Genomic DNA, 115,343 nt, shown 5'->3' on the forward strand with positions numbered 1-115,343 from the left:
GTGCAATGTCAGCACTCTCCAAGGCCACTTGATAGTTTTTGCGCTCAATCTCCAAAAGGTTTTTGTTGTTGATATAGGTGTTGTAGGCTCTATAGATATCCGAATTCAATTGGATTTCGTATTGCTGAAGCGCATGTTCCGCATTTTGTTTTTGAACCTTGGCGCCCTGAATCCTTCTATTGAGCGTAAATCCACTGAAGAGATTCAGATTGACATTCACACCATAATTGTATCCTTGTCGCTGGTTTTGCAACAAGAAACCCGCCTCAGAATTGAAGGTGTTGTTGATGTAGTTACCCGTAAGATTAATAGATGGCAAGCGTTGGGCCTGAAATTCCTTCAACTGAAGGAAGGCCACATTTTCCAATCTTTGGGTCACCAGAAACAATTTGTTGTTGGTATAGGCATTTTCAAGCAAATCCTCCAACAATAGGTGTTCTTGAATGAGAATGGTATCCTTGACCATAAATTCCCTGTCTGGTGTGATGGCCAGCAATTCATTTAGGTTGATGCGTGCATTTTGGATGATTTGCTCCTGACTCACGGTAAGCGAAAGGTCAGTATTATAATCCACCTGTGCGGTAAGGAAATCCCTTTTTCCTGCCCCTCCCAATTCATATCGCGCTTGCGCGATATCCAAGCGCGACTTGGAAAGCTCCAAGGTCTTTTGAAGAACATCATTTCGCTGCAATTCCAAGACCAAGCGATAGTAGGCGGAGGAAATTCCAGCAACGGTGTTTTCTATTGCAATTTTGGCGTCCAATTCACTGATCTCTGCCAATTTCCCCAACCTTCTGATGGAGACGATCGATTCCGGGTTAAATCCGTAGATCCCTGCAATGGTGAAATTTTCAGTATCAGATTTTGCTCCCAGAATCTGATTGGGTTCTGGATTGGTGGCAAACTGCTGTTCAACATCTTCCTTGCTATAGTTATGGGTATAAAGTGCATTGACCACGGGCAAGAAGAATGTGCCGAAACCAATTTTCTTTTCAATTTCAGCCAAGGCAGCATTGTTGATGGCGATTTTCACATCATAATTCTTTTCCAAACCGATCTGAACGGCTTTTTCCAAGTCCAAGACTTCAGTCTCTTGGGCCATCAGCATTTGTCCCCCTTGAATCAAAAGGGCAAGGAATAATATCGTTTTTTTCATTAGACTCTGGCTAATCTTCCCTTTTTGGAGGTTAAATAAGTATAAATGGCAGGGATGACAAATAGGGTCAAAACGGTTGAAAATGCCAATCCACCGATTACTGCGACTCCCATGGGCACCCTGCTTTCCGCTCCTGCGCCCAATGCGAGCGCGATGGGGAGAATCCCCAAAATGGTGGATAAACTGGTCATTAGAATTGGTCTGAACCTCGCCCCTGCCGCACCTACAATCGCTTCTTCCACAGACATTCCCTGTGCTTTTCTTTGGTTGGCAAATTCGACGATCAGGATTCCGTTTTTGGTCACCAGACCGATCAGCATGATAATTCCAATCTGACTGAAAATATTCAGGGTAAAATCAAATATCCACAAAGAAAACAAGGCCCCGAACAAAGCCAAGGGTACCGTGAACATAATGGTCAATGGATCCAAGAAACTCTCAAACTGTGCTGAAAGGACCAAATAAATCAAGATCAAAGCAAATAGAAACGCGAAAACCAAACTGTTTGAACTTTCCCGATACTCTTTGGAAAGTCCCGCCAACTCAGTCGAGAAAGATTCATCCAGTACCTCCGCGGCGATTTTATCCATTTCATCCAAACCGGCACCGATGGTATAGCCTGGCGCAAGACCTGCTGATACCGTTGCACTTACGAAACGGTTGTACCGATACAATTGCGGCGGCGTGCTATTTTCCCGGATGGTGACAAGATTGTCCAATTGAACCAATTCTCCATTTTCAGCCCTTACATAGAGCATTCTCAAATTGATCGGTTCATTCCTGTCCTGAAGATTCATCTCCCCGACGACCTGATACTGTTTGCCATTCATGATGAAATAAGCAAAACGTTGTCCCGAGTAAGACAATTGCAATGTTCTCGCAATTTCCTGAACAGAGATCCCGATGTTTCTTGCCTTCTCCCGATCAATTTCAATCTCAATTTCCGGCTTTGTGAATTTCAGGTTGATATCTGAAAAACTAAAAACAGGGTTTTCTCCCACTTTCTCCATGAAAGTAGGGATAACCTCTTTCAATTTATCCAAGGTGGGTGCCTGCAGTACATATTGAACCGGCAGTCCTCCCCTACGATCCCCAATGGATTGGGGTTGGGTAGCAAATGCCCGAACAGCGGTAAAATCCTTCAACTTAACCGAAACTTGATCGAATATTTCCTGTTGGCTTCTTTCCCTTTGTTGCGCATCTTTCAGAATGACCCTCAAGAATCCGGAATTGGTACTCGCCGTTCCAAAACCTGGAGAAGTCACTGTAATAATCCCTTCTCTTTCCTCAGGCGGAATCATTTCCAAAAACTCCTGGGTCATGTTGTCCAGAACATTGTCCATAAATCCGAAAGTGGCACCTTCCGGTCCTGTAAGATTCAATCGGAATTCACCTCTGTCTTCCACTGGAGCCAGTTCTGTTGGGATAATGGAAACCAATTGATAGATTCCAAAACCCATCACCAAAATGATCACGAATGCTGACCAACGTACTTTCATGAAACTGTTTAGGGCCGATTCATATTTTTCGTTCAGCCAAAGAAATCCAGGCTCGGTCTTGTTGTAAAACCAATTCTGCTTTTCCCTTTTCTTCAATAAAAAAGTGCTGAGCATAGGGGTCATCGTCAAAGCCACGAAGGAGGAAATAATCACCGAACCTGCGACGACAATCCCAAATTCCCTAAAGAGCCTTCCGGTAGTACCCGTTAAAAATATCACCGGAAGAAATACCGCCGCAAGTGCGATCGTTGTGGCAATTACCGCAAAGAATATTTCCTCGGATCCTTTCTCTGCTGCACTGGCTGGGTTTTCACCTTTTTCAATTCTGGTGTAAATATTTTCCAACACTACAATGGCATCATCCACTACCAAACCAATCGACAGCACGATCCCCAAAAGGGTGAGTACATTGATGGAAAAATCCATCAAATACATGATAAAAAACACGCCAATCAGGGAAATCGGGATTGTCAATACCGGAATAAAGGTAGTCCTCCAATCCCTCAAAAACAGAAATATGATCAGCACCACCAGGACAAAAGCCAGAAGAATGGTTTCTTGCACCTCACTGATGGAACTCCTGATATAATTGGTCGAATCAAAACCGATATCCAACTTCACATCTGCTGGAATATCTTTTTTGATCATTTCCAGCCTTTTGTAAAACTCGTCGACGATCTCAATGTTATTGGAACCAGGCAAAGGAACCAAAACCACACCGACCATGGGTACACCGTCTCGCTTCAATACGGTCCTTTCATTCAGGGCTGCCAATTCCGCCTTTCCGATATCCTGGAATCGGACGATATTGTTTTGATCTTCCTTGATGATCAGGTCATTGAATTCCTGTGGGGTACTCAATCTACTTTTGGTCCGAACGGAGAGTTCTATCGCCGAGCCTTCAATCCTTCCGGAAGGCAGCTCAACATTTTCACTTTGTACCTTGTTGAGTACATCCAAAGGTGTAATTCCATAGGAGGCCATTCGAAGGGGGTCCATTCTCAAGCGGATGGCATATCTTTTTTCCCCCCAGATTTGAACCGTACTTACTCCCGGGATGGTCTGTAATCTTTCTTTGAATATATTGTTGGCGATATCGGAAATCTCCAGAAGGCTTCTTTCGTTGCTTTGGACATTCAAAAAGACAATGGGCTGAGAGTCAGCATCTGCCTTGGACACCACAGGAGGCTCTGTATCCGGCGGTAAATTTCTTTGTGCGCCGGACACTTTGTCCCTGACATCATTCGCTGCTGCTTCAAGGTCGGCTCCCACATCAAATTCCACCGTAATGTTACTGGTCCCGTCGTTACTGGTGGAGGTAAGGGATTTGATCCCGGCGATTCCATTGATCGCTTCCTCTAAGGGTTCCGTAATCTGGGCTTCTATGACATCGGCATTGGCACCGACATAAGTTGTCCTTACATTGATAATCGGAGGATCTACGCTTGGGAATTCCCTTATCCCCAGAAAGCTAATCCCGATGATTCCAAACAACAAGATAGTCAGCGACATGACAATCGCCAATACTGGCCTTCGGATACTTATCGTTGATAAACTTGACATGATTAATTGATTTTAGTGTAATTGACAGGCATCCCTGCTCTTACTTGCAATACTCCAGTGGTCAAGACAAGATCACCTTCCCGTACCCCCTCTACAATCTGCACCGAACTCTCGGTCCGTGTTCCTATGGTAATCTCTCTTGATTCCACTTTATTCTCAGGGCCAACTACGTATACTTTGTAGCCATTTAGCTCAGGAATAATGGCTTCTGCTGGCACCATAAAGGCATTCTCCTCTATTCCCAAAACGAACCTGATTCTCACGAACATCCCCGGCAAAAATTTTCGCTCTTTATTGGGGCTTTGTGCACGCAACTTAAGGGTTCTGGTCGCGGGATCAATATTTGGCTCGAAGGCATAGACAACGCCCTCTACTTCCACTCCTCCGACTTCATTGGAGAAGAAAATCTTGGAGTTTAACTTCACTGAATTGGCATAGCGCTCCGGGATGGAAAACTCAATTTTAATGGGATCGATGTTGATGATACTCGCGATCACATCTGAAGTACCGATGACACTCCCTTCAGAGATTTGTCTCAATCCCAATACCCCATCAAACGGCGCTCTTATGACTGTCTTATTTAACTGCGCCTGGATCAATCTAAGGTCTGCAAGGTTGGTATTGAATTGATTCAGTACAATATCGTATTCTTCCTGACTGATCGCTTCTCTTTGCAACAATTGTTTTTGCCTGTTTTCTTGGCTTTCAAAAAGTTTTTTGGTGAATTCCAATCGGTCATATTGCGCGGAAAGTTCATCGTCATTCAAATAAATGAGAGGCGTTCCTTTTTTAACAAATTGACCCTCTTTGAAGGCTACGCGCTTTACCAAACCTGAGATTTCAGGGCGAAGGCTTACCGATTCGTTTGGAAGTATCGTTCCGGTTATATTAAGGTTATTCTCCAAACTTTCCTTTTTCACCTCCACCACTTTTACGGGAAGTGCTCCTGCTTTTACTTGAGAGCTTGAAGCTGTTTGGGAAGAGGTATTGCTTTCTCCTGTAAATTTATCGAGTCTGGGGTAAAGAAAAATAATGGCTACCACGAGCACAATGGCAATAATCAAAATGGTTTTCGTTTGCTTTTTCATCCGAAGGTTTCAAATAAATTTATTAGGGTTGATTTTGTTCTCTGATAAACTGAAGTGACAATTGATTGAACTCCTCAGGTTGCTCCACATTGACTACGTGTCCGCAGGCTTTGACAATTTTCAAGAAGGAAAGTTTATGCTCCATGACGATTTTTTTTACCGGTTCCAAAAACATAAGGTCTTCATCCCCCATGATATATAGCGTGGGTATGGACATGTCCTTTTCCTTGAAATATTTCAAGAGCGGATTGATATCCTTGGTCAATTTAAACCAGCGGATAAATTCTTTCTGACAAAGTCTTTTGGCTTCCCTGATAAAGAGGTTTCTAGACTCGGAATGGTGCCTTCTAGGTAGAATCACCCAAGCAAACAGACTGTACAACCACATATAAGGTAGAATGCTTTTAAAGGCATTTCCCAGAAAAACCAAAAGTCTAGAGCTAAGATTGAGCCGGGTAATCGCTCCCGCCATAATCAAGGATTTCACCCTATCAGGCTCCATCTCTGCCAGCTGCCTTGCCAAAACCGTCCCTAAAGAAACCCCCATGATATGTGCGGGAGGCAACTTGAGATGATCCAGTACTTCAATGATATCGGTCGTGACCGCAGGAAAGGTATAGGCCTCATCCCAAAGGTTTTTGATTGAATTTGCGGATTTTCCATGGCCCCTCAGATCAATCAAAAGCAGATTGAACTCTTCCCGAAACTCCCTGATCTGCTTGTACCAGATAGAAGAGGAACCTCCAGCTCCATGTATGAATACCACCCACTCCTTGCTGGAGGGGTGTTCGTACATTTTATAATATAACATTGCCTTTTTCATTGGTGGTTCGGCTATAACAGTGGAGAAGGAAATAAGGTTACCAAATGCAAATTTAAAAGTAATCCATGTCTGAAAAAAACAAATTAAACACAGATGGCTGCGCTGGGCGATCAGTGGTGTTTATGTGTAAAGTACAGAATGGAAAGGAAGGTCTGTTTCATAGGAGCCCATTTCCCTTTGTGTTCAATTGTTTGCTTATTGGTATTTAAAAAAAAAAGGCCACTCAAAAGAGTGTCCTTTTTTTTTTAAATAATTATTTTATTAGAAAATATATCTCAAACCAACTTGCATGCTCCAAGTCGTTCCAAAACCAGATGCATTTTGGAACGGAGTATTCGGCAATTGGTTGGAAACTCTAACCATGTTGAAGGCAGGTGTTGCACTAACTGAGCCTGATCTTGACAACAATCTTTGAGCATTATTCAGATTTTCCTGAATTCCCCATTCGTTATTCAAGAGATTTCCAAAGTTCACAATGTCAAGGGAAAGTTGAAGTGTATTTCTTCTTGCACCGATATTGGTATAAATATCCTGAAGTACCCTGACGTCAAACCTGTTCAACCAAGGAGACAAGAAAGCATTTCTAGGGACGTATTCGCCTCTGTATTTTTCCAAACCGTTGGCAGAAACAAATGCATCAAATGCATCTCTTTGCTCCTGTGCTGTGAAAACCACATTGCCACTTTGAACGATGTTCACAAAGTTCAAATCATTTGAATTTCTTGGAAGGTAAAGAAGATCAGCATTGATGCCATCACCGTTCAGGTCGTTTCCATATACATAAGAGAATCTTCCTTGGTGCGATCCATTAAAAAACACACCAAAGGTAGTTGCAAAATGGTTTGCATACTCGATCCTGTAGTTCATGCTTGCAATGACCCTGTGCGGCAATGCAAAGTTGGAAATATTCAACATCTGATCATTTGGACTATTGATCGTTGGGCTTCCACCCCATGCAGAGTTGGCGGAAGAACCTGCGTTTGCAGAAACTTCTTGTGCCTCAGAGTAAGTGTAGAACACCGATCCAGAGAATCCTCTGAAATCAGGAACGGTCAGTCCTACTGTAGCACTCAATGCATATCCTTTGACGCTTGTGTTTGTCAAAATAGTTGCATTATTGGCTCCCATCACTGGATTGTAAGTAGCAGATGCCCCTTGGACCAATTCTCTTGTATCACCAGCATCACCTGGTTCTCCACTGGATCCATAATTCATTCTGAGGTTAGATACCGCCCTGTTTGCACCATATTGGAATACGGCATTGATATCTCTTGTATAAAGGAGATCAGTGGTCAAAACAAAAGGTGTGTTTGGTAATTTATAATCCGCACCCAAACTGGATCTCCATACCATTGGCATTCTGAAATCTTGGTCCACTAGGGCGAAAGATCCCGGAGCTCCGCCAGCTGGGCTGGAGATGAATACATTTTCACCACCAGCAGGAGGGTTTTTCACATAATGGTATCTGTCTGGGTTAAAAGTGATATTACCTATCCAAGGAGCAACTTGCGCATAACTTCCTGGCTCGATTGTATTTTGCAAAACACCTGAAGCAGTTGGCATATTCGTCAACCATACAAATGGTACTCTACCAGAGAATACACCAGTTCCTCCTCTAAGGACTAAGCTTCTGTCACCGTTCACGTCAAAGTTGAAACCAGCTCTTGGGGAAACCATCAACCTAGATTTTGGCCATGTGCCAGAATCGTAATTGGTTGGCATTCCAAATTGATTTTGGAGAGTGATTGCATTAATAGATGGATTTGGAGTCAATTCATTCAAATAAAGTGGCAACTCAGCTCTTACACCGAAAGTAACAGCCAATCTGTCATTGACACTGTATCTATCCTGAACATACATAGAAGCCAATCCAAAATTCACCCTTGAATATGTCTCTTGACCTGCATATGGATAAGTCAAGGCAAAAGTGATAGGAGCAACTTCATTTGGTGTTCCTGTGGTCAAGAAATCCTCCACGGAAGCGTATCTGTAATAAGAAGTCCCCGCTCTTGTAAAACTGTTACCAAAATTTTGTACTTCGAAAGCCACTCCACCAGTGATGGTATGTTTGCCTTCTACATAAGTCAAATTGTTGATGATCGAGTAGTTGTTGTTGATGACATCGTTGTTGAATGTGAACAATTCAGTACCAAAACTCATATAATTGGCATCACCATTCCCTCTGCCTGCATCCCAAATATCCACAAATGGAAATATTTGATCAGATGGTGAGGTTCTTTTGTCCTGGATTCTGGAATAAGTGGCCAACAACTGGTTGGAAACTTTCGGAGAAATGTAACTGTTCAATTCAGCGGTTACTGATCTTACAGAGTTTTCAAACCCATAGTTACCATTTTCAAAGGTCATGGAATTTTCAGAAACCCTGTTGAAAGGGGATCTTGGAGACGGACCTGAATTGCCGTTTGCCAATTGGTTTGAGATACCGACTACTTGGTTGTATCTCACAGCAAGTTTATTCTTTTCGTTGATGTTCCAATCCACTCTTGCCAAAAACTTGGTATTGAATTGTTTGGCCTCTGAAGCGTATCCTTCGTATCTTCCTGGATCGTAATCCCAAACGTTGAGCAAGTGATTTCTCACTGATTCCAATTCTGGTCTTGTTACCCTTGAAATATTGTTTTGGGCATCAGCAACACCATCTGCGGAAGGTCTCCAAAGGTTGGTTCCACTAGCATTTGCTCCGGTTTGCTCTTCTCTTTCCGCATTCACGAAAAAGAACAATTTATTTTTGATGATCGGACCACCTAATCTAAAGCCGAAGTTTTGAGTGCCGGCATCCACTCTTTCAATTTCATTGTCACCAATTCTTCTTCCCTGAAGATCTTGGTTTTTGGTGAAATAATAGGCGGAACCTTGAATCGTGTTCGTTCCTGATTTTGTTACCGCATTGATACCTGCTCCAGTAAATCCAGATTGGGTGACATCAAAGGGTGCGATGTTAACCGTGATTTCCTCGATCGCATCCAAAGAGATCGGTTGTGCATTTCCACCTGGCAGTGGATTTCCACTCAATCCAAATGCGTTGTTGAAGTTTGCACCATCTATTTGAAGGTTATTGTATCTGGCGTCTCTACCGGCAAATGAAGTTCCATTTGCTTGAGGAGTCAATCTTGTAAATTCAGTAACACTTCTGTTGATTTGAGGAAGTGCATTGAGCTGCTCTTTACCAATGTTGGTGGCAGTACCCGTTCTATTCGAATTAAAATCAGAAGAAGACGTGGCAGTGATGATCACTTCATTCAAATCCGTACTTCCATCACTCAATACAGCATTCAAAGCATAAGGCTCACCAAGTCTTAGGCTAATTCCCGTGAAAGATTGGGTTTGGTAACCGATAAAACTCACTTGAATGGTATAAGGACCACCAATTCTTAAATTTGGTAGCGTAAACCTTCCATTGATGTTGGAAACAGCACCGTATCTAGTACCGGACGGCTCATGGATTGCCACGACATTCGCTCCAGGAAGTGTTTCTCCTGAAGAATCGGTAACAAGTCCTTGAACGGAACTTGTTGTAACTTGTGCCATCACGGTATTCGCTGCGAAAAACAGCATCACCACCGCAAATAGACCTTTTAGTAAAGTTTGCCTCATAATTTTTGATTTTTGTGGAATTTGAATAATGGATTTAATTCTGTTTTGGTTTTCCGAGTACAAATGTAGAAGAGAAAACCTAGTTTTTATTTTTCTAAATGTTAAGTTTTAACATTTATTCACAATATTACTTAACAATTCCTTAACATTAAATAGCAAAGGAAATTTTCTTTTTTTCCATTATTTTACATTTATCATGGTTTTGAGTCTCGTTTTTTCGCTTTATTTTGAAATTAAGTTCTGAGGTCATTTCAAATGTTAACAAATCTTTAAGAAAATGTTAATCCGAAACTTTACGCCGTTTTACAGATACAAATGGGTGGATTCTGTATATATTTAACACAAAAAATTAGTAACGGATGAAAAATAAAAATATCCTTTGGCTGTATTTGTTCCTGATTATTGGGGTTTTGGATCTTTTTTTTACGGCTCAGGGAGATTCCGACCTCAGGATTTATTCCAAGCCACTCATTATCTTAAGTTTATTTATGTATTTTTTTCAGATCAGCAAAGTGATCGAAGGCACAATTTTAAGAAAGTCCATGCTTTCGGCACTTTTCTTTTCTTGGCTGGGAGACATTCTATTGCTTTTCCCGAATCTGTTTCTGTATGGTCTTGGCGCTTTTCTAATGGCCCATATTTGTTTGATCATCGGATTTAAAATCAGCCAAAACAAACCTTTCGAAATCGGGAAGGTCAATTTTATCAAGCTCTTTCTGTACAATCTTCCCATATACATCTCCGCGGCTTTTGTCTATTACCTGATCCAGCCCAATCTTCACGAGATGAAAATCCCCGTCATCATCTATGTTTTGGTGATCGTAATGATGGTCACTACGGCCAGGGAAAGATACCATAAAACCATACCCGAGAGTTTCTGGCAGGTATTTATCGGTGGCTTGTTTTTTATGATTTCCGACGGCATTTTGGCCCTGAATCTTTTTTTCAAACCCTTCCCAGAGTCAGGCGTCCTTGTGATGGGTACCTATATCGTCGCCCAACTGCTGATCGTGATGGGGATAAGAAGCCATTATTTATCCGTAAAGGCATGAGCGATTTTATATGGATTCCCTAAAATCCAACGGGCATTCATAAAGAGATGGGAAGAATAAGCTTCTGTTTATAAAAAAATGATGCTGCTCTAGAAAAATTGACCCCATTCCAATAATGTTCCCAGTTTTAAAAAAACAAGGTTTATTCATTAAAAAACTTCCTGAAAAAGCCAAATCTTCCTTCCTGATAAAAAAATTATCCGCCTACCCATGCTCCTCTTTGAAAAGAAAACTGGATAGGCGGATATAATAGAGATACTTAGTTTTTTGTCAAATCTACCTTGATGGCAAGCTCCTTTAACTGCTGCTCAGAGATTGTACTCGGCGAATCGATCATCACATCTCTTCCAGAATTGTTCTTTGGAAAGGCGATATAATCCCTAATTGAATCCGAGCCACCAAAGATGGCACAGAGTCTATCGAATCCGAAAGCGATTCCTCCATGTGGAGGCGCTCCATATTCGAAAGCTTCCATCAAAAACCCAAACTGCTTTTGCGCTTCCTCATCGGAAAAGCCTAGGTGCTTGAACATCAATTGCTGCGTGGCACGATCGTGAATCCTGATGGATCCACCGCCGATTTCCACCCCATTGATGACCAAATCGTAGGCATTTGCCCTGACCGCTCCCGGATCGGTTTCCAACATGGGAATGTCCTCTTTCTTGGGAGACGTAAAGGGGTGATGCATGGCATGAAACCTTTGGCTTTCTTCGTCCCACTCCAAAAGTGGGAAATCGACTACCCAAAGTGGTTTGAAAACATTTCGGTCTCTCAATCCCAATTCTTCACCCATTTTCAATCTCAACTCAGACATCTGCTTGCGGGTGGACTTCTCTTCGCCACTCAAGACCAAGATCAAATCTCCCGGAACTGCACCGGTTTTTTCTGCCCAGGATTTCAAGTCCTCTTGGCCGTAAAATTTATCCACGGAGGATTTGAACGTTCCGTCCAGATTGCATTTCACGTAGACTAGTCCTTTTGCACCGATTTGTGGACGTTTCACCCATTCGGTCAGCGCATCGATTTGCTTGCGGGTATATTCCCCGGCACCTCCAGCAGCAATACCAAGCACCAATTCGGCTTGGTCAAAAATCGGAAAACCATTGCCTTGGGCAACTGCATTCAGGTTGGCAAATTTCATATCAAACCTCAAATCCGGCTTGTCGTTTCCATAGGATTCCATGGCTTCGGCATAAGTCATCATTTTGACTTCTTCCAACTCTACGCCCTTCACATTTTTGAACAAATGCTTGGTCAATCCTTCGAATGTATTTAAGATGTCCTCTTGGCTCACAAAAGACATTTCGCAATCAATCTGGGTGAATTCCGGCTGCCGATCGGCTCTCAAATCTTCATCCCGAAAGCATTTTACAATTTGAAAATACCTGTCAAATCCACTGACCATCAGCAATTGCTTAAAAGTCTGAGGGGATTGGGGAAGGGCATAAAACTCGCCTGGGTTGATTCGGCTTGGAACCACAAAATCCCTCGCTCCCTCGGGAGTGGATTTGATCAATACCGGAGTTTCTACCTCGATGAAGTCTTCACCGTCCATGTATTTTCGAGTCTCCTGCATCATCCGGTGTCGGAGTTGGAGTTTTTCCCGAACCACATTTCTTCTCAAATCAAGGTAACGGTACCGCATCCTCAACTCATCGCCTCCATCCGTCTCATCCTCAATGATAAAAGGTGGGACTTTGGCGGCATTCAAAACCTCTAAAAAATCGGCTTTGATTTCTATCTCACCGGTCGGCATTTTTGGGTTTTTGGAAGTTCTCTCAATGACCCTTCCTTTGACATGGATGACAAATTCACGGCCAAGGGAAGCGGCTTTTTCCAAAAGGGATTTTTCCGAAGAATCTTCTTCAAAAATCAATTGGGTCAGCCCATATCGATCCCTTAAATCCACCCAAATCAAGCCTCCTTTATTTCTGACGCGCTGAACCCATCCTGCTAGGGTTACTTCTTTGTTTACATCTGTCAGGCGTAATTCTCCGCAAGTATGAGTTCTAAGCATGGTTGAATCTTCTGTTTTTTAAAGTGGACAAAGATAGGCAAACAGACTTTAGTATTCTAAAATGAAACAAAATATTCCGTATAAACTTCGAGAAAAATCAATAAAAAGGGGAAGAAAATATTGATTTTACAATGCTTCCGAAAAAAATTAGCTAAACAATAAAACCACTGATTATACTATTTTACAGCATGAAATCGTTTTTAAAAAATAGTGATGATACTTATTAAAAGGATTTAGTCAGACTTTAATTTGGAATTTGACCGAAATTTAAATTCCTTTGATCCAATTGAACCCAATTATTGAAAGAAAATGAACAAAAAATGGTTAGGAGTGGGCTTTTTACTGTTGGCCTTGGGGAATGGGATTTATCTCCATTCGAATCAAAATAAGGCGCTGCTGGCAGAGGAAGAACTTCATTCCTCCCTCAATGTCGAGGTAGAAATGAAGGAGGATTTGATGCTTTATGGGATCAATGTCAACGAATTAGACATCGTAGAAGGCGTTGTCGGTAAAAATGCTACTTTATCCACTATTCTCGCACCATTCAATATTCCTTACCAGATCATTGATGAAATCGCCAAAAAATCCAAGGATATTTTTGACGTCAGAAAAATCGCCCTCAACAAGAAGTTCACCGTATTGACACCTAAGGATTCCTCCAAAGCCCAGTTTTTTATCTACGAACCCAACCCTGCTGAATATGTCGTTTTTAAATTGGATGATGTAGAAGTTTATAAAGAAGAAAAACCTGTTGAATTGAGAAAGATTGAGATTGGCGGAACGATTTCCAGCAATCTTTATGTGAACATGACGGAGGTCGGCATAACGCCGGATATGGTTGATCAATTTGCGGATCTGTACGGTTGGGCAGTTGATTTCCAAAGACTTCAAAAAGGCGACAAATTCAAAATCGTCTATGAGCAAAAGTTGGTTGAAGACCAGATAATTGGGAATGGAAATATTGAATTGGCCTTTTTTGAACACAATGGAGAGTCCTATCCCGCCATCCCTTTTGAACAAGACGGGGAAGTGAACTTCTTTGACCAAGACGGAAATAGTTTCAAAAAAGCTTTCCTAAGAGATCCTCTGAAATTCACCAGAATCAGCTCCAGATACAATCTGAAAAGATTCCACCCTGTCCAAAAAAGATACAAAGCCCACCTTGGAACCGATTATGCAGCACCAACGGGCACAGAAATCCGATCAGTAGGTGACGGAACAGTCCTTGAGGCGCGATATACAAGCGCAAATGGAAATTATGTCAAAATCAAACACAACGGTACATACACCACCCAATACCTGCACATGTCCAAAATTGCTTCAGGAATGAAGCCTGGCTCCAAGATAAGACAGGGACAAGTGATCGGTTTTGTCGGAAGTACAGGTTTGGCCACTGGACCGCATTTGTGTTTTAGGTTTTGGAAAAATGGGAAACAAGAAGATTGGCTTCAGGAAAAAATTCCACCCTCCAATCCCATTTCCAAAGAAAACAAAATGGCTTTTGACCAAGTCAAAATGGAAAAACTCAATCAACTGGCAGCAATTACTTTCACTGAAAGCCCTGAAAAATTGGTTGCTACTACCAAACCAGGAGTGAAGTCATCCCGCTAAAACCACTTTCCATTTACCGGAAATCCTTTTTTGGGAGAAATAAAGAACCCCAAGGAAAACTCGTGTGAATTGTCCCGATAATTGTTGATTTCACTCAGGTTGTGGTCATAGGCGTAGCCTATTCTCAATTTTTCCGTGGCAAATATTTCAGTGAGAAATGCGATTGCTTTTCTTTGATTTAGATTTCCCTGAAGATTTTCTTCTTTCATTTTCAGGTTGGAGCGATAAGATGCGCCGATCCACAATCTTTCCATAAAAAGAAACATCGTATTCAAATCATAATTGGTAGGGATTCCTTTCACCTCTTTGATCAAAAAAGAAGGCTTGAACTGAACATTTTCAGATAAAGGAATCAAAGCTCCGGCGGTCAGAAAAAAATGAAAGCTGTGATAAGCCAAGGCAATGTCTTCCCTTTCCAATGCTTTTTTGCCTACCATATTGAAAGTGCTGAAACCTGCAAAGAATCGATTGCTGTTGAAAAAAAGCCCTGCATTCATATTGGGGGTGAATATATTTGTTCTTCCCTGTGGCAAATCAGGATCATCAGCATCACCTGGCATCAACAAATCTCCATCAAGGACATATTCGGATGCCCCTCCACTGACGCCAAGGGACAAAAAAGATTCTTGCCCAATCCGAATGCGGTAAGCATAAGTGAGCATTGCCGTGGTAGTTCCTGTGGGACCAATTTGGTCCGAGACCAGTGAAAACCCAAAACCCATCAATCCTTCTTTTGCACTGAGGTCCGCAACAACCGAAAAAGTTTTTGGCGCTCCTGGAAAAGTCACCCATTGGCTTCGATATGTGGACTGTACAAAAGCTTGTCCCTTATACCCTGCATATCCAGGGTTTACTTGTAAGTTGTTGAAAACGTATTGGCTAAATTGAGGCAGCTGTTGGCCGAAGGTTGTACTTGTGAAAAACATCCCCCCCGAAAGGATCATTCCCAAGATCCTAAGCGTATTTTTCATTTCCCTTTTTTATTTTTCTTTTACCACCTGTACCCAACCTTTGAACTCATGGATTCCTCCTTGATTGTCCACCGAAACCAATTCATAATAATATGTCCCTTCGGCTTGTCCGGTTGCATCCCAGTTGTTGGCGTAAGCAGTCCTTTCAAAAACATTGTCCCCAAATCTATTGAAAATCTTTATTTTATTGCTCACAAATGTTTCAATTCCTCGAATTTCAAAGCGATCGTTCTTGTTATCGCCATTGGGGGTGATCACATTTGGGATAAAAAAAGGATGGATGACATTGACCAATTCGGCGACATTGTTGTGAGGGTTGACATCTGTTTCGGCTGCAGAAACCTCCACCAAATTGGTTGTGGTGCGGACATTGGTCCCATTCAAAGGATTTGACTTTACCTTTACGGCCAAAATAAGCTTGGCATCGGTGGGAAAACCAACTGCCTTCCAAGTGATTTTATTCCCTGCGAACGAAGGATTGCTCAGTTCAATATTGGATTTATTTTCCAAAACGGAACTACTCAAATATGTGACTCCAGCAGGCAGGTAATTGGTAATGGCTACTCCCGTGGCCTTCAATGCCCCATCGTTGCTGATTTCAATCTGGTATTCAAAAACATCGCCCTCCCAAAGTTCAACTTTGTTGGAAGTCAGGATCACGGAAAGATCGGATTGGTCATTTTTCAAACTGAAAGTGACGAAAGCCACTTTTTGGTTATCTGGATTCCCAGCTTCGCGCAATACGTATGTCAAACGATACTTTCTTGCTTCATTCATTTCAGGAATGAGGCTGATTTCTCCTTTTTCATTGAGCAGCAAACCAATCACGTCATCCAAGTCGGTAAATTCAAAATCCACTTCTTTGGGATTGGCTGTATTTCCGTCAAACAGGTCATTGGAAAGGATGTTTCCAAGAAGTCCACCATAGCTTCTGTCAAACTCTCCCAAGTCAATGTCATTGGCGAGAATTTCTTTTACGGGAGGTCTTTCCTGGCACCTGATCCCGAAGTCAATATCGAAACGCACAAGCTCTTTGGCCGAAAGTTGGATTGCAAAAATACTTTCTTTGGTCGGACCGCAATCGATGATCGGGCCATCTTCCTCTTCCATAGCCAAAATCCTTTTCCCAAAATTCGGAATGATTTTGACCTTTCCGGAAAAACCCATTTTTTCGGAAGCCGCGGAAAGATGGGCATCCATTTCAAGCCTTACCTGATATTCACCAGATTCGGTTGGTTGGTCAATGTAATGTCCCAAATAATCGATTTCAACTTCTCTTGAATAGCCGTTTGGTCCAGTAATAAATATATTTGCGCTTTTTTGATTTCCCAAACCGGCCTTGTTCAGTTCGCCGATATTTTCCGTGCCTTCGTAGCTGCCATCACCATTCAGGTCTATCCATTCCCAGTTTTCGAAATCCACATATCCATTTTGGTCAGGGATATTTTGGGTGATTTTCCCATCCTCATTGGCATCAAACCATTCGTCTTGAATGCCATTGCCATTGAAATCGTACCAAACAAAATTCCCGATAACGGATTGGGAGGTATTTGAATACCCAAAGTTCTTTGTTTGGTGGTCACAAGACTTGATTTCGGCAATAAACGTGTTGGATTCCACTGCATACAAAGCTTTGCTGTGGTTCAGGTTCGCATCTCCTATTTGGAGCAAATACTTGCCTGCTGCCAGGTTCATGAAATAATATTTGCCCTCCGCATTGGTGACCTGCATCTGAACTCCACCAGAAACACCATCCTGTGGAACCAACAAAACAGGAATGCCTTTCAAGGATTTACCAGTGTTTTCAATGAAAACCATGCCTTCGATTCTTGTGGGGTTTTGGCAGTTTGAGGATGTATGGGTATTGGACTGTTCATTTACGGCTTGTGCCGATAAGGAATGGGTCGAAAAAATAAACATGAAAAGCAATAACAAAAGTCCCGGAGTTGACTTTGAAAAAAATGATGTTTTATCATTTGCCTTGAAGTTGACATCTAGATAAATATTTTTCATCATTCAGGGTATTTCTTTTGGTAGTATTTTAAAATCAGTTGTTCAAAACCGCTTAAAACTTGTTTGATGTCCCAGAATGGAATCTCTAATGCCTCAAGGAATTTATTATGTCGTAAAAATACACATTTTTGCTTTTCATAAACAAATTTTTCCGTGATAATATTCCTATTAAATGCGTTTTTTAAGTTTTGAAATTGATTTTTGTGTATATATTTTGAAAAAATACGGGAGATGCCCATTCAAAAATAAAAAAAGGGCCGATTAGCCCTTCTTGATTTTGATTAACTTTTCATTTTTGATTTTTTTGAGATATTCTTTGATCAATCTCAACCTGTAATTATCTCCCAAAATCCCTTGGGGAATAATCCTATCCAAACTCCACTGCATATTAAATTGTATTGGTTACAATCTAATAAACGTCCTGAGGGATATATGGTTTAAAATTCAAGCAGGTGAATTCAACCCGAAATATGGATTGGCCTTTCTAATAGGGCTTGAATCTGCAGGAAAATCAGACTATTTGGAGATTAAGGCCTAGTACCCATGTAGCGAAGTCTAAACAGCAAACAAAGACTGATTATGGGGCAGTTTTCGGATGGGATAGAATTGGCCATGCATAAGCCTGGGTCGACCAATCTTGGCTTGTTTTATTGCAATGGGAAAAAGCACTGGAACCTTACCCTTCTAGAAAGTTTTGAGGTAATCCTTTTTGTAAACCAAAGGCGTTACGCCCATTTTGTCTTTGAAAAGCTTGTTGAAATTGGACAGGGTGTTGAATCCGCTTTCATAGCCCACCTCACTGATATTCAGATCCTGCTCGTGTAAGAGTTTACAGGCGTGACTGATGCGGACATCGGTCAAAAAATCCGAAAAGGATTTGTTCATTCTGGAGGTAAAATACCGGCTAAAGGAACTTACTGTCATGTTGGCAAGCGAGGACACTTCTTCCAAGCGTATTTTTTGTTGGAAATTGTCCATCACAAATTCATACACCTGGCTCATGCGGTCCTTTTCGGATTCCTTGTTGAGATTGGCATAATCTGCCTGGACAATTGGGAAACAATCCGTTGAATGTGCCAGGGTTTCCAGTATCCTGAGCAACTGAATAATGCTTTCAATTCCTTTGCGTTTCACCAGATCCTTCATCATCTGCTGCAGCATAAGGTTGGTCTTGCCCACAACCTCCAAACCGCGAGAAGCTTTCTGCAACATCAGCTTGATCGCCTCAAATTCTTCTTTGGTCTGGAATGCGTTCCCCATAAATTCTTCGGGAAAATAAACCACGATCCCGTGGGTGCTCAAGCCATTTGACTTGTCAAAAAACTCCTGGTCATTTCTCCATAAATGCGGCAAATTGGGTCCTGAGAAAACCATGTCTCCGGCCTTAAAAGGCTTCATGATGTCCCCAACAAACCGGATCCCTTTTCCTTCCAAAACCAAAAACAATTGATACTCTTGGTGGAAGTGCCAGTTTTTGTCGAAAAAGGGTGCGAAAAGCTCTTTGACCACAAAAGCCTTGTTGTCTGGAATTCTCGATTTTTTAAGTGGCTGCTTCATTATTCATACAATTATGCTATTATTAAACCCGAAAACAAAAATAAATGACAAAATACAGTCAGAATTAGATAAAAAACAGTGAGAATGAAAAATCATTAATGTCCAAATTAGTCTTTCAAATCAATACTGAATTCCAATGCCCAAAAGCCTAAACACAATGAGAACAATAGGATTGCTCATCTTCTCCATTTTCCTGCTTTTGGGATGTGGGGGAAAGTCAAAAAAGTGGGGGTTATCCTCAGATCCCAGGAGAGTGGAAATTCTTTTCCTGGGTCATGAAAGCAAGCACCACGATTCTGAAAAACTGATGCCGATGTTGGCCATTCCCTTGTTCCAAAAGGGAATCAACCTGACCTATACCGCGGATCCAAATGACTTAAACGAGGAGAACCTCAATAAGTATGATGGCATCATGATCTACGCCAACCACGATGAAATCACCAAAGAGCAGGAAAAAGCCCTGAAGGATTTTGTGGAAGGTGGCAAAGCAATGGTTCCGATCCATAGCGCCTCATTCTGTTTCCGCAATTCGGAATGGTTTGTCGAGGCTGTTGGGGGCCAATTCAAATCCCACGGCACGGGGGATTTTACCGTCGACATTGTGGACAATTCTCATCCCGTCATCAAGGGGATCAACGAATTTTCGACTTGGGATGAAACCTATGTTCATTCCCAATTGAATCCGGACATGACTGTATTGATGGAAAGAGTCGATGGGGAGCATCGCGAACCCTGGACTTGGGTGAGAAACCAAGGCAAAGGCAGGGTTTTCTACACTGCTTATGGTCATGATGAGCGCACTTGGTCCCAAGTGGAATTTCACAACTTGGTGGCAAATGGCGTATTGTGGGCCGTAGGCGATAAAGTGGCCAAACAAGTGGCGGACTATGCCATTCCTACCCCTGTTTTTGAGGATGCGGACATTCCAAATTACGAGAAAAGAGATCCTGCACCTAGATTTCAACTTCCCCTTTCACCAGAGGAATCCATGAAACTTGTTCAGGTTCCAGTAGATTTTGAACTTCAATTGTTTGCTTCAGAGCCAGATATTGTAAATCCCATGGCCATTGCCTGGGATGATCAAGGAAGATTATACGTAATAGAAACCGAGGATTATCCAAATGAAGTCCGCAAGGAAGGCGGAAATGACCGCATCAAAATCCTGGAAGACACCAACGGTGATGGCAAAGCAGACAAAATCACGGTCTTTGCTGAAGGATTAAATATCCCTACCAGTATGGTATTTGTCAACGGCGGCATCATGATTTCCATGGCCCCTGATTTTATTTTTCTCAAGGACACCAATGGTGATGGAAAAGCAGATCTTAGGGAAGTTGTGATCACCGGATGGGGAAAAAGTGATACCCATGCAGGACCATCTAACCTGAAATATGGCATCGACAACAAAATCTGGGGAGTCTTGGGCTACTCCGGTTTCAAAGGTGAAATCGATGGAAAAGAATTCTCATTTGGTCAAGGGTTGTACAATTTTGAACCCGACGGGAAAAACTTTGAATTCCTTGGTTCTACCAGCAACAATACATGGGGTTTGGGCTTTACCGAAGAGTTCAATGTCTTTATCTCCACGGCAAACGGCCAGCACAGTGCCTATTTGGCCATGCCCAACAAGCATGTCCGCAGGTCCATTCATGGCGGATCCAACAATGCAATTCATGGAATAGACACCCATTATGATATGCCGCACCTGACACCTTATCTCCGTCAGGTGGATTGGCATGGTAGTTATACCGCAGCCGCGGGCCATAATTTTTACACGGCCAGAAGCTTTCCCAAATCTTATTGGAACAGGGTGGCATTTGTGGCCGAGCCAACAGGAAGGGTGTTGCACAATGCGATCATCGAGAAAGATGGTTCGGGATTCAAGGAAAAAAATGGCTTCAACATTCTGGCAAGTTCCGACGAATGGTTTTCTCCCGTACACGCCGAAGTGGGGCCTGACGGCGCACTTTGGATTGCCGATTGGTACAATTTCATCATTCAGCACAATCCTACCCCAAAAGGCTTTGACAATGGAGAAGGAAATGCCTACATCAATCCCCTTCGGGATGCCAAGCATGGAAGAATCTATCGTTTGGTTTACAAAGGTGCAGACGATTATAAACCGATCACAATAGACAAAGACAAGAACAAGGAAATCATTGCCGGATTGAAAAGCGACAATATGTTTTGGAGATTGGTCGCTCAACGGACGATCGTGGAAAACCAAAACAAAAGCATCATCAATGATCTTTTCAAACTGATCGAAGATAAAAAAGTGGATGAAATCGGCTTGAATAGCCCTGCTGTTCATGCTTTGTGGTCCCTGCATGGATTGGGTGCATTGGATGGTTCCAACAAGGATGCGATCCGAATCGTCACCACTGCATTGAAACACCCAGCTGCAGGTGTTAGAAAAAATGCCATTGCTGTTTTGCCAAAAACGGAAGAAAGTTTGAAAGCCATCATCGACGCAGGTTTGTTGAAGGACAAGGATTTGAACACCAGAAAAACAGCTTTCTTGGCAGTTGCGGATTCTCCTACTTCCCCAGATGCTGGCAAACTTCTTTACCAAGCGAGTATGGAGGAAGACAATGGCAAGGACAAATATTTGCCACAAGCCATATTTTCCGCCGTCCTTACGCATCCGGTCTCCTTTGAAGAAAATTTCGGTTCCCTCGTTTCCATGGATAAGCCGGATTCTTTGTGGTCCCTGAATGAGAAGCTCTCCAAAAGCCTTACTGCCGAAGAATACAATTTGGACAGAAGGTCTGCGATTGCGTTTCCACCGGATGTAACCGGAAAAGAAATCCAGATCAGGGTGACCTTGAGCAAGTCGGAAAATGACCTCCAAGGGATTATTGTCGCCCAAGGCGGAAAAGATAATGGGTACAGCCTTTATGTAGAAAACAAGGCGATCCATTGGCTTGTCAAGCAAGGTGGTAAAAGCTTCAAGATTTCCTCTTCCAAAAATCTCCCCCAGGAAAAATTCCTGATCAACGCCAGTTTATTGGAGGATGGCACCATGGAACTTAAGATCAACGGAAACCAAGTTGCAAAAGGGAAAGCCACAGGACTATTTGTGACCGCTTTCCAACCAGCAGCCGTACGGGTTGGACAAGACAACATGGGAGACAACCAGGTTGGTGAATATCCAAAACCGTTCTGGTTCAATGGCAGACTGGACCGAAACAGTTATTTGGGGCTTAAAAATCCTTCCTTTGAAACCCTTGCACAAAACGGGAAATCCGGTGCAATTGCAGCCACGGAAACCTCAAAAGGTGCCGTGATCATCAAAATGGGTGTGATTCCGCATGAAATGAAATTTGACAAACCGACATTCACCGTTAAGGCCGGACAACAAGTCACCCTTGATTTCGAGAACAAAGATTTTATGCAACACAATTTTGTCCTCGCCATGCCCGGCACAATGGAGAAAGTCGGGAAAGCAGCGGATGAACTTGCCAGAGATCCAAAGGGAATGGAACAGAGTTTTATCCCAAAAATGCCCGAAATCATCATTGCATCCAAACTCATCAATCCGGAAGGAAGTGAATCCTTGGTCTTCATCGCCCCAAGCAAACCCGGGGATTATCCCTACATCTGTACCGTACCGGGGCACTGGAGAATCATGAATGGGATAATGAAAGTGGAATAAAATCAAAATAGCCAAACATGTCTTTAAATATCAGATTGGGTGTAAGCACCTGGCTTTGGACATCTCCTTTCCAAACGGAAACGATATCCCTCTTTGCCAAAATAAAAAAAATGGGCTATGATGCGGTAGAAATACCTGTGGAAGATCCGGCCTTGATTGACGTAATAAAAATAAGGGAGGCTCTTGAAGCCAATGGTTTGGAAGCGATCATCTGTGGGGCTTTTGGCCCTACCAGGGATCTCACACATGACGATCCTGCTTTCCACCAAGTCAGCTTTGATTACATCCAAAAATGTTTGGAAATCAGCGCAGAATTGGGCTCAAGCTTTGTGGCCGGACCAATGTATTCCGCAGTGGGAAAAGCCCGGTCGGTTTCTCCGGAACAAAGGAAGATAGAATGGAACCGAGCCGCAGAGAACCTGTATAAGGTATGCCAAATGGCAGCAGCCCTGGGACAGGAAATTGCTTTGGAACCCTTGAACCGTTTTGAAAGTGACCTGATCAACAACACAAAGGACTTGATGCGGCTGATCGGTGACATCAATCACCCAGCAGCAAAGGTCTTGCTGGATGGTTTTCACATGAACATCGAAGAACCTGACATGGAAATGGCCTTTCGACAGGCGGGGAATAAACTCCTCCACGTTCAGGTTTCCGAAAACCACAGGGGAACGCCTGGTCAGGGACAAACCCGATGGGATTCCATCAAGCGAGGCTTGGAAGCAATCGATTATCAGGGAGTGGTCTCCATCGAAAGTTTCACTCCTTCCGTCAAGGAATTGGCGGGAGCAGTCTGCATTTGGAAGCCACTGGCAGAAAGCCAGGATGCCTTTGCTTCAGACGGCATCCAATTCCTGAAGCAATGGGCCAAAGACTGAAATAAAGTCCACGAGCGTAATTTCAATTCTTAGTTGAACAATAAACCAAATTTACCATGACTCAAAAAAAAATCAACATCGCTATCATAGGATTGGGTTTCGGCGCTGAATTTATCCCGATTTATCAAAAGCATCCCTTGGCAAACATGTATGCCATCTGCCAGAGAAGCCAAAGCAAATTGGATGAAATCGGGGATGCATTTGGCATCGAAAAAAGATATACGGATTATGATGAATTGTTAAAGGATCCGGAAATCGATGCAGTTCATATCAATACGCCTATTCAATCCCATGCAGAACAAGCCTTGAAAGCGCTCCGTGCCGGAAAGCACGTGGCCTGTACAGTTCCCATGGCGACCACCGTGGAGGAATGCCGCCAGATCGTGGAGGAAACCGAGCGAACAGGATTGACCTACATGATGATGGAAACCGTCATCTACAGCAGGGAATTCCTATTTGTGAAGGAAATGTATGAAAAGGGAGAATTGGGAAAAATCCAATTTCTCAGAGCCAGCCATCAGCAGGAAATGGCGGGATGGCCTGGATACTGGGAAGGCCTTCCGCCCATGCATTATGCCACGCATTGTGTGGGTCCTGTTTTGGCTTTGCCAAAAGCGCAGGCAGAATATGTGTCTTGTTTTGGTTCGGGCAGGATCGATGAAAACCTTATCGAAAAATATGGGTCTCCTTTTGCAGTGGAAACTTGCCACATCAAACTGAAGGATTCTGATCTTTCCGCTGAGGTGACACGCTCACTTTTCAACACTGCAAGACAGTACAGAGAGAGTTTCGATGTCTATGGCTCCAAAAAATCATTCGAATGGACGCTTGTGGAGCATGAACAAAGTGTGGTCCATACCGGAGAGGTTCCTTCAAAAGTGACCATTCCTGATTATGGCCATTTATTGCCTGAGGAAATTGCTTCCTTTACCACTGCAGGGGTGTACGATTCGGATGATAATCAGCATTTGTCCTTTATCCAAGGCTCAGGTCATGGAGGGTCGCATCCACATTTGGTAAATGAGTTTTTGAATGCGCTTCATCTTCAAAAATCCCCATATCCGAATGCACGACAATCCGCAAACATCACTTGTGTGGGTATATTGGCGCATGAGTCGGCCATGAAGGGTGGCGAAATCCTTCACCTTCCGGATTTTACCATTGAAGAAAAATAGGGATTGTATTCTAATCTTTGAAATTCCTTTTGGATAAAAAATCAACAACATTAACTAAACCACCAACCAAAAACGAACAAAACCGCTTTTATCGGCGGTTTTGTTATTTATGCAATCTTAAGTTTCAGTTCTCCTTTTCGCTTGATGATTTTCAGGTCAAAGTATTCGTTGATGAACGCCTTGCAGTGATTTTCAGACCATTCTGCCCGAGAGTCCGTGTCAAAAAGCAGGGTCATTCTCAGCATCGTCTTTACATATTGTTCATGCTTGCCCAATTCTTTCACCCATTCCATCAACTGTTTGGACCAATCTTCCTGAAATTTTTCGAAATGTGACCTTCCGTCGAACAACAATTCCAATTGGTTGGAACCGTACTTGTAGCGATAAATCCCGGAGAGTTGGCAATAGATTACGCGCAATCTGTCTTTTGGAAAATCGTAGGCATCAAGGATCTGTGCATACGTTTCATCCATCAGTCCCAAAGAATTGTAAAGAAAGGTGTAGGATTTTTTCAATTCAAAAGCCATGGAATCCATGAGATTATCTTCTAAAACAGTCTGTGCTTGTCTTAAAATGTAATTCTTGTCTAATGGAAAGAGTTTCTGAATCATTTGATAAACAAATATTACGCAAAATAGTGGTTTGCGCTAGATAATTAAAACTTTTTGCCAAATATAAAATCAAAAACCAGAGTTGAACCTTGAGAAAATTTCAATTATCAAAAAATGGAGCACTCTCGGGCTATTTAAGAAATCCCGGGAATGCGCCACTTATAATACAAGAAGTTTAATTTTTAGCGTGAGAGACGAAAGGTAAGACATGGAAATGAGGAAGAGAAGGAATCTCTTTTATCGACCGGTTCCACTCTTAATCGTCTGTCCAAAGAAAATCGCATTCATAAACAATCTGTTTGTCCCAAACCAGAATGCCCTGAAATTCGGATTGTCCACAAAACCGATTACCCGGCCATTTCCTTGGGAGGATACCCGGATAGATGCCGAACGCTTCATTTGTTCCAAATTGTAGGGATAAACGTAACCACTTGCCAAGGGACTATCGGTATAAACCTGTGGATTTGCATAAGGATTCTCAGATGGAAGGAGGAATTGGTTGCCACTTCTGAAAGTAAACATTTCGGTTTTTTCATAGCCATACCCGATCGGGTGGGTAATATCCAATTTCACATTGAATATGGCACCACCAGTTCCTTTTGCACCTGAAGCATTGTCAAATTCCGCATAATTTTTTTGAAGGACTTCCACCTTTTCGGATTCTTGCTTAAACTTAAATTCCGCAACTTCATTTTGGTCCAGCCAGCTCATGGCGTATCCCCTGGCGATCAAGGTTCCTCCGGCCCTTACCCACTGTTTCACTTTGTCCGCACCGGTTTTTCCCAAGGAAGCATAGTTTCCATTGGGCATCACAATGACATTGTATCGGCCAAGATCCGCTCCGTTGAAGCGATCTATGGGCAATAAGGTGATGGGCATTTCATACCGCTGATCCAATAAATGCCAGATTTCACCAGCCTCACTGCTGGCCACTCCGCCATCCACCAAAAGTGCAATACTTGGTTTGGTCAGGACATCCATGCTTGGAGATCCGACATTGACGCCATTTGTATAGCCGGTATTCAAGGCAAAAATTTCAATCCCAGAAGTCTCGGCGGCTTTGACCATGTCATTGAAAAAGACCTCATCAGAAACAGTGGATTGGCCTTTGGCCAAGAAAATGCTCCCGCGCTTCAGGGTTTTGGCATTGGGGAGGATGACTTCTTCGTGGCTGACCCTTACCTGATAGCCTTTTTCCAAGAGTGCATAAGCTGCTTTCGGAGCATAGTATTCTGCCCACTCAAAAACATAGGCATATGCCCCAGCTTCTCCGGTAACCTTTCCTTTTGGAAGCTTCAGGGACTTGTCCACCTGCTCGACATTGGCCAAGTTCAATATCCTGCTGCTCAATTCCATGAAATCCAGGTTGAATGCCATCGGCATGGTCCAAGCGGATACATCGTAAAATAAGCTGTCTTGAAAATTTGTCCGGGTTTCAAACAATCCTTTGATCAACTTATATTGTGGTTGGTTCAAGGGAACGATGAAGGATTTTTCTTTTTTGAATTCCACCCCATTGATGGTAATATCTTCTTTAAGGCTGAAAAGATCGATGTCATGCTGGAGTACCATATCCGCCAGATGGAATGTTTTCCCCCCATCGTCTTTTGACCCAAAAATATAGGCCTTGTTGGTATCCAGATCATACTCCTTCTTTGCATCCCTGTAGAAATCCCGCATGTAGGTATTCATCTCAACCCGCATGTCTTTTGCCGCTTCAAATGAGGACAATGTCGTGGTAAATTGGTTGCGGATCGTGAAGGCAAAGGTCAAGGGACCATAAATGCTTTCCTGCAAATGTCCCCTTGAGGAGGCTTGTTCGAACAGGATGCCGATAGACCCCTGGATGTCGGGATAAGTGGACCCTTTGCCGAAATAAAAATCATCAAAGCTTTCTTGGCTGTAATAAAGTGATCCAATTTTGTCAAGATATCTGGCGTGGTATTGCCCGATTTTTTCCGTCAGCTCAAAATTTTTCTTGGGTGTCAGCGGATGGTTCCGGCTGGGTATTCCCGGCTGAAAGAAAAAGGTGCTGTTGGTCCCCATTTCGTGAAAATCTAAATGGAGATTTGGGGTCCACTCCTGCACTTTTGCCACCCGGTTTCGGGATTCGGGATGCTGGACAGGCAGCCAATCCCTGTTCAAGTCGAACCAGTAATGATTGGTTCTTCCTCTTGGCCAAGGCTCGTTCAATTCCCTGTTGTTGGGATCACCATTCATGTGGTAGCTTCTGTTGGAGTTTACCCAAGAGGCAAATCGGTTCACACCATCTGGGTTCAAGGCTGGATCCAAAAGCAAAACCACATTTTCCAAATCTGCCGCCACCTCATTTGCAGCTGCAAAATGGTAAACGGAGAGCAGGGCGGCATTTACAGCGCTGGGCTCATTGCCATGAACAGAATATCCTGCATAGATGACCACAGGCATGGTTGCGAGGGCAACATTTGCTGCAGGATTTCGGAGTTTTTTTCTCTCCGATTTGATGGCATCAATTTTCCCGAGATTTGCAGGAGAAGTGATGGTCAATAAAACCTGTTGGCGTTTTTCATAAGTTTTTCCAATCTCCTCAAGCGTAACCCGGTCGGATGCAGTCGCTACGGCCTGCATGTACATCAAAACTTGATCGTAGGAGGCATGCCATTCCCCCACTTCAAATCCAAGGACAGACTCAGGAGTCGGAATGGCAGGATTATACGTGTAGCCCTCTGGAAGATAGTATTTCAATTCGACGTTTTGTGCCTCGGCCTTTAGCGCCAAGACAACGATGAGTAGGGTGAAACAAATCCGCTTTATCATATCTCTATTCATTTATGCATTCAAAATCAACCAAAACTGATCAATAAAATCAGTTAATCATGAATAATTGGTTTGGAAGGTCAAAAAACTTGACCGAGTTCCATCAAATTCCCTTTTGCCTTTTTTTGCGATCCCCGGTTATTTTCCGTTGTTTTACTCCCATGCTGATTTCACGTTGGCGCAACAAACTGTTCCCCCAATGGATTCAACAAACATCCGGGGCAGGAATGTTCAGCAATAGAAAAACAACAACACTTAAAAACGAAAACGATGTTTGGATTGGGAATTATTGGACTTGCCATTTACGCCTTCACAATTTATGATGTCATCACCAGTGGCTTCGGGACCGGAAACGATAAAATCGTCTGGATTTTGGTGGTGATATTTTTGCCTTTTTTGGGTACGATTCTGTGGTTTCTTTTCGGTCGTAAAAACAGGATCTGATTTAACCCGGAATGTGCATTGGGTTTCCTGACGGGCTTTAACTGCAAGGAAATCAACCTATTTGAAGAACAAGGTATTTTACCAATCAGGTGAAATCAAAAATGCATGCCTTTTATTGGTTATTAATCAATTTCCGACTGGAGGAGAATTGGTCATGTACCACACGGGTTTAATCTTTGCTGTATGTCTTTTCCAAGGCTTCGGCAAGGTTTGGATATTGGAAATTGAATCCGGCTTCTTGGATTTTCCTGGAGGAAACCCGATTTCCACCAATCACCATTTGGGCCATTTCCCCCAACAGAAGTTTCAATCCAAATGCAGGAACGCCGATTCCCAAAAAGGGTTTCCCAATCTTCTTGGCTGCTTTCTGGGTCAAATCCCGATTGGTCACCGGTTTTGGCGCAACGGCATTGTAAATCCCTTTCAAACTTTCATTCTCAACGGCAAAAACGAACATTTTGGCCAAATCCTCTACCTGTATCCAGCTCATCCATTGTGTCCCTTTTCCCAGAGGAGCTGCAACGGGAGGGCCCATCATTTCCTTCAAGGCACCGCCTCCACTGTCGAGAACAATCCCAATCCGAAGCAAAACAGTTCTGATGCCTAAATCGGCTACTTTTTTTGACGAATCCTCCCAAGCAATGACCACCTGGGCTAAAAAATCGGTGCCTGCAGGAGCTTCTTCATCCACCAGTTGCTCTCCGGTGTCAAAGCCATAATAACCAACGGCGCTGGCAGAGACAAAGGATTCAGGTTTTTTATCGGATTTTTCGATGGCCCGAAAAAGCAGCTCCGAGGAATGGGTTCGGCTTTGCAGGATAGCCTTTTTCCTTTCGGTGGTCCATCTTTTGTCCGCTACACCTTCTCCCGCCAAGTGAATAATGCCATCCGCCCAGCGTATGGCTTTTTCATCCAATGTTCCAGCCTCCACATCCCAAGCAAAGGATTTTTGACTGTTTTTTGACGGTGTCCTGCTCAACCAAGCGACTTGGTGTCCATTTTTTTCCAATAATTTGGTGATTTTCTTCCCTATGAGTCCGGAGCCTCCGGTAATGAGTATATTTTTCATGAAGTTTAAATTGTATTTGTGTATAATCACTATACCTCTCTGTGAAGAACTTATTGCTGAAGATTGTTTCAATTTAGGGAATTTACCCAATTTGTTCTCCAAGAAAAATCCAAAATGGATTAAGATTGTACTGGAAAAGACTTTTAGGTGGAGAAACGGTTGATTTTTGCCAAGGTTTGATATCTTTACATTTCATTCGGCGATGGGGTTCCGCCTTACAACCGCTCCTTTTTTGGTGCTGATGACTCCTACTTCAACTCAATTGCCAACCATCCAAACAGGAATGGCCATCATCATGGATATTATTCCCTGATATGTCTATTCATTTTGGATACAATCAATCCCATATGTTGGAGAGGATAAAAGCCTGTCTCAAAATCAATTCGTTTTTCACTTTCGAATTTCTTCCAAATCTGTTCTTTACCTTCAAATGGCTGCTGATTGCGGGTGTGGTAGGAATGCTGGCTGGTTCTGCCTCCGGAATCTTCTTGATATCCCTCAATTGGGTAACCGTTTATCGGGAATCCAACCTTTGGATCATCGCACTCTTGCCATTGGCGGGGCTTTTGATCGGTTGGGTTTACCATCGTTTTGGGGAATCCGTGGTGAAAGGAAACAACCAGCTCTTGGAGGAATTTTACAATCCCCAAAAAACCATTCCGCTGAGAATGGCTCCATTGGTGCTCTTCGGGACATTGGCCACTCATCTTTTTGGTGGATCGGCTGGACGTGAGGGTACGGCCATCCAAATGGGTGGGGCATTGGCAGATCAATTTACCAAATGGCTTAAACTCGAAAAGGAAGATCGGAAAATACTGATCACCGTCGGTGTTGCTGCAGGTTTTGCCTCCGTTTTCGGGACGCCCTTGGCCGGAGCGGTTTTTGCCTTGGAATGGCTGGTGGTGGGTCGTGTTCGCTACGAAGCCATTCTGCCTGCATTTTTTGGCGCCTATGTTGCCAATTATGCCTGTGCAGAGCTTTGGCTGGTGGAACATCATCATTATTCCATTTCTTTAGTCCCCAACCTGGACTTGACAAATTTACTTTGGATCCTCCCGGCAGGAATCTGTTTTGGTTTGGCCGGAAGACTGTTTGCCAAAGCCACCCATTTTTGGGGAACACTTTTCGAAATGAAAATCAAATATCCTCCTTTAAGGCCATTTATTGGCGGTCTTCTGGTTGCCCTTTTAGTCTTTGCCATGGGCACCACCAAATACATTGGCTTGGGCATCCCAACAATCACCGATGCCTTTACCGAACAACTCCCTTGGTATGATTTCTTGGCTAAAATTGGGATGACTTCCTTGACCTTAGGCGCAGGCTTTAAAGGGGGAGAAGTCACGCCTTTGTTCTTTACGGGAGCCACCCTGGGCAATGCCCTTTCTTGGATCATTCCCTTACCCATGGCACTCCTTGCAGGAATGGGATTTGTGGGCGTTTTTTCCGGCGCCACGAATACGCCCCTTGCTTGTACCCTGATGGGAATTGAGCTTTTTGGGGCCGAATCGGGCGTTTATGTGGGTTTGGCTTGTGTGATCGCATACCTCTTCAGTGGTCATGCTGGGATTTATAAATCCCAAATCATCGGGAGTCCCAAAAACATTAAAGCCCTCGGAAAGAAAGGGAAAAATCTTGGGGAAAGTTAGAGCCAGACCACATTTCGGGTTTTTAATTATCCTTCGCTTGATTTTTTATTACCTTGGAAGTCTAGAACCAAGAACTTTCCAAATTTAGGATCATGAATATATTCAAAAATTTCCTGGTAGCCTTTGTTTTCTTATTGGCATCAGAAGCTGCTTTCTGCCAAATAAGCCTGGATGAAAAAGTGCCCTTGGACCCAAGGGTCAAGGTTGGAAAGTTGGACAATGGGCTCACCTATTATATCCAATACAATCCACGGCCTGAAAACAAAGTGGAATTGCGGCTGGCCATCAACGCCGGATCCATTCTTGAAGAAGATGATCAGCAGGGCTTGGCCCATTTTGTAGAGCACATGGCATTTAATGGAACCCGCAATTTTGAAAAAAATGAATTGGTCAATTATCTTCAATCCATTGGGGTTTCTTTCGGAGCGGATTTAAATGCCTATACGGGATTTGACGAAACGGTGTATATCCTGCCGATTCCCTCGGAAAACGAAGCCACATTGAGGAATGGGTTTAAGGTTCTCAGCGATTGGGCCGGGGGGGTATTGATGAAGGACGAAGACATCGACGCAGAAAGAGGAATCATCGTCGAAGAATGGAGAACCGGAGAAGGATATTCAAAAAGGATGCAGGACCAATACCTGCCCGTGATCCTCCACAATAGCAAGTATGCGGAAAGACTGCCCATTGGAAAAATGGAAATTGTGGAAAACTTTGATTACGAAAGCTTAAGGAATTTCTACAGGGATTGGTACAGACCGGACAATATGGCCGTGATTGCCGTGGGCGATGTGGATCCCGAAAAACTGGAAGCCCTTGTCAAGGAGCATTTTTCGGACCTTAAAAACCCTGAAAATGCCAAGGAGAGAAAATCCTTTGAGATACCGGAGCATCAAGAGACTTTTGTGAGTGTGGTCACGGATCAGGAAGCCCCCGGGATCCAGCTGCAGTTTTTTTACAAGCACAAGGCTTTGCCCACAGAGACGAAGGAAGATTACCGCAATCTCTTGATCAGAACCCTTTACGGCGGCATGCTTACCCAACGTCTGGATGAAATCCGCCAAAAACCCGGAGCCCCTTTTGTTTTTGCCGGGACGGGATATGGCAACTTTGTCAGGGATTTGGATTATTTCTCCGCTTCCGCTGTAGTGGCCTCCGGCAAAATCGAGGCTGGCCTCCAATCGTTGGTGTTGGAAAATGAGCGCGTGGCCAGATTTGGTTTTACGGAACCGGAACTGGACCGTGTCAAAAAATCGGTCTTGAACAGCGCGGAAAGAAGCTTCAATGAAATGGACAAAGCCGAATCAAGATCAATTGTCGGTCGGTACGTCAATCATTTTTTAGGCGGAAGATTTGCCGATGGAGAGAAGTGGAAACATGAATTTTACCAAGAAATCATTCCCCAAATCACCTTGTCAGAGGTCAATGCACTCGCGGGTCAGTTGGTGCGAAATGAAAACCGAGTAGTCATCATCACCGCCCCGGAAGGCGAAAAAGAAAATATTCCTTCGGAAACAGCGGTGCTTGCCTTGATGGAAGAGATTGCAGACACAAGTTTGGAGCCCTATGCCGACAAAGCTTTGGCAGAAAACCTCCTGGAGGAATTGCCAATTCCCGTTAGCGTTTTGGAAACCGAAACTATTGCATCTATCGGCTTGACCACATTGACATTTCCCAACGGTGCCAAAGTATTTGTCAAGCCCACGGACTTCAAAAACGATGAAATCATCTTCTTGGCCAAAGGGGATGGAGGCGTTTCCTTGTATCCGGATGAGGACCATTACTCCGCAAGCTACGCCGGCGTGTTGGTCAATATCATGGGTGTTGGGGCATTTTCGCCATCAGATCTGAGAAAGATATTGGCAGGGAAAACCGTGTCGCTTACCCCAAATGTGCTTACCTATTCACAGGAGATCTCTGGCGCTACTTCGCCAAAAGATCTGGAGACGACCTTGCAGTTGCTTCACCTGTATTTTACCCAGCCCCGAAAAGACCAAGAACTGTTTGAGGTCTATATGGCCAACCAAAAAGCACAATTGGCCAGCGCCCTGTCCAATCCGGATTACCAATTCTCAAAAGCCTTGAACCGAATCATCGCAGATGGCAATTTGAGGGCCATGGGGATATATGATCCCGAAGATTTGGTTAACATAGATTTGGACAGGGGTTTGGAGATTTATGCAGAAAGGTTTGCCAACGCGGGGAATTTTGAGTTTTTCCTTACCGGAAATGTCGACTTGGAGGGTATCACCCCGCTCCTCGAACAATACATCGGAAGTCTTCCGGGAAGCCCAGATCAAAAGGAAGCGTACAAGGATCTAGGCATCCGAGCACCGAGAGACCAAAAAGAAATCGTGGAAGTGGGCGTGGACCAGAAAAGTCAGGTCATTCTCTACTTTTCGGGAGAAATCCCTTATGACCGAAAAAAGGCTGCCGACTTCGGTTATTTGGGGGAAATCCTGACCATCAAACTCATCGAAAGCCTCAGGGAAGAAATTGGAGGCGTCTATGGCGTGGGTGCCAATGGCAGTCTTTCCTCCAGGCCCGTAGGGAATTTTTCTTTCTCGGTTAGTTTTCCCTGTAGTCCCGAAAAAGTGGAAAGTCTGATCGAAGCCACTTGGATAGAGATTCAAAAAATACAGGAAAATGGACCCTCAATTGAAGATCTGAATAAAGTAAAGGAAAAACGAAGGATCGCTTTGGAAGAAAACCTGAAGAGAAACAGCTATTGGAATGCCCAATTGTCGGCAATCAGAACTTATGGGCTTTCTTGGGATGTCATTCTTGAAGCAGAAAAATCCATCGACTCCGTGACTCCAGAGCGCATCCAATCGGCCGCCAAAGAATTCCTCACGAAGGAAAATCTCCTCGAAATCAGGAAAAATCCAGCCAAAGCCTTGGACTAAGGGAATTGGCAGGGCCCATTTTCTTTCGCTGGTCATCAAATCGGATATTTTATGTGAAGATTAAACCCGGCGTATCCATCGCCAATTCAATTTCAGGATATAGTTTCTTAACAATCGGTCATTTGTATATTGTTTTTGACTTCACCATATAGGCAATATACTTATTCACCCAAAATCCTGATTTTCTTGCAGTTTCAGTCCTATTGTGAGAGCTAATGCATATTTCGGGTTGAACCGAAGGGATTCTTTTGAGTTAACCATACATGTATATTTTCCCCGCCCATAGCGAAACCATCGTGTCCGCCTTCAACAGAAAGGAGGTCATCGCACGGCTCAATCAAGTGACCCAAAATGTAAATTTTCTCGATTTTGACGAAACAAAGAAGAAAAGCCACCTATTCAATGGTGTTGTGAAAGAGGATTCCTTTAGGATTTCATTGGTGATTGACAAAGCGGACAGTTTTTTGCCCTTGATCGCAGGAAAAATAGAATCCACTGCGGCGGGCTGTATTCTTTTTCTGAAATACAGCCTATTCCCTGGGGCGAGCTTCTTTTTGGGTTTTTGGTCGGTCATTATCCTGGCCATGTCCCTTTTCTTCTTTCTGGGCAAAAGCGATCCTGCTTATGGTTTTCTATGCCTTGCGATCGGATTGGGGAACTATCTATTTGCCTGGATGCATTTCAAGCGAAAAATCCGAAAATCTCAATCCCTTTTTTATAATCTGCTCAATCTCCAAGTAAGGGATTAATTGTGGCTTTTCTATGGATTATGCCATTGAGGTCGTATTTTGCAGACTCAAAATCAAACCAAAAAAACCGAATTATATGAAATATAGAATAGAAAAAGATACCATGGGCGCTGTGGAAGTCCCCGCAGACAAATATTGGGGTGCACAAACCCAGAGATCCATCAATAATTTTAAAATAGGTGGCGAAAGAAACCGGATGCCGATCGAAATCATCCATGCTTTTGCGATCCTGAAAAAATCGGCAGCGCTCGCCAATGCAGAATTGGGCGTGCTTGCCCAAGACAAGGCCGACATCATCGGCAAGGTCTGCGACGAAATCCAGACTGGCCAGCATGACGACCAATTTCCTCTCGTCATCTGGCAAACCGGGTCTGGCACCCAGTCCAATATGAACGCCAATGAAGTGATCGCTTACAGGAGCCATGTTCTGCTTGGCGGCACCTTGGAGGATGAAAAGAAAAAAATCCATCCCAATGACGATGTCAATAAGTCCCAATCTTCCAATGACACTTTTCCCACGGCGATGCACATTGCCGCTTACAAAATGGTCATGGAAACCACCCTTCCTGGGATCATAAAACTGAGGGATACCCTGAAATCAAAATCTGAGGCATTTATGGATGTGGTCAAAATCGGTCGTACCCACTTTATGGATGCTACCCCATTGACTTTGGGACAGGAATTTTCGGGTTATGTGGCCCAATTGGATCATGGGATAAGGGCTTTGAAAAATACGCTATCCCATTTGTCCGAGTTGGCACTTGGGGGAACAGCCGTAGGTACGGGTCTGAATACTCCAGCAGGTTATTCGGAGTTGGTTGCAAAAAAAATCGCCGAATTATCAGGGCAACCTTTGGTAACGGCTCCCAACAAATTTGAAGCTTTGGCTGCCCATGATGGCATTGTCGAGACGCATGGTGCATTGAAGCAAATAGCAGTGAGTCTCATGAAAATCGCCAATGATATCCGGATGCTCTCTTCAGGACCAAGATCCGGGATCGGCGAAATCCTGATTCCAGAAAATGAGCCAGGTTCTTCGATCATGCCCGGTAAAGTGAACCCTACACAAGTGGAGGCCATTACGATGGTCGCGGCCCAAGTGATGGGCAATGACGTTGCGATTTCGATCGGAGGATCCAATGGACATTTTGAGTTGAATGTTTTCAAGCCTATGATGATCGCCAACTTCCTACAATCGGCACGTTTGATCGGGGATGCTGCGGTTTCTTTCACGGACAATTGTGCGGTGGGAATCGAACCAAACAGGCCCTTTATCAAACGTCACCTCGAAAATTCCCTGATGTTGGTCACGGCTTTGAACCCCCATATCGGTTATGAAAATGCTGCCGCCATTGCCAAAAAAGCACATAAGGAAGGAACCAGCCTAAGGGAAGCCGCTTTGGATTTAGGATTGTTGACCAGTGAACAGTTTGACGAATGGGTTAAACCCGAAGACATGATTGGGAGCTTAAAATAATAAAATAGTTTTCTAACTTAAATTTAATTTTATGAAAAAAGCAAAAATTTATTTTTCTCTTGCAGCGATGCTATTTGCCTTCTCAGCACAGGCAGAAAATCCATCCATTCCTTCTGAAAAGGAACCGAAAGTGATCTCGGCAGAAGATCTGAAAAGAATGGATGAAATTGAATCCAGGGTGATGGAAATCAAAAAAATGGACTTTTCCACCATGGATAAGGCGGAAAAAAAAGCCATTAAAACGGAGCTCAAAGAGCTGAACAAAGAAGCAAGGCGTGGTGGCGGACTTTACCTTTCACTTGGAGCCGTTATCGTCATAGTCTTGTTACTTGTTATTCTATTGTAATGCATGAAGAGGTCAATTCCAAATAAATAGGAATTGTGAGTTGTTCCATTTGAACAAGAAGCATAGGGAACCAGATTTTTCTCCAAAAAGAAATGTTCGGTTCCCTTTTTTTAATGGCTCTGATATCCTGGATAAGCCTATCAAAACACCAATTCTTTCCCTTTATGTATTTATTTTTCCTCGGGCAGAGTTTTCAAATACGCATGTACTTTAATTGCGCGCAAGTAAATTATGCTCAATGGAATTAGCCAAAGAAGCTTATTGAATGCCAAGTGGAATATGGTTCTTTTGTTCCAACCCAAAATGGGAATGAATTCCAAAAAGAACCATGAAAAAGAGATGATTTTCCCGACAATGCCCACCAATATCAGATACCGCCAACTACTCGGGTAAAATGCACTCATGAAGATCAAAAAACCGATCAACAAGCCAAAACCACCAAACCAGTTGCTCTCCAATCCCGGAATGTTTTCCGGCGTCATGGATAGCCAACGCAAGAGGTGCTCTCCCAAATATTTAAAAAATGCTGACCAGGCCACGGTATACATTCCTGTAAGCAAAAGTATCCCTCGCATCGGCATCGGGAAACTTGGAATAGTTTGGTTTTTCTGCATTCAAATAATTCTTTATATTTCTGGAATTAACCTCCTGTTTCACCGAAGGTTCACATTTGATTGCAAAACTACATGAAGGATTTTAAAGTTACCCGAAGCCTTTGGATTATTATTCTAGTCCCACTGCTTATTTCTGTTGGATTTATCGCCGGCCAAAGGCTGGGCGAGATCACACCAGCATCCATCCAGGGTGCGGAGACGCTAATTGGATTGGAATTTTCTCCAGCCGAAAAGGACAGCATGCTCCAAAACCTGACCAATTTCCGGACGGGTTATGAGAATATGCGGAAAAACAAACTCGAAAATGCGGTTTCCCCTTCCCTGGTATTCAATCCCCTTCCTCATGGGTATTTTCCGGATCAAGAACAAAGGGATCAAAACTGGGGATTGCCCGCAACGGTTGAATTGCCCGCCAATGCGCATGACATCGCTTTTATGTCCGTAGCAGACTTATCCACATTGATTCGGACGCGGAAGCTGACTTCAGAAAGACTTACCGGTATTTATTTGGACCGAATCAAGAAGTACAGTGACACATTGGAATGTCTGATTACCCTGATGGAAGTGGAAGCTTTGGAAAAAGCCAAGGCGATGGACCAAGAACTTAAAAACGGAAAAATCAGAGGGCCGCTTCATGGAATTCCTTATGGCATCAAGGACCTTTTGGCCGTCAAAGGGACCAAAACAACTTGGGGAGCCATGCCTTTTAAAGACCAGGAAATTGATGAAACTGCCACTGTCGTCGAAAAACTCAATGATGCCGGTGCTGTACTCGTCGGTAAATTCACACTCGGAGCTTTGGCAATGGGAGATGTTTGGTATGGTGGGGTTACCAAAAACCCATGGAATCTCCAGCAAGGATCCAGTGGCTCCTCAGCGGGATCTGCCTCTGCAGTGAGTGCGGCTTTGGTGCCTTTCGCGATTGGAACAGAGACTTTGGGAAGCATTGTATCGCCTTCCACCAGAAATGGAGTCACGGGATTACGACCGACTTTTGGGCGGGTGAGCAAATTTGGCGCAATGGCCCTGAGTTGGAGCATGGACAAAATTGGTCCGATTTCCCGCAGCGCTTTGGACAATGGCGTTGTGCTTTCGGTCATCAATGGTTTGGATAAAAAAGACCAAAGCACCATTCCGGCAGCTTTGAATTACAGTGTGGATAAGTCCATAAAATCTCTTAAAATAGGCTATTTTGAAGAATTTTTCAATGCCGACAGAAGCAGCAAGGCCATCGATCAACAGGTTCTGGAAGATTTGAAAAGCTTGGGACTGACCTTGCACCCCGTAAAACTTGAAACCTCAGTGGATGTCAGCAGCATGCTGATCATGTTGTTTGCCGAAGGCGCCGCAGCATTCGATGATTTGACGCGGTCAAATATGGACGATCTGCTCGTGGCTCAGCATCGCGGTGCCTGGCCAAACCAGTTTCGTGCGGCAAGGTTTATTCCGGCGGTGGAATATATTCAGGCAAGCAGGAACCGTTCGGTTTTGATTGAAGAAATGCATGCACTGTTCCAAGAGTATGACGTGATCATCAGTCCTTCCTTTGGCGGGAACCAACTCCAGATCACCAATTTGACTGGTCATCCGGCACTTTGCATGCCGAATGGATTTACGGAAAACGGAAGTCCCACTTCCATCACCTTCCTTGCCAATTTATTTGAGGAAGAAAAGTTGATCATGCTGGGAAGGGCCTATCAGGAAAAAACAGATTGGCAGAAAAAAAGGCCTCCATTATTTGACAAGTAGCAACAAAACTCCTTTCCCATGTCTTAAAGATATGGGAAAGGAGTTTTAAAGATTGTGGGCGGAAAATGACTTGGTCATGCCCAGAAATTTTTCTTTGTAAAGCTTTGCCCCTGGAAAGAGTTTCCGCATGTCCTTTTGGGAGATCAGTCTGATTTCGTCCAAATACTGTTGGGCATCTTTGGGTTCCCATTTTTGCATTCGGCTGATTTTGGTCTGCGTCAAAAGGTGGAAAGCCGACCTCTTGGGGATGTATTGGATAAAGGGAAGCGCATAGTGCGCCTCGATAAAAAAGTGTTTGTTGGGTGTTTGGATAAAAAACTTCTTTCCCACACGCATGACTTCTTTGGCCATCTTCTTTTGGTTTTCCCAAGTATAAAGATGTTCGATCACGGAATTGGAAAATACAAGATCAAAACTCCCGTCTTCAAAACCCGATAAATCTGTGGCGTCTCCTGCCATGCTGGAGATGCGATGGACATTTACTTCTTCCTTGTGCAGATTGAGCAAGGTGATGTGGATATTGTATTTTTGCAAAAATTCCATGTCTTTCCAAAAATAGGCCGTGCCGCCTACATCCAGAACCCGAATCGGACTTCCTTGGGGAAAATTTTTAAGGATGAGATTTTCAAACACAAAAAACCGTCTCGATCTGAATTTGTTGCCAAGGGATTCGGGATGGTCTGATGGTGCCAGAAGGGATTTTATGTAATTCATGAATTGGAATCTTGCCTAAATAATCCGCAAAGTTAGGCAAGTCATTTAAATTTATTGATCAAAAAACAATTTTGATGCGCAAATCTTTTTTAATTTTGCTTGAAGTTGGGAAAATTTTAATTTAATCTTCAAATCATACCAGCCAAAAATTGGCCTAATAATGGTGGCTTGCTCCATTCGGTTTAGGATTCAAATGATTTTATGAAAAAACGTTTTTACACCTTCTTTCCTTGGCTTTTTGTAATCGGTGATATTTTGGCACTTCATGTGGCCTTGCTGGTTTCAATGGCCACATTGTTTTATTTTGGTGATTTCCCGATCCTCAGCGGTCCCCTTTATGCCACTTACATCATGATTTGGTTGGTTGTTTCCCTTTTGAGGAAGGATTACAAGATAGGTAGGACCACGGAATTTGAATCCACATTGAAACGCCTTTTTGGTTCGCTCCTTTGGTTTTTGGCGATTGTCTCCATTTTTTGGTTGCCCTTTAGATCAGATCCTTCCCGGATTGTGTTTTTGATTTCCCAAGCTACTTCCTTATTCCTTTTCTTGGGGCTTTATAGGGTTGGTGCACATATGGTGCTCAAGCAATACAGGAAAAAAGGATACAATTACAGAAATGCCGTAATTTTGGGAAAAGGCAGCAGCAGCAGCGAACTGGCCAAAATCCTCGGCATCAGAAGGGATTTTGGCATCAACTTTATGGGGTATTATGATGATGTTGCCTCCTGCAACCAAACCCGTGGCGACATCAAGATTTTCTACGAAGAGGCTTTGAAAATCAAGCTGGACTTGATTTATATCAATGAAAGGCTGGATGTCAACACCGTGAAAAATATCATTGATTTTGCGGAAGAACACTATATTAAAGTGAAAGTGATCCCGCATGGAAGTCTTCAACTCGAAAAGAAACTCTCCTTTAGTCGGTACGGCGATTTCTTTGTGATCAATGTGAATGAAATTCCATTGGACAATGTCTTCAACAGGTTTTTGAAACGGAGTTTCGACATCGTATTTTCACTTTTGGTCACCGTTTTTATCCTCAGTTGGTTGATTCCCATCGTGGGGATATTGATCAAATTGGAATCCAAGGGATCGGTTTTTTTCATTCAGGAAAGGAATGGGGAGAACAGTGTGGTCTTCAAATGCCTCAAATTTAGATCCATGACGCCCAATGATTATGGGGATAGCCAGCAGGCAGTAAAAAACGACCCGCGCGTCACCAAAATCGGTGCCTTTCTCAGAAATACCTCCCTGGATGAAATGCCCCAATTTTTGAATGTGCTGATTGGAGACATGTCCGTTGTCGGCCCTCGCCCACATACGATTCCAATGAATAGGGTTTTCAAAACCCAGATAGAAAAATACAATTCCCGACATAAGATCAGACCAGGCATCACCGGACTGGCGCAGGTAAAGGGTTTTAGGGGAGAAATCGAAAACCCTTATCAAATCCGTTCCCGGGTTAAACTGGATTATTTTTACATCCAAAACTGGTCAATATGGCTAGATTTGAAGATTTGCCTAAAAACAGTGATTGAATTGATCCGGAATCGGGAAAGCGCGTATTGAAAACATCCAATAGAATCTTATGTGGATGATCTCTCCATTCGTTCGCTGACAATTAAACCCGAATTCTAAGACAGCGGAAAAGTAACGTAAAGCAGCTAACTTGAGGTAAGCTAGATAGAGTTACGCATTTCGTTTGGGAATAGGGCTTGAAACTGCAAAAAAACCAGACTATTTGGAGATTAGGGTAAGGTCAAAAAACAGTTAACGACTCAGTGATTACTAAGGAATTTCGGGATTGATTTGATAATGCATAAAGCGGGTTAAACGACTTTGCCAGGAAAAGTGAGATCAAGCAAATTGAAATCACTTTTCCTGACAAAGTCAGCCCCATCAAATCTTCAGGATGGCATCGATCAAGTTCATGTTTTCCCCCTTTTTCTTGAAAATCAACATGGGCAACATGTTGTTTGCCTCCACCAAATTTTCTGCAACGCTTCCCAACAAGACCGATGCAGAAGAGGTTCTTCCCCTGCTTCCCATAATGATCCAATTGGCTTGGTGTTCTTGGGCCATTCGAGTGATGAATTTTCCGGAATTTTCTTTTTCATCCATAAGGAATAGACATTCGAAATGCTGGTGCTTGTATTTCTGGAGGAATTTTTCGTAATCCTTTTTTGCATGCCCTTTCATAATCGCGGCAAATTCTTCGTAAGATTTTCCAGTCTTGTAGTAGCCGGTAGGCACCTCATAAATATGGAGTGCTAAAATCTCCGTATTTGTTTCTTCAAACAACTTCTGGGCAAACTTAAAAGTAAGGTTGGAGTGTTCGGAAAAGTCCAGTGGAATGAGCACTTTTTTGGGTACGGCAATCTCACTGTTTTCTGTCAAGAACAGGACAGAACATGGGGATTTTTGGGCCATGTATTTGGCAAGTGAGCCACTGCCTTCCATCTCATTTTTTCTACCCATGATCATGATGTCCACGTCTTTGATATTGGCCCATCTTAGGATAGTGTCTCTTGGGTTTCCCTCCCCCACGATCACTTCCAGTTCAATTTCTTTGGGAAAAGGATGTTCTTTTATGTTCACTAGGATTTCCGCCTTTATCGACTCATCCAAAGGCGCAAGTATATCTGGATAATGGTCCTTTATCTCTTCAGGCAAAGAGAGATTCTTGGATATGTGGATAAAATAGATTTTTTCGATCCCTAACAATTTGGATAAAAAAGCTACCTTTTGCATCAAAACCCCATCCATGGCACTGAGGTCAAGCCCTACCATTGCCTTTGTAAAATTCTCCATATACTTTTTTCCTATTCGATTGGTCAATTTACAGCTTTGTTGTAATTCTTCGGGATTAATGGCCAAAAAAATTACTGTTTTTCTAAATTCTAAATATCCGGATTGTCCTTCAAAATGCAATATATTTGTGTTGAATGGGAAAAACAATGACCAAATATTTTGTCGCCTATGTTCCGGAAGGAGAAATTCAGGAAGAGGCGACGAAGTTGAAACTCGAACTCTACGAAGCATTCAATCTTAAATACGCGCTGAAATCCCCTTCCCATGTCACCTTGAAGATGCCCTTCAGTTGGAATGAGGCCAAGGAAGAGAAACTGATTCAAAAAATAAAGGAATTTTTTGATGGCATCCAGGCTTTGCCTTTGACTTTCCAGGGATTTGGAAAGTTTGGGAGAAGGGTCATTTTTGTAAATGTGGTGGGCAACCCAGAGTTGTCCAAAATGCAAAGGGAATTTTCCTCCTATTGCAAAACCGCATTGAATCAGGTGGAGGAATTGAGCGACAAGTCCTTTCGTCCCCACATGACCCTTGCATACAAGGATACCAAAGAAAACAGATTTGAAGAATATTGGGATTTCATTTCCCAGAAGAAGTTTTCAAAAGAGGTGCTTGTTGACAAAATAGCCTTGCTGAGAAGGGTGGAGCGAAAATGGCAGGTCATTCATTTTTTTGTACTTAAGTAAAACAATTTCAACCATTTTGGTCTTATCGTTTTGGGTTAGACCAGTGAAAAACCCTTTGGTTTTCGATTCAAAAAGAAAAAAACTACAATTTTTTTAAATATTCATTTATTTGGCAAAAACCGCAAAACAACAAACAAAATATTTTTCAAAAAATATTAAAATAGCATTTTATATTAATTTTTTTTTGTTTTAGAATGAAAACAGTGGATTTTAAAGGTTTTTACATTTAAAACCAATCAATAATCTAGAATTATTCTTCTCCCAATTTTGGGATCGGTATGAAAACAAATAAAACATCGATTTTAAGAAATTTCATCCGCTAAAAAATGGCTTTTTCAAATTAATTGCATGTTTCTGACTTTAAAGCCGCTCCGTATTCATTCAAATATGGCTTTTTGTGAGATAATCGATAGAATCTACTTTTTAAGTGTTTTTCCTTCCAGGAGCACCATTTGATTTTATACAAATTTAAATTCATTATTGCAGTCAAATAATTGTTAATTTATTCTAAATAATTACCTATGAAGAAAGTTTTACTAAGCTTTGTGTTGGCGATATTTACAGTTTTGGCTGTAGCTGCACAAAGCAGGACGGTAACAGGTAAGGTAACTTCTGCTGATGAGCCAGAAGGAATCCCCGGTGTCAACGTCCGCTTGAAAGGAACTTCTGTTGGATCTATCACGGATCTTGACGGAACTTACTCTATCGCCGTTCCAGAAGGATCGGGAACATTGGTGTTTAGTTTTGTCGGCTTTTTGACAAAAGAAATGTCAGTGGGAAACAACTCTACAATTGACGTGGTTTTGGCACTTGATGTTAAAACCCTTAGCGAGGTAGTCGTTGTAGGTTATGGTACTCAGGAAAGAAGAGATGTAACAGGTTCTGTGACTTCCATCAGCAATGAGGCGATTGAAAATTTGGTTGCCCCTTCCTTTGATACACAGTTGGCCGGTAGAGCGCCAGGTGTATCGGTAACGGTACCTTCCGGTATTTTGGGTGCAAGGCCAATCATCAGAATCAGGGGTGTGAACTCCCTTTCGGGTGGTGCTGATCCTTTGATCGTGATTGATGGTGTTCCAGTGGTGGATTCTGACCGTGCAGGTCAAATTGCATCCAACCCACTTGCAAACATTAACCCAGCAGATATCGACTCCTATGAGGTATTGAAAGACGGTTCTGCTACTGCGATTTACGGCTCCAGAGCTGCGAATGGTGTGATTTTGATCACCACCAAAAGAGGTCAAACAGGTAAAGCTCAGGTAAACTACAGTGTAAGCACTGGTTTCAATGAGACTGTTGACAGATTCAATCTATTGAACGGGGATGATTTTGTCACGATTGCGAATGAAAAAAGAACAAACGCAAACCAAACTGGAAATGCAAACCCATCAGGTATCAACACCGATTGGCAAGATGCTGTTTTCAGAAGAGGTACTACGCAACAACACAACCTTTCCATTTCTGGTGGTTCTGAAGCAACCAAGTATTTCTTTTCTTTGGGATTCACAGATCAAGAATCAGCCGTTAGAGCGAATGATTTGAAGCGTTATGCTTTCAGAGCAAACATCGACCATAGTATTTCGAAAAGAGTAAGAGTGGGTACAAGTTTCTCTTATGCCTACACTGAAATCACCGGATTGAACAACGGAAACAATTCACTTTCGGGTGCGGTTTACAATGCCACCAGAGCATTGCCAAACGTTCCGATCTATGACGCTGCCAATACTGCCTTCAATGGCTTCAACATCACTGCCAATGGTGCAACCACTGGTTTCGGTGCGAATCTTGCAGGTCCTGACAACAATATTCCAAACATTGCTTACGTATTGGAAAACAATACTTACAGAGCAAGGAATCACAGGATCCAAGGAAATGCTTTTGGAGAAGTGGACATTGCTACCGGTTTGACCGCAAGAACCCAAATCGGTATCGATTTGACCATGGCGGATGACTTCACTTCTCTTGATGCAAGACATGGTGATGGCAGAAGCTCAAACGGTAACGTGATCATGGCTTACAATCCTGCTTTCCGTTGGAACTGGCAAAACACATTGAACTACCAAACGGTAATCGCAGATGATCACAGCATCAATGCTACCGTAGGTGTGGAATATCAGTACACCAATTTTTATAACTTTACTGCACAAGGAACAGATTTCTCGGATGAGTTTTTCCGTTATAGAAACTTGATTTCTGGTTCTTACAACAACCAGTTTTCAGGTGGTGGATACTCTGAGAATGGCTTTGATTCCTATTTTGCAAGATTGAACTATAGCTTCAAAGGAAAATACTTGTTGTCCGTAGCAGTGAGAAATGATGGTATTTCCCAATTGGCGAAAGAAAACAGAAGAGGTACCTTCCCAGGTGCATCCATTGGATGGAGAGTTTCTGACGAAGCTTTCTTCACCAGCAACTTGATCTCTGATTTCAAATTGAGAGCATCTTATGCAGAAGTTGGTAACGTCAATCTTCCAGGTGGTGCATTCCCTTATGCAGGTGGATTCGGTCCGGTATTGGCAGCAGCCGGTGCGGGTATTGGATACTCCAACGTAGCGAACACAGCCTTGCAGTGGGAAACTTCCAAGAAGTTGAACATTGGTTTGGACATGACCATTGGTAAAGTAACGATCGCTGCGGATTACTTCAAGAACAACGTGGATGGATTGGTGCTGAATGCTCCAACCGCTCCATCTTTGGGTATTCCGTTGAATGTGATCAGTCAAAACATCGGTGCGATGTACAATGAAGGTGTTGAATTAAGGGTTTTCTCCAATGTGATCAACAAAGGTAAATTCTCTTGGGACACAGATTTCAACTTTACGTTTATCAAAAATGAAGTAACCGCTTTGGTTCAGCCTTTGACAGGTACCTACAACAGAACAGTTGAAGGTGGTCCTCTTGCACAGCTTTATGGTTTCAAATGGGCAGGCGTCAATGCTTCCAATGGTAATCCAATGTACTTCAGAGGTGATGACATCGTTCAGTACAACTTGGTACAGGGTAATTTGGGTTGGAAAGCATACGATCCAGCCAATCCTGCCAACATCGCAACCGCTGCTTCTGCTCCAACTCAGGAATTTTTGGGCAACACATTGCCAAAATGGCAAGGAGGATGGTCCAACAACTTTACCTATGGTAATTTTGATGCTGAGATCTTCTTGAGATATGGTGGTGGAAACATGATCATGAATGAATCACTTAGAGGATTATTGGGTCAAGGTTTTTCCAACAACCACGCATCTATCTTGAACAGATGGACCGAAGGTGGTCAGGTGACTGATGTTCCTAAATTGTATTCAGGTCAAGATGCCAACATGTTCCAAACATCGGCTTCCAACTCAAGATTCATTGAAAAAGGTGATTTCTTAAGGGTTCAAAACATCGTGGTGGGTTATAGAGTCCCAACCCAGTTCTTAACCAGCACTTTCAACGGAAACATCAGAAACGCAAGATTCTTTGCACAGGTGCAAAACCCATTGATCTTCACAAAATACTCTGGTATCGATCCTGAATCAAACCAATTCTCTGGACAACTTCAATTTGGAGTGGATTGGAATGTGGCGCCGATCATCAGGACTTGGTCTGTAGGTCTTAATGTTGGATTTTAATCACACAACCTAAAAATTGAAAAAAATGACAAATATAATTTCAAATAAAATAAAGTCTGCGTTTGTAGCTTTAGCTATGATTGGGATTACTTCATGCGAGGTAACGGATCTTCAGCCAGCTAACATCATTCCAGATGCAGAGGCGTTTGCCGATGCCAATAGGATCAATGCGGCGGTCTTGGGGATTTATGAATCCGCACAAAGAGGCTTCTACTTGGGCGAAGTTCAGAGAGGCTATCCTTTCGGTGCGGCATCAACCCAGCAAGGAGATATGAAAGGTGAGGACATGTACAACGATCAGTTGTTTTATGAAATCACTTATACCAATGCGCAAAATCCTCAGTCTGCCAATAACAACGGTCAGTGGATTTCTCTTTACAGAATGATCAACAGGGCGAACTTTGTGATCGAGAACTTGGATGAAGCATTGTCATCCGGAGTTTTGACACAAGCCCAAAGAGACGGTTACAGAGGGGAAGCACTTTTCTTGAGAGCATTGGCACATCATGAATTGGTATTGTTTTTCGCAAGACCTTATTCTGACAACCCAACCGCTATGGGTATCCCCTACAGAACTTTTGCCATCAATGATGTTGCAAAAGTTGAGCCGGGAGAAGCTGTGGGTAGAGGTACGGTACAGGAGGTTTATGACCAATTGTTGTCTGATCTTAACGAAGCTGAAGAAATACTTCCTACTGCAGGAAATGCATTCAGAGGAAGAAAGGCATCTGCCATTGCTTTGAAGGCAAGAGTAATGCTTAACATGGAAGATTGGACAGGCGTCCTGGCTGAACATGCCAAGCTGATTGCTGCAGCAGAATTTGCAGTCACTGCAAATCCTTTGACTCCATTCAGAGGCGGAACAAGCTCTGACAACATCTTCTCTTTCGAAAGCACGGACGCATCCAATGCAGGCGTGAATGGCGCCCTTGCCAACATGTATGGCAACCCTGACTTGGGTTCCAGAGGTTTGGTAAAGATTAGCCCAATTATTTGGAGAGCAGATTTCTGGCTTCCAGGTGATGCAAGAAGAAGTTTAAGAGGTGAATCAGATGGATTTGTAAGCCAAGGCCCATTGGGCATGTTTACCAATAAATACATCGACAACACGACTTTCTCTGACAATACCGTGATCATCCGTTTTGCAGAAATCGTTCTTGCTGCAGCTGAGTCAAATGCAAGACTAGGCAATACAGCAGCAGCGGTTGAATTGTTGAATTCTGTACGTGACAGAGCGATTCCAGCGACAGCATCTTCTTTTGTTGCGGGTAATTTTGCATCCACAGATGCTTTGATCGAGGCAATCATCAACGAAAGAAGAATCGAGTTTTTGGCGGAAGGAAGAAGATGGACAGACATCCATAGACTTTCAGGCGAAGGCAGAATGGCGGGTATCCCAGCCAAAGCCACAAGCCGTTCCATCAATAACATCAATTTCTACACAACGGACAGAGCAATTCCAACAGATCACTCATTGTCATACAGCGACAATTTGTTCATCTGGCCTATCCCATTGGTAGAAATCCTGACAAACAATACTTCTCCAATACCACAAAATCCAGGATATTAATCCTTTCGATTTCATCATCAAAAAGGCTACCTTCATCGGTAGCCTTTTTTTTTCATTGAAACCTAAAAACAACTTCTTATGAAATTGAAAAGACATTTTACATCTGTTTTATTCATAATATCAGTTATTTTATCCTCCTGTGCTTCAGTTCGGGTAACAGAAAAAATGGTGACGGAGGATCAAGTATTTTATACTTCGCTCATGGTTGTATATTCGGATTTTGGTCCCGATTTCACACAAATGGATGAAGATTTTTTTGAGAATGCGATCAAAGACCGCTTCAACAAATTGGATGATACCAGAGTCAGAGAACAATTGCATCGCAGTTTAAAGAGAAACTTTGAACCCACGCCGTTGGAATTTATGGAGGATTATTTTCCCGTTCAGGCAGCGATCTCTTTTGAGAAGTATATGGAAAAACTCAAGAACCATGATTCAAGAGCGATTCTGTTAATCAACAGAAGAGGCTTTTGGAGTTCATCCAACATTATTGATGGCACCAGTTATACCAGTCCCAATGCGAGCTACAATTGTTTTCTATTGGATAAGGATACATTGGAAGTTGTATGGATGGGTAATTTTGTGGTCAATGGCACATCGCTTTCAGGATATGACACCATACACAACCACCTTACCAGGAATCTTGTGCGAAGATTACAGCGCAACAAATTGATTGCGACAATGGCCTTTTAGACTTTTCTGAAAAAAAAGCACTACGGCTTTCAAGAACCAGTCCGGATGGTCATCTGGACTGGTTTTTTGATTTAGGTAGGGTCTGAAGCCATCATTTTTGCCAATCTTAATATTTGAGTAAAGAAAAAAAAATAGCTTTCCAAGATTACTCAAGATTGACCAAGGCCAAGGTTTCCCAGCCATTCAACTCTTTATTGTGTCCAACTTTTTCCATGGCTTGGGATATTTTATTTTTAAAAGCCCAACAGGTTTCCCTTCTCAATTCCAGAATTTCGGAAAGTTCGTTCAGGGTAAGGTCTACATCTTTTCTATTGGAAAGGTAGAGGATATAAAAAGCCTTTTCAATCGGGAATTTAAGTTTATGAAAGAGTGTGTCAACGGTAGGTGATTCGTAATAATTGCAATTCTTACACCTTCTTCCGCAATTCAGCCCTGTGGTGAATTTTTTGTACTCGCATTTCTTGCACTGATATTTATCTTTCCACTTGAGTTCTGCTAAAAAATTCAGGCAGGTATCTTTGTCGGGGAATACATTTTTGAAACCCAAAAAATCCAGCCCTTTCATCAAGGCAAGATCCTTAGCCACTCCCGCGACACTGGTCTGGAGTACAGCGTTGTTTTCTTGCAGATAATTGTTGCTCTGTGTGACTTGGTCATTCAGCTCCTGCAATTTCAAATTCGTGGTTTCCAATTCCAGATTTTTTTGTGCAAGGTCAGCGGCCATTTTCTCAATTTTTTCGGTCCTGGCCCTTACTTTTTCTTTGAGTTTGGAATTCAGCTCTTGGGTGAGGAGGTTGTTGTTTTCCAATACGAGCGTCCTCTCCTTGTTTGCCTCCAAAAATTGATTTTGAAGGAATTTGAGTTGGTTGAAAATCGAAAATGAAAACAGGATCATTTCCAGGAATATCACAGGATATACAAAATACCAATTGAGAACAGGATTATTGAAAAGCTGAATGCTTTTTGAATAAGAATAGACAATCACTAAAAACAGACAGGCATAGGCAAAAATATAAGACCATGAATATATTTTAACTCTCATCAATGCAAAAAGACCCAAAGAAAACGGGACCAATAAAATAATGATGGTGATCACCAGATAGTGGATATAGTTTAATTCAAAGAAGAAAAGTTGATTCACAAAAAGCAGTAGTTTGAACAGAATGGCCCAGTAGGTGAGGGTGAAAACTTTACTGTTCTTGGTATATTTTTGGATAAACCGATCCGAAAACATAAGGGTCGAAAGGATGATGATCAGCTCGATGAAATATTCATTGGCAAGTTTGTTTACCCAAGGAGAATTTGGCCAGAGATATTGAAAACCAAGACCATCCCTCCCCAGGGAAAACCAAATACAGGCGATAATCAAACACGTGAAATAAAGGTATAGGGTGTCTCTTAATCTGTAAAACAGATAAAAATTGAAAATCAGGATAATGGTCAGCACGCCATAATAGATTCCCAAGAGAAAATACTCATTTAAGGAGTGTGCTAAAAATTTCTCATTCGTCCTTAAATGAAAGATGAATTCTTGATTGTAGTTTCTTTTTACCTTTAAGTAATATGTCTTGGTTTCAGAAGGTCTAAGATCCAGAAAATAATTGAAGTTTTTATGGCTTATTTTCCGCTGATCGAAGGGTTGCTCAAAACCTGCTGTTGAAGATTCAAATTTTCCGTCAGCTCTTGGGAAATAGAAGGTAATGTTCTTGATGTCAAAACCCCAAGATTCAAGATACCATGAATAGTCAGAGATGGATTGGTTATTCTGGATGGTGAAGCGCATCCAAATGGGAGAGTTAAGATAATCATACAATACATGAGGATCCGTTACTTTTTGAAAATGATCCTGGAATTTCTCTTGGGAAATCTCCTCAATGGAATAGGTGGCAGCGGTATCCAGAAAAAAATCAAAGGAGGTGTTGACAAAAACCCGGGAAATATTGCCATTCAATTCGATTTTCGTTCCCTGTTTGGAATTGCCGTTCGCTCCCGTCGTAAAGAGCACCAACGTTATGAATAGAAAATAGATTTGATATGTTTTTCTGACCTTCAATTGTTGTGTATTTTTTTCGTGTCTTAAAATCAAGTACAGATCGATCTGATCAAAAACAACACGTTTATTATGGATTAAACCCGTTTTTGCATGACCAATTCTATTCGAACGTGAAATTGGTTGATAAGCTTCAGTTGTTTATATAGTTTGAATCCACCAAATCGATAAATTCCGTTCATCTCCAAATGGTCTGATTTTCTTCCAGCCTGAACCCCGTTTGAAAATCCAGTGCCGCTATCGGGTTAAATTATTTTATTGCCTTGTTCGGAAAGGCTCCAATAATATTTTTGATGGTATTCCCAATTGGTTGAACCTCAAAAACAGTCTGGCTTTATTGACAAAGGATGAGGGAACATACCTCGGATTATCCGAATGAACTAAGCTCACAGCCCTTCTCCATTTTCAAAAACTGCATTCACTCCTTCACTCCAGAATTGCCTTCTTCCATTAAACACAGATACGGGTATTGGTAAAGAGGATTGTTTTTCACTCCATTCAAAAGGAATAGCATGAAATCGATTGTATTTATCTGAATCGGGAATATATTCAGCTGGGGACTCCATTTGATTTTTGTAAAACCCTATAAAAACCCTGATTTTTTTACAATCTTCACCACTGTACCACAGCCCCATTTTTACGATAAACCTTTTGTTTAAGCCGATTAAAGGCATCTTTAATCAAAATATTCAAACACCTCATCGCCAATTTTTAAGGCTGATCGAACACTTTGACTTCTTTGGATTTCATGCAAGATGAGTGCCATCCAAAACTCGAAATCATCTCAATATAAGATAAATTCAATAAAAGAAATGAAATCGGTTGTAATTTGATTTAATTTTAGTCAAGTTTAGGTTTCAAAAATGGAATCTGTGCTGTTTAAACCCGTTTAATGCATCACGAACTCAATTCAAGAATGTAATTCACCGATAATCAATTTGACTATTTTTGACTTCATCCAATTGGTGTCAGGAATTATTCTCCGAATAGTCTGATTTTCTTTCGGTTTAATTCCAATTTGGAAACCTTTTGCATATTTCGGGTTAGAACCATTCAGATCCATGAATTACTTTGAATGTGAGGAATACCACATTCAGAAATCAATTGATTATTTCAGTAGCCAAGTTTTGAAAAAAAGATAAAAGGGAGATCGGGTTTCAGCCTTGAATCCGTGAATCCTTGTTCGGTATATATTAGGGTTTATTGTTGATTACCGGAGTTCCTTCTGGGAACTTCCGGTTTTATTCCTGCCGATTACAGGATATTTCCAATTCTCCATTTTTATCGTTTTGAAGCCAAATTGACGCATTTCGGACTTTAATCAACTTCTGAAAATTAGAATATGATCTTTAAATCGCGTTTTGGACCGGAACGCGACAATCTGTGCTTGAAGTTTAAAATGGCCCACCGGAAAATCTTTGTTTCAGAGGATGTAACCAAAATAATCCTGCCGGCACTCCCAAATTAATCAAATCCATACAAACCCAATCCAGTATCCATGAAATCATTCAGTACAACAATCCTTGCCTTACTTTTTGGAATTTTGCCATTGGCTTCAGTTTTTTCTCAGGCGGAAAATCCCCGTTTTGTATCCGAAAGTGCTGCACTCAATCGCTTTCCCCTCGTCAATGAGGTGGCCTCCCCTATCGTTTTTGATGGGACGGATGAAGGCGTGTTGATGGCCGTCAAGAATTTGCAAGAAGATATCCAATCCGTGAGTGGAAAAATGCCTGGCTTGCTGACAAAAATGGATGGCCAAAACAATATTGTCCTCATCGGGCAATTGGGTGAAAGTGAATGGATTGATCAATTGGTTCTCCAAGGGCAAATCAAAATTTCTTCTTTGGCCAATAAATGGGAGACTTTTCAGATCCAGACTATACAAAATCCATTTCCAGGTATAAACCAAGCGCTAGTAATCGTGGGAAGTGACAAGCGAGGGACAATTTTTGGCATTTATGAACTGTCCAAACAAATCGGCGTGTCCCCATGGAATTGGTGGGCCGATGTACCAGTCAAAAACAAGAAAGCGATTTTTATCAATCATGGATTGTATTCCAAAGGAACCCCGGCGGTCAAATACAGAGGTATTTTCATCAATGATGAAGCACCCGCTTTATCAGGATGGGCACATGAGAAATTTGGGGGTTTCAATCATCAATTTTACGGAAATGTTTTTGAACTCATCCTGAGGTTGCATGGGAATTACCTTTGGCCAGCCATGTGGGGCAGGGCTTTTTATGATGATGACCCATTGAATGGCCCATTGGCCGACCAATACGGAATCGTCATCGGCACTTCACATCACGAGCCTATGATGCGGGCCCATGCCGAATGGTCGCGGTATGGAAAAGGCGATTGGAATTATCAATCGAACAAAGAGACTTTGCAGGAATTTTGGAAAACGGGCATGGAACGCCAAAGAAACATGGAAGCCACGGTTTCTTTGGGGATGCGAGGAGATGGGGACGAGCCGATGAGTGAGGAAAACAACATTGCGCTTCTGGAAAAAATCATCGAAGACCAGAGAAAAATCATTGAGGACGTCACGGGAAAACCAGCCTCGGAGACGCCACAGTTTTGGGCTTTGTACAAAGAAGTACAGGAATATTACGAAAAAGGCATGCGCGTTCCGGACGATGTCATGCTCCTGCTTTGTGATGACAACTGGGGCAATGTCCGAAAACTACCGGCAATCGGGGCAAAACCCAGAAAAGGTGGATACGGCATGTACTACCACTTTGACTATGTAGGCGGCCCTCGAAATTATAAATGGATCAATACCAATCCATTGCCGAAGATTTGGGAGCAAATGAACCGCACGTATCAACATGGTGTGGATGAACTTTGGGTGGTCAATGTTGGCGATATCAAACCCATGGAATTTCCGATATCCTTCTTCTTGGATTTTGCCTGGAATCCCGATGCCATACCAGTTTCAGCCATTGCGGATTATACCCATAACTGGGCTGAGGCACAATTTGGTGCTCAGTATGCTGCTGAAATCGGGACTTTATTATCGGGTTTTGGGAAATTGAGTGGAAGGAGAAAGCCTGAGCTTTTGGATCAAAAATCCTACAGTATTCATTTCTACGATGAAATGACTTCCGTTTCCAAAGAATGGAAAGCTCTTGAAGAATTGAGTGCTTTGGTCAAATCCAATCTGGATGCCAAGTACCTCCCGGCATACTACCAACTGGTGGAACATCCCATCATCGCCTCGGCCAATCTCCATCGGCTCTATGAAAGTACAGCTTTGAATCATCTTTATTTTCTTCAAGGCCGAATGCTGACCAACACAATGGCAGCCGATGTCAAAGCATATTTTAAGAAGGATTCATTGATTTCTGATTTCTATAACAATATCCTACTTGATGGCAAATGGTCCCACATGATGGATCAGACCCATATCGGTTATACCTACTGGCAAGAGCCAAAGAAGAATGCAATGCCGGAACTCAAAAATCTCAAAGTGTCCTCCCCAGGCAATTTAGGTGTGGCCATCTCCGAGAGTACAAGCTTTTTTCCAGAAACAAAACAATTGAAATCCGTAGAATTGTCTCCCTTTGATGTCCAGAAAGTAAAATTGGAGCTTTTCAACAGAGGGGGGAAACCGATTGATTTCAAAATAATGAATCAAACCAAGTGGCTAAAAACAACAGTTGAATCAGGTCAAGTGGAAACCCAGATAGAAATCCTGATCGAGGTCGACTGGACTTTGGCCCCAAAAGGCAGGCAAATCAGCGAAATTGAGATTGTGAGTGGGAAAGACAAAGTCAAAGTTTACATTCCGATGCACAACTATGCTGTCGACAAATCATTCAAGGGATATATTGGGTCTTTTGGCGTGGTTTCCATTGAAGCGGATCACTTTACGGCCAAACATGAAGTCAATCCAGTGAGGTGGCAAGTGCTTCCAGACCATGGCAAAACGGGAAATTCCATCATGGCCACTCCAGAAAGCGCATTCACCGAATCAGATTCATTACAGGGAAGTTTTTTGACCTACGATGTCTGGTTTGAAGAAGCAGGGGAATATGAAGTCAATGTATTGGCCAGTCCAACCTTGAATTACCTGAACACGGAAGAAGGCATCCGGTATGGCTTGGCGGTAAATGAAAATGAACCCATTCTGGTGTCTATCCATGAAAATGAAAATGCGCGTACCTGGGACACTTGGGTGGCCAACAGCATCAACATCACCAAAAGAAAGATGAAATTTGAGAAAGGACCCAATCAGCTCAAGTTGTATATGGTCAATCCCGGAGTGGTTTTTCAGAAATTAATCATTGATGCAGGTGGACTGCGGCAGAGTTATTTGGGGCCAAAGGAGAGCTTTTATAAATTTTGAGCTTGAGTACCCAATATTGCCTGTATTCCAATAATCCTAAATTGGACCTGATGCATAAAAGGTGCAGCTTGATTGGTTATCCTGTGCTGAATAAATTAATGAAATCGATTGCATTTTGAATTTATTTTCATGAGGTTTAAAGCGTATTTTATGGATGGGGCAAATTGTACAAATAACCCTCAGGATACATATTGATTAAAATCAACCCAAAATGACCCTCTTCAAACAATTCTTTATTCTTTTTTTAATCCTGGTAATGGGTCAGGTCAGCAGGAGCCATGCCGAAATCCGTCTGCCTTTTTTGATCAGTGATGGAATGGTCCTACAAAGAAATACCGCGATCAATGTCTGGGGATGGAGTGACACTGGAGAGGAAATTCAAATTGAATTCAATGCTGCAAAGTTAACTGGGAGCACTGGGGAAAATGGACAGTGGGAATTTTCACTTCCAGCCATGAAAGCCGGAGGACCCTATCAGATGCGCATTTCCAGCAAAACTGAGCACATAGAAATCAACGATATCTGGGTTGGCGATGTGTACCTATGTTCCGGCCAATCGAATATGGAAACGACGATGGAAAGGGTGTCTCCGATGTTTCCGGATGAATTTACCAACATTTCCAATGCCAATATCCGGTATTTTGATGTGCCCGATGCGTACAGCTTTACCGAAGTCAAATCTAATCTCAAAGGTGGTAAATGGCTGGTGTTGAATCAAGAGAACATCCGGTCATTTGCTGCGGTCTCTTATTTTTTTGCAAAGAACCTCAATGAAAAGTACGATGTCCCCATTGGGATGGTGAATGCGAGTGTCGGCGGTTCACCGATCCAATCATGGCTTAGGGAGGAGGATTTGAAGCAATTCCCAAAAGATTATGCAGAAGCTTTGCATTTTCAGACCCCAGGTGTCATTGAGGAAATTGAGAAAACCGATCAGGAAAAAATGAATTTCTGGAGAAATGAATTGAGCGCCAAAGATCTCGGGTTGAAAAACCCAAATCTCCCCTGGTATTCCATGGATTTTGACCCAAAAGACTGGGAATTGATGGAGAAGGTTGACTTTTGGCCCTTGGGAAATAACAGACCCGTGAATGGCGTTTTTTGGTTCAGAAAGGAAATCACCTTGGATTTTGATCCTTCAACAGGCGCGACGCACCCACTTCTGCTGGGCACTTTGGTCGATAGTGATCAGGCCTATGTAAATGGCGTACTGGTCGGAAGTACAGGGTACCGATATCCTCCAAGAAGGTATTCAATTCCTGAAGGAATATTGAAAAAAGGAAAGAATACTTTGGTCATTAGGATCGTGAATGAAAGTGGAAGGGGTGGATTTACGACCGAGAAACCTTACCAACTGAAAATTGACGACCAAGTAATTGATCTGAGTACATCCTGGCAGTACAAAATTGGAGCAAAAATGCCACAAGCGCCAAGTCAGACAGCGATCCGTTTTAAGCCAATGGGATTGTACAATGCGATGATTGCACCGTTGCACAAGCTTTCATTGAAAGGGATTCTCTGGTACCAAGGGGAATCCAATGCTGGCCAAGCCACCATTTATGAACAGCAAATGACTTCCCTGATTCATGGATGGAGGGAAGAATGGGCGAGACCGGAACTTCCATTTCTGTTTGTGCAACTGCCAAACTTCATGGAAGTCGTCGATCAACCCCAAGAAAGTGACTGGGCGGAAATGAGAGAAATCCAAAGAAAAACGCTGGAAATCCCCCATACTGGCATGGCCATCACCATAGATGTTGGCGAGGCAAATGACATTCACCCATTGGACAAAAAAAGCGTGGGTGATCGGCTGGCTTTGCAAGCGCAAAAGATAATATATGGTGAGCAATCCGGACCGTTTTCGGGGCCACTTTTGGAAAATCTGAACGTTAAAAGAAATCGATTGATCCTCAAATTTTCTGAAACGGGAGCTGGATTGACAACTTCTGATGGGAAAACCTTGACTGGTTTTGCCATCGCGGATGAACTTGGAGCGTTTACTTGGATTGATGCAATTCACAAAAAGGACAAGGTAATAATCAAAATCAAAGGGGCAAAGAACCCGACTAAGCTCCGGTACGCATGGGCAAATAATCCCCAATGGGCCAATTTGATCAATTCTATGGGATTGCCAGCTTCCCCCTTTGAAGTCGCATTGAAATAGTCCTGCGATTCGTCCATTTGGTTTGACCCGTATTATGCATTGCGCACTCAATTCAAGCTTATTATTCATTTTTAAGCAATCCAAGGCTGGAATAAAATTAATAATGCAGGACAGAGACTCAATACTTCACTCACACAGAGATCTCTATTTAGGCCAAGTTATTTCCACAAATATTTATTCCTCAAAGTCTATTTTTTATAAGGAGGAATATCAAATCATGATCAGAAGCAATGTATTGTGATGGGTCAAACCTTTTGATTTTATCGATGGTAAGGGTTCAAAAAATTCGGATAGTCAGGATTCATTTTTTTGGTATTCAGCCATCTCTTCATTCGCTTGAAACAACAGGAAAACACCTAATCGACAACAAAAAACAAAGCATTTAAAACACTTTTAAAATGCTGATTCCTCCTTTTTATACTTTCAATTATTTGTCCAACAGTAAATTCTATTAGCAGATAGGATGATTGGGCAATTATTATTTTTCTACAGTGGCTTTTTAAGGTTGAAATGATAGGCAATTGCTTTATCTGAGGAAATAAAAACAATAAAACTTTTAATTAATCACATTATAAATCATTGAAAATCAGCATGTTCATCTAAGCGAAATACTGATTTTTCATAATTTTAATCAAAAACCTTTCCTAATCGCTTTCAGGGTGCTTTTTCATGGTTTTTTGCGGTTTAAATAAGCGCAATGAGTATTTTAAATCGTTGATTTTCAATTATTTAACACTTAGGATAGAATTCTTTTTTTTCGCTATACTTTTTATATTTGATTCTGTCAATTTTCACAAAACCCAAAATAAAATGTTGCTTCAATCTATTTCATTCTTTACGACAAAAGCGCCTCGCTTGAGAGGAATTTCTTCCCTTGGAAAAAAGAGGATTTTGAAAAGCTTTTGTGAGAGTTACACACCAAGTCCCCTTATCACTATTCCTCTGGCATCAACATCTCTGTTGTCCAAAATCTGAATGCAATGTTTTTCAATGGGGGTGATATTCATCCCCCATCGAATCATCTCTATAAAATAACGGACCATAAAATTTGAGGGGATAGCCTTCCATTTAGCTGAATTGCTATCAGGATTTACAAAAAATTATACGCTAATATAAAACACAACCCAAAACCTAAATCAATGGCCAACAAAAAAATGAATACGAGCTAACAGAAATCTTGCAGGGAGAAATTCTTCCTACAAAGGTGGTCTCAATAGTATTCTTTGGAAAGATGAAGATCACTCAATCTATCAAACCTACAATTAACAATTACCAAAACTATATGGATATACAATTACTAAGGCGATTCTTTTTCTTATCAAGAAACGTTGCGTATGTTCTGGTGGCACAGCTGATATTTGCTCCTGTTTCACTCGTTCACGCAAGAGATGCCAAAGGAATGGCCACGGCTGAATTTCAAAATTCCGCAGTGGCAAGTTCGAGGTCTGTACTTGGTGAACTTAGCCAAGATGCTAAGTTGTCTGTTACTCCCTTAAAGAGTGAATCAAAAAACACACAAAAGGAAAGTTTGAATCTTTCCACTGTGAGTGAGCAATTGGCTTCAAAAAACAAATTTGAATTCAATGCAAATGCCCCAAAGAAATCTTCTGGGACCGAAAACTTACCGGTAAATGCTGATGCAGTCCTGGCTCAGATTACTGGAACCGTAACTGACGGAAAGGATGGCTTGCCCATACCCGGTGTTACTGTTTTGGTAAAGGGCACCACAAGAGGAGTCGCGACAGACATACAGGGTCAGTTTAGGTTGAATGCTGAACCCGGAGAGGTTTTGATTTTTACTTACATAGGATTCAAGTCCCAAGAAATTCAGGTAAGTGCAAGCAGGACCGCTTATAATGTTGTCTTGAATGAAGACGAAACTTCAATGGACGAGGTCGTGATCATTGGATATGGTGAGCAAAGAAGAGAAACCCTAATCGGTGCTGTTTCCCAAACCAATAGCCAAACCCTGCAGCGAACCGGTGGTGTTTCCAACTTGGGTGCAGCTTTGACCGGAAACCTACCTGGGTTGATCACAACTTCTAGCTCCGGTATGCCAGGAGACGAAACGCCTCAGATTTTTATCAGGGGCCAAAATAGCTGGAATGGCAATTCCCCCCTCATTCTAGTTGACGGCGTGGAAAGGCCTGAGTTCTTCAACCAAATGGATGTGGGATCAGTGGAATCGATTTCCGTCCTGAAAGATGCCTCGGCTACAGCGGTTTTTGGTTCAAGAGGCGCAAATGGGGTAATCATCGTCACTACAAAAAGAGGCAAGGAAGGCAAAGCCGAAATCCTTGTTCGGGTAAATGCAACCGTAAAAGCCCCATCAAAGTTGCCCGGCAAAATGGATGCCTATGATGCCATTGGCATCAGAAACCAAGCCATCGAAAGAGAGCTTTCGGTAAGCCCTCAAGCCTGGTCTCAGATGATTCCTGAGGGAATCAGAGAGAAATACAGAAACCCGGCAAACCTGGAGGAATCTGAAAGATACCCGAATATTGATTGGCAGGAGTATCTTTTCAAAGACTATGCAATGGCCTACAATGCCAATGTCTCCATCACTGGAGGTACTAAGCTCACCAAATATTTCACTTCTTTTGATTTTCAGAATGAAGGGGATTTGTTCAAACAAATTGAGAATGACAGAGGGTATTCCCCCGGTTATAATTTCAACAGGCTCAATTTTAGAAACAATTTAGATTTTCAGCTTACCTCTACCACCAACCTAAAAATCAACATGGGGGGTATTTACGGAGTAAGAAAAACTCCGTGGCAAGGTGGCGATGACGCGAATTTTTGGCGGGCGGCTTATAGAAATCCTCCGGATGCTTTTGTTCCTCGATATGACAACGGCCTTTGGGGATATTACCCACTGGACGATTATGGTGCCATCAATTCCGCGAGGGTTCTCGCTATCGGTGGCATAGAAAACATCACCACAACCAGTCTTTCGACAAATCTAGTGCTTGAACAGGATTTGAAGATGATCGTGAAGGGTTTGAATTTCCGCGGTACGATCGCAGTGGACAATACATTCACTGAAGTAGGAAGAGGTGTCAATGATTTATTCAACAACACAGAACAAATGTGGATTGATCCGGTAACGGGAAGGGTGAATTTTAAGAACAACTTTGACAACAGCAATTTTGATTTCTTCCAACCGATAGCCTGGACCACACAAGGAGGATCATTTGATCAAGGTCAAAGGGGTACGCAACGAAGATTATTTTATCAGCTTCAACTCAATTACAACACCACCATTGCCGATGATCACAATTTGAATCTGATGGGCTTGTTCAGCAGACAGGAAGATGCGATTGGAAATATCATACCAAGTTATAGGGAAGATTGGGTATTTAGGACGGTTTATGACTACAAGAGAAAATATCTTGTGGAGTACAATGGTGCCTACAACGGATCGGAAAAATTCGGTATTGATTACAGGTTCGCCTTCTTTTCATCAGGAGGTTTAGGCTGGGTAATCTCAGAAGAAAATTTCATGAAGAGAATATCCGCCGTGGATTTCCTAAAAGTAACGGCTTCTTATGGCCAGGTAGGGGATGACAATATCGGCAGCAGATTTCTATACATGAATCAATGGGCTTTTGGGGGAAGCTCAAGACTTGCCAACATCGGATGGCGCGGCGATAACAGTCAGTATACATGGTACAGAGAACAAGTGATTGGAAATCCAAGTGTAAGGTGGGAAACCGTCTACAAGTACAACTTTAAAACAGAATTCAGTCTTTTTGATGGACTGCTTGACGGTAGTTTTGATGTATTTAAAGATGATAGGGTTGACATCCTCATGGCAGGAGACCGTTCTATTCCAAGTTATTTTGGTGCAAATGCCCCAGCGGCCAACTTGGGAAGAGTAACGACAACCGGATATGAAATACAACTTGGTTTCAATAAAATTCTTAGAAACGGGATTAGAGTTTGGGCTGATTTGGCAGTCACAAGGGCAGTGGACGTGGTCATCAACAGAGATGATCCTGAGTTTTTGGTGGATTACCAAAAGCAAGCTGGTTTCCAATTGGGACAATATCGGTCTCACCTAGATCAGGGGTACTATAACTCGTGGGATGAGCTGTATGCCAGCACAACCCACAACACCAACAATGGAAGCAAATTACCGGGAGGCTACCATATTTCAGATTTTAATGGGGATGGTGTCATTGACGCTTTTGATTCTGCTCCTTATGGTTTTTCCGGAGTTCCTCAAAACACATTCAATTCAAATATAGGCATGGAATGGAGGGGACTTTCATTTTTCGTCCAGCTATATGGGGTCAACAATGTAACAAGAGATGTTCCCTTTACCAATCTTGATGGTCAGAGAAATTTGGTCTACGAAGAGGGGACTTATTGGTCAAAAGACAACCCCAACGCCGATACCCCATTGCCAAGCTGGTTGACGCCTACCTCCTATTATTATGGTACCCGATACCTGTATGATGGGTCATATCTAAGGCTCAAGAACGCTGAAATTGCCTATACCCTAAGACCTGAGAAAGCAAGCAAGCTTGGTTTAGGTGGATTGAGAATGTTTCTAAACGGAAACAACCTGTTGGTTTGGAGTAAAATGCCTGATGACCGAGAATCAAATTTTGGTGTAGGTGCTTCATTCGAAGGTGGTTACCCAATGGTGCGGCGTATTAATTTGGGACTAACAATGACATTTTAAATTGATCTAAAATGAAAAAATTCAATCATATAAAAACAAAACTATCACGCATTTTCTCAATCTGTTTGGTTTTTGCGATAGGTTCTTCCTGTGAAGATTACTTGGAAAGGACACCTGGGTCTGTGGTTTCCGAAGAAATTGCTTTTTTGAATTTCCAAAACTTTCAGGGTTTCACTGAAGAGTTGTACCAATGCGTTCCCAATTTCACTACGACTTATTGGACGAGTTCATGGAATTGGGGAGAAGACGAAATGGTGTCGGCAGCCGGCAATTTCCATGTCACTTTTATGTTTGACAGGGGTAATTTTTGGGCTTGGCAAGCTGAGCACAGTGGCCATGGAGGGCAGTCTAGCTGGATGGATAAAAACATGACCGATACCGGAGACAATCCACGCAATAAGGGATTGTGGCCATTGGCTTGGTATGGGATCAGAAAAGCCAATTTAGGTTTGGCGAATCTTGAAAGAATGACCGAGGCCACTCAAGAAGAAAGAGATTTGATCGAAGGTCAATTGCTTTTCTTTAGAGGCTGGTTTCACTTTATGCTGATCCAATATGTGGGAGGCTTGCCTTACATTGACAGGGTGCTTCCCGGCGATCAGGTGTTAAGAGAGCCAAGACTTTCCTATCATGAAAGTGCCGAGAAAGCAGCTGCGGATTTCAGAAGAGCCGCGGATTTATTGCCCATGAATTGGGACAACACAGTAGCAGGCAGAAGGACATTGGGGAGAAATGAATTGAGGATAAACAAGGCCATGGCGCTCGCTTATCTGGGAAAGAATCTGCTTTATGCGGGAAGTCCCTTGATGAATTTTGAATCCACTGGAAGTAAAATCTACAACGCTACGTACTGCCAAAGATCTGCGGAAGCCTTTGGAGAACTCCTTGCTTTGGTTGAGGGTGGCCAAACACAGTTTTCCTTGGTGCCTTTTGAGCGATGGAATAGTAATTTCTACACCCTTGGACAAAATTGGGCGCTTTCTGGAAGCACAGAGGCTATTTTCAGGTCCTTGTACTGGTCTGGGGATCAATCCAACTTCGGGATCACCAAACAATATTTCCCATCCATCATCGTGGATGGTGACGCGACCAAGTTTGTCCCCACTGCCAATTATGTAAACCAAAATTTTGGGATGGCGAATGGGCATCCACTTCCAAATAATATTTCTAATGCTGACTCGGAATCCGGATATGATCCTGAATATCCTTTCAAAGGAAGAGATCCTAGGTTTTACAGCAGTATTGTATTTGATGGTGTTCAGGTAGTGCAAGGCTCGATGCCACCAAATCAAGAAGACAACCGCCATGCAAATCTTTTTACAGGGGGTACTTACAGAGGTGCGGTTTCCGGTAGCCCTACGGGTTATGTCAACCGTAAATTTGTTCCGCTGCAGGCCAATGCATATGACAATGCTTTTGCTTTCGGAGCGGCTTTGCACCTGAATGTTCCCTATTTGAGATTGGCGGATGTTTATTTGATGTATGCTGAGGCCGCATTAATGGGACAAAACAATGTCGCAGGCAAATCCTCCAATTTTGACAAAACAGCAGTGGATGCAGTCAATGCGATTAGAACCAGAGCAGGCATGCCCAATGTCTTGGAAAAATTCCAAACCTCTGTTCCCGTGTTTTTAAACGAGGTCAGGAGGGAAAGGGCTGTTGAACTGGCCTTCGAAAGACATCGATTCAATGATTTGAGAAGGTGGTTGTTGCTAATAGAAAGACCATACACCCTGAAAACGTCTTTGGAATTCACAAGGGCTCCTGAGTCAGATCTGGATGGAGATCCTACAAATATGAGGGTGCTCAATTTACGGGAAGAGGTGCTTTTGGAAAGGCCTTTGGCAGAAAGACATTACTGGTTGCCCTTGAAGATTTCTGATGTGACTTTGTACCCTGAATTCAAACAGAATCCGGGTTGGTAATTTTTCTAATATAAATCACTCAAAAGAAACTCAGCATGAAATATAAAAATATAATGTGGTTTTTGATGGTAGTGGCCATGTTGTCTCCTATTTGGGTTACAGCACAGTCCGATCAAGCCATACGGATCAAGGCGACAGTGAAAGATCAAACTGGTTTTCCTCTTTCTGTTGTTGAAATTAAGAATGAAGAAGAAGAAGTGATCACCACCACTGATGAAAATGGAATATTTACAATTGATGTACTTCCAAACTCACTTCTTATTGTGACTGCACCCGGGTATGAGACCAAAGTACTTCGTGTGTCCGCTCAGATGGATGAAATAATTCTGTATAGTGAACTGGAATCACGACTTGTAAACACTGCCTATCAAAAACGGGATCAGTCCAATTTAATTGGAGGCATAAGCTTCGTCAATGTTCCAGAATTATTACAGAAGAACTACTTTACTTATTCCTTGGATAACATGGAGGTTTTTGCGCCAGGTTTTCATGGGAATCTATGGGGAAACAATGAATACCTCCTTCTGGTGGATGGTGTTCCTAGAGATGTGGGAAGTGTGATGCCTTTGGAAATCGAGCAGGTGACTTTCCTGAAGGGAATATCTGCAGTAGCACTCTATGGCAGTAGGGCAGCCAAAGGTGTGATCATGATTACCACCAAGCGGGGAGCTGCCGGCAAGCAAAGGATAAATGTCACGACAAACACAGGAATCCATGTACCAAAGGGAATCCCTAAGTATTTAGGCTCTGCTGAATACATGACGCTCTATAATGAAGCGCGTACCAATGATGGTTTGCAACCGCTTTATACCCAAGAGGATGTTTTTAATCATGGCTCAGGTTCAAATCCTTACAGATATCCAAACTTGGATTTTTATTCACCCCAATACCTACAGGAGGCCTATAGCAGACATGACGGGACTCTTGAAATTGCGGGTGGCAATGATAGGGCCAGGTATTATACAAATTTGGGATTCATGTCGGAAGGCTCGCTGTTGAATTTTGGACAGGCTACCCAAAACAGGAATGAGCGGTTCAACATCCGTGGAAACGTGGATATGAACCTGAGTAAAAACATTACGGCTTTTGCTGATGCCGCGGTAATTTTCTACAATGGCAAAGGGGTAAATGCGAATTTCTTTCAAGGTGCAGCTTCCATTAGGCCGCATAGATTCTCTCCCTTGATTCCGATTAGTGCACTTGAAGAAGATGATGAGGCCTCAATGAATTTTGTTAGAAACAGCAGTCACCTGATTGATGGACAATTCCTATTGGGAGGTACGCAGCTTGAACAATCAAATCCCATTGCTGGGATTTATGCAGGGGGTTCCAGTCAATTTACCAGTAGACAATATCAATTCAATACTGGCGTGAATGCTGATTTGAAAAATGTACTTCCAGGTTTGACATTTAGTTCAAGGTTTGGGCTGGACTATGCGACTTCGTATAATTTGTCATTTAACAACAATTATGCAGTGTACCAACCTCAATGGAACAATTATGCGGGTCAAGACCTCATCTCTGGCCTGACTCGATTTGGACAAGATGCCAGCTCAAGAACTCAGAACATCAATAACAGCAGGTTTCAACAGACCATGGCCATGTCTGCACAGCTTAATTACAAAACTGTCATAAATGAGCACCATGAAATCTCTGCAATATTGGTGGCAGGAGGCTTCCAGAGATCGGTTTCAGAGGTTTATCATGCCGTAAGTAATGCCAACGTCGGGCTGCATTTGGCTTACAACTTCAAAAACAAATATCTGGTTGAAATGAATAATGCAATTATTCACTCGGCCAGATTACCGGAAAACAACAGAAGGGCTTTTTCCCCAACCATGTCTTTGGGCTGGAGAATCAGTAACGAAGAGTTTTTGCAAGGGTCTATTTTTGACAACTTATTGCTTTCCGTTTCGGGAGGTATCATCCATACGGATTTGGATATCCAGGATTACTACCTGTATGAGCAGGTTTATACGCAACAAGGGGACGGCACCGTGTTTTATACCTGGAAAGACGGATTGAACAACATCTCCACGATCTCAAGAAGAGGTGCCAACCCAAATATGACCTTCCCAAAACGTGAAGAGGTGAACTTTGGTATTGATGCTTCACTATTCAATAACAGATTGGCATTTACCGGCTCATATTTCTTGAGTAGAATGTCTGGTTTGTTGGTGCAGAGAAGTGATGTGTATCCAAGTTATTTTACTACAGGGTTTCCGGCATCCTCCTTTATCCCTTTTGAGAATTACAACAGTGACCAAAGATCTGGCTTTGATTTCAATCTGAATTGGAACCAAAAATTAGGTGCTGCAAATCTGAATTTTGGAATTGTGGGTACCTATTACAATACCAAGGCACTGCAAAGAGGAGAAAATTGGCAAGACCCATATCAAGAGAGGACGAACAACCCCATCGATGCCATTTGGGGTTTGAGAAATCAAGGGTTCTTCGGAAATACAGAACAAATCAATGCCTCGCCTACCCAGATTTTTGGTGAAGTATTGCCGGGGGATTTGCGCTATGCAGACCAAAACGGAGACGGCAGAGTTACCCCTCAGGATGAAGTGTTTCTGGGAAGAGGTGGCTGGTTTGGTGCTCCTTTGACGTTGGGCTTTAATGTAACTGCTCAGGTGAAAAACTTCACGTTTTTTGCGATGGGCGTGGCCAGAAAAGGAGCTTATGCGATGCAGAACAGTTCGTATTTCTGGGTCTCGGGAGAAGCCAAATATTCTGAAGTAGTAAGAGACAGATGGACAGAAGGCACGGCTGAAAGCGCAACTTTCCCCCGATTGACCACGCTGAATGGGGCCAACAATTTTAGAAACTCTGATTTTTGGCTGTACAGCACAGATCGGTTTGACCTTGCAAGGGTTCAGCTTACCTACAATGTGCCTGCTGAGCAATTCTTTGGCGGTGATTTTATCAAGGGAATGAATGTCTATATCAATGGCTCCAACCTTTTGACTTTAAGTCCCAATCGGAAGATACTGGAAATGAATATTGGTACTGCTCCTCAGACGCGGTTCTTTAATCTTGGTTTGTCAGCACAATTTTAAATCATCGAAAAATGAAAAAGTATACACATAAAATTGTCGTTTTGGCTTTCTTCTCAGCCTTATTTTCAGGCTGTGTAGATTTATTGGAACCTGCCATTCAAAACAACAGGGACTTGGAAAGCAGCTACAATGAGCCAAGGTTTGCACAGGGATTGATCATCAATGGTTATGCGAGAATCCCCAGAAATGGCTGGAGTTTCAATGACATGGCTACCGATGATGCAGTAAGCAACAATGAAAACAACGCTTTCTTCCTTGTTGCAGGTGGGCAATGGGCATCTGACAATAACCCCCTCAACCAATGGAACAATTCCAATGCTGCGATTCAGTATTTGAACATCATGATTGAAACTGCAGATAAGGTTTCATTTACCGTGAGCAATGACTTATTGGACAGAATGTTTGCAGACAGGATCAAAGGGGAGGCCTATGGGTTACGCGCCTTGTTTATGTTCCATCTTCTACAATCCCATGGAGGTGTTGCAGATGGACAATTGTTGGGCGTACAAGTCTTCAATTCTCCACAAGATCTGACCTCTGAATTCAATTTGCCCAGGAGTACTTTTGAAGCATCCATGCAGCAGCTGTATGCTGATGCTGAACAAGCTTTGGAATTGCTTCCGACAGATTACGAGGATGTTTCCAATGATTCGATGGTTCCAGAGAAGTATCGGGCACTTGGAGCAAGTAGAAATGATTACAACCGTGTATTTGGGGAAGATGCAAGGCAATTGCTGAGTGGAAGAATTGCTGCGGCCATCAGGGCCCAAGCGGCTTTGATGGCCGCGAGTCCTGCATTCAGCCAAGGAAACAGCACCACTTGGGAGGATGCCGCTAATTTTGCCGCAGAGATCATTGACATGAATAATGGCGTTTCTGGTTTAGCACCAACAGGTCTTACCTGGTATGCCAATACTTCAGAAATCAATAATCTTGGAGGTGGTGTCAATACCTCCGAAATACTTTGGAGAGCGTCTCTTGGTGGTCCCTCCAGTAATTTGGAAGCAGCCCATTTCCCTCCTACCCAATTTGGCAATGGCTTGTTAAATCCTACCCAAAATTTGGTGGATGCATTTCCGGACGCCAATGGCTATCCGCTTTCCCATCCTTCCAGCAATTACGACCTCAACAATCCTTATGCGAACAGAGATCCTCGATTGAACCACTTCATCATCTCGAATGGCCGTACAGCAGGTCCCAACAACCAAACCATCAACACAAGTGCTGATGGAGGAACCAATGATGGCATCAACAGGGTGGAAGTCTCAACCAGAACGGGGTATTACATGAGAAAACTGCTAAGACAAGATGTCAATTTAAACCCAGTTTCAGTGAATGGTCAGCTCCATATCATGCCGAGAATCAGGTATACGGAAATATATTTGATCTATGCCGAAGCGGCAAATGAAGCATGGGGCCCAACCACTACCGGAGGAAATGGATATTCAGCTTATGACGTGATCAAAGCGATCAGACAGAGGGCTGGAATAGGACTGAATAATGGAGATGCGTATTTGGAATCTATCAAAAATGATCAAAACGCAATGCGCACCCTGATCAGAAATGAAAGAAGACTGGAGCTGTGTTTTGAAGGATTTAGGTTTTGGGATTTGAGGAGATGGGATCTTGATCTGACAGAAACCGCCCGCGGGATCCGAATCCAAAATAATGGATCTCAAATCATAAATGTTCAAAACAGGGTATTCGACAACCACATGAAGTATGGCCCAATCCCTTTGAGCGAAGTCCTGAAATACAGCGCAATCAGTCAAAATACAGGATGGTAAAATTTAGTGTTGTCGTTTATGCAATTCGTTGAAGTCTAAAGAATTTAAAGATGAAAAAAATTATAAAAATAGCATTTGCATCCTTGGTGATAGGAGCTTTTTCCTGTGTGAACCAAGACTGGGAATTTCCTGATTTTGACAAGCAAACGGTGTATTTTGCCCATCAATATCCCGTAAGAACGATCACACTGGGAGAGGACATCTTTGACACCTCCCTTGACAATGAACGGAAGTTCAGGATAATGGCTACAACCGGTGGCGTTTACACAAATCGTCAGGATCTCCGGCTCGAAATCGAGGTTGACCCATCCCTCTCCAATAATCTTTTGTTCTCTGAGGGTGGAGATGAAGTCCTGACATTGCCTTCTGAATATTATCAGCTCGCTGCGTCCCACATCATCATCCCAAAAGGTGAAATCATTGGTGGGGTAGAAATCCAGTTGACAGGCGCCTTCTTCAACGATCCCAATGCGCTTAAAAACACCTATGTGGTTCCATTGAGAATCAAAAGCGTGGACAATGCAGACTCTGTACTTGTGGGCAGGTCCACTTTGGCCAATCCCAATCCGCATGTAATCGGCGACTGGGATGTCATACCGAAGGACTTTGTCCTCTATGCCATTAAATATGTCAATGAATGGCATGGCATCTATCTGAGAAGAGGAAAAGACACCATGACAGGCAAGCCCGGTTTTGAGGGTCTGAGCAAAGAAGTGGTGAGAAGAAGGGAATTTGTGGAGCAAGATGAGTTGAAAAGTCTCCATACCGAATCTTTAAGCGCCATTCAGTTTCCTCTGACCATCCAAGGTTCAGGCGGAGAAAATATTACCGCTGATCTTTTTCTGACTTTTGACAACCAAGGCAACTGTACGGTTACTTCGGCTACTGATGGAATCACCGCTTCCGGATCAGGTTCTTTTGTGAAAAAAGGCGAAAAGAAAAGTTGGGGCAACCAGGATAGAGATGCGATTTACTTACAATATGAGATCAATCATCCTCAATTCAGGCTTAGCGCTGTAGATACTTTGGTAATGAGAAATCGAGGAGTAGGTTTGGAAACCTTCAATCCAGTTTTGAAATAGTGATTTAAAAATTAAAAAGGAATAGGTATGAAAAAATTTCAAAAACTTGGAATATTGGCATTAACGGCGGGTTTGATGACTGCATGTGCTGATTTTGATCCTTTAGCGTTCAATACTGAAAAACCCGAAAGCATCGCTTTGCAGGAAGAGCTTAACAGTTATGCAGCCTTGAGAAGTTTGCTCGACACGGTGGCCTATCCCAATTTCAAATTGGGTGTTGCCATGCCACTGACAGATTACACTTCTGCTGGATTGAAATATAGATTTGTGAATAGGAATTTCAATGAGTTTACGCCAAACACCGGTATGTCCCATAGAAATCTTGTTCAAGACAATGGCACCATCAATTTGGTAAACATCCAGAGTCTTCTGGAGATGGCGGCACAAAAAGACGTTTCCGTATTTGGCTCCTCTTTGATTTCCTACAACAACCAAAATTCAGCTTATCTCAACGGCTTGCTTTCTCCGTTGATTGTAGAATCTCCCGCCTTTGACAATGAATTGGCTTTAGATGGATTAAAAGAGGGTGAGTTGAACGATTGGACTGTCAGTTCAGGAGTGACTATAGCGCAAGGCGATGGCATGGGAAATGGTGTGCCTGCAGTTAAATTGCAAGTGGGTGCTTCTGTAGCTTCACCAAACAGCGTTCGGATCACCTCGCCGGATATCCCGGTCATTCCCGGCAAAACATATGAGGTCATTGCTTATATCAAATCTGATGTTCCCGGTGAAGGCAGATTTACTTTTGAAGGGCTTTCAGAAAATACTCCGGAGCTTGCATGGTTTGGTTCTGGACCTGCCACACCTACATTTTCAACAAGTATTTCTTGGAAGGAAGTCAGGTTTAGGGTGAATGCATTTGAAGGCAATTCCTTTAAATTCCAATTGGAATTGGGATATACGCCTTCCGCAACTTACTATCTCGACATCAACAACCTGTATGTCTATGATGTCGATGGACCCCCAATGATCAGCAATCTCATTTCCAACGGAGATTTCGAGTCTGGTGATTCTTGGGGTGGATGGGGCAATAATTCCACAAGAGGTGTAACAGCCAATGGCCAGGGAGTTGGCGGTTCCGGAAGTGCATTCTTTGTCACCAACCCTTCCACAACAGGGGGTTTCTGGGAAGTCCAGACGGTTTATCAGTTGGCTCAGCCGGTCAAAAACGGCGAAACTTACAACCTGAGTTTTTGGGTAAAAGGAACTGCAGACGGGGTGATCAGGCCTGAATTACAGAGTCCGGATTACTCTTCAAATGGATTTGGTCAAGTGTTCGTGACGCAAGAGTGGCGCTTGGCAAATCTTTCCACTACTGTAAACGCAGACGATAGAGGGAGATTGATTTTTAGTTATGGAGAGTTTGCGGGCACTGTTTACATTGACAATGTGGTGCTGAGCAATGCCAATGCTTCAGGTGGAAGTACCACTGTGGTGGAGAAGACAGCCCAAGAAAAAAATTCCATCATCGGTACACAAATGGAGCGTTGGGTTTCTCAGGTAGTCGGCCAGACCAAAGACCAAATCAAAGCCAGGAATGTACTCGATGAACCGATGGATCAGAACAATCCAGCAGAATTGAGATCCGGTTTGGGTAGGGCTTTGCCAGATGGAGAATTTTATTGGCAAGATTATTTGGGCAAAGACTACGGGGTAAAGGCATTTCAAATGGCTCGTCAACATGGTAATCCAGCAGATTTGTTATTTATCAATGAGAGTGGTCTTGAAGCCAATCTGGATAAATGCCGTGGTCTGATCGATTATGTGACTTATTTGGAAAACAAGGGCGCTCAAGTAGATGGCATCGGGACTAGAATGCAACTTTCTCTGAATTCCAACACATCAGATATCGGTACCATGTTCCAATTGTTGGCAGCTACCGGAAAGATGGTCAGGGTTTCGGGCTTAGAAGTGCGCATCATGTCTGCACAGCCGACAGCAACGATGCTGGAAAGACAAGCCGAAATCTACGGAGAAGTGTTGGCACTTTACGAACAATACGTTCCAGCTGCACAGCGATACGGAATCACATTGGGAAGCGCCATTGACAGTGAATCAGACAATACCTTGAGACAAGGTCTTTGGGATGTCAACCTAACGCGTAAACCTTCTTATGCAGGTTTTGCGGATGGATTAAAAAATCAATAAAATTTAACCCGAAACATGCCTTAAACCACATAATGGGATTATACCTAATACAAAATCAGACTATTAAATTGGAAAATTCAGCTTACACCCGATAAGGTGAAGTCAAAAATTGTAATCAAAGACTGATTTTTAAGTAATCCTAGGCTGGAATAAAATTGGAATTGCGTAAAACGGGTTTAATGGAAAGGTTGACGAAATCTTAATTGTTGACCTTTCCATTTTATTCAAATCATAAAAAAACAAGTCTGTTTTCAGTTTCCCTTCCAATCGAAAGGATCGAGAAAAACCTATACGATAAAATCCATTGTAGATTTCGCAAGCAAAAAAACCGAAAACACCAATTAAGATTTCTCCATCACAGATACTCTGGATGAATTTTAAAGCTTAAAAAATATCAATACAAACCTGTTTGAACCCATTGCTAAATGAAGAACACAAAATGGAATAAATTAAAAAATGGAATATCCCTCACTGCAGTCGTTCTGATTGGATTGGGCTGCGTAGTGCGATCGGAAAAAAATCCTGCAATTACATTGAAGGATGCTTTCGAAGGCAAATTTTATATCGGTGCTGCTATGGGGAGAAACCACATCAACGAGACAGATGCCTCCACGATGGAAGTACTTGGTACCCATTTCAATTCAATTGTTGCGGAAAATGTCATGAAAAGTGGCATGCTTCAAGCCAAAGAAGGGGAATTTAATTTTTCCCAAGCAGACAAGTTTGTTGAATACGGCAAGAAAAACAACCTGCATGTCGTCGGCCATACCTTGATCTGGCATTCGCAGGCGCCGAGATGGTTTTTTACAGATGCAGAGGGGAAAGATGTCAGCCCAGAAGTCCTGGCAAAAAGGATGGAAACCCATATCAAAACCGTAGTGGGCAGATACAAAGGCCAAGTAAAAGGCTGGGATGTGGTCAACGAGGCAATCTTGGATGATGGCTCTTGGAGAAAAAGTAAATTTTTTGAGATCCTTGGTGAGGATTTTATAAAATTGGCATTTCAGTATGCACACGAAGCAGACCCGGAAGCCGAATTGTATTACAACGACTATTCCATGGCCAACTCTGGAAAGAGAGCAGGCGTAGTGAAAATGGTAAAAGATTTACAAGCCCAAGAGATCAAAATCGATGGTATCGGAATGCAAGGGCACTTGGGCTTGGAATATCCCACCATTGAGGAGTTCGAAAAAAGCATTTTGGCCTATTCGGGTCTTGGAGTGACTGTGATGATCACGGAAATGGACCTCAGCGTATTGCCATCACCGAGAGGGGACATGGGCGCTGATGTATCGACCAATGTGGACTATCAACAAAGTCTAAATCCATATACAGAAGGATTGCCCGATGATGTTCAAAAGAAATTTGATGCGCGATATTTAGCCTTCTTCAAACTTTTCCTGGACCACCATGACAAAATCTCAAGGGTAACACTTTGGGGAGTGAATGACGGAGATTCCTGGAAAAACGGCTGGCCTGTCAGAGGCAGAACAGATTATCCCCTACTCTTCAATAGAGACAATTCTCCAAAAACGGTCGTCAACGAAATAATCCAACTTGCAGCAAAATACGAATAGCTCAATTATTAACTTAAACCAACAAAATTATTAACTTCTTGAAAGGCCATGTACTTGATTGTATGTGGCCTATCAAAATTTAATCCTATATGCGCAACCTTCGGTTTACCCTCCTATTCTTCACTTTTTTGAGTTGCTTTTCGAGTCACTCTCTTTATGGTCAAAAAGCCTCCAATCCAATAATCCATGCGGATGTGCCTGACATGTCCATGATCCGGGTTGGGGATACGTATTACATGGGCTCCACGACCATGCACATGAATCCCGGAGTCCCCATCATGAAATCCAAGGATCTGGTCAATTGGGAATTGGTCAATTATGCTTATGAAATATTGAGTTCAAGCGAGGATCTAAAGCTGGAAAATGGAAAACAGATGTATGGAAAAGGTTCTTGGGCAAGTAGCCTTAGATACCACAACGGTGTTTATTACATAGGTACTTTTTCTGGAAACACGGGTAAAACTTACATTTATTCTACCAAAGACATCGAAAAGGGCCCTTGGAAATCCATGGCCTTCGAACCTTCCCTGCATGACCATACCTTGTTTTTTGAAGACGATGGAAAGGTCTATTTGATTTGGGGAGCTGGCACCATCAAAATGGTGGAATTGGAAAGTGATCTGACTGGGATAAAACCAAATACGGAAAGGGTATTGATCCAAAACGCCACCGAACCTTCAGGGAACAATGTCGGCTTGCCGGCTGAAGGGGCACAACTTTTTAAGGTCAATGACAAATATTACCTTTTCAATATCGCCTGGCCCAAAGGGGGAATGCGGACAGTCATCATCCACAGATCGGACAATATCGAAGGCCCTTATGAAGGAAGAGTTGCGCTTCAGGACAAGGGTGTTGCTCAAGGAGGTTTGATTGACACTCCAAATGGAGATTGGTTTGCTTATCTCTTCCGGGACAATGGTGCTGTAGGTAGAGTCCCCTATTTGGTCCCCGTCACTTGGGAAGATGGATGGCCGGTTTTGGGCGTAGCCGGTAAGGTCCCCATGGAACTTGACCTGCCGGAAAGCAAAGGACTTATGCCTGGAATCGTCGCTTCTGATGATTTCAAGAGGAAAAAAAGAGATGCCGATTTGCCCTTGGTCTGGCAATGGAATCACAATCCCGTTCCTGATCTTTGGTCTATCAATGGGAAAAAAGGAACCCTCAGACTGAAAACCGATCGGGTTGACCAAGGTGTTTTATCCGCCAGAAACACCCTTACCCAAAGGACAATTGGTCCCGAAAGTATGGGAACCATCAAAATCGATGTTTCTGGGATGAAAGAAGGTGATTTTGCAGGACTTACTTTGCTGCAGAAAGACTATGGACTGATTGGCGTTCGGGTTCAGGATGGACAAAAAAAGCTGGTCATGAAAAAGGCTTCTGATGCATCTGAAAGTGAAATTGAGACCGTAGCATTCGTTGGGGATTCGGTTTTGCTGAGGGCTGTCTGTGATTTTCACGAAAGGAAAGACGAAGCAAAATTCTATTACAGCCTTGATGAAGGAAAAAACTGGAAGCAATTGGGAGATATTTTGCAAATGAAATACACGCTTCCTCATTTCATGGGGTATCGGTACGGTTTGTTCTATTACTCAACCCAGCAGCCTGGAGGTCATGCTGATTTTGACTATTTCAAAATTGAGGATCAAATAAAATTTTAATCCCTGATGAAAAGACCGTTCGATAGCCAAGAGATGCTCATTCCCCTAAACTGTTTTTGGATAGAGCAGGAAAACAGTGGCCACTTCGGCTGATTGGTGGGATTACCGTAGTGGCGAAATGGCGGAAAAATTTTCCGATGCCATTTGGACGGTAACGGCGGCAAGGCAAGTAAAAAATTGGAGAATAAAGAATAAGCGTGCGAAGGAAAATTTATCGCTTCAAGCATTCCTAAATGAACAACATTATGAAATCAAACCACCTCAAGCCATTCCTCTTGGCTTTTTTACTCTTCAACATTGGCCTATCGGCTTTCGCCCAACAGGATGAAAACTTTTACATCTTCCTGAGTTTTGGACAATCCAATATGGAAGGTGCGGCCAAATTTGAAGATCAGGACACCATTGAGGATGATCGATTCAAGGTTTTGCAAGCCATAGACTGCGACAACCTGAACAGAAAAAAAGGCCAATGGTATCCGGCAACGGCACCTTTGACCAGATGCCATACCGGACTTGGTCCTGCAGATTATTTCGGAAGGACGTTGACAGAACATCTCCCTGAAAATATTAAAATCGGGATCATCAATGTCTCCGTTGGAGGAGCAAAGATCGAACTTTTTGAAAAAGGAAATTTTGAATACTATGTACAGTCTTCACCTGATTGGCTACAGAATATGGTCAAGGAATATGATGGAGATCCCTATGCGAGATTAATCGAATTGGCCAAAATCGCCCAAAAAGACGGCATGATCAAAGGAATATTGCTCCATCAAGGGGAATCCAACACAGGAGATGAAAACTGGCCAAAAAAAACCAAGGGCGTTTATGATACTATTCTAGCGGATCTGGGTTTGGCTCCCAATTCCCTTCCCCTCTTGGCAGGTGAAATGGTCAGTGCCGATCAGGGTGGAAAGTGTGCCAGCATGAATGCCATTATTCAAACATTGCCCACAGTGATTCCACAAGCGTATGTGATTTCCTCCACCGACTGCGAGGCCTTGGAGGATGGGCTCCATTTCTCGGCAGCGGGCTACCGGGAGTTGGGCAGAAGGTATGGCATGAAAATGTTGTCTTTGTTACAGGATTGATAGTGGCCTTCTAACCAATAATTTTAATCATAAAAAATTCATAATCAAACAGATAAAACCAGCAAAATGAAAAGAAAACCAGCAGTTATTTTGGCTTTCCTTTTGGCTTTCATTTCCGTATCAGACGGGTATGGCCAAAAGAAAAAAAACAATCCTCCTATTTTCACAGAAGTGGTATATGAGGGAAAAGACCAAGTTTACATCGACAACCCACTTAAGGAAAATGAATTTTACAATCCCATTCTCCAAGGATGTTATCCTGACCCGGCGATTACCAGAAAAGGAGACGATTATTACATGGTGGTTTCCTCTTTTGCCATGTTTCCCGGGGTGCCGATTTTCCATTCCAAGGATCTGGTGAATTGGAAGCAAATAGGTCATGTTCTGGATCGAAAATCCCAATTGAAGGTTCAGGATACGGGAATAAGCATGGGGATTTATGCCCCTGACATTAAGTACAACCCATACAATGACACCTTTTATATGATCACCACCCAGTTTGCCGGAGGTTTTGGCAATATCGTGGTCAAGACAAAAGATCCGATGCAAGGCTGGAGTGACCCCATTAAACTCAAGTTTGATGGCATCGATCCAGGATTGTTTTTTGATGACAATGGCAAAGCCTATGTGGTGCACAACGATGCGCCAAATAGAGGAGAAGAAAGATACGAAGGTCACCGCGTCATCAAAATTTGGGAATATGATCTCGAGAATGACCAAGTAGTGGCAGGCACAGATAAGATCATTGTAGATGGTGGCGTGGACCCCTCAAAGAATCCGATTTGGATAGAAGCCCCGCACATTTACAAAAAGGATGGGAAATATTTCCTGATGTGCGCAGAAGGGGGTACCGGTGGAAATCACAGTGAAGTGATCTTCAAAAGTGACAGCCCCACGGGACCTTTTATCCCGGCACCTTCCAATCCAATCTTGACACAGAAATATTTTGGAAACAACAGAAGCAATAAAGTGGATTGGGCTGGTCATGCCGATTTGGTCCTTGGACCAGATGACAAATACTACGGTGTGTTCTTGGGCATAAGACCAAATGACAAAAATAGGGTGAATACGGGTAGAGAGACCTTTATTCTTCCGGTAGATTGGTCGGGTGAATTTCCGGTGTTCGAAAACGGATTGATCCCTATGGAGCCAAAATTGAAAATGCCGGCGGGCATCACTGAGAACAAAACCGGTTCAGATGGATTTTTTCCAAATGGCAATTTCACCTACACGGAAAGATTCGATGCCGAAAAACTTGATTTTAGATGGATCGGCTTGCGTGGCCCGAGGGAAGATTTTATTTCCTTCAACAAAAAAGGACTTCAAATCAACCCATTTGCTGTCAATATCAAGGAGGTCAAACCAACTTCCACTTTATTCTACAGACAGCAGCACAAAAACTTTGCCTTTACTACCGCCATCGAATTCAAGCCTGCTTCCGAAAAAGAACTGGCCGGAATCACCACGGTTCAGAGTGAGAAGTTCAATTATGTCTTTGGAATCACCAAAAAAGGGAATGAAGATTTCATTCTCCTTCAAAGAACCGAAAAAGGAGAATCACAAATCATCGGAAGCGCAAAAATTGAAACTAAAGGCCCGATCAGGTTGCAGGTAAAGGCAACCGGAGATGCTTATGCATTTGGTTATGCAATTGGAGAAGGGGATTTCACCTATTTTGAGGTGTCGGGGGACATCCTGTCAACCAATGTGGCTGGAGGATTCACGGGCAATATGATTGGATTGTATGCCACTACAGCCAATGACGCTGTACCAGAATAACCGGGACTTTCAGATCTTCTCATGTTTACAATCAAAAAGGCTACCTTCATCGGGTAGCCTTTTTTGTATTGAGAATGTATTGAAAACCCATTCAGTGTATTCGATCCTTTTTTTCCAAAAATCTTATACCCGAAACATGCACTAAGTCTCCTAATGAGGTTGAAACTGCAAGAAAATGAGCCTATATGGAGAAGAATGCATTTTACCGATAGGATGAAGTCGGAAACAGCAATCAACCGACTGATTTCAAGGCTATTTCAGATTTGAAGTGTTCGAGCATCACACGGGTTAAAAAACCAGGTTTCCCGTTTCATTTTCCTTATAAAGGATCAAACTTTTGGGCTTTTTGTCCAAGTAAAAATTGACGATGTTCTGTTGTCCATCAAACTGATTCAACAGCACCGTGTTTTTGATGCTGACCTGTTTGGGAAAAGGGATTTTGCCTGTCTCCATATAAAACCAAGCAGCATCTTCCTCAATCTCGTATCCCAAGTATCTCAACTCTATCTTTTGCCCATTGACAGTGATCGCATTGGAAGCCAGCAGGTATTCCCTTGCCATTTTATTCAGTTTCTCCGGATTGGAGGGATTCAAAAAATCCACCTTGCTGTTGGAAGATTCCGAAAGGGCCACTTCCAAATCATCCCAAAAAATCTTCTGTGCGATTTCCAGGTTTTGGCCCTGTGCATTGTAGCGGATATCCGTGAGGCTGATATAGAAAGGATGCAAAAGTACCTTCAATCCTATAATGAGTGAGAAAATATAATAATGTAGCATGGATATGGATGATTTTTACTTTTTTTGCAAAATTATACAATTATCTAACGCGCCGGAGAATACTTCGGCCATAAATTTCAACGTAAAATAAGCATGGGTCAGTTTCAACTGTACTTTCAGTTAGGCATCAAACATATTCTTGATTTGGCAGGTTTCGATCATATTCTTTTTGTCATTGCGCTTTGTGCAATTTACATCGGGAGGGATTGGAAAAAAATATTGATCCTGGTCACTGCATTCACCATCGGGCATTCGGTTACTTTGGCCTTGGCCACATTGAATTTGGTCAAGGTGAACAGCAACTTGATCGAGTTTCTGATCCCCGTTACCATCGCGATCACCGCCTTGGTCAATATCTTCAAGCCAAAGGCAAGTACGGGAAGGGGCGTCCAGATCAATTATTTCTTCGCACTTTTCTTCGGATTGGTCCATGGATTGGGCTTTTCCAATTACCTGAAATCATTGTTGGGCAGGGAATCCTCCATCTTTCAACCCTTGTTGGCCTTCAATCTAGGCTTGGAAGTCGGGCAACTCATCATCGTCGCCCTGTTTTTGCTGGCTTCCTCCCTTTTGGTGGGCTTGGTAGGCATCAACCGCAAAGAATGGACTTTGGTCATCTCTGCAATTGTGTTGGGAATGTCCGTGATGATGATGCTTGAAACCAAGTATTGGTAAAGTGGATGTGAGTTTTTTTTAAAAAAAGACCATTTTCCAAGAAAGTGAAATCATAAAACAACCGCTTTTGGAAAAATTACCGGAAAAAGGTTTTCTTCGTCCTATATTTAGTTCTGAAGATTGATAAATTAAGCGATATTTGAAATCCTTGGTTCATTGGATCAGGGACATTTTACTTTAAATTAAAAAGAATGAAAAGATTACTTACTGCGATTGGAATCGGATTATTGACCTCCGTTTCTCTTTTCGCTCAAAAAAGTGTCCAAAACCACGCAGAGCGTTTTGAGCAATTGGGAACCACATTCAGGTCTCCCAACGTCTACAGAACGGCCTCCGGAGCCCCTGGACACATGTATTGGCAACAAAAAGCCGATCACGAAATCGAAGTGGAACTGAACGACGACAACCAGTCCATCAAAGGCTCCCAAAAAATCACCTACCACAACTTCTCCCCGGACGCCCTCACCTATTTATGGATCCAGTTGGACCAAAACGAAAGGGCCAAGGATTCCAACACTCCAAAAATTGCGTCTAGTCAAATCGGCCAAAGAATGTCCATGAGACAATTGGAGTCCATTGTATGGCATGACCTGGACTTGGGTTACAAAATCAATTCCCTCAAGGACATGAGCGGAAATGATATTTCGGTGACCATCAACAAAACCATGATGCGTGTAGACCTTCCTCAGCCTTTGAAAGCAGGTGAGAAATTTGAGTTTACCGTAGATTGGAGCTTCAATATCCACGACCGAATGAGTTTTATCGGCGGCCGTCCCGGATATGAGTTCTTTGAAAAAGACGGGAATTATCTCTACACCATGGCTGAGTGGTTCCCAAGAATGGCTGTTTACTCAGACTTTGAAGGCTGGCAACACAAGCAATTCGTCGGAAGAGGGGAATTTGCCTTGGCATTTGGTGATTACAAAGTGAAAATCACGGTCCCTGCAGACCACATGGTTGGCTCTACCGGTGTACTCCAAAATCCAGAGGAGGTGCTTAGCGCAGTCGAGTTGGACAGATGGAATCTGGCACAAAAAACCTATGACAAACCTGTGGTCATCCGTACCCAGGCGGAAGCAGAAAGATTGGAAAAAGGAAAGGCGAAGAACAAGAAAACCTGGATTTTCCATGCCGAAAACGTAAGGGATTTTGCATGGACTTCTTCCAGAAAGTTTATCTGGGATGCAATGGCCGTCAAGCAAGCTGGCAAAGACGTCATGGCAATGTCCTATTACGGAAAAGAAGGCAATCCACTTTGGGAGCAATATTCCACAAGGGTAGTTGCCCACACGATAGAATCCTATTCAGCAAGGACATTTGATTATCCTTACCCGGTTGCCATCTCTGTGGAGGCTTCCAATGGAATGGAATACCCGATGATCTGCTTCAATTATGGTCGTCCGGATGCCGATGGTACTTATTCCGACGCCGTGAAATACGGCATGATTTCAGTCATCATCCATGAAGTCGGTCACAATTATTTCCCAATGATCGTCAACTCCGACGAAAGACAGTGGTCTTGGATGGACGAAGGCTTGAACACCTTCATGCAGTTTTTGGCTGAGCAAGAGTGGGACAGGGATTATCCTTCCAGAAGAGGTGCCGCCCATAAAATTGTTTCCTACATGGCAAGTGAAAAACACCTGTTGGAGCCGATCATGACCAATTCCGAAAACATCATCCAGTTTGGTCCCAATGCGTATGCAAAACCTGCCACTGCACTCAATATCTTGAGAGAGACCATTATGGGTCGTGAGCTGTTTGACTATGCTTTCAAAGAATATGCGAACAGATGGATGTTCAAACACCCAACGCCTGAAGATTTCTTCAGAACCATAGAGGATGCCTCCGGGGTGGATTTGGATTGGTTTTGGAGAGGTTGGTTTTACGGTGCTGAGCCGGTTGACATTTCTTTGGACCAAGTGAATTGGTTCAAACTGGACAACAGAACGCCAGCAGAAAAGAAAGCCGATGCCAAAAAGGAATTTGACAGAGAGGAATCTTATGTCAGCAAAACCTACAACAAAGAGGATATCCCACAAACCGTATTGGAAGCAAATCCTGCTACCAGGGATTTCTACAACAGCTACAATCCATTCGCAGTCACTCCTGAGGACGAGAAAGCCTACAAGGACTTTATGGCCAGATTGAACCAAAAGGAAAAAGATTTGCTGAACTCCGGTTTGAATTTCTATGAAATGAAATTTAGCAACGTCGGTGGTTTGGTCATGCCTTTGATCATCCAATTCAACTATGTGGATGGAACTTCGGAAATCGAAAGAATTCCAGCCGAAATATGGAGATTGAATGAAAGCGAAGTCACCAAAGTATTTGCAAAGTCCAAGGAAGTGAAAAACATCGTTTTGGACCCCTTCAGAGAAACAGCCGATATCGACGAATCCAACAACTATTGGCCAAGTCAGGCAACACCTACCCGATTTGAGCTTTTCAAAGGCGCTGGTGGTGCCAGAGGAGTTTCTACCGGTGACAATCCGATGAAGAAAGCGCAGAAAAAATAAGAGCGATAAAATACCCTTTGTTTAATTGAAACAATAAAAAAACCCAAGGATTTAGCCCCTTGGGTTTTTTTATTGCTCAGTTTTATAAAGATCAGCCTTGTTTTATTTCCTTCACGGCATGACCCTTTGCTCTGGCTGCCAAGACCATCTAGGTCAGGGACAGATTTTGTGTAGCGATGGAAGTCATACAGGCGTCATCGGTCACGTAGACATTGGTGCAGGCATGGGGCTGGTTGTGTTTGTTGAGCAGGGATGTTTTGGGATCATGCCCCATTCTGACACCTCCCTTTTCGTGGATCCCCAATCTGGACGCCCGGTTATCGCCCCTGGTTTTGATAGATAAAACCGGCTTTTTCAAACCTCTCGGTCATTTGCGCCTACAAAAGTTCAACTTTTCAAAGGAGTAGGAAATGTACATGGTTTAACCCGTTTTATGCATTGCGAACCCCATTCAAGATTGTAATTGCCCGATATTCAATTAGGGATTGCCTATTTTTGACTTTACCCTATTGGTGTTAGGAATTAGTCTTCCAATCGCCTGGTTTTCATGCAGTTTCGATCCCATTAGGAAACCCAATGCATATTTCAGGTTTAACTTCGGCTGTTCATCCCATAAAGCGGATAAACCGAAAATAAAGAATGCTGAGGATATAAATCCTGGTTGATAAACGGATCAGGGTCTTTGTTTTTTTGGCAAGGGCTCATATTCAAAGGGCAATAAATCCCCTATTTTTTCCCAAGCCATATACCCTTCCACAAAAATGTCATAGGGATGAAAATAGCTGCCGTTGACAAATAATTGAACAGCTTTTGCCCGCATGTACAACAGACTCACCTGAGAAAATTTTCCCCGATCATGGAGTTCTTCATTTCCGGACAAACCAAGATCCCTAACAAGGGGGCTGATGTTTCTCAGACTATAAGGATGAAATTCAGGATCTTCGGCTTCGTGCTGATACACCACATAAACGGGCGCTGCATAGGTCATAAATATTTTGCCATCAGAGGTGGTCTGTATCAATTCTTTTGGATCATGAATGGGTTGTTTTGGAAGGTTGATCCATTGGGGAATATAACCCGGAAGAATTGGGGTTTGTCCGATTACTTTTTCGATTCCGCTGGACAATTGGCTAGAATCACTTTTCGGCGCTGTCCAGTTAGGATTCAAGGCTTTCTCTGTGGAATGGACTTCAAAACCCTCCTCACTGGAATTGCCCCGGTACAATGATCTGACAAAGTGCATGATGCTACCCAAATATGCTTTCTCACGTAAATCCGTAACTTTCTTGAGTCTACGTTTTGGTATATCAGCCTCCACAAAGTAAGGATAACCTGAATAGGTGACCTGCTGCGAAGAAAAGTCGTACTCAAAACCCAACAACACATATTTAATTTGAAAACCTAAATTGGGATTCTTTATCTCAAGGATTTCCCTAGCGGTAACTTTTAATTTAGAATTGTTGGATTCCGCATCCAAGATCAATACCTCTGTGTTCTGGATTTTGGATTTTACGCCGTTGCTGCTGTTTCCCAAAAAATACCTTTCAAAAATTTGTAGATTTTTGTGCCAAGTTGCATCCCGGCGACCCATTACCTCACGCTCTTCCAAATCAATTGGCTGTTGCAAAAGGCGGAATTCATAAAAATCCCGGAGTGATCTGGTGGACAGACTATAACTAAATGGCTCGTACCCCATAAAACTGATGACAAGGTTGTGCTCTCCCTCAGGAATTTGGATTTCAAATAAACCCTCTTCGTCTGTAATTTCCCCAAAAGATGAATTGCTCACAAATACGGTCGCAAAAGACAGGGGCTTAAAACTTTCAGCATCTATAATTCTGCCTTTAATGGAATATTGAGCAAGCACAGGCCCTACAGCTGCAAAAAAGTACAGTGCGAAAAAGCTGAGCATTAAAGCTTTTGGTATTTTCAGGCGCATTTATTTTTCTCCCACTTTGATTTTATGCATGACAAATACCGGTTCCCCTGCATCTGATAACCCTTCTAACCTAACCCATACCTCAGAATCACCATCTGACAACTGGAATATAATTTTTGCTTTTCCATTTGCATCAGTCCGGATTTCTGGATTCCAATAAAGTGTGGATCTGTAGTCCATGCCCAAAGGAACTTCCGGATCCGGTCCTATATAAAAATCACGGACAGGCACATATCCTTTGGCAACCATGGTGGCATTCCCCGTTATTGCCAGCTTGGAAAAGTCTGGATTTGGGTTCCCGGATTTGGTAAGCACATTGATCACGCCCTCGCTGTTCGCCCCGTATATCGAAGGCACATTGGGCCCCCTTAAGATGTCGATTCGCTCAATCTGATGTAAGGGCAAGGATGCAGCCAACAGGTTGTTGAAGGTGGGCTTGCCATCAATGATGAACCTAACACCACCCGTGTTTAATGAACCGCTTCGCAATGTCAGGATTGGTGGAGGACTGAGGCTGAATTCATCCCCAATTACCTTATAGCCAAGCTTGGTCTTCAAAAAATGGAATATGTTTTGGTAAGCATGCATTTCTTCAGTTATTTCCAGACTTGTATAAGGACTGTTTTGATAGAATTCTGCTCTTTTGTCGGGAACCAAGTTACTTCTTCGACCGGTTACTGTCACTTCCCCTAGCTCAATATCCCGGAACTTTCTCATCTGATCCAGCATGTCATTGACTTTTTTTACTTTCACCAAATAAGCATCATCATCGGTATAATAAAAAATAGTCGGCAGCGTCGCAAAAGTCCTGTTTTCAAGAACAGGTTTTTCAACCTTCGAAAGGTTCACTTCATGTTTTTTCAGGACTTTCCATGTATTTTTCCCTTTTTCTATGGGAATATAGGCCTGTAAAAATACCCCAACCGAATCATAATATTCCAAGCCTCTGAAACTGAAATTTCCTTCTGGATCCGTGTCACCCTCATGGAAGATGGGTTCTCCAGAAAATGGATTGATCAGGAGAGCCAGTCGATGACTGTTGTCTTTTTTCATGCCGGAGAGGTTACCGGATAAGCTCAAACCTTCTTCAATATAATGAACCGACCGGTTGTCAAGCAAGCGCAGGTTTTCCCAGGAAAATCTTCTCCATCGCTGAGTCAGCAACAGGTCGTCCAAATCACGCGCTGAATGGGGGTTTTCTGGATCAAAATAATGAAATGGGTTTTCTATCTCACTGCTGGTTTCGGAACTGAGGTGAAAATTGGTAAAAATATTATCTTCTTTTAAGGAAGAAATGACTTGGTAAGAATCCAATACAGAAACAGAAAAGTCACCCGGTAATCCTCGCCCAAACTCATCTGTAATTTCAACTTCCAATTCAACAGTGTCTTTGGTTTGATAACTAGATTTATCTGTTAGGAAATTCCCGATTCCATTGGAAAAGGGATGAAGCATGACCAGCCGCTGGGCCAAAATATTGGTCTCTGTATCCATTAAATAAAAAGAAACCAAACCGGGTAAAAAATCATCCTTTGGAATTGAAACCTGTTGATTCCGTTTGGCATCCATTTGCTTTTGATAGACCAATCCTCCCTTAGACATTCCAATCAAAAACAGGTCTCGGGTATCCCCTGAATTGTGTTGAATAGTGATGTTGATGTTTTCTATATTGCTCAAAGGGTCAACTTCCATGACAAAGCCTGTCGCTTGTATCGCAGCGAGCCGAAACTTTTGCCAGGGACCTTTTTTGGTCTTTGCCCTGATTTCATATGTTTCATTTATTTGTGGAACAAAACTTAAACTACCAACACCCATAGGATTGGTTTCGAACCTAAGCAAAGTATCCATTTTGCTGTTGAACAAATACCCGAATGAAGCAATGCCTTTGGCTCCTGGCTCAGAAGCCTTTATCCCAATTTTGCTTTTGATTCCATCCACCAAAACTCCCCCTTCCGGAAAGAATGACAATTGCAGATCTGAACCCTCTGTATAGCCAAGACTTTGACCAGGTATAAAATCCCTTATCCAGATATCCTTGTGAAAAACCGCCTCCCCTCCAAAATTTTTCATGTAATTGGTATATGCGCGGAGGGTATAGGGTCCTGGTGTAAGGTCTTCAGTAATCACCAAATCCCCCCTTCCATTGCCTTGATCCATTTTGATGGTGATCTCAGCAGCTATTCTCTGGAATTTGGGATCAATAAGCTCCACATATAGCGGAACCGAAGAAGTGTTGGCTGTCTTCTCTTCTTTTTCAAGAATTCCATAGGCCTTGATCCAAATGGTGTCCTTGGAATAGTATTGGGGCTTGTCTGTATGTAAATAAACTTTCTCCCAAGGAAAGGCTTGATTGTAGTTCAGGATGAGCTCAGGCAATTTCTCAATCGCTGACTGGCCAAATGAATGGGTTAAAACAAAGAGGTGGAGAAAAAATATTGCCGCTAAACTTTTTGACGAAATTTGCATAGACATGAAAATGGAAATTACATTCCTAATCTACGGAAGAATAAGTTTTTACGGTGTTTTCTTCAAAAAAATGTCATTAAAAAAATACATCTTGTGGGTTGTAAATAGGCCCACAAGATGCATAAGCTAGCTGAGTATCTCTTAATTCAGGACAAAAAGGAGATCCTTATTTTTTCATTTCCTTCACGGCATGATCCGCCGCCCTCGCTGCCAAGGCCATATAGGTCAGGGAGGGGTTTTGTGTTGCGGTGGAAGCCATGCAGGCACCATCGGTCACGTAGACATTGGTGCAGGCATGGAGTTGGTTGTGTTTGTTGAGCAGGGATGTTTTGGGATCATGCCCCATTCTGACTCCTCCCATTTCGTGGATATCCAAACCCGGCGCCCGGTTGTCGTCACGGGTTTTGATATTGATGAAACCTGCCTTTTCGAACATCTCGGTCATTTGCTCCTGATAATCCTTGATCATTTTCTCATCATTGTCATCATAGGCAATGTTGATTCTCAATTGCGGGATTCCCCATGCGTCTTTTTCATTTGGATCCAGGGCGACATAATTCGTTTCTTTTGGGATCGTTTCGCCCATCATATGGGAACCGACTCTCCAAGGGCCATAATTGTTCGCATTCAACAGATTTTCCTTCAATTCCATCCCGATACCACTTTGATCGGCATAGGGTCCACGATAGGCGCTGAATCCTGCAGCATAGCCACGGAGGAAATTCGTTTCCTGTTTTTCAACATTCCGGAACCTTGGAAAATAACCACTGGTGGGCCTGTCGCCCGAAGTGGTATATTCCTGATGGCCTTCATGCTCCGCGGAAACTCCCGCTCGGTAATTGTGGAAAGCGACAAATTTGCCTAACAAGCCATTGTCATTGCCAAGTCCGTTTGGAAAACGACTCGAAGTGGAGTTCAAGAGGATCAGGTTGGTATTGATTGCGGCAGCATTGAGGAAAATGACATCCGCGTAGTATTCTTCTGTTTCTTTGGTAACGGCATCCACGATTCTGACTCCGGTTGCTTTACCTTTTTTCTCATCATAAATAATGGAATGGACCACGGCATCGGTACGCATCGTCATGTTTCCGGTTCGCTCGGCCCAAGGTAGTGTGGAGGAGTTCGCACTGAAATATCCACCAAAAGGACAACCCCGCTGACAAAGGTTTCGATTTTGGCACTGGGCTCTGCCTTGGTCTTTGAAATTCTCGGCATTTCCTGAAATGTGGGCACATCTGGCCACGATCATGTGGCGGTCGTTGCCGTAGTTTTTCTTCAATTGATCCTGAAAATACTTTTCGACAACATTCAGCTTGTAAGCCGGCAAAAACTCCCCATCCGGAAGACTTGCCAAGCCATCTTTGTTGCCCGAAACACCGGCAAATTTTTCCACATGGCTGTACCAGGGTGCCAGATCCTTGTATCGGATAGGCCAATCCACTGCAAAGCCGTCCCTAGCTGGACCTTCAAAATCAAAATCGGAGATCCGCTGGACCTGTCTGGCCCAAAGCAGGGATTTCCCTCCGACTTGATAGCCACGGATCCAGTCGAATGGCTTTTCCTGAATGTAGGGATGCTCTTTGTCCTTCACGAAAAAGTGCTTGGAATCTTCTCTGAAATTATAACATTTGCTGACTATGGGATTTTCCTTTTGTTCTTGCTGGGTGATCTGACCTCTGTGCTCAAACTCGAAAGGAAGCAGATTGGTGGTGGGATAATCTTTGAGATGCTTGACATCTCGGCCACGCTCGATCACTAGGGTTTTCACGCCTTTGTCACACAATTCTTTGGCCGCCCAACTCCCACTGATTCCTGAGCCGATGACGATGGCTTCAAAGGTTCTTTCTTTTGCCGCGTCTATATTTAAATTAGCCATTGATTTTTTCTGATTTAAGGTCGGCGATCAGGACTTCTCCATTGTAATCTCCGGGGATTAGGGAATAGGGCTTCACGTTGGTCATGATGTATTCAGACATCATAAAACCCTGGATGGTAAATCTTTTGGTCGTATTCAGGAATGCACGGATGGTTTTATCTTCCTCGCCTTCCGAGGCCAGTACTGTTTTCAAAACCTGCTCTCTTTGGGGCACCTCCAGTTTGTCAAACACCTTTCCCCCTGTTTTTTTGCTGAATGCATCAAAAGCGGAAAGTCCATCCGAAAATGATTTTTGGCCTTCGGAATCTACACAATCATTGACCATCACGAGGATAAAGTCCTGAACGGCAAGGTCCGAAGCACCTTTGATATATCCTGCCGGGATGATGGTGTCGGCGATCTGCGCCAGTAATTTTTGTTGAGAGGTGGTGACGTTGAGGTTTTTATAAGCGCTGAGGATGTCGTCTTTGCTGAAATCACATGCCGGCACCAACACAAGGCCACCGGTGATCAGCGCAAGACTCCTGAGAGCGTCTCTTCTTTTCATGGTTTGGTCATTAGGGTTGAAGTGAATTGGAAACAAAAGGTAAAACGTTTTAGGAAAAATTCATAACCATTTGTCAAATCGGGGGATTTTTAAGAATCAAAACAATGCGTACGACCTTTCAGAATCCTGCTTTTTGAGGATGTTTATGGGAAGCCGAAGAAGCCTTTCTCTGGTTTTAGTTGATGTTCAGACCTTTCAACATTCCGTATGAAAAAAAATCAGAAAGCGATGACTGCATTTATAAATTATCGCCCTGATTTTTTCTTGAAATAACACCAAGCTCCGCAAAGGCAGCATTTTTCCCATCGCTGGTCTTAATGGCCTTCAACTTGATGAACTTCACCGACACAGGATTGAAGCTGACTTCTTGTTTGATCGGGTTGTTGGCGATATTGGAAAATTCCCCCTTACTGAGCGTTGACCATCTTTTTCCATCGAGGCTCCCTTCAAAAAGGTATTCTTGAATGACCCCCGACATGTACCGATTTTGGGGAGGCAAGTAGGCAAAACCCTGGATTTGGATCACTGCGCCCAAGTCGATCACCGCCTCATTCCCCGTGCTTGTCCAGAAAGTATTTTGGTCCTCGTCGATAAGGTTTTGTGCCTTTTCATCCATGTGGATAACTTTCCAGTTGGCTTTGGCAATGTCCAGATTTTCTTGCACCATCTCGCTGCTTTTCCCTGTTTTGGGGTCTATGGAGATCATTTTTAAAATGGTGGGTTCTTTGATTTGGAAACTTTTTTCAAAACGATGACTGCTTTTATCTGGTGCTGTCCCATCAAGTGTGTAAAAGATATCCACACCTTTCTCCGGGACAAGTAGGTTGATATTTCCGGATTTATCTCTGAGGAGATTGGGCTCGACCACCAATTTTGGTGCATTGAAAATGCCTATGGAAGAAATCGTTGGACTGGCCTTGGCGTCTTGGATCACCAAACGGATTTTACCAGTGGTAAAATCATCCAACCTCAAGATTCTTTTGAATCCAATCGTAGTGCCTTTTGCAATTTCCTTCCAGCCGGTTTCCGTTTCGATTTCTAGGGAAAATGTCTTTACCCTTTGTCCCAAAGGAATATATTCCTGGACCACAAAGCGATTAAAGGTGATCGGTTTTTCGAAGGCCAAGGTGATTGTGTTTTCCAAAACCCCATCTTCGGAAGCCCAATAGGTATCTTTTTCTGAATTCAAAACCTGCTTGCCTTCAAATCCTTTTCCACGGGCATTGCTGGTCGATATTTCTGCATTTTGGGCCAAATCAATTGCAAAATCCTCTTTTATCTTTGTGGATAACTTCAGGATTTGTTCCACATCCCGCTCATGGATCAAGCCTCTTCTGTCGACGGGAAAATTGATCAGCAAGGAGCTGTTTTTTCCGATACTGTTGTAATAAATGTCCAGCAAAGCGGGTAGTGACTTCACTTTGTGGTCCTCATATTCATGGTAATACCAACCCGGCCGGATGGAGACATCCGATTCTGCAGGCACCCAGTGCGAGCCATTTTCCTGCCCGGAAGCGTATTTTTCGGAGTATTCAGGCATTCCCGCATAGACGGAATCCCGCATCAAGTTGGACCAGGTGGTTTCGTAGGCGATGCCTTCCTCATTTCCCACCCAGCGTACATCGGGTCCGGCATCCCCGAAGATCACCGCCTCTGGCTGGAGTTCCCGGACCAATCCAAAAGTGTTTTCCCAGTCATAATAGGACTTTTTATCCACCCTTCTTTCTTCATTGGCACCACCATAATATCCTGTCCCACCGTTTGCCCCGTCAAACCAGACCTCGAAAACATCGCCGTAGTGGGTCAACAATTCCGTCAGTTGATTTCTCATGTAGTCGATGTATTCCGGCTTTCCATAGTCCGCATGATTGCGGTCCCATGGGGAATAATAAATCCCCATTTTCAATCCATATTCGGCACATGCATCCGCCAGTTCCCGGATCAAATCTCCCTTTCCTTCCCGCCAAGGTGAGTTTTTAACGGAATGATCCGTATAGGCCGAAGGCCAAAGACAGAATCCATCATGGTGTTTGGCCGTAATGATGATTCCCTTCATTCCCGCATCCTTGACCGTCTTGGCCCACTGTCGGGTATCCAAGGCAGTTGGGTTGAATTGGGAAGGACTTTCGTCTCCCATTCCCCATTCCATGTCCGAAAAAGTGTTCATGTTGAAATGGACAAATCCATAAAATTCCAGCTCCTGCCAAGCCAGTTGCCGGGCCGTGGGAATGGGTTCAACTGCTGCGGGAGCATCTGTTTTTGGACTCTGACAGGCCACAAAAAGGAGTAGGATGAGTAAATTCTTTTTCATGCATGATGGGATTGCGAGACCATATTAACGAAAATTCCCCTCTTGCAGAAATGATAAAGATGACAGGGCTGCGCTTGGATAAGATTTGGTCGGAAATGGTCAAAATAATACAGTCAAAAGCCTGATTCAAGTTGTGTTCATGGAGGATTTCCCGAGCGTTTGAATTTCACTTATCCAGCCTCACCACAGTTTAAAACATACATCGCTGCTGTTCATAAAATCTATGAAAGCAAAAATCTGTATTATCCTTATCTTTAGCTTCCATATTCCATCCAATAATGAAAAAATTGACCCTACTGTTAGCCCTTTTGTTCCCCTTGTCACTTTTGGCACAAACTAAAATCCTGATTCAAGAAGCAGGGACAAACCAAGCCATTCCCGGCGTCTTGGTGAAGGCGCCCGGACTCAAGCCTCAAGTGTCGGATAGTTCGGGAGAAGTGCTCCTCGAGTTTTCAGCACCGCTGCTCTTCGTTTTTTCACATGTTTCCTTTGAAACCCAGTCCTTGGAAATCGCTCCCGGGACAAATGTTACCATCCAACTGAAAAGCGCTACCAATGCGCTATCTGAAGTGATTGTCATGGGTTTTGAGTCGGAAAGACCCTTGCTGAGGCAGGCAGGATCCGTCAGTCGGGTACTCGAGAATGAACTCTATCGCTTCAACGAAACCTCCATCGTCAATGCCTTCAATACCAAAGCGGGCGTACGCGTAGAAGAAAGGGCACCGGCGAGTTACCGGATTTCCATTCGCGGAAGTTCACTGCGCTCCCCTTTTGGGGTAAGAAACGTAAAGGTCTATTGGAATGAGGTTCCCTTTACCGCTCCGGACGGTACCACCCCATTGAATCTGCTCGATTTGTCCAACATCCAAAACACCGAAATCATCAAAGGCCCAGCCGGGAGCATCTATGGCGCGGGAAATGGTGGCGTGATCAGCCTGACAAGTCGCCAGGAAATCAATGAAAACCGGATTGCCGCGGATGTCGGAGTGGGTGATTTTGGATTGCTTCGGTACAGGTTTGGGCTGGACCAAAAAGTGAATGGTGGGGGATTGAGTGTTTCCTATGTAAAACAAAAATCCGATGGCTATCGGGAACACAGTGCTGTGGACCGGGAGGTTTTTCAATTGTCAGCTCTCCTCAAATCCTCCGACAAACAGAAGTTATCCACACAAATTCTCTACACGGACTTGGACTACCAAATCCCAGGGGCGCTCAATGCCGCGCAATTGGCAGAAGATCCCACACAGGCGAGACCCGGATCCGTAGGCCAAAACAGTTCGATTTCACAGAAATCCCTCTATGGAACATTGTCACATTCCTATACCTTCGGTTCGGAATTGGAAAACGTGACCTCGCTATATATGAACACCACGGATTTCGAAAATCCGTTTATTTTGGATTACAAAAAAGAAACCGCCTTCGGCTATGGGGGAAGAACCAAGTTTGTCCACAACGGAATGTGGGGAAATTTCCCTGTGAGAATGGTTGCGGGTGGGGAATACCAATTTTCCAAAACCTTGGCCCAGAACTTTGGCAACCGTGCCGGTAAGGCAGACACCATCCGCTTCAGCGATGACCTCATCGCTTCCCAAGCGTTCTTGTTTCAGCAACTGGAATTCGAATGGTCACCAAAAGTCCTGATGACCCTTGGTTTCAGTGAGAATTTTTCCCGTTTCGAAATCGACAGGACCATAGATGCAGGCCGCAACAATCCAGCGACAAATGTCAGGAAATTTGACCCGATTATTGTTCCACGGATTGCCTTGTCCGTTCTTTTGAATGCCAATTCCGGGGTGCACGGGAGCATCAGTTCGGGTTTTTCTCCGCCGACCATCGACGAAGTCAGGACCAATGAAGGAAGCATCAACCTGGATTTGGAGGCAGAGCGCGGCGTGAATTATGAACTGGGATACCGTGCCCAATTCGGGAGATTCAATCTTGACTTGACCACATTTTACTTCAAACTTGACCAAACCATCACGACCTTTACCAATGCCCAAGGCGTGGTCTTGTTTCAAAATGCGGGAGCCACAAATCAGAAGGGGATAGAAGCCAGTCTGGACTATGCCCTGATCCGGAACCAGGCTGGTTTAGTGCAGGAATTGAAAATCGCCCATGCCTTTACGGGACATTATTTTAAATTTGCCCAATTCACCAAAGGCAACGATGATTTCTCGGGTAACAAACTGACAGGAGTCGCTCCCAATACACTGGTGAACCAGTTGGATCTCAGAACAAAACCTGGGTTTTACCTGAATTTCACCCACCAGTATGTGGATAAGATCCCCTTGAACGATGCCAATACCGTTTTCCAAGACACCTACAATCTGGTTGGAAGCAGGCTGGGATGGAGGAATACACTTGGAAGCAGGTGGGATTTGGAGTTGTATTCGGGTGTGGATAACTTACTCGACGAAAGCTATAGCCTTGGCAATGACCTGAATGCTTTCGGCGGAAGGTTTTTCCAACCGGCCCCGGGAAGAAATTGGTATGGTGGGTTGAAAGTCGGATTTAGATATTGAAAATCTAAAAGGAAAACAATCCGATTCACCAATCAAGGCTCCTTGAAAATTCGGCTTGAAAGACCAAAAAGAGTCCAGTTGAAAATGCTTATTATTAGAATCCCATGAAAAAAACGCTCCTCTTTCTTGCCGCAATTGTGCTGGTTACACCTGTTTTTGCCCAGGAAACAGAAAAACCAATCCCAGACCTGATTTCATTTGAGACCAGCCATCAAGGGACCTTTAACAAAGTCAACATCAGTTATAAAGCCATTTCTGGAGAAACATTTCTCAGAAACCATGAAGGAGAGCCAGTAGCGGCGTTATGGTCAACTGCTTACCTCAAAAATGAGCAGGGACAATCCAAGCGGCCCGTAACCTTTGTCTTTAACGGCGGCCCTGGATCTGCTTCCGTCTGGCTCCACATGGGTGTACTTGGGCCAAAAATAGTCCAAGTGGATTCTGATGCAAAGGAAGACGATGGAGCAGCCCCCTACCCACTTATCCACAATGACCTGGCACTGCTCGACCTGACGGATTTGGTGTTTATTGATCCAATAGGCACAGGATACAGCAAGGTCATCGGCAAGGGAAAGGAGGAAGATTTTTGGGGCTTGACTGAGGATTCCAAGTCCATTGCACAGTTCATTCGGATGTGGATCACCCAACATCAAAGATGGCAATCTCCAAAATATATCATTGGGGAAAGTTTTGGCACCACCAGGGCTGCAGCTGTGACCGCGGATTTGGAAAAGGGTGGTCAGAGCATGGCGATGAATGGATTGATTTTGATTTCACAGGCCTTGGACTATCAGGGATCGACCTCTGAGCATGACATTATTCCTTCCTATTTCACCTATTTGCCCTCCATGGCCGCCACCGCTTGGTATCATGGCAAAGCGGGACAGGGCAAAACCCTGAAAGATTTCGCCGAGGAAGCCCGTCAGTTTGCTTACAACGAGTATATTTCAGCACTTTATAAGGGAAATCTTTTGCCAGATGGGGAAAAAAAGAAACTTGCAGAAAGGTTGGCTTATTTTACCGGTTTGAACACCAATTATATCCTTCGCTCGGACAACCGTATCCTGATGTCACGTTTCCAAAAGGAACTGATGCGGGAGGAAGGGCTCACCTTGGGAAGGCTGGATGGCCGATATTTGGGAAGTGAAGGAGACTGGGCGGCAGCAAATCCCACCCTGGGAGATGTTGCCAGTTATGCCATAGACGCGGCCTACACTGCAGCCTTGCAGAGTTATTTTGCACAGGAGTTGAAGACAATTGTAGACCGCCCATACCTTACCTCCAACGGCAATATTGGTCAAAAATGGAATTGGAGACCCGTTTCCAAGGACAGTTATTGGGAGCCCGCTTTCGTGAATGTCGCCCGAGGATTGGGGGAATCCATGCGGAGGAACAAAGACCTGAAAATCCTGGTCGCCAACGGCTACTATGATTTGATCACTCCGTTTTTTGATGCGGAATACACCTTTGCCAGACATGACATTCCCATGGAACGGGTAAAGATGACCTATTATGAGGGAGGGCACATGATGTACAACCACCGACCGGATTACGAGAAACTGATGGCGGATATCCGGGAGTTTTTGTCAAATTAATAAAAGGCTGTTTCTTAAAGGAGACAGCCTTTTTTTCTTGGTTGGAATGGCAATGTTAGCAATGCTTTTCGACAATCCAACGTTGAAACAGTTCGTGTTTTCAGGTTCCTCTATCCCTTGGTTTACCCAAAACATGCACTAGGTCGCCTAATGGGCTGGAAACCTCAAAAAAATCAGCACATTTGGGGGATATGGCTTAGTATCAATATGGTAAAGTTAAAAACAGCAAACAACTGACTGATTGTAAATCGATTTCAGACTGAAAAAGAATTGGCAATACACAACAAGGATTCAATTTCTCACCTCATCCATTGCTTATTTTTTCAAAAATTCCGGAATTCAGAAACGATCGAATTGCATATTTAGGTAAAAAAAATGCATCTTGTTATCAGCTTTTTAATCCAAGCCCATATCAAAATGACCGCAACTTTTCTCAAGCCGAAACAAGCCCTCAACAAAGCGTTTCTTAAGGTAAAGCCCAACCGAAATGAAATAGAGATTTTTAAGGCAAATTTGATCAAGCTGATTGATCAAAGCAATGAAATTGAATCCGAAGAGTTTCACAAGAATCTGGTCACCGACTTCCTCAAAAAGACATATTACGACCCCAATCATTACATCAATACCAAAGGCAGAAATGACCTTGTGATCCATAACGGTGACAAAGCAAAATCCACGGTAGGTGTGATTTTGGAAGCCAAAAAGCCGACCAACAAGTCGGAAATGCTCAGCACGGCAAACATCAATTACAGGGCATTCCAGGAATTGGTGCTTTACTATTTGCGGGAACGGATCACGCACAATAATCTGGAAGTAAAGCACTTGATCGTCACCAATATCCATGAGTGGTTCATTTTTGATGGACGGATTTTTGACCGGTTTTTTGCTCAAAACAAGCCTTTGGTGAAGCAATTTGAAGAGTTTGAAGCCGGGAGACTTTCTGAAATCAAAACTGATTTTTTCTACAAGCACATTGCCGAGCCAGAAATTGAAAAGGTAAAAACACAAATTGAATTCACCTATTTTGATATCCGCAGCTATGACAAACCCTTGCGCAATGCGGACAAAAAGGATGATGCCAAACTCATCGCGCTTTATAAGCTCCTCTCTCCCGAGCATCTATTGAAACTTCCTTTTGCCAATGATAGCAATAGCCTGGACAAACGCTTTTATGAGGAATTGCTGCATATCATCGGCCTTACGGAAACCAAAGAGGGAGGAAAGAAAATCATTGGTAGAAACAAGGCAGGCGCACGCAATTCTGGAAGTATTCTCGAAGACGCGATGATACAGCTGGATTCCTTGGACAAGCTGGGACAACTTGAAAAGCCCAGCCAATACGGCAGTACAAATGAGGAGCGGCTTTTTAATGTAGGCCTCGAGCTCAGCATTACATGGATCAACAGGGTATTGTTTCTCAAACTTCTGGAAGCCCAATTGATCACTTACCATAAAGGGGACAAATCCTACGCTTTCCTGAACAAGAAAAACATCCAGGATTGGGATGAACTGAATTCGCTTTTCTTTCAGGTCTTGGCAAAAAAGCTGGAAGAAAGAAACGAGGATGTGAAACATGCATTCGCAAAAGTACCCTACCTGAACTCCTCGCTTTTTGAGCCTACTTCTATGGAGCAAAGGACGATCATGATCAATTTCCTAAAGAATGAAAAAACCATTCCGGTGATTTCTTCCACGGTTTTGAAAAATGAGCAAGGCAAAAAACTGACAGGTTCACTCACCACGCTGGAATACCTGTTCAAGTTCCTTGATGCTTACGATTTCGCCAGTGAAGGATCAGAAGAAATTCAGGAGGACAATAAAACCTTGATCAATGCCGCTGTCTTGGGTCTGATCTTCGAGAAAATCAATGGCTACAAAGACGGCTCTTTCTTCACTCCTGGATTTATCACCATGTACATGTGCAGGGAAACGATCCGAAAAGCTGTTTTGCAGAAGTTTAAGGAAGCTTTAAAAGACCTCACCCCTGGCCCCTCTCCTCAAAGGAGAGGGGAACAACCCCAGAAAATAGATCCAGTGATACTGCAGCATGCCAGGGATATGAGAAAAAATCCTACCAAGGCGGAGGATTTTTTATGGCAACTGGTTAGAAACAGAAAATTACTGGGGTTTAAATTTAGAAGGCAGCATCCTGTAAATCAAAAATTTATTCTTGACTTTTTTTGTCAAGAGTTGATGCTGGGAATCGAACTTGATGGAGATTATCATCTGAATATTGACCAAGCAGAATATGACGAAGGTAGAACATATGAGTTAACAGAATTAGGAATTACCATCATCCGTTTTTCAAACGAGGAGGCAATCTGGGAAACTGAAAAGATATTCGAGGCAGTAAAAATTCATTCGGAAGCCATTCACCCCTCTCTTCAGGGAGAGGGGCCGGGGATGAGGGACTTGAAATCCATAGCTGATGTGTATGATATCATCGGGCCAAATGAAATATTCAGTTATTCGGAAGCAAATAACCTCATCAACTCCATCAAAATCTGTGATCCAGCAGTTGGCTCTGGACATTTCTTGGTATCTGCGTTGAATGAAATTATTGCAGTAAAAAATGACCTCAAAATCCTTCAGGATAGATCTGGAAAAAGACTCAAGGAATATCATGTTGAAGTGGTCAATGATGAACTGATCGTCACCGATGAAGATGGGGAGCTTTTTGAGTACAATCCCAGCAACAAGGAATCCCAACGCATCCAAGAAACCCTCTTCCATGAAAAGCAAACCATCATCGAAAACTGTCTTTTCGGCGTGGACATCAACCCCAACTCCGTCAAAATCTGTCGGCTTCGGCTTTGGATCGAGTTGCTGAAAAGTGCGTATTACAAGTCCCTCACCCCCGCCTCTCCCAAAGGAGAGGAGCAATCACCCCTCTCCTCTGGGAGAGGGGCCGGGGGTGAGGGTACTTGGACGAGAGAATTGGAAACCTTACCCAATATCGACATCAATATCAGATGTGGAAATTCGCTGGTTTCCCGCTTTGCCTTGGATGAAGATCTGAGCCAGGCACTGAAAAAAAGTAAATTCTCCATCGATGCCTATCGAATCGCCGTGGATCGCTATCGCAATGCAGAAAATAAGGAAGAAAAGCGGGAAATGGAGCGGTTGATCAACACAATCAAATCTGACTTCCGTTCCGAAATAGCCAAGAACGATCCCAAAATCAAGCGAAAAGCAGCTTTGGGAGGCGAACTCTACAACCTCACCATGCAAACAGGCCTTTTCGAGGAAGCGCCAAAAGAGAAAAAAGCCAGACTCGCACGGGTCGAAAAAGTCAGTGTAGAGCTCCACAAACTGGATACAGAAATCGATGAAATCAAGGCCAATCAGATTTATGAAAATGCCTTTGAATGGCGGTTTGAATTCCCGGAAGTCTTGAATGATACTGGGGAATTTGTGGGTTTTGATGTGGTGATCGGGAATCCGCCTTATATCCGACAGGAAGAATTTTCTCCACTTAAACCTTATTTACAAAGCCGATTTCAAACATTCACAGGAACTGCCGATCTCTATGTTTACTTTGTGGAGCTGAGCATGAACCTGCTGAAAAATTCCGGAGACTTTATTTTTATCATTCCAAACAAATGGATGAGAGCGGGCTATGGCAAGGCAATGAGGAAATACGTAAAAGGATTTCAAATCAAGGAATTACTCGATTTTGGAGATTTACAGGTGTTTGAAGAAGCCACCACCTATCCTCTGATTATTGGGCTAAGAAAAAATATACCCTCCTCAAACTTCACCGCAGTCAATCTAGACACTTTGGACTTTCCATTGGGAATGGAATCCTATTTACAGGAAAACAGAATTGAAGTACTCACGGAGGGATTGGCTGAAGAAGGATGGACATTGACAGATAGCAAATCGCAGCAACTTTTACTGAAGTTAAAATCCCAAGGCGTACCACTAGCCGAATATGTGAATGGTAAAATCTATAGAGGAGTTTTAACAGGACTAAATGAGGCCTTTGTCATTGATGAGGAAACCAAGGATCGGTTGATTGCGGAAGATGCTAGCAGTGCGGAAGTGATTAAACCATTACTAGCTGGTAGAGAGATAAAAAGATACCAAAACCCAATTGCTGAGAAACACCTAATTCTGTTTCCAAAAGGATTTACGATAAAAAGAAATTTGCCGGAAAACGACCCAAATTATATCAATCAGGTTAGTGAACCTCCTCGGTATGGTTATATGGATTACGATCCTGCCTGGGAATGGATTAGGAAAAATTACCCAGCCATCGCAAATCATCTAAAACCTTTTGAAAAATCAGCCAGAAAAAGAACCGATCAAGGAGATTTTTGGTGGGAATTGAGAGCTTGTGATTATTATGATGAATTTGAAAAGAAAAAAATTGTTTGGCCAGAGACCTCTTATGAAAATCAATTTACAATTGTGGAGGAAGGCATACACTTAAATAAGACAACATTTTTCATCCCAAACATAGATTTTTATTTATTGGGATTATTAAATTCAAAGTTGGCAAAGTTTTATTTTGGATCAATTGTCTCAAAAATGAGAGGAGGTTACTTCTCCATGTCAAAAGCCTATGTTGAAACATTTCGCATTCCGTCACTTAATGAAGAAAATATAATATCAAGTCTGGTTATTGAGATTGATGAAATTAAAAAGCAAAATCCGCTTTTCAGTACCGCTGATATTGAAACCAAAATCGATAATTTAGTTTATGAGTTGTATGGGTTAAATGAAGAAGAAATTGGGATAGTTGAGGGAGGTTTAGTATGAAAGAAAAAAAAGAATTTGCAGGATTTTGGTTTTTATCTGAAAATCCTCAAAAAATAGTCCCGGGAACAGTCAAGTTTGATCCAGATACTTCATTGAATCTTGAGCTTATAGGAAATTTTTTTGAGGAAAAAATTTCATTTTTTGATCATGGTAAAAATTACTCGGAATTAATACATGGAGTTGATTCAGAAGGAAAAAAAATCTCTCTGGTAAAATGCCGAGTATTTAATCATGTAAAAACATATAAATCAAAATTTTCTTTAACAAAATATAAAATAGGTTATTTGTTAGAAGGAATTCATCTTTCTAGTGAAAATGATAAGACATTTTTTCAAGCAAATTTTCATACTGATAAATTAAATGGATGGTTTGCTAGAACCAATATAAAAAATTCATACACATTCAATTCTGATAATGAAATATCAGGTTTCAACTTAAGTTATGACAAGTCAAAGGACGGATTCTCTTTCCAATCAATATTCCAGGGAGATTTTTCCCTGGAAATTTTGAGTAACAGTTGGCAGCATGAGAAAGATTTTGACGGTATAGATATTAAGGAGATCTATACCGTCAAAATAAAACAAAATAGTCAGATTTCATTTGTTGATTTTATTGAATCGATTGAAAAATTAATTTTATTTTTTGAATTCGCCTTTACATCCAGAGTTAAAATTCAAAGTTTATACCTATTTCCATATAAATCCCATTTAAAAAAGGAGACCGATAAATCAATTGGCTTATATTATTTGCAAAGCCGCAATTTAAGGCCAAAATCACCCTATGAAAGACCAATCTTTAATTTTAATTTGATTTCGGAGTCTTTTGATAAAATATTGAATAATTGGATGTCAATCGATAAGAGATTAGAGCCAATATTGAACTATCTAATAAAAAGTTTTCAGAACGATCATAATTTTGATCCAAGCAACTTTATGACAATAATAAATACTTTAGAAGGTTTTCATAGAAGATTCAGAGAAAGCAAAAAAATTGAACTTAAATCAAGATTAAATTCAATTATAGATGAATTTAAAACTATAGATATTATTACGAGACTTGATTTAGATACTTTCAAAATATCGAAGAATAGGCATTATTATTCTCATTTTTATGAAGAGGATTATGAATATCTTTATGAGATAGGTGACCTATTCGGTATAACAGTAAATTTGAGAATTTTATTAATTTGCTGTATACTAAGACATATAGGTTTTGATGATAATCTTTTAAATAATGTTAATTTAGATACTTTATAAATATTAAAAATAATGACGATACCCCCGATACTTTATAAGTATAGAGATTATAATAATGAGTATAATAAAAGAACTCTTTTTAATTTTGAAATATTTTTAGCATCTGCATCAATGTTCAATGATCCATATGAAGGATCAATCCCCTTTGTATATAATTCAGAGGACTTAACAAAGGAAAAACTATTTCAAAAAAGAAAGCTCATTGCAAAAAAACTTCATCCAAGTTGGAATGAGATGCAAATTGATGAATTTTGTAATAAAGCTCAGGAAGAAGATTTAATAAATGATCCAGAACATATAGAAAAAATGAGACTTTTAAATATTATGGAAATTGATAAGACTTTTGGTATTTTCTCGTTGACTCCAAATCACATGAATTATTTAATGTGGTCACATTATGCAAATTGTCATAAAGGTTTTTGTATTGGGTTTGACACCAAAGCTTTATATGACCAAATTGACGGTTCTATTGGACCTGTTAAATATCAAGTTAATATTCCTAAAATGGATTTATTTGGGAATTCTTTTGAATTTTATATAAAACAATTATCTACCAAATCTAAAATTTGGGAGTATGAAGATGAATTTAGAATTGTCAAAGCCAATGGTTCAAGAAAAACAATAAAATACGATAAAGATATTTTAAAAAAAATTGTCCTTGGCTGCCAAATGTCTCAGGATGATAAAAATGAGATAATAAATTTTGTGATTGCGCATCAAATAAATTGTGAAATATCTGAATTGAGTTTAAATAATGAGGAATTCATTCTAAACGAAATGAAAATTTATTAAGCTCTATTTTTTCATTTAATCGAACCTGAACAACCAAATCGAAATATTTCAGGGAAGTGATGGTCAGACTCAAATTGAGGTAAAGTTTGAGAGGGAAACCTTTTGGCTCTCTCTACAGCAAATCTCGGATTTATTCCAAAGGGACAAGTCGGTGATATCCAGACATATTAAAAACATCTACAGGGATGAAGAACTCAATAGAGAGTCAACTGTTGCAAAAAATGCAACAGTTCAAACGGAAGGCAGAAGAAAGGTAGAAAGAGAGGTTGAGTTCTATAATTTGGACCTCATATTATCGGTGGGGTACCGAGTGAATTCTAAACAAGGTACACGGTTTCGAATCTGGGCAACCCAGCGACTAAAAGAATACCTTGTCCAAGGCTATGTCATCAATGAAAAAAGACTTGCTCAAAAGCAGCAGGAAGTTCAAACACTTAAAGACGGAATACGGATATTAAGCCGGGTAATAGAACAAAAAGCAAAAGATCAAAACCTGGATTGGCTCAATCACTTTGCGAAAGGACTGGAGTTGCTGGATGATTACGATCATGAAAATCTAGATAAGAAAGGCTTAAGTATGGGGCCAGCCAAGTATCCGGAACTTGCTGATTACCATAAGATAATCTCAGCAATGAAGTCTGATATTGAATCAGGTATTTTTGCAAGACAGAAAGACGGAAGCTTTGAGAGCGCGGTTTCACAGATCACCAAGGGCTTTGGTGAAGAGGATTTCTATCCCAGCCTGGAGGAAAAAGCAGCTACGCTCCTTTACTTGATCGTGAAAAATCATGGTTTTGTGGATGGAAATAAAAGAATTGCGGCAGCCTGTTTTCTCCTCTTTTTGCAATCTAATGATCTATTGTATAACAATGATGGAATTTCTATCATCAGCAATGATGCATTGGCCAGCTTAACACTCTTCATTGCCTCAAGCAAACCTGAAGAGATGGATACCGTGAAGAAATTGGTGATCAGCGTGCTGAATAGGAACAATAGTTAGAAATCGATGTTTAAGTCGAAATAATTTGAGGCTCATTTAAAATAAATATCTCCCGAAATCAACTGTGAGGTAAAACCAACAATCAGAAAAAATACAACAAAGGTTTACATATTGAAAACTTTCTGTTTATTTTAGAGGTTTACAAAAAAGGATGATTTGAAAAACATCATTGCAATCAAGAATCTGAAAGAGTTCATAAAATGGCATCCTGACTCCAAGTCGAGCATAGAGACTTGGATAGCGGTTGTCAAACATGCTGACTGGAAAAAACCCTCTGATGTAGTCAAAGATTTTCCTGATGCAGATCCTGTCAAAAATAATCGGATTGTTTTTAACATCAGCAGAAATAAGTACCGCCTGATTGTACAAATCAATTATTTAAGACAATGGGTGTTTATAAAGTTTATCGGCACGCATTCAGAATATGACAAAGTAGATGCATCCAGCGTAGATCATTTCTAATTGTAAAACAAATGGTAATCATGAAATGGGAAAAAATAATCACAACAGATCAGGAGTATGAAAAAGCCCTGGCCAGACTTACCAAAGTCTTTGAAGCCAACCCGGACACTGCTGAAGGTATGGAAGCGGAACTTCTCGTAACCCTAATTGAGAAATACGAAAAAGAGCACTATCCGATCTCCCTGCCAGATCCCATTGCCGCCATACGTGAGACAATAGAACGCCTAGGCCTAAAAGACAAAGACTTGATCGAGGCTATTGGCAGCAAAACGGCCGTAAGCTTGGTCCTGAATCGAAAAAGAGCACTCACCATAGAGATGATTAGAAATCTGGAAGTGATGCTTCACCTTCCAGTTGAAGTGCTGATTCAGCCTTACCCTTTACATACCGAAACCAATCGGGTAAAGCCCTGACTTGAAAAAATGTGATTTATTCGGCATCCTAACAGGATTCTCTATATTTGTGGTTAAAACCAATACAATGGAAAAACCGACATTCAACATAGAAGAAGTAAATAAAATCATACGGGGGCGTAGGTCCATGTTCCTGGCACAATTCAAGGAAAATGATCCTGTGGATGACGCCATCATCGAGGAAATGCTGGAAAATGCCAATTGGGCCCCAACCCACAAACTGACCGAACCATGGAGTTTTACCGTGTTTTCGGGCAAAGGATTGGCAACATTGGGGGATTTGACCGCCAAGGTTTACAAGGAAAGGGCTGAAAAAAACGGAAACTTCGTGGAAGCCAATTTCAACAAGTTCAAGGAAAATCCATTGAAAGCTTCCCATATCATCGCCATCATGATGAAGCGGGACATGAGGGCAAACCTGCCGGTGATGGAGGAAATTGCCTCTGTGGCCATGGCGGTCCAAAACATGTACTTGACTGCTTCTGCTCATGGATTGGCTGCGTATTGGGGCACCGGCGGCCTTACTTTTTGGCCTGAGGCAAAGGAATATTTTGATCTCGGCGAAGAAGACATGTTGATGGGATTTTTCTACATCGCCAAACCGGCAACTGACAACTGGCCTGCTGGAAAAAGAAAACCGATAGCAGAAAAAGTAACTTGGGTGAAAGAATAAAACCCAGAAGCGATATACTCAAAAAGGCTGTGGACAATCCACAGCCTTTTTGCATTAAAAGAAACTGGTTTTTTATAATCCCCTGAATGCCGGAGGCGTAATGCCATTTGCCCTGATATAGGAAATCGCAGCGCCACGGTGGTGGGTAGCATGGTCATCGACCAATCCGACCATTTGTCTCCTGGTCACTCTTCCTGCAAACGAATCAATCTGCTCGTTCAATTGCGCTTCGGTCAATTTGCTGAAAGTGCTTTTTCCATAATCAAAACAAGCCGTAACAAATGCCTTCAGTTCTTCCTTGGTTTGCGGTTTTGCATCTGAAGCAAAACCGGGTTCTGCGCCTAGCAAAAATCCTTTGCTGATGCCAACGATGCTGGAAGAGATGTGGGTAACTTGCTCCTTGAAGCTCATCGCTTCAGCCTCAGGCCTGTAGTCAAGCAAATTATCCGGCATTTTGTCTACCACTTCCAGAGTAAACTCTTTTCCATTTTCCCATTTGGCCATAAATTCTTCCATCGTCGTCTGCGCCATTGAGGCGGCTCCTGTGAGCAAATAGGCAAATAGCCCAAATGCTAGCGTGAGAATATTTTTTTTGTTTTTCATAGTATGTTTTTTGATTCTTCCATAAATATCCTGTTTCCTATCCGCAAATCAAACCAATTCGATAACTTTGGAATTATGCGAAAAAGGAATTTAATCTGTTTGTTGGGGGCATTGGTGCTGATTTCCTGCGAAAGCGATTATCTCCCAAAGCCAAAAGGGTACAATAGGATCGACCTGCCTGCACACGCATTTACTGCGGTCGAGGAGGTACTCCCCTATCAATTTGAGGTTTCAAAATACGCAACCGTGGAACCTGATTCTTTCAATTTATCAGAAAAATCCTGGATCAACCTCAATTACAGGGAAATGGGAGCCAAGGTCCACCTCACTTATTTGCCTTTGGGCGGCAAGGACAAGGACCTGAAAATAGTCTTGAAGGACGCCATCAATTTGACGGCGAAGCACCAGATCAAGGCTTATGGGATTGAAGAATCCATCATGCTGACGCCAAAAGGATATACGGGAGTGATCGCCGAACTCAGCGGAGAAGTGCCCACCCAGTTTCAGTTTTTCGTCACCGATTCCACAAGCAATTTTTTGAGAGGTGCGCTTTATTTCAATACCGCCATGAAAAACGATTCCTTGGCACCTGTCATTGAATACATCAAGGTGGACATGGCCCATTTGATGAATACCCTTGAGTTTAAAAAACGTTGAAAAATCCTGCAGATTGAACGATTCAACCCGCAGGATTTCATTTTTTTATTTCATTTTCTTCCAACTCATGATGATAAACAATCCACCGGCGACCGTAATTGCCGTGGCAATCATCGCATAAGGGGTATTGTCATAAATCCAATATCCTACGGCAAACAACGCAGAATAGATCATGACCGACCCCACCAGCATCAAGCCTATTTCCATGGGAAGCTGACCTTGTTCTTGTTTTTCGGCAGGATATTTATCCAATAATTTTTTCCAGCCAAATGATGCCGGCCTGATTTTCCTGTAGAAAGAAAGCAGAACTTCTTCTTTTTCGGGCTTGGTCAGAAACGTGGCCAATACCCAGCCCACAGTCGTAATGCCGACCCCATAAAGCAGCTTCAAATAAGCTTGGTTTTCGGGAATAAGGACCCATTCCACTCTTGGATTGATGACTTCAAAGAAAATGGCCACGGCAAAGGAAATGATCATCGCATAGATTTCTGTATAGGCATTGATCCTCCACCAAAACCATCTCAAGATAAAGATCAATCCCGTACCCGCACCGATTTGGAGCAAAATATTGAAGGCCTCCAAGGCATTCGAAAGGTACAGCGCCAGCATTGCGGCCATTGCCATCAGCAAAACGGTGGAGATTCTTCCCACAGCCACCAACTCCTTGTCTGTCGCTTCCGGCTTCAGGAATCGGAGATAGAAATCATTCACGACGTAAGAAGAACCCCAGTTGAGGTGCGTGGAAAGTGTGGACATCACCGCCGCGATCAAAGAAGCCAACACCAAACCGATCAAACCTTTGGGAAGGAAAGTCAGCATCGCAGAATAGGCCAAGTCATCTCCCAATTTGTCTGCAGGAATATTCGGGAATGCCGTCTGAATGTCACTGATCTGTGGAAATATAATCAAGGACGAAAGGGCAATGATGATCCATGGCCAAGGACGCATGGCATAATGGGCAATATTGAAAAACAAGGTGGCACCGATGGCGTTTTTCTCGTCTTTTGCAGACAGCATCCTTTGTGCGATATAACCTCCGCCGCCTGGCTCTGCACCCGGGTACCAAGTTGCCCACCATTGGATGGCCAAAGGCATGATCAAGAGTGGGATCACCGTGTTCCAATCATTGAAATCGGGAATCAAGGAGAGTTTGTCAGAGACATTGGGGTGGGTAAGCAGATTGTTCAAAGATCCGATTTGAGGCAAATCGAGGATGTAATAGGCTGCGCCAATGGAACCTGCCATGGCAATGAAAAACTGGAAAAAATCGGTCAGCAAAACGCCTCTCAATCCTCCCAAAGAACTATAGACCACAGTGACCACAGAGGCCAAAAGCAAAGTTTCGACGGGACTCAAGCCGAGCATAATGCCACCTATTTTGATGGCGGCAAGGGAAACAGTGGCCATGATGACCACATTGAAGAAAACACCGAGGTAAAGAGCCCTGAATGCCCGAAGAAAAGCAGCAGGCTTTCCTCCGTATCGCAATTCATAAAATTCCAAATCAGTCGTGGCTTCCGATCTTCTCCATAGCTTGGCATAGACGAATACCGTCAACATCCCCGTGAGCAAAAAAGCCCACCAGACCCAGTTGCCCGAGACGCCATCCTTTCTCACGATATCGGTCACCAAATTGGGTGTGTCGGCTGAAAAGGTCGTGGCCACCATGGATACACCCAATAACCACCAAGGCATGTTTCTGCCGGAAAGAAAAAATTCCTTCGCCGAGGAACCCGCTTTTCTGGAGGTGTACACACCTATCAACATGGAAACCACAAAAAAGGCGAGTATAATGCCCCAGTCAAGTATTGATATATTCATTGGCTTTTTGTTTTTTCAGGATGAAAACTTGTGTTTGTTTATTGATTTTTTTTATTTTCTATTCTAAACTTCCTTAATAAATTTCACTAAGGTAAAAAATTATTTAGGAATTGCAAAAGTGGAATCTGAGGAATGAAAATAATTGATCTCGGTCAAGATATTGAATTTTATCAGTCTTTTGTTTTATGGGGATTGAATTAACTTTGCGCCAGCAAGAAAAAAAATCATTCTATGAGCAATTACCCTTGGTTAAAGACAATTGAACAAGCATATGGATTGTCTATCGCCCCTTCTCAAATCCAGAAATTCGGGGGAGGGCATATCCACGCGACATTTTTAGTCGATATTGAAGGGAGCCGCTACATTTTACAACAGTTCAACCAAAGCGTTTTTCAGTTTCCCGAAAGAATTTCACACAATCAGGCTTTGGTCCTTCGGGATTTGGATCGTTCCTCGCTTTCTTTTCAACTTCCTTTGCCAATCGTCAACCTGAGAGGCGAACTGTTTACCAAAACCGAAAACAGCTTGTTCAGGCTTTCTCCTTTTGTTTTTGGGGACTGTGTCAATCAGGTAAAAAGTGAAGAACAGGCTTTTTTGGCAGCTAAGGCCTTTGCTGAATTGATTATCGCAGGGAAGGATGTGGATCCAAACGCATTGCAGGAAGTAATTCCGGATTTCCACAACCTGGAATTCCGGTATCAGCAATTGGAAGAAGCCTTGTCCGAAACCAAATTGGAGATCCAGGGTGAACTCAAAGACTTGGTGGACTTTTATCTCGGACAGTATTCCTTGGTGGAAGAATATTTGGAATGGAAAAAAATATTGCCCAGAAGGCTGACCCATAACGACACCAAAATCAACAACCTGATTTTCTCGGAAGACGGCTCCAAGGTCAATGCCGTGATCGACTTGGACACCTTAATGGCCGGATATGTGTTTTTTGATTTTGGGGATTTGGTCCGAACAGTGGCATGTACCGAGGAAGAGTCCTCCACAGATTGGGAGAATATCAGCTTTGACCAAAAAAAATATAAGGGGCTGTTCTCAGGTTTTGCGGAGGCTGGAAAGGATTTTTTCACAAGGGAGGAATTGGACTCCCTTCCGTTTGGAGGCTTGATGATGACCTATATTATGGGTTTGCGTTTCCTTGCGGATTATCTGCGGGGAAACATGTATTACACCACCCACTATCCTGACCAGAATCTCCACCGCGCCAAAAACCAGATGATCCTATTGAAAGCGATGTCCAATCTTAAACAATCCTAAGAAACTGTTTACGCCACTCCACCGTCAAATTCATCCAAACATCCAATATTCGGTTTCGGCCCTCTCGTCCTACCTTCTTCCAAATTCCGCCTTCGCTTCCTCCAAAAAGGCGATAAAACCCGGGATACTGCTGTCATAGGATTTGGGCCTTATCAGCAATTCGGCATTGTGGTCCAGCAGGACATAGTAGGGCTGGGCATTGTTGTTGAAACGGGTGATTTGGAAATCGGCATTTTGCTTTCCGATTGTTTTTTTCACTTTGTCGTCATATTCAGAAGTGTACCATTCGGATTCCGGCAATTCATAACGCTCATCGATATACAAAGCGACCATCACAAAATCCTCTTTCAGGATTTTAAGCACCTGCGGATCTGACCAGACTCTGGCTTCCATTTCCCTACAGTTGACACAACCATGGCCCGTAAAGTCGATGAAAAGTGGTTTTCCTTGCTTTTTGGCCGCAGCCAATGCTTGGTTATAATCAAAGTATCCTTGGATTCCATGTGGAAAATGAAGGAATTCTGAATATTTAGGGATTTCATCCAGTGTGGTTTCCGCCGCAACTTCACCTCTGTTTTCCAGAATATTGAAATCATGGCTGGACATCGGAGGAAGGTAGCCGCTCAAGGCTTTCAAAGGAGCACCCCACAATCCGGGGATCAAATACACCACAAATACAAAGGTGGCAATCGCCGCCATCAATCTTGGAACGCCGAGATATTCCATTGGAGAATCATGCGCAAGCCGGAGTTTGCCGAGCAAGTACACCCCCAACAAGGCAAAGATCACAATCCAAATCGCAAGGTAAATGTCCCTGTCCAAAAGTCCCCAATGATACACCTGATCCGCTATGGAGAGGAATTTGAATGCCAAGGCCAGTTCCAAAAATCCCAAAACCACCTTGACGGAATTCAACCAGCCGCCTGATTTCGGCAAGGAATTCAACCAGCCCGGAAAAATCGCAAACAAAGTAAATGGAATGGCAAAAGCCAAAGAAAATGCAAACATCCCCAAAATCGGTTTGAGCAATGCCCCACCCGCCGAACTGATCAGAATGGAACCCACGATGGGTCCGGTGCAGGAAAAGGAAACCAAGACCAAGGTGAAGGCCATAAAGAAAATGCCCGTCATTCCTCCCTTGTCGGATTTCTCATCCATTTTGTTCACAAAACTGCTGGGTAAGGTCAATTCGAACATCCCCAAAAAGGCCATGGCGAAGAAAATAAACACCAGGAAGAAAAATACATTCGGCACCCAATGTGTCGAAAGCCAGTTCGCAAACTCAGGGCCTTGGATCGACGCCACCGCAGTGCCGGCAATGGTATAAATGGCAATAATGGAAAACCCATATATAAAGGCATTCCTGATTCCCGCTATCTTGGATTTTGCCCTTCCGGTGAAGAAGGTAACCGTCATCGGGATCATTGGGAAAACGCAGGGGGTCAGCAAAGCTGCCAGTCCTGCCAAAAAGGCAATGAACATAAAACCGATCAGACCAGAAGTTTCGTCTTCATAGTCCAAAGAAATAAAGGATCTTTCGGTGGTGTCTGGGGCCGTAGTACTCGTTTCCGAAATCTCCGTTTCTTCAACCCCTTCCTCCGCTTCAATCCCAAGATTTACTGGTTCCGAATCTTGAGAAGCCACTTCCGGAGCAGTTGGGCTGGTCGCAGCAGCGGTTTTGGCCTGAGCCTGGATCGAAAAATCCTCTTCATAAAGAATGCACTGCCCCGTGATATCGGAGCACATTTGGTATTCAACTGTTCCTTTCAGGGAGATGTTTGGGTCGATAATCTTGATTTTCTGACGAAATTCGCCCGTGCCAGCGAAGTAGGTGACGTCGCCTTCCCATACCTCATCGAATTTCTTTTTGGGGTTGATGGGCTTTAACTTTTCTGCAGCAGAAATTCCTTTGGAACCTTCCAAGGAAAGGCTGGTGAGGATTGGCCCCACGTTTTCATCAAAATCATTGGAATAGATATACCAATTGGTCGGAATGGTGGCTTTCAGGATGATTTCCACCTCCTCACCGACTTGGAGCGCTTGCGTGGAAAGCTTGATGTCCCATTTGGGTGGCTTGATAAGCTGTCCAAAAGACTGGAAAGCAAGCAAAGTCAAAAAAGTGGAAACCAGGAATATTTTTATTGTTTTTGCCATTTCGGATGATGGTGTATGCTAAACTGATTGGTAAAGGTGAAATACCGGAGATTAGTTCCTAAAAATGGAGGGTTTAACCCGTATCATGCAGTACTGATTCTATTGCAGCCTGAAATTGTTTGATAATCAGTCTTGGTTTACAATTTCGTCCTTGGCCTTATCGGCAATAGAGGTTATGGACCAAATAGTCTGATTTACTTGCAGTTTCAACCCCAATAGGAAACCCAATGTGTTTTTGGGGTTAAAGAATCCCGTTTCGCCAGACCACTGAGAAAATGATCTGGCGAAACGGGAATAGCATTATTTGGAAGCTTCTTCCTTGAAATGTTTGAAAAACAAAGAGATCGTTTCGATGCCGATCAAATAGTTTTTCACACCGTAATGCTCATTCGGAGAATGGATGGCGTCGGTATCCAAGCCGAATCCCATCAAAATCGGATCCAATCCCAGTTCTTTCTGGAACAAAGAAGTGATCGGAATGGAACCTCCTTCACGTGTAGGAATGGCTTTTTTTCCAAATGCCTCCATGACGGCGCCTTGTGCCGCGCGGTATCCGGCAGAATCTGTCGGGATCACGGCCGGTTGGCCGCCGTGGTGTGGCGTGACTTTCACTTTCACCGAAGCTGGCGCAATGGATTTGAAATGATCTTCAAAGAGTTGCGCGATTTCCTTGTGCTCTTGATTGGGGACCAATCGCATGGAAATCTTCGCATAGGCTTTGGAAGGAAGCACTGTTTTGGCACCTTCTCCAATATAACCGCCCCAGATTCCATTGACATCCAAGGTCGGACGAATGCCGGTGCGCTCAAGTGTGGTGTAGCCTTTTTCTCCATGGATATCGTCGATGGCCAGAAGCTTTTTGTATTCTTCCAGATCGAAAGGAGCCTTGTTGAGTTCAGCTCTGTATTCGGAAGACAATTCCTCTACCTTATCATAAAAACCAGGAATGGTAATGTGGTTGTTTTCATCCTGCATTGACGCAATCATCTTGCAAAGGATGTTGATCGGATTTGCAACAGCTCCTCCGTAAGATCCACTGTGAAGATCTCTGTTTGGCCCAGTCACTTCGACTTGCATATACGCCAATCCTCTCAAGCCCACCGTTATCGATGGGGTTTCCATCGAAATCATGCTGGTATCGGAAATCAACACCACATCGGATTTCAGTTTTTCCTTGTTTGCCTTTACAAAAATATCCAGGTTTTCCGAGCCAACTTCCTCCTCGCCCTCGATCATAAACTTGATATTACAGGCCAAAGTACCGGTGGACATCATCGCTTCAAAAGCCTTCACGTGCATGAAAAACTGGCCTTTGTCATCGGCAGATCCGCGTGCAAAAATGGCGCCTTCCGGGTGCATTTCGGTTTTTTTGATAACGGGTTCGAATGGCGGGGAATCCCACAAATCATAAGGATCCGCTGGCTGCACATCATAATGGCCATAAACCAACACGGTTGGAAGACTTGGGTCAATGATTTTTTCGCCATAAACAATCGGATAACCTGCAGTTGGGCAGACTTCCACCTTGTCGGCTCCTGCGCTGATCAGGCTATCTTTCACAAATTCGGCAGCGGACAATACATCCCCTTTGAATTTGGGATCGGCACTGACCGAAGGAATGCGCAACAAGTCAAAAAGTTCGTTTAGAAATTTCTCCTGATGGTCTTGAATATACTGTTTTACTGACATATATGGGTTTGTTCTGTTGTCGAATGAAGGCCTCAAAATTACGTTTTAAAAAAGGAATTGCCTATTTTAACCAAAATTTTTCTATATGAAAGCGATACTATGCACCCGGTTTGGCTTGCCCGATCAACTGATTTACACGGAGAAAAAAATCCCTGTTCCCGGAGAGGATGAGGTTCTCATTGCGGTAAAAGCCTGCAGCGTGAATTTTCCCGACATCCTGATCATTCAGAACAAATACCAGTTCAAGCCGGAATTGCCATTTTCACCCGGTGGGGAAGTCTCCGGCCTGGTGGAAGCCGTCGGGACAAAAGTCAAAAACCTGAAAAAGGGCCAAAGGGTCCTGGCGCTTTGTGGCTGGGGTGGATTTGCCGAAAAAGTGGTGGTCAAAGCAGACAGGATCTTCCCGATTCCTCAAGATCTGGATTATTTGACAGCCGCTTCGACGCTTTACACCTTTGGCACCGCCTACCATGCGCTAAAAGACAGGGCAATTCTCCAAGCGGGTGAAACCCTCTTGGTGCTTGGCGCCTCCGGCGGAGTGGGTTTGGCAGCGGTCGAGCTCGGGAAAGCGATGGGTGCAAAAGTCATCGCAGCAGCCTCCTCAGCCGAAAAACTGGCCATTTGCCAAGCAAAGGGAGCTGATGAGCGGATCAACTATGAGCAGGAAAATCTCAAAAAAAGGATAAAAGAAATCACGGAGGGAAAAGGAGTGGATGTGGTGCTGGATGTGGTCGGGGGAAAGTATGCCGAACCAGCATTGCGGGGAATGGCCTGGAAAGGAAGGTATTTGGTAGTGGGCTTTGCTGCCGGGGACATTCCGCAGCTGCCCTTCAATCTGGTGCTCTTGAAAGGCTGTGCGGTAATGGGCGTATTTTGGGGAAGATTTTCCCAGGAAGAACCTAAAAAAAACCAGCAAAATATCATGGAGTTGCTGTCCATGATCCAGTCGGGCAAAATCAGCCAGCACATCCACAAAGTCTATGATTTGGAATCCGCCCCGAATGCCCTACAGGAACTTTTGGATAGAAAAGTGATGGGAAAAGCCATCGTCAAGGTTGGCGATTGGGAAGAAGAAAAGAAAGCCATTCAAAAATCGCTAACCCAGAATACAAAACCCATTGGATCCAATGCATCAATACCTATTTCCTTCAAAACTTTGGGAGATTTGAAAAAGCATGTTGGACAAGAATTGGGGATCAGCAGTTGGACAACGGTTTCCCAGGAGGTCATCCAAAAATTTGCTGAAACCACGGATGACTTTCAATGGATCCATGTGGACACCGAAAAAGCCAAAGCCCTCTTGCCCGGAGGAAAGAACATTGCCCACGGGTACCTCACGCTTTCCTTGGTCCCCAAGTTATTGGTTGATTTGCTTCCATTGGAGGGAATCGAAATGGCCCTCAATTATGGCGTAAACAAAGTGCGCTTCCCAGCACCGGTTTATTCAGGAGACCAGGTTAGGCTAAAGGCAAGATTGATCAATGTGGAGGAAACCAATGATGGCGGATTCAAACTATTTATCCATGCCGAAATGGAGTCCAGGGGTTCGGAGAAGCCAGTTTGTGTGGCAGAGTTGATTACCTTGATAAGGTAAAATGAAGCCGATCTGGTTTTTATTTCCGTAGGAAATCCAGATTCCCAGGGATTAGTTTTTTTAAAAAGAAGAATAAATTGAAACCCGAAGAAAACCGGGTTAAACGAAATGTTATTGACAAATAATTGAGAAGCGATGCTGCCACTGCCCGTAATTTACCCAATCCCCATATTTTCTTGACTTCAAAAAAATAGCGGTTTTTTATTCCCTTCATTTTTTATAATTTGAATCCCTATTTCCATCATCTAAAACCTATTTAACCCTAAGACCCCCAATGAGTAACCTCAATATTAAAGCAGTCGCTGAAAACACCTATGACGCCATCGTGGTGGGCTCCGGGATCAGCGGTGGATTTGCGGCAAAGGAACTTTGTCAAAAAGGCCTGAAAACCCTTGTCCTGGAAAGGGGCCGATTGGTCACCCATGTGGAGGATTATCCCACCATGA

General features: G+C 42.9%; 70 protein-coding genes, 1 pseudogene and 1 riboswitch (2 of these 72 only partly in view). Of the genes and pseudogenes, 44 read left to right on the forward strand and 27 right to left on the reverse strand.

Going from position 1 to position 115,343, the window contains the following annotated elements:
- From Q7J63_RS08020 to Q7J63_RS08040, 5 genes are all read right to left on the reverse strand, one after another.
- Nucleotides 1-1,156 carry the 5' portion of a TolC family protein gene (locus tag Q7J63_RS08020; RefSeq protein WP_019596171.1) on the reverse strand. It extends 188 nt beyond the left edge of the window, so the window shows 1,156 of its 1,344 coding nt (coding positions 1-1,156); it begins with the start codon at nucleotides 1,154-1,156; its stop codon lies beyond the left edge, outside the window.
- On the reverse strand, nucleotides 1,156-4,218 hold the full coding sequence (locus Q7J63_RS08025; RefSeq protein WP_304885259.1) for an efflux RND transporter permease subunit: 3,063 nt from the start codon (nucleotides 4,216-4,218) through the stop codon (nucleotides 1,156-1,158). Before Q7J63_RS08025 ends, Q7J63_RS08020 begins: the two co-directional genes overlap by 1 nt.
- A gap of 2 nt (nucleotides 4,219-4,220) precedes the next feature.
- On the reverse strand, nucleotides 4,221-5,306 hold the full coding sequence (locus Q7J63_RS08030; protein WP_304885261.1) for an efflux RND transporter periplasmic adaptor subunit: 1,086 nt from the start codon (nucleotides 5,304-5,306) through the stop codon (nucleotides 4,221-4,223).
- A 22-nt stretch (nucleotides 5,307-5,328) separates the two neighbouring features.
- The gene (locus tag Q7J63_RS08035; protein WP_304885263.1) at nucleotides 5,329-6,117 is read right to left on the reverse strand and encodes an alpha/beta fold hydrolase; all 789 of its coding nucleotides are present in this window, start codon (nucleotides 6,115-6,117) and stop codon (nucleotides 5,329-5,331) included.
- A 273-nt stretch (nucleotides 6,118-6,390) separates the two neighbouring features.
- Nucleotides 6,391-9,744 carry a TonB-dependent receptor gene (locus Q7J63_RS08040; protein ID WP_304885265.1) on the reverse strand — a complete coding sequence of 1,118 codons (3,354 nt, stop codon included), beginning with the start codon at nucleotides 9,742-9,744 and terminating at the stop codon, nucleotides 6,391-6,393.
- Between the two features lie 359 nt (nucleotides 9,745-10,103).
- Between Q7J63_RS08040 and Q7J63_RS08045 the strand changes: the two genes are divergently transcribed.
- Nucleotides 10,104-10,796 carry a lysoplasmalogenase gene (locus Q7J63_RS08045; protein WP_304885267.1) on the forward strand — a complete coding sequence of 231 codons (693 nt, stop codon included), beginning with the start codon at nucleotides 10,104-10,106 and terminating at the stop codon, nucleotides 10,794-10,796.
- 259 nt (nucleotides 10,797-11,055) lie between these two features.
- Here Q7J63_RS08045 and aspS read toward each other — a convergent pair whose 3' ends face one another.
- A complete protein-coding gene (aspS, locus tag Q7J63_RS08050; protein WP_019596164.1) occupies nucleotides 11,056-12,813 on the reverse strand; it encodes an aspartate--tRNA ligase in 1,758 nt (585 codons plus the stop codon).
- Between the two features lie 309 nt (nucleotides 12,814-13,122).
- On the opposite strand from aspS, the gene Q7J63_RS08055 reads away from it, so the two are divergent.
- The gene (locus Q7J63_RS08055; protein ID WP_304885269.1) at nucleotides 13,123-14,424 is read left to right on the forward strand and encodes a peptidoglycan DD-metalloendopeptidase family protein; all 1,302 of its coding nucleotides are present in this window, start codon (nucleotides 13,123-13,125) and stop codon (nucleotides 14,422-14,424) included.
- Here Q7J63_RS08055 and Q7J63_RS08060 read toward each other — a convergent pair.
- The 3 genes from Q7J63_RS08060 to Q7J63_RS08070 form a co-directional block, all read right to left on the reverse strand.
- Nucleotides 14,421-15,395: a type IX secretion system membrane protein PorP/SprF gene (locus Q7J63_RS08060; RefSeq protein WP_304885270.1), complete on the reverse strand. Its 975-nt coding sequence runs from the start codon at nucleotides 15,393-15,395 to the stop codon at nucleotides 14,421-14,423. The two genes, Q7J63_RS08055 and Q7J63_RS08060, sit on opposite strands and share 4 nt — an antisense overlap.
- Nucleotides 15,396-15,404: 9 nt before the next feature.
- Complete coding sequence (locus tag Q7J63_RS08065) at nucleotides 15,405-17,411, reverse strand: gliding motility-associated C-terminal domain-containing protein (RefSeq protein ID WP_304885272.1); 2,007 nt, start codon at nucleotides 17,409-17,411, stop codon at nucleotides 15,405-15,407.
- Between the two features lie 681 nt (nucleotides 17,412-18,092).
- Nucleotides 18,093-18,965 (reverse strand): AraC family transcriptional regulator, encoded by an 873-nt coding sequence (locus Q7J63_RS08070; RefSeq protein ID WP_304885273.1) that lies wholly within the window; start codon nucleotides 18,963-18,965, stop codon nucleotides 18,093-18,095.
- 157 nt (nucleotides 18,966-19,122) lie between these two features.
- On the opposite strand from Q7J63_RS08070, the gene Q7J63_RS08075 reads away from it, so the two are divergent.
- From Q7J63_RS08075 to Q7J63_RS08085, 3 genes are read left to right on the forward strand one after another with little or no spacing between them, the layout of a single operon-like run.
- The gene (locus Q7J63_RS08075; protein WP_304885275.1) at nucleotides 19,123-22,620 is read left to right on the forward strand and encodes a PVC-type heme-binding CxxCH protein; all 3,498 of its coding nucleotides are present in this window, start codon (nucleotides 19,123-19,125) and stop codon (nucleotides 22,618-22,620) included.
- 17 nt (nucleotides 22,621-22,637) lie between these two features.
- Complete coding sequence (locus tag Q7J63_RS08080) at nucleotides 22,638-23,498, forward strand: sugar phosphate isomerase/epimerase (protein ID WP_022582182.1); 861 nt, start codon at nucleotides 22,638-22,640, stop codon at nucleotides 23,496-23,498.
- A gap of 56 nt (nucleotides 23,499-23,554) precedes the next feature.
- Nucleotides 23,555-24,673: a Gfo/Idh/MocA family protein gene (locus Q7J63_RS08085; RefSeq protein ID WP_304885278.1), complete on the forward strand. Its 1,119-nt coding sequence runs from the start codon at nucleotides 23,555-23,557 to the stop codon at nucleotides 24,671-24,673.
- A 107-nt stretch (nucleotides 24,674-24,780) separates the two neighbouring features.
- On the opposite strand, the gene Q7J63_RS08090 is transcribed toward Q7J63_RS08085, so the two are convergent.
- Nucleotides 24,781-25,284 carry a hypothetical protein gene (locus tag Q7J63_RS08090; protein WP_019596154.1) on the reverse strand — a complete coding sequence of 168 codons (504 nt, stop codon included), beginning with the start codon at nucleotides 25,282-25,284 and terminating at the stop codon, nucleotides 24,781-24,783.
- A 237-nt stretch (nucleotides 25,285-25,521) separates the two neighbouring features.
- Nucleotides 25,522-28,080: a M14 family metallopeptidase gene (locus Q7J63_RS08095; RefSeq protein WP_304885282.1), complete on the reverse strand. Its 2,559-nt coding sequence runs from the start codon at nucleotides 28,078-28,080 to the stop codon at nucleotides 25,522-25,524.
- A 270-nt stretch (nucleotides 28,081-28,350) separates the two neighbouring features.
- On the opposite strand from Q7J63_RS08095, the gene Q7J63_RS08100 reads away from it, so the two are divergent.
- Complete coding sequence (locus Q7J63_RS08100) at nucleotides 28,351-28,524, forward strand: PLDc N-terminal domain-containing protein (protein ID WP_081624967.1); 174 nt, start codon at nucleotides 28,351-28,353, stop codon at nucleotides 28,522-28,524.
- A gap of 169 nt (nucleotides 28,525-28,693) precedes the next feature.
- On the opposite strand, the gene Q7J63_RS08105 is transcribed toward Q7J63_RS08100, so the two are convergent.
- Nucleotides 28,694-29,593, reverse strand: a complete 900-nt coding sequence (locus Q7J63_RS08105; protein ID WP_019596151.1) for a TIGR01777 family oxidoreductase — start codon at nucleotides 29,591-29,593, stop codon at nucleotides 28,694-28,696.
- A gap of 189 nt (nucleotides 29,594-29,782) precedes the next feature.
- Nucleotides 29,783-29,851, forward strand: a riboswitch (Fluoride riboswitch).
- Nucleotides 29,852-29,940: 89 nt separating this feature from the next.
- Between Q7J63_RS08105 and Q7J63_RS08110 the strand changes: the two genes are divergently transcribed.
- From Q7J63_RS08110 to Q7J63_RS08130, 5 genes are all read left to right on the forward strand, one after another.
- Nucleotides 29,941-31,239 carry a voltage-gated chloride channel family protein gene (locus tag Q7J63_RS08110; protein WP_304885693.1) on the forward strand — a complete coding sequence of 433 codons (1,299 nt, stop codon included), beginning with the start codon at nucleotides 29,941-29,943 and terminating at the stop codon, nucleotides 31,237-31,239.
- A 92-nt stretch (nucleotides 31,240-31,331) separates the two neighbouring features.
- Nucleotides 31,332-34,145 (forward strand): pitrilysin family protein, encoded by a 2,814-nt coding sequence (locus Q7J63_RS08115; RefSeq protein WP_304885285.1) that lies wholly within the window; start codon nucleotides 31,332-31,334, stop codon nucleotides 34,143-34,145.
- Between the two features lie 263 nt (nucleotides 34,146-34,408).
- The gene (locus Q7J63_RS08120; protein WP_304885287.1) at nucleotides 34,409-34,894 is read left to right on the forward strand and encodes a hypothetical protein; all 486 of its coding nucleotides are present in this window, start codon (nucleotides 34,409-34,411) and stop codon (nucleotides 34,892-34,894) included.
- Between the two features lie 76 nt (nucleotides 34,895-34,970).
- Nucleotides 34,971-36,371 carry a class II fumarate hydratase gene (gene fumC / locus Q7J63_RS08125; protein ID WP_026333441.1) on the forward strand — a complete coding sequence of 467 codons (1,401 nt, stop codon included), beginning with the start codon at nucleotides 34,971-34,973 and terminating at the stop codon, nucleotides 36,369-36,371.
- 31 nt (nucleotides 36,372-36,402) lie between these two features.
- Nucleotides 36,403-36,717 carry a hypothetical protein gene (locus Q7J63_RS08130; protein ID WP_019596143.1) on the forward strand — a complete coding sequence of 105 codons (315 nt, stop codon included), beginning with the start codon at nucleotides 36,403-36,405 and terminating at the stop codon, nucleotides 36,715-36,717.
- Nucleotides 36,718-36,887: 170 nt separating this feature from the next.
- Here the strand turns inward: Q7J63_RS08130 and Q7J63_RS08135 are convergent, their stop codons facing one another.
- Entirely contained in the window at nucleotides 36,888-37,331 is a 444-nt protein-coding gene (locus tag Q7J63_RS08135) for a hypothetical protein (RefSeq protein WP_304885291.1), read from the reverse strand.
- A gap of 72 nt (nucleotides 37,332-37,403) precedes the next feature.
- On the opposite strand from Q7J63_RS08135, the gene Q7J63_RS08140 reads away from it, so the two are divergent.
- The gene (locus Q7J63_RS08140) at nucleotides 37,404-39,080 is read left to right on the forward strand and encodes an amidase (RefSeq protein ID WP_304885293.1); all 1,677 of its coding nucleotides are present in this window, start codon (nucleotides 37,404-37,406) and stop codon (nucleotides 39,078-39,080) included.
- Between the two features lie 45 nt (nucleotides 39,081-39,125).
- Here Q7J63_RS08140 and Q7J63_RS08145 read toward each other — a convergent pair whose 3' ends face one another.
- Nucleotides 39,126-39,794 (reverse strand): bifunctional 2-polyprenyl-6-hydroxyphenol methylase/3-demethylubiquinol 3-O-methyltransferase UbiG, encoded by a 669-nt coding sequence (locus Q7J63_RS08145; protein ID WP_304885294.1) that lies wholly within the window; start codon nucleotides 39,792-39,794, stop codon nucleotides 39,126-39,128.
- A 201-nt stretch (nucleotides 39,795-39,995) separates the two neighbouring features.
- Here Q7J63_RS08145 and Q7J63_RS08150 point away from each other — a divergent pair, with 201 nt between their 5' ends.
- Nucleotides 39,996-41,366: an exopolysaccharide biosynthesis polyprenyl glycosylphosphotransferase gene (locus Q7J63_RS08150; RefSeq protein WP_304885296.1), complete on the forward strand. Its 1,371-nt coding sequence runs from the start codon at nucleotides 39,996-39,998 to the stop codon at nucleotides 41,364-41,366.
- Nucleotides 41,367-41,696: 330 nt separating this feature from the next.
- Here the strand turns inward: Q7J63_RS08150 and Q7J63_RS08155 are convergent, their stop codons facing one another.
- Nucleotides 41,697-42,608 carry a universal stress protein gene (locus Q7J63_RS08155; RefSeq protein WP_304885298.1) on the reverse strand — a complete coding sequence of 304 codons (912 nt, stop codon included), beginning with the start codon at nucleotides 42,606-42,608 and terminating at the stop codon, nucleotides 41,697-41,699.
- Between the two features lie 146 nt (nucleotides 42,609-42,754).
- Here Q7J63_RS08155 and Q7J63_RS08160 point away from each other — a divergent pair, with 146 nt between their 5' ends.
- The 4 genes from Q7J63_RS08160 to Q7J63_RS08175 all read left to right on the forward strand — a co-directional run bounded on the left by Q7J63_RS08160 (nucleotide 42,755) and on the right by Q7J63_RS08175 (nucleotide 49,162).
- Nucleotides 42,755-43,291 (forward strand): 2'-5' RNA ligase family protein, encoded by a 537-nt coding sequence (locus Q7J63_RS08160; RefSeq protein WP_304885300.1) that lies wholly within the window; start codon nucleotides 42,755-42,757, stop codon nucleotides 43,289-43,291.
- A 521-nt stretch (nucleotides 43,292-43,812) separates the two neighbouring features.
- Nucleotides 43,813-46,899, forward strand: coding sequence for a TonB-dependent receptor (locus Q7J63_RS08165; RefSeq protein WP_304885302.1), 3,087 nt, complete (start codon nucleotides 43,813-43,815; stop codon nucleotides 46,897-46,899).
- A gap of 25 nt (nucleotides 46,900-46,924) precedes the next feature.
- A complete protein-coding gene (locus Q7J63_RS08170) occupies nucleotides 46,925-48,469 on the forward strand; it encodes a RagB/SusD family nutrient uptake outer membrane protein (protein ID WP_304885304.1) in 1,545 nt (514 codons plus the stop codon).
- Nucleotides 48,470-48,547: 78 nt separating this feature from the next.
- Nucleotides 48,548-49,162, forward strand: a complete 615-nt coding sequence (locus Q7J63_RS08175) for a hypothetical protein (RefSeq protein ID WP_139189578.1) — start codon at nucleotides 48,548-48,550, stop codon at nucleotides 49,160-49,162.
- A gap of 145 nt (nucleotides 49,163-49,307) precedes the next feature.
- On the opposite strand, the gene Q7J63_RS08180 is transcribed toward Q7J63_RS08175, so the two are convergent.
- Nucleotides 49,308-51,215, reverse strand: coding sequence for a 7TM-DISM domain-containing protein (locus Q7J63_RS08180; RefSeq protein ID WP_304885307.1), 1,908 nt, complete (start codon nucleotides 51,213-51,215; stop codon nucleotides 49,308-49,310).
- Nucleotides 51,216-52,710: 1,495 nt separating this feature from the next.
- Between Q7J63_RS08180 and Q7J63_RS08185 the strand changes: the two genes are divergently transcribed.
- From Q7J63_RS08185 to Q7J63_RS08240, 12 genes are all read left to right on the forward strand, one after another.
- On the forward strand, nucleotides 52,711-55,563 hold the full coding sequence (locus tag Q7J63_RS08185; RefSeq protein ID WP_304885309.1) for a glycosyl hydrolase 115 family protein: 2,853 nt from the start codon (nucleotides 52,711-52,713) through the stop codon (nucleotides 55,561-55,563).
- A gap of 211 nt (nucleotides 55,564-55,774) precedes the next feature.
- Nucleotides 55,775-57,727, forward strand: a complete 1,953-nt coding sequence (locus Q7J63_RS08190; protein WP_304885311.1) for a sialate O-acetylesterase — start codon at nucleotides 55,775-55,777, stop codon at nucleotides 57,725-57,727.
- Between the two features lie 1,282 nt (nucleotides 57,728-59,009).
- Nucleotides 59,010-62,417, forward strand: coding sequence for a TonB-dependent receptor (locus tag Q7J63_RS08195; protein WP_304885313.1), 3,408 nt, complete (start codon nucleotides 59,010-59,012; stop codon nucleotides 62,415-62,417).
- An 11-nt stretch (nucleotides 62,418-62,428) separates the two neighbouring features.
- Entirely contained in the window at nucleotides 62,429-64,342 is a 1,914-nt protein-coding gene (locus Q7J63_RS08200; protein WP_304885315.1) for a RagB/SusD family nutrient uptake outer membrane protein, read from the forward strand.
- Between the two features lie 35 nt (nucleotides 64,343-64,377).
- Nucleotides 64,378-67,404 (forward strand): SusC/RagA family TonB-linked outer membrane protein, encoded by a 3,027-nt coding sequence (locus Q7J63_RS08205; RefSeq protein ID WP_304885317.1) that lies wholly within the window; start codon nucleotides 64,378-64,380, stop codon nucleotides 67,402-67,404.
- A gap of 11 nt (nucleotides 67,405-67,415) precedes the next feature.
- Nucleotides 67,416-69,191 (forward strand): RagB/SusD family nutrient uptake outer membrane protein, encoded by a 1,776-nt coding sequence (locus tag Q7J63_RS08210; RefSeq protein ID WP_304885319.1) that lies wholly within the window; start codon nucleotides 67,416-67,418, stop codon nucleotides 69,189-69,191.
- A gap of 50 nt (nucleotides 69,192-69,241) precedes the next feature.
- Nucleotides 69,242-70,273, forward strand: a complete 1,032-nt coding sequence (locus tag Q7J63_RS08215) for a DUF5627 domain-containing protein (RefSeq protein WP_304885321.1) — start codon at nucleotides 69,242-69,244, stop codon at nucleotides 70,271-70,273.
- 27 nt (nucleotides 70,274-70,300) lie between these two features.
- Nucleotides 70,301-72,421, forward strand: a complete 2,121-nt coding sequence (locus tag Q7J63_RS08220; protein WP_304885323.1) for an endo-1,4-beta-xylanase — start codon at nucleotides 70,301-70,303, stop codon at nucleotides 72,419-72,421.
- A 425-nt stretch (nucleotides 72,422-72,846) separates the two neighbouring features.
- Nucleotides 72,847-73,998 (forward strand): endo-1,4-beta-xylanase, encoded by a 1,152-nt coding sequence (locus Q7J63_RS08225; protein ID WP_304885325.1) that lies wholly within the window; start codon nucleotides 72,847-72,849, stop codon nucleotides 73,996-73,998.
- Between the two features lie 89 nt (nucleotides 73,999-74,087).
- Nucleotides 74,088-75,659 carry a glycoside hydrolase 43 family protein gene (locus Q7J63_RS08230; RefSeq protein WP_304885326.1) on the forward strand — a complete coding sequence of 524 codons (1,572 nt, stop codon included), beginning with the start codon at nucleotides 74,088-74,090 and terminating at the stop codon, nucleotides 75,657-75,659.
- Nucleotides 75,660-75,904: 245 nt separating this feature from the next.
- Entirely contained in the window at nucleotides 75,905-76,747 is an 843-nt protein-coding gene (locus Q7J63_RS08235) for a sialate O-acetylesterase (protein ID WP_304885328.1), read from the forward strand.
- A 66-nt stretch (nucleotides 76,748-76,813) separates the two neighbouring features.
- Nucleotides 76,814-78,526 (forward strand): glycoside hydrolase family 43 protein, encoded by a 1,713-nt coding sequence (locus tag Q7J63_RS08240; RefSeq protein WP_304885330.1) that lies wholly within the window; start codon nucleotides 76,814-76,816, stop codon nucleotides 78,524-78,526.
- Between the two features lie 288 nt (nucleotides 78,527-78,814).
- On the opposite strand, the gene Q7J63_RS08245 is transcribed toward Q7J63_RS08240, so the two are convergent.
- A complete protein-coding gene (locus Q7J63_RS08245) occupies nucleotides 78,815-79,303 on the reverse strand; it encodes a DUF6702 family protein (protein ID WP_019596110.1) in 489 nt (162 codons plus the stop codon).
- Nucleotides 79,304-79,396: 93 nt separating this feature from the next.
- Between Q7J63_RS08245 and Q7J63_RS08250 the strand changes: the two genes are divergently transcribed.
- Both Q7J63_RS08250 and Q7J63_RS08255 read left to right on the forward strand, forming a co-directional pair.
- Nucleotides 79,397-79,978, forward strand: coding sequence for a HupE/UreJ family protein (locus Q7J63_RS08250; protein ID WP_019596109.1), 582 nt, complete (start codon nucleotides 79,397-79,399; stop codon nucleotides 79,976-79,978).
- Between the two features lie 191 nt (nucleotides 79,979-80,169).
- Nucleotides 80,170-82,497 carry a M1 family metallopeptidase gene (locus tag Q7J63_RS08255; RefSeq protein ID WP_304885333.1) on the forward strand — a complete coding sequence of 776 codons (2,328 nt, stop codon included), beginning with the start codon at nucleotides 80,170-80,172 and terminating at the stop codon, nucleotides 82,495-82,497.
- 148 nt (nucleotides 82,498-82,645) lie between these two features.
- Here the strand turns inward: Q7J63_RS08255 and Q7J63_RS08260 are convergent.
- The 6 genes and pseudogenes from Q7J63_RS08260 to Q7J63_RS08285 all read right to left on the reverse strand — a co-directional run.
- Nucleotides 82,646-82,871 (reverse strand): annotated as a pseudogene (locus Q7J63_RS08260) (GMC oxidoreductase); the annotation flags it as partial.
- A gap of 299 nt (nucleotides 82,872-83,170) precedes the next feature.
- Nucleotides 83,171-84,409 (reverse strand): carboxypeptidase-like regulatory domain-containing protein, encoded by a 1,239-nt coding sequence (locus Q7J63_RS08265; protein ID WP_304885335.1) that lies wholly within the window; start codon nucleotides 84,407-84,409, stop codon nucleotides 83,171-83,173.
- 27 nt (nucleotides 84,410-84,436) lie between these two features.
- The gene (locus Q7J63_RS08270) at nucleotides 84,437-86,902 is read right to left on the reverse strand and encodes a Plug domain-containing protein (RefSeq protein WP_304885337.1); all 2,466 of its coding nucleotides are present in this window, start codon (nucleotides 86,900-86,902) and stop codon (nucleotides 84,437-84,439) included.
- Between the two features lie 166 nt (nucleotides 86,903-87,068).
- Complete coding sequence (locus tag Q7J63_RS08275) at nucleotides 87,069-88,778, reverse strand: GMC oxidoreductase (protein ID WP_304885339.1); 1,710 nt, start codon at nucleotides 88,776-88,778, stop codon at nucleotides 87,069-87,071.
- Nucleotides 88,771-89,325, reverse strand: coding sequence for a gluconate 2-dehydrogenase subunit 3 family protein (locus Q7J63_RS08280; RefSeq protein WP_304885341.1), 555 nt, complete (start codon nucleotides 89,323-89,325; stop codon nucleotides 88,771-88,773). Before Q7J63_RS08280 ends, Q7J63_RS08275 begins: the two co-directional genes overlap by 8 nt.
- 238 nt (nucleotides 89,326-89,563) lie before the next feature.
- Nucleotides 89,564-91,636: an alpha-L-fucosidase gene (locus tag Q7J63_RS08285; protein WP_304885343.1), complete on the reverse strand. Its 2,073-nt coding sequence runs from the start codon at nucleotides 91,634-91,636 to the stop codon at nucleotides 89,564-89,566.
- Nucleotides 91,637-91,914: 278 nt separating this feature from the next.
- Here Q7J63_RS08285 and Q7J63_RS08290 point away from each other — a divergent pair, with 278 nt between their 5' ends.
- The 9 genes from Q7J63_RS08290 to Q7J63_RS08330 all read left to right on the forward strand — a co-directional run bounded on the left by Q7J63_RS08290 (nucleotide 91,915) and on the right by Q7J63_RS08330 (nucleotide 105,113).
- Complete coding sequence (locus Q7J63_RS08290; protein WP_304885344.1) at nucleotides 91,915-94,158, forward strand: TonB-dependent receptor domain-containing protein; 2,244 nt, start codon at nucleotides 91,915-91,917, stop codon at nucleotides 94,156-94,158.
- A gap of 104 nt (nucleotides 94,159-94,262) precedes the next feature.
- The gene (locus Q7J63_RS08295) at nucleotides 94,263-95,753 is read left to right on the forward strand and encodes a S10 family peptidase (protein ID WP_304885346.1); all 1,491 of its coding nucleotides are present in this window, start codon (nucleotides 94,263-94,265) and stop codon (nucleotides 95,751-95,753) included.
- Nucleotides 95,754-96,170: 417 nt separating this feature from the next.
- Entirely contained in the window at nucleotides 96,171-100,517 is a 4,347-nt protein-coding gene (locus Q7J63_RS08300) for a DUF559 domain-containing protein (RefSeq protein ID WP_304885348.1), read from the forward strand.
- Nucleotides 100,514-101,773, forward strand: a complete 1,260-nt coding sequence (locus Q7J63_RS08305) for a HEPN domain-containing protein (protein ID WP_304885350.1) — start codon at nucleotides 100,514-100,516, stop codon at nucleotides 101,771-101,773. The genes Q7J63_RS08300 and Q7J63_RS08305 overlap by 4 nt, the downstream gene beginning before the upstream one ends.
- Before the next feature lie 12 nt (nucleotides 101,774-101,785).
- Complete coding sequence (locus Q7J63_RS08310) at nucleotides 101,786-102,565, forward strand: DUF2971 domain-containing protein (RefSeq protein ID WP_304885351.1); 780 nt, start codon at nucleotides 101,786-101,788, stop codon at nucleotides 102,563-102,565.
- A gap of 151 nt (nucleotides 102,566-102,716) precedes the next feature.
- Entirely contained in the window at nucleotides 102,717-103,565 is an 849-nt protein-coding gene (gene rhuM / locus Q7J63_RS08315) for a RhuM family protein (RefSeq protein WP_304885353.1), read from the forward strand.
- A 156-nt stretch (nucleotides 103,566-103,721) separates the two neighbouring features.
- The gene (locus Q7J63_RS08320) at nucleotides 103,722-104,027 is read left to right on the forward strand and encodes a type II toxin-antitoxin system HigB family toxin (protein ID WP_304885355.1); all 306 of its coding nucleotides are present in this window, start codon (nucleotides 103,722-103,724) and stop codon (nucleotides 104,025-104,027) included.
- A gap of 20 nt (nucleotides 104,028-104,047) precedes the next feature.
- Entirely contained in the window at nucleotides 104,048-104,440 is a 393-nt protein-coding gene (locus tag Q7J63_RS08325; RefSeq protein WP_304885357.1) for a type II toxin-antitoxin system HigA family antitoxin, read from the forward strand.
- Nucleotides 104,441-104,507: 67 nt separating this feature from the next.
- Nucleotides 104,508-105,113: a nitroreductase gene (locus tag Q7J63_RS08330; protein ID WP_019596097.1), complete on the forward strand. Its 606-nt coding sequence runs from the start codon at nucleotides 104,508-104,510 to the stop codon at nucleotides 105,111-105,113.
- 72 nt (nucleotides 105,114-105,185) lie between these two features.
- On the opposite strand, the gene Q7J63_RS08335 is transcribed toward Q7J63_RS08330, so the two are convergent.
- Nucleotides 105,186-105,716: a DinB family protein gene (locus tag Q7J63_RS08335; protein WP_019596096.1), complete on the reverse strand. Its 531-nt coding sequence runs from the start codon at nucleotides 105,714-105,716 to the stop codon at nucleotides 105,186-105,188.
- Nucleotides 105,717-105,791: 75 nt separating this feature from the next.
- On the opposite strand from Q7J63_RS08335, the gene gldD reads away from it, so the two are divergent.
- Nucleotides 105,792-106,373: a gliding motility lipoprotein GldD gene (gene gldD, locus Q7J63_RS08340; RefSeq protein ID WP_026333435.1), complete on the forward strand. Its 582-nt coding sequence runs from the start codon at nucleotides 105,792-105,794 to the stop codon at nucleotides 106,371-106,373.
- Nucleotides 106,374-106,418: 45 nt separating this feature from the next.
- On the opposite strand, the gene Q7J63_RS08345 is transcribed toward gldD, so the two are convergent.
- Nucleotides 106,419-108,194 carry a sodium:solute symporter family protein gene (locus tag Q7J63_RS08345; protein ID WP_026333434.1) on the reverse strand — a complete coding sequence of 592 codons (1,776 nt, stop codon included), beginning with the start codon at nucleotides 108,192-108,194 and terminating at the stop codon, nucleotides 106,419-106,421.
- Between the two features lie 231 nt (nucleotides 108,195-108,425).
- Between Q7J63_RS08345 and Q7J63_RS08350 the strand changes: the two genes are divergently transcribed.
- Nucleotides 108,426-109,460 carry a phosphotransferase enzyme family protein gene (locus Q7J63_RS08350; protein WP_304885362.1) on the forward strand — a complete coding sequence of 345 codons (1,035 nt, stop codon included), beginning with the start codon at nucleotides 108,426-108,428 and terminating at the stop codon, nucleotides 109,458-109,460.
- A gap of 69 nt (nucleotides 109,461-109,529) precedes the next feature.
- Here the strand turns inward: Q7J63_RS08350 and Q7J63_RS08355 are convergent, their stop codons facing one another.
- A complete protein-coding gene (locus tag Q7J63_RS08355) occupies nucleotides 109,530-111,614 on the reverse strand; it encodes a thioredoxin family protein (RefSeq protein ID WP_304885364.1) in 2,085 nt (694 codons plus the stop codon).
- 300 nt (nucleotides 111,615-111,914) lie between these two features.
- A complete protein-coding gene (locus Q7J63_RS08360) occupies nucleotides 111,915-113,303 on the reverse strand; it encodes a dipeptidase (protein ID WP_019596090.1) in 1,389 nt (462 codons plus the stop codon).
- Between the two features lie 85 nt (nucleotides 113,304-113,388).
- Here Q7J63_RS08360 and Q7J63_RS08365 point away from each other — a divergent pair, with 85 nt between their 5' ends.
- Together Q7J63_RS08365 and Q7J63_RS08370 are read left to right on the forward strand one after the other, a co-directional pair.
- Nucleotides 113,389-114,897, forward strand: a complete 1,509-nt coding sequence (locus Q7J63_RS08365; RefSeq protein ID WP_304885367.1) for a zinc-binding dehydrogenase — start codon at nucleotides 113,389-113,391, stop codon at nucleotides 114,895-114,897.
- A gap of 274 nt (nucleotides 114,898-115,171) precedes the next feature.
- On the forward strand, nucleotides 115,172-115,343 hold the 5' end (the start) of the coding sequence (locus Q7J63_RS08370) for a GMC oxidoreductase (protein ID WP_304885369.1). It continues 1,535 nt past the right edge of the window; only the first 172 of its 1,707 coding nucleotides appear in the window; the start codon lies at nucleotides 115,172-115,174; its stop codon lies beyond the right edge, outside the window.

This window comes from Rhodonellum sp. (assembly GCF_030656585.1).
Classification (GTDB): domain Bacteria; phylum Bacteroidota; class Bacteroidia; order Cytophagales; family Cyclobacteriaceae; genus Rhodonellum; species Rhodonellum psychrophilum.

What these genes read in the sequence shown, in the direction of transcription:
- Q7J63_RS08245 (WP_019596110.1), bottom strand. Translation starts at nt 79,303, where the DNA reads ATGCTACATTATTATATTTTCTCACTCATTATAGGATTGAAGGTACTT.
- Q7J63_RS08230 (WP_304885326.1), top strand. Translation starts at nt 74,088, where the DNA reads ATGCGCAACCTTCGGTTTACCCTCCTATTCTTCACTTTTTTGAGTTGC.
- Q7J63_RS08115 (WP_304885285.1), top strand. Translation starts at nt 31,332, where the DNA reads ATGAATATATTCAAAAATTTCCTGGTAGCCTTTGTTTTCTTATTGGCA.
- Q7J63_RS08040 (WP_304885265.1), bottom strand. Translation starts at nt 9,744, where the DNA reads ATGAGGCAAACTTTACTAAAAGGTCTATTTGCGGTGGTGATGCTGTTT.
- Q7J63_RS08155 (WP_304885298.1), bottom strand. Translation starts at nt 42,608, where the DNA reads ATGGAGAATTTTACAAAGGCAATGGTAGGGCTTGACCTCAGTGCCATG.
- Q7J63_RS08110 (WP_304885693.1), top strand. Translation starts at nt 29,941, where the DNA reads ATGTTGGAGAGGATAAAAGCCTGTCTCAAAATCAATTCGTTTTTCACT.
- Q7J63_RS08335 (WP_019596096.1), bottom strand. Translation starts at nt 105,716, where the DNA reads ATGAAAAACAAAAAAAATATTCTCACGCTAGCATTTGGGCTATTTGCC.
- Q7J63_RS08275 (WP_304885339.1), bottom strand. Translation starts at nt 88,778, where the DNA reads ATGGCTAATTTAAATATAGACGCGGCAAAAGAAAGAACCTTTGAAGCC.
- Q7J63_RS08070 (WP_304885273.1), bottom strand. Translation starts at nt 18,965, where the DNA reads ATGAAGCAGCCACTTAAAAAATCGAGAATTCCAGACAACAAGGCTTTT.
- Q7J63_RS08355 (WP_304885364.1), bottom strand. Translation starts at nt 111,614, where the DNA reads ATGGCAAAAACAATAAAAATATTCCTGGTTTCCACTTTTTTGACTTTG.
- Q7J63_RS08225 (WP_304885325.1), top strand. Translation starts at nt 72,847, where the DNA reads ATGAAGAACACAAAATGGAATAAATTAAAAAATGGAATATCCCTCACT.
- Q7J63_RS08365 (WP_304885367.1), top strand. Translation starts at nt 113,389, where the DNA reads ATGAAAGCGATACTATGCACCCGGTTTGGCTTGCCCGATCAACTGATT.
- fumC (WP_026333441.1), top strand. Translation starts at nt 34,971, where the DNA reads ATGAAATATAGAATAGAAAAAGATACCATGGGCGCTGTGGAAGTCCCC.
- Q7J63_RS08130 (WP_019596143.1), top strand. Translation starts at nt 36,403, where the DNA reads ATGAAAAAAGCAAAAATTTATTTTTCTCTTGCAGCGATGCTATTTGCC.
- Q7J63_RS08120 (WP_304885287.1), top strand. Translation starts at nt 34,409, where the DNA reads ATGTATATTTTCCCCGCCCATAGCGAAACCATCGTGTCCGCCTTCAAC.
- Q7J63_RS08360 (WP_019596090.1), bottom strand. Translation starts at nt 113,303, where the DNA reads ATGTCAGTAAAACAGTATATTCAAGACCATCAGGAGAAATTTCTAAAC.
- Q7J63_RS08195 (WP_304885313.1), top strand. Translation starts at nt 59,010, where the DNA reads ATGGATATACAATTACTAAGGCGATTCTTTTTCTTATCAAGAAACGTT.
- Q7J63_RS08175 (WP_139189578.1), top strand. Translation starts at nt 48,548, where the DNA reads ATGAAATTGAAAAGACATTTTACATCTGTTTTATTCATAATATCAGTT.
- Q7J63_RS08205 (WP_304885317.1), top strand. Translation starts at nt 64,378, where the DNA reads ATGAAATATAAAAATATAATGTGGTTTTTGATGGTAGTGGCCATGTTG.
- Q7J63_RS08325 (WP_304885357.1), top strand. Translation starts at nt 104,048, where the DNA reads ATGAAATGGGAAAAAATAATCACAACAGATCAGGAGTATGAAAAAGCC.
- Q7J63_RS08345 (WP_026333434.1), bottom strand. Translation starts at nt 108,194, where the DNA reads ATGAATATATCAATACTTGACTGGGGCATTATACTCGCCTTTTTTGTG.
- Q7J63_RS08170 (WP_304885304.1), top strand. Translation starts at nt 46,925, where the DNA reads ATGACAAATATAATTTCAAATAAAATAAAGTCTGCGTTTGTAGCTTTA.
- Q7J63_RS08295 (WP_304885346.1), top strand. Translation starts at nt 94,263, where the DNA reads ATGAAAAAAACGCTCCTCTTTCTTGCCGCAATTGTGCTGGTTACACCT.
- Q7J63_RS08055 (WP_304885269.1), top strand. Translation starts at nt 13,123, where the DNA reads ATGAACAAAAAATGGTTAGGAGTGGGCTTTTTACTGTTGGCCTTGGGG.
- Q7J63_RS08185 (WP_304885309.1), top strand. Translation starts at nt 52,711, where the DNA reads ATGAAATCATTCAGTACAACAATCCTTGCCTTACTTTTTGGAATTTTG.
- Q7J63_RS08100 (WP_081624967.1), top strand. Translation starts at nt 28,351, where the DNA reads ATGTTTGGATTGGGAATTATTGGACTTGCCATTTACGCCTTCACAATT.
- Q7J63_RS08160 (WP_304885300.1), top strand. Translation starts at nt 42,755, where the DNA reads ATGACCAAATATTTTGTCGCCTATGTTCCGGAAGGAGAAATTCAGGAA.
- Q7J63_RS08035 (WP_304885263.1), bottom strand. Translation starts at nt 6,117, where the DNA reads ATGTTATATTATAAAATGTACGAACACCCCTCCAGCAAGGAGTGGGTG.
- Q7J63_RS08095 (WP_304885282.1), bottom strand. Translation starts at nt 28,080, where the DNA reads ATGATAAAGCGGATTTGTTTCACCCTACTCATCGTTGTCTTGGCGCTA.
- Q7J63_RS08165 (WP_304885302.1), top strand. Translation starts at nt 43,813, where the DNA reads ATGAAGAAAGTTTTACTAAGCTTTGTGTTGGCGATATTTACAGTTTTG.
- Q7J63_RS08220 (WP_304885323.1), top strand. Translation starts at nt 70,301, where the DNA reads ATGAAAAAATTTCAAAAACTTGGAATATTGGCATTAACGGCGGGTTTG.
- Q7J63_RS08105 (WP_019596151.1), bottom strand. Translation starts at nt 29,593, where the DNA reads ATGAAAAATATACTCATTACCGGAGGCTCCGGACTCATAGGGAAGAAA.
- Q7J63_RS08075 (WP_304885275.1), top strand. Translation starts at nt 19,123, where the DNA reads ATGAGAACAATAGGATTGCTCATCTTCTCCATTTTCCTGCTTTTGGGA.
- Q7J63_RS08215 (WP_304885321.1), top strand. Translation starts at nt 69,242, where the DNA reads ATGAAAAAAATTATAAAAATAGCATTTGCATCCTTGGTGATAGGAGCT.
- Q7J63_RS08330 (WP_019596097.1), top strand. Translation starts at nt 104,508, where the DNA reads ATGGAAAAACCGACATTCAACATAGAAGAAGTAAATAAAATCATACGG.
- Q7J63_RS08060 (WP_304885270.1), bottom strand. Translation starts at nt 15,395, where the DNA reads ATGAAAAATACGCTTAGGATCTTGGGAATGATCCTTTCGGGGGGGATG.
- Q7J63_RS08085 (WP_304885278.1), top strand. Translation starts at nt 23,555, where the DNA reads ATGACTCAAAAAAAAATCAACATCGCTATCATAGGATTGGGTTTCGGC.
- Q7J63_RS08200 (WP_304885315.1), top strand. Translation starts at nt 62,429, where the DNA reads ATGAAAAAATTCAATCATATAAAAACAAAACTATCACGCATTTTCTCA.
- Q7J63_RS08270 (WP_304885337.1), bottom strand. Translation starts at nt 86,902, where the DNA reads ATGCAAATTTCGTCAAAAAGTTTAGCGGCAATATTTTTTCTCCACCTC.
- Q7J63_RS08065 (WP_304885272.1), bottom strand. Translation starts at nt 17,411, where the DNA reads ATGATGAAAAATATTTATCTAGATGTCAACTTCAAGGCAAATGATAAA.
- Q7J63_RS08250 (WP_019596109.1), top strand. Translation starts at nt 79,397, where the DNA reads ATGGGTCAGTTTCAACTGTACTTTCAGTTAGGCATCAAACATATTCTT.
- Q7J63_RS08030 (WP_304885261.1), bottom strand. Translation starts at nt 5,306, where the DNA reads ATGAAAAAGCAAACGAAAACCATTTTGATTATTGCCATTGTGCTCGTG.
- Q7J63_RS08350 (WP_304885362.1), top strand. Translation starts at nt 108,426, where the DNA reads ATGAGCAATTACCCTTGGTTAAAGACAATTGAACAAGCATATGGATTG.
- gldD (WP_026333435.1), top strand. Translation starts at nt 105,792, where the DNA reads ATGCGAAAAAGGAATTTAATCTGTTTGTTGGGGGCATTGGTGCTGATT.
- Q7J63_RS08090 (WP_019596154.1), bottom strand. Translation starts at nt 25,284, where the DNA reads ATGATTCAGAAACTCTTTCCATTAGACAAGAATTACATTTTAAGACAA.
- Q7J63_RS08135 (WP_304885291.1), bottom strand. Translation starts at nt 37,331, where the DNA reads ATGCAGAAAAACCAAACTATTCCAAGTTTCCCGATGCCGATGCGAGGG.
- Q7J63_RS08025 (WP_304885259.1), bottom strand. Translation starts at nt 4,218, where the DNA reads ATGTCAAGTTTATCAACGATAAGTATCCGAAGGCCAGTATTGGCGATT.
- Q7J63_RS08240 (WP_304885330.1), top strand. Translation starts at nt 76,814, where the DNA reads ATGAAAAGAAAACCAGCAGTTATTTTGGCTTTCCTTTTGGCTTTCATT.
- Q7J63_RS08190 (WP_304885311.1), top strand. Translation starts at nt 55,775, where the DNA reads ATGACCCTCTTCAAACAATTCTTTATTCTTTTTTTAATCCTGGTAATG.
- Q7J63_RS08080 (WP_022582182.1), top strand. Translation starts at nt 22,638, where the DNA reads ATGTCTTTAAATATCAGATTGGGTGTAAGCACCTGGCTTTGGACATCT.
- Q7J63_RS08150 (WP_304885296.1), top strand. Translation starts at nt 39,996, where the DNA reads ATGAAAAAACGTTTTTACACCTTCTTTCCTTGGCTTTTTGTAATCGGT.
- Q7J63_RS08210 (WP_304885319.1), top strand. Translation starts at nt 67,416, where the DNA reads ATGAAAAAGTATACACATAAAATTGTCGTTTTGGCTTTCTTCTCAGCC.
- Q7J63_RS08310 (WP_304885351.1), top strand. Translation starts at nt 101,786, where the DNA reads ATGACGATACCCCCGATACTTTATAAGTATAGAGATTATAATAATGAG.
- Q7J63_RS08145 (WP_304885294.1), bottom strand. Translation starts at nt 39,794, where the DNA reads ATGAATTACATAAAATCCCTTCTGGCACCATCAGACCATCCCGAATCC.
- Q7J63_RS08290 (WP_304885344.1), top strand. Translation starts at nt 91,915, where the DNA reads ATGAAAAAATTGACCCTACTGTTAGCCCTTTTGTTCCCCTTGTCACTT.
- Q7J63_RS08140 (WP_304885293.1), top strand. Translation starts at nt 37,404, where the DNA reads ATGAAGGATTTTAAAGTTACCCGAAGCCTTTGGATTATTATTCTAGTC.
- Q7J63_RS08045 (WP_304885267.1), top strand. Translation starts at nt 10,104, where the DNA reads ATGAAAAATAAAAATATCCTTTGGCTGTATTTGTTCCTGATTATTGGG.
- Q7J63_RS08285 (WP_304885343.1), bottom strand. Translation starts at nt 91,636, where the DNA reads ATGAAAAAGAATTTACTCATCCTACTCCTTTTTGTGGCCTGTCAGAGT.
- Q7J63_RS08265 (WP_304885335.1), bottom strand. Translation starts at nt 84,409, where the DNA reads ATGCTCAGCTTTTTCGCACTGTACTTTTTTGCAGCTGTAGGGCCTGTG.
- Q7J63_RS08235 (WP_304885328.1), top strand. Translation starts at nt 75,905, where the DNA reads ATGAAATCAAACCACCTCAAGCCATTCCTCTTGGCTTTTTTACTCTTC.
- Q7J63_RS08255 (WP_304885333.1), top strand. Translation starts at nt 80,170, where the DNA reads ATGAAAAGATTACTTACTGCGATTGGAATCGGATTATTGACCTCCGTT.
- Q7J63_RS08300 (WP_304885348.1), top strand. Translation starts at nt 96,171, where the DNA reads ATGACCGCAACTTTTCTCAAGCCGAAACAAGCCCTCAACAAAGCGTTT.
- aspS (WP_019596164.1), bottom strand. Translation starts at nt 12,813, where the DNA reads ATGCTTAGAACTCATACTTGCGGAGAATTACGCCTGACAGATGTAAAC.
- Q7J63_RS08280 (WP_304885341.1), bottom strand. Translation starts at nt 89,325, where the DNA reads ATGAAAAGAAGAGACGCTCTCAGGAGTCTTGCGCTGATCACCGGTGGC.
- Q7J63_RS08305 (WP_304885350.1), top strand. Translation starts at nt 100,514, where the DNA reads ATGAAAGAAAAAAAAGAATTTGCAGGATTTTGGTTTTTATCTGAAAAT.